This window comes from Microbacterium sp. NPDC089190, from assembly GCF_040701795.1.
GTDB lineage: Bacteria > Actinomycetota > Actinomycetes > Actinomycetales > Microbacteriaceae > Microbacterium > Microbacterium galbum.
The window spans coordinates 229,322-342,723 of the sequence record NZ_JBFBHF010000004.1; the positions used below are offsets into that span (position 1 = coordinate 229,322).

At 71.9% G+C, this 113,402-nt stretch carries 107 protein-coding genes and 2 riboswitches (1 of these 109 cut by a window edge); of the genes, 44 read left to right on the plus strand and 63 right to left on the minus strand.

All coding sequences use genetic code 11. From position 1 onward, the window contains the following. Positions 1–132: 132 nt before the first annotated feature. The 4 genes from AB0230_RS14450 to AB0230_RS14465 are packed head-to-tail and all read right to left on the minus strand — an operon-like array spanning position 133 to position 4,632. Positions 133–399, minus strand: a complete 267-nt coding sequence (locus tag AB0230_RS14450) for an HPr family phosphocarrier protein (RefSeq protein ID WP_315994361.1) — start codon at positions 397–399, stop codon at positions 133–135. A 21-nt stretch (positions 400–420) separates the two neighbouring features. Then, positions 421–1,251, minus strand: a complete 831-nt coding sequence (locus AB0230_RS14455) for a PRD domain-containing protein (protein ID WP_315994360.1) — start codon at positions 1,249–1,251, stop codon at positions 421–423. A gap of 41 nt (positions 1,252–1,292) precedes the next feature. Next, on the minus strand, positions 1,293–2,744 hold the full coding sequence (locus tag AB0230_RS14460; protein WP_363577040.1) for a family 1 glycosylhydrolase: 1,452 nt from the start codon (positions 2,742–2,744) through the stop codon (positions 1,293–1,295). Further along, positions 2,731–4,632 (minus strand): beta-glucoside-specific PTS transporter subunit IIABC, encoded by a 1,902-nt coding sequence (locus AB0230_RS14465; RefSeq protein ID WP_366376462.1) that lies wholly within the window; start codon positions 4,630–4,632, stop codon positions 2,731–2,733. The genes AB0230_RS14460 and AB0230_RS14465 overlap by 14 nt, the downstream gene beginning before the upstream one ends. Positions 4,633–4,939: 307 nt before the next feature. Here AB0230_RS14465 and AB0230_RS14470 point away from each other — a divergent pair, with 307 nt between their 5' ends. After that, positions 4,940–5,782: a Cof-type HAD-IIB family hydrolase gene (locus AB0230_RS14470; protein ID WP_363388901.1), complete on the plus strand. Its 843-nt coding sequence runs from the start codon at positions 4,940–4,942 to the stop codon at positions 5,780–5,782. 84 nt (positions 5,783–5,866) lie between these two features. Here the strand turns inward: AB0230_RS14470 and AB0230_RS14475 are convergent, their stop codons facing one another. The 4 genes from AB0230_RS14475 to AB0230_RS14490 are packed head-to-tail and all read right to left on the minus strand — an operon-like array spanning position 5,867 to position 9,243. Then, on the minus strand, positions 5,867–6,697 hold the full coding sequence (locus tag AB0230_RS14475) for an NAD(P)-dependent oxidoreductase (protein ID WP_366376464.1): 831 nt from the start codon (positions 6,695–6,697) through the stop codon (positions 5,867–5,869). Next, the gene (locus tag AB0230_RS14480; RefSeq protein WP_366376466.1) at positions 6,694–7,470 is read right to left on the minus strand and encodes an enoyl-CoA hydratase/isomerase family protein; all 777 of its coding nucleotides are present in this window, start codon (positions 7,468–7,470) and stop codon (positions 6,694–6,696) included. The genes AB0230_RS14475 and AB0230_RS14480 overlap by 4 nt, the downstream gene beginning before the upstream one ends. After that, positions 7,467–8,228 carry an SDR family NAD(P)-dependent oxidoreductase gene (locus tag AB0230_RS14485; protein WP_315994354.1) on the minus strand — a complete coding sequence of 254 codons (762 nt, stop codon included), beginning with the start codon at positions 8,226–8,228 and terminating at the stop codon, positions 7,467–7,469. Before AB0230_RS14485 ends, AB0230_RS14480 begins: the two co-directional genes overlap by 4 nt. A 46-nt stretch (positions 8,229–8,274) precedes the next feature. After that, positions 8,275–9,243 carry a hypothetical protein gene (locus tag AB0230_RS14490; RefSeq protein ID WP_366376468.1) on the minus strand — a complete coding sequence of 323 codons (969 nt, stop codon included), beginning with the start codon at positions 9,241–9,243 and terminating at the stop codon, positions 8,275–8,277. 144 nt (positions 9,244–9,387) lie between these two features. On the opposite strand from AB0230_RS14490, the gene AB0230_RS14495 reads away from it, so the two are divergent. Continuing rightward, on the plus strand, positions 9,388–9,882 hold the full coding sequence (locus AB0230_RS14495) for a GNAT family N-acetyltransferase (protein WP_363577048.1): 495 nt from the start codon (positions 9,388–9,390) through the stop codon (positions 9,880–9,882). Between the two features lie 98 nt (positions 9,883–9,980). Here AB0230_RS14495 and AB0230_RS14500 read toward each other — a convergent pair whose 3' ends face one another. From AB0230_RS14500 to AB0230_RS14510, 3 genes are all read right to left on the minus strand, one after another. Beyond that, complete coding sequence (locus AB0230_RS14500; RefSeq protein ID WP_366376471.1) at positions 9,981–10,775, minus strand: energy-coupling factor transporter transmembrane component T; 795 nt, start codon at positions 10,773–10,775, stop codon at positions 9,981–9,983. Next, positions 10,772–12,220, minus strand: a complete 1,449-nt coding sequence (locus AB0230_RS14505; protein ID WP_366376473.1) for an ABC transporter ATP-binding protein — start codon at positions 12,218–12,220, stop codon at positions 10,772–10,774. The genes AB0230_RS14500 and AB0230_RS14505 overlap by 4 nt, the downstream gene beginning before the upstream one ends. Further along, positions 12,220–12,858 carry an ECF transporter S component gene (locus tag AB0230_RS14510; protein ID WP_315994349.1) on the minus strand — a complete coding sequence of 213 codons (639 nt, stop codon included), beginning with the start codon at positions 12,856–12,858 and terminating at the stop codon, positions 12,220–12,222. Before AB0230_RS14510 ends, AB0230_RS14505 begins: the two co-directional genes overlap by 1 nt. Continuing rightward, positions 12,851–12,961, minus strand: a riboswitch (TPP riboswitch). It overlaps the preceding gene by 8 nt. A 36-nt stretch (positions 12,962–12,997) precedes the next feature. On the opposite strand from AB0230_RS14510, the gene AB0230_RS14515 reads away from it, so the two are divergent. The 7 genes from AB0230_RS14515 to thiD all read left to right on the plus strand — a co-directional run bounded on the left by AB0230_RS14515 (position 12,998) and on the right by thiD (position 20,916). Next, entirely contained in the window at positions 12,998–14,611 is a 1,614-nt protein-coding gene (locus AB0230_RS14515) for a D-alanyl-D-alanine carboxypeptidase (RefSeq protein WP_366376475.1), read from the plus strand. Between the two features lie 3 nt (positions 14,612–14,614). Further along, a complete protein-coding gene (locus tag AB0230_RS14520; RefSeq protein ID WP_366376477.1) occupies positions 14,615–14,971 on the plus strand; it encodes a GntR family transcriptional regulator in 357 nt (118 codons plus the stop codon). 269 nt (positions 14,972–15,240) lie between these two features. After that, positions 15,241–16,590 carry a DUF222 domain-containing protein gene (locus AB0230_RS14525; RefSeq protein WP_366376479.1) on the plus strand — a complete coding sequence of 450 codons (1,350 nt, stop codon included), beginning with the start codon at positions 15,241–15,243 and terminating at the stop codon, positions 16,588–16,590. Positions 16,591–16,954: 364 nt separating this feature from the next. Next, the gene (locus tag AB0230_RS14530) at positions 16,955–17,620 is read left to right on the plus strand and encodes an SDR family oxidoreductase (protein WP_366376481.1); all 666 of its coding nucleotides are present in this window, start codon (positions 16,955–16,957) and stop codon (positions 17,618–17,620) included. Between the two features lie 296 nt (positions 17,621–17,916). Next, positions 17,917–18,008: riboswitch (TPP riboswitch) on the plus strand. Beyond that, positions 18,000–18,845 (plus strand): hydroxyethylthiazole kinase, encoded by an 846-nt coding sequence (gene thiM / locus AB0230_RS14535; RefSeq protein WP_366376483.1) that lies wholly within the window; start codon positions 18,000–18,002, stop codon positions 18,843–18,845. Its footprint overlaps the riboswitch before it by 9 nt. Then, a complete protein-coding gene (thiE, locus tag AB0230_RS14540; protein ID WP_366376485.1) occupies positions 18,842–19,489 on the plus strand; it encodes a thiamine phosphate synthase in 648 nt (215 codons plus the stop codon). Before thiM ends, thiE begins: the two co-directional genes overlap by 4 nt. Then, complete coding sequence (thiD, locus tag AB0230_RS14545; protein ID WP_366376486.1) at positions 19,486–20,916, plus strand: bifunctional hydroxymethylpyrimidine kinase/phosphomethylpyrimidine kinase; 1,431 nt, start codon at positions 19,486–19,488, stop codon at positions 20,914–20,916. The genes thiE and thiD overlap by 4 nt, the downstream gene beginning before the upstream one ends. Before the next feature lie 84 nt (positions 20,917–21,000). On the opposite strand, the gene AB0230_RS14550 is transcribed toward thiD, so the two are convergent. The 5 genes from AB0230_RS14550 to AB0230_RS14570 are packed head-to-tail and all read right to left on the minus strand — an operon-like array spanning position 21,001 to position 24,689. Further along, a complete protein-coding gene (locus AB0230_RS14550; RefSeq protein ID WP_315994342.1) occupies positions 21,001–21,183 on the minus strand; it encodes a DUF5302 domain-containing protein in 183 nt (60 codons plus the stop codon). Positions 21,184–21,222: 39 nt separating this feature from the next. Further along, positions 21,223–22,152, minus strand: a complete 930-nt coding sequence (locus AB0230_RS14555; protein WP_366376488.1) for a DnaJ domain-containing protein — start codon at positions 22,150–22,152, stop codon at positions 21,223–21,225. 41 nt (positions 22,153–22,193) lie between these two features. Continuing rightward, positions 22,194–22,769 carry a hypothetical protein gene (locus tag AB0230_RS14560; RefSeq protein WP_315994340.1) on the minus strand — a complete coding sequence of 192 codons (576 nt, stop codon included), beginning with the start codon at positions 22,767–22,769 and terminating at the stop codon, positions 22,194–22,196. Then, positions 22,766–23,596: an LssY C-terminal domain-containing protein gene (locus AB0230_RS14565; RefSeq protein WP_366376490.1), complete on the minus strand. Its 831-nt coding sequence runs from the start codon at positions 23,594–23,596 to the stop codon at positions 22,766–22,768. Before AB0230_RS14565 ends, AB0230_RS14560 begins: the two co-directional genes overlap by 4 nt. A gap of 28 nt (positions 23,597–23,624) precedes the next feature. Continuing rightward, positions 23,625–24,689, minus strand: coding sequence for an enoyl-CoA hydratase/isomerase family protein (locus AB0230_RS14570; protein ID WP_366376492.1), 1,065 nt, complete (start codon positions 24,687–24,689; stop codon positions 23,625–23,627). A gap of 87 nt (positions 24,690–24,776) precedes the next feature. Between AB0230_RS14570 and AB0230_RS14575 the strand changes: the two genes are divergently transcribed. From AB0230_RS14575 to AB0230_RS14585, 3 genes are read left to right on the plus strand one after another with little or no spacing between them, the layout of a single operon-like run. Continuing rightward, positions 24,777–26,075 carry an ATP-binding cassette domain-containing protein gene (locus AB0230_RS14575; RefSeq protein ID WP_366376494.1) on the plus strand — a complete coding sequence of 433 codons (1,299 nt, stop codon included), beginning with the start codon at positions 24,777–24,779 and terminating at the stop codon, positions 26,073–26,075. Continuing rightward, positions 26,072–26,890, plus strand: a complete 819-nt coding sequence (locus AB0230_RS14580) for an ABC transporter permease (protein WP_363577074.1) — start codon at positions 26,072–26,074, stop codon at positions 26,888–26,890. Before AB0230_RS14575 ends, AB0230_RS14580 begins: the two co-directional genes overlap by 4 nt. A 54-nt stretch (positions 26,891–26,944) precedes the next feature. Next, positions 26,945–27,763, plus strand: coding sequence for a TSUP family transporter (locus tag AB0230_RS14585; RefSeq protein WP_366376496.1), 819 nt, complete (start codon positions 26,945–26,947; stop codon positions 27,761–27,763). 175 nt (positions 27,764–27,938) lie between these two features. Here AB0230_RS14585 and AB0230_RS14590 read toward each other — a convergent pair whose 3' ends face one another. Then, the gene (locus AB0230_RS14590) at positions 27,939–28,337 is read right to left on the minus strand and encodes a hypothetical protein (protein WP_315994334.1); all 399 of its coding nucleotides are present in this window, start codon (positions 28,335–28,337) and stop codon (positions 27,939–27,941) included. 148 nt (positions 28,338–28,485) lie between these two features. Between AB0230_RS14590 and cofG the strand changes: the two genes are divergently transcribed. The 4 genes from cofG (at position 28,486) to cofC (ending at position 34,279) form a co-directional block, all read left to right on the plus strand. Then, positions 28,486–30,939: a 7,8-didemethyl-8-hydroxy-5-deazariboflavin synthase CofG gene (gene cofG / locus AB0230_RS14595; RefSeq protein WP_366376498.1), complete on the plus strand. Its 2,454-nt coding sequence runs from the start codon at positions 28,486–28,488 to the stop codon at positions 30,937–30,939. Then, positions 30,936–32,417 carry an NAD(P)/FAD-dependent oxidoreductase gene (locus AB0230_RS14600; protein ID WP_363388842.1) on the plus strand — a complete coding sequence of 494 codons (1,482 nt, stop codon included), beginning with the start codon at positions 30,936–30,938 and terminating at the stop codon, positions 32,415–32,417. Before cofG ends, AB0230_RS14600 begins: the two co-directional genes overlap by 4 nt. An 11-nt stretch (positions 32,418–32,428) precedes the next feature. After that, positions 32,429–33,439 carry a glucose-6-phosphate dehydrogenase (coenzyme-F420) gene (gene fgd, locus AB0230_RS14605; protein ID WP_366376500.1) on the plus strand — a complete coding sequence of 337 codons (1,011 nt, stop codon included), beginning with the start codon at positions 32,429–32,431 and terminating at the stop codon, positions 33,437–33,439. A 204-nt stretch (positions 33,440–33,643) separates the two neighbouring features. After that, positions 33,644–34,279 carry a 2-phospho-L-lactate guanylyltransferase gene (cofC, locus tag AB0230_RS14610; RefSeq protein ID WP_315994330.1) on the plus strand — a complete coding sequence of 212 codons (636 nt, stop codon included), beginning with the start codon at positions 33,644–33,646 and terminating at the stop codon, positions 34,277–34,279. A gap of 169 nt (positions 34,280–34,448) precedes the next feature. Here the strand turns inward: cofC and cofD are convergent, their stop codons facing one another. The 10 genes from cofD to hemQ form a co-directional block, all read right to left on the minus strand. Next, complete coding sequence (cofD, locus tag AB0230_RS14615) at positions 34,449–35,414, minus strand: 2-phospho-L-lactate transferase (RefSeq protein WP_366376502.1); 966 nt, start codon at positions 35,412–35,414, stop codon at positions 34,449–34,451. Positions 35,415–35,487: 73 nt separating this feature from the next. Next, the gene (locus AB0230_RS14620) at positions 35,488–35,940 is read right to left on the minus strand and encodes a hypothetical protein (RefSeq protein ID WP_363388831.1); all 453 of its coding nucleotides are present in this window, start codon (positions 35,938–35,940) and stop codon (positions 35,488–35,490) included. Continuing rightward, positions 35,940–36,218 (minus strand): WXG100 family type VII secretion target, encoded by a 279-nt coding sequence (locus tag AB0230_RS14625; protein ID WP_366376504.1) that lies wholly within the window; start codon positions 36,216–36,218, stop codon positions 35,940–35,942. Before AB0230_RS14625 ends, AB0230_RS14620 begins: the two co-directional genes overlap by 1 nt. Next, positions 36,208–36,543 carry a hypothetical protein gene (locus AB0230_RS14630; RefSeq protein WP_366376506.1) on the minus strand — a complete coding sequence of 112 codons (336 nt, stop codon included), beginning with the start codon at positions 36,541–36,543 and terminating at the stop codon, positions 36,208–36,210. The genes AB0230_RS14625 and AB0230_RS14630 overlap by 11 nt, the downstream gene beginning before the upstream one ends. Beyond that, complete coding sequence (locus tag AB0230_RS14635; protein ID WP_315994325.1) at positions 36,540–37,649, minus strand: hypothetical protein; 1,110 nt, start codon at positions 37,647–37,649, stop codon at positions 36,540–36,542. The genes AB0230_RS14630 and AB0230_RS14635 overlap by 4 nt, the downstream gene beginning before the upstream one ends. Before the next feature lie 58 nt (positions 37,650–37,707). Continuing rightward, entirely contained in the window at positions 37,708–39,048 is a 1,341-nt protein-coding gene (gene hemL, locus AB0230_RS14640; protein WP_315994324.1) for a glutamate-1-semialdehyde 2,1-aminomutase, read from the minus strand. A gap of 196 nt (positions 39,049–39,244) precedes the next feature. Beyond that, positions 39,245–40,228, minus strand: a complete 984-nt coding sequence (gene hemB / locus AB0230_RS14645) for a porphobilinogen synthase (RefSeq protein WP_315994323.1) — start codon at positions 40,226–40,228, stop codon at positions 39,245–39,247. Then, entirely contained in the window at positions 40,225–41,040 is an 816-nt protein-coding gene (locus tag AB0230_RS14650) for a uroporphyrinogen-III synthase (RefSeq protein ID WP_315994322.1), read from the minus strand. Before AB0230_RS14650 ends, hemB begins: the two co-directional genes overlap by 4 nt. Next, positions 41,037–42,035, minus strand: coding sequence for a hydroxymethylbilane synthase (gene hemC, locus AB0230_RS14655; protein ID WP_315994321.1), 999 nt, complete (start codon positions 42,033–42,035; stop codon positions 41,037–41,039). The genes AB0230_RS14650 and hemC overlap by 4 nt, the downstream gene beginning before the upstream one ends. Beyond that, a complete protein-coding gene (hemQ, locus tag AB0230_RS14660; RefSeq protein ID WP_315994320.1) occupies positions 42,032–42,703 on the minus strand; it encodes a hydrogen peroxide-dependent heme synthase in 672 nt (223 codons plus the stop codon). Before hemQ ends, hemC begins: the two co-directional genes overlap by 4 nt. A 131-nt stretch (positions 42,704–42,834) precedes the next feature. On the opposite strand from hemQ, the gene AB0230_RS14665 reads away from it, so the two are divergent. Continuing rightward, on the plus strand, positions 42,835–43,623 hold the full coding sequence (locus AB0230_RS14665; protein WP_315994319.1) for a DUF4239 domain-containing protein: 789 nt from the start codon (positions 42,835–42,837) through the stop codon (positions 43,621–43,623). A 187-nt stretch (positions 43,624–43,810) separates the two neighbouring features. On the opposite strand, the gene AB0230_RS14670 is transcribed toward AB0230_RS14665, so the two are convergent. From AB0230_RS14670 to hemE, 5 genes are all read right to left on the minus strand, one after another. Beyond that, positions 43,811–44,089 (minus strand): hypothetical protein, encoded by a 279-nt coding sequence (locus AB0230_RS14670; protein WP_366376510.1) that lies wholly within the window; start codon positions 44,087–44,089, stop codon positions 43,811–43,813. Beyond that, positions 44,079–44,489 (minus strand): phage holin family protein, encoded by a 411-nt coding sequence (locus tag AB0230_RS14675; RefSeq protein ID WP_366376512.1) that lies wholly within the window; start codon positions 44,487–44,489, stop codon positions 44,079–44,081. The genes AB0230_RS14670 and AB0230_RS14675 overlap by 11 nt, the downstream gene beginning before the upstream one ends. A 4-nt stretch (positions 44,490–44,493) precedes the next feature. Then, positions 44,494–44,895, minus strand: a complete 402-nt coding sequence (locus AB0230_RS14680; protein WP_315994316.1) for a hypothetical protein — start codon at positions 44,893–44,895, stop codon at positions 44,494–44,496. 111 nt (positions 44,896–45,006) lie between these two features. After that, entirely contained in the window at positions 45,007–46,512 is a 1,506-nt protein-coding gene (gene hemG / locus AB0230_RS14685) for a protoporphyrinogen oxidase (protein ID WP_315994315.1), read from the minus strand. Further along, complete coding sequence (gene hemE / locus AB0230_RS14690; RefSeq protein WP_315994314.1) at positions 46,509–47,597, minus strand: uroporphyrinogen decarboxylase; 1,089 nt, start codon at positions 47,595–47,597, stop codon at positions 46,509–46,511. Before hemE ends, hemG begins: the two co-directional genes overlap by 4 nt. A gap of 100 nt (positions 47,598–47,697) precedes the next feature. Here hemE and AB0230_RS14695 point away from each other — a divergent pair, with 100 nt between their 5' ends. The 3 genes from AB0230_RS14695 (at position 47,698) to AB0230_RS14705 (ending at position 50,011) form a co-directional block, all read left to right on the plus strand. After that, positions 47,698–49,026 carry a glutamyl-tRNA reductase gene (locus AB0230_RS14695; RefSeq protein WP_315994313.1) on the plus strand — a complete coding sequence of 443 codons (1,329 nt, stop codon included), beginning with the start codon at positions 47,698–47,700 and terminating at the stop codon, positions 49,024–49,026. 41 nt (positions 49,027–49,067) lie between these two features. Then, complete coding sequence (locus tag AB0230_RS14700; protein WP_366376515.1) at positions 49,068–49,349, plus strand: hypothetical protein; 282 nt, start codon at positions 49,068–49,070, stop codon at positions 49,347–49,349. A gap of 83 nt (positions 49,350–49,432) precedes the next feature. Further along, a complete protein-coding gene (locus AB0230_RS14705) occupies positions 49,433–50,011 on the plus strand; it encodes an HhH-GPD-type base excision DNA repair protein (RefSeq protein WP_363388810.1) in 579 nt (192 codons plus the stop codon). 229 nt (positions 50,012–50,240) lie between these two features. On the opposite strand, the gene AB0230_RS14710 is transcribed toward AB0230_RS14705, so the two are convergent. From AB0230_RS14710 to menC, 4 genes are all read right to left on the minus strand, one after another. Continuing rightward, entirely contained in the window at positions 50,241–55,013 is a 4,773-nt protein-coding gene (locus tag AB0230_RS14710; RefSeq protein WP_366376517.1) for a hypothetical protein, read from the minus strand. 276 nt (positions 55,014–55,289) lie between these two features. Then, complete coding sequence (locus AB0230_RS14715; RefSeq protein ID WP_315994309.1) at positions 55,290–56,678, minus strand: glycine--tRNA ligase; 1,389 nt, start codon at positions 56,676–56,678, stop codon at positions 55,290–55,292. 58 nt (positions 56,679–56,736) lie between these two features. Next, complete coding sequence (locus tag AB0230_RS14720) at positions 56,737–57,438, minus strand: hypothetical protein (RefSeq protein ID WP_366376519.1); 702 nt, start codon at positions 57,436–57,438, stop codon at positions 56,737–56,739. Further along, the gene (gene menC, locus AB0230_RS14725; protein ID WP_366376521.1) at positions 57,435–58,568 is read right to left on the minus strand and encodes an o-succinylbenzoate synthase; all 1,134 of its coding nucleotides are present in this window, start codon (positions 58,566–58,568) and stop codon (positions 57,435–57,437) included. The genes AB0230_RS14720 and menC overlap by 4 nt, the downstream gene beginning before the upstream one ends. A gap of 100 nt (positions 58,569–58,668) precedes the next feature. Between menC and AB0230_RS14730 the strand changes: the two genes are divergently transcribed. After that, positions 58,669–59,481 carry an SDR family oxidoreductase gene (locus AB0230_RS14730; protein WP_315994306.1) on the plus strand — a complete coding sequence of 271 codons (813 nt, stop codon included), beginning with the start codon at positions 58,669–58,671 and terminating at the stop codon, positions 59,479–59,481. A gap of 10 nt (positions 59,482–59,491) precedes the next feature. Further along, the gene (locus tag AB0230_RS14735) at positions 59,492–59,701 is read left to right on the plus strand and encodes a multidrug transporter (protein ID WP_315994305.1); all 210 of its coding nucleotides are present in this window, start codon (positions 59,492–59,494) and stop codon (positions 59,699–59,701) included. 48 nt (positions 59,702–59,749) lie between these two features. Here the strand turns inward: AB0230_RS14735 and AB0230_RS14740 are convergent, their stop codons facing one another. The 3 genes from AB0230_RS14740 to AB0230_RS14750 form a co-directional block, all read right to left on the minus strand. Further along, complete coding sequence (locus tag AB0230_RS14740) at positions 59,750–60,436, minus strand: GNAT family N-acetyltransferase (RefSeq protein WP_366376524.1); 687 nt, start codon at positions 60,434–60,436, stop codon at positions 59,750–59,752. A gap of 91 nt (positions 60,437–60,527) precedes the next feature. Then, entirely contained in the window at positions 60,528–61,850 is a 1,323-nt protein-coding gene (locus AB0230_RS14745; RefSeq protein WP_366376525.1) for an MFS transporter, read from the minus strand. A 60-nt stretch (positions 61,851–61,910) separates the two neighbouring features. Beyond that, on the minus strand, positions 61,911–62,486 hold the full coding sequence (locus tag AB0230_RS14750) for a helix-turn-helix domain-containing protein (RefSeq protein WP_363577111.1): 576 nt from the start codon (positions 62,484–62,486) through the stop codon (positions 61,911–61,913). Between the two features lie 82 nt (positions 62,487–62,568). Between AB0230_RS14750 and AB0230_RS14755 the strand changes: the two genes are divergently transcribed. Next, positions 62,569–63,687, plus strand: a complete 1,119-nt coding sequence (locus AB0230_RS14755; protein WP_366376527.1) for a zinc-binding alcohol dehydrogenase family protein — start codon at positions 62,569–62,571, stop codon at positions 63,685–63,687. A gap of 74 nt (positions 63,688–63,761) precedes the next feature. After that, the gene (gene purU / locus AB0230_RS14760) at positions 63,762–64,643 is read left to right on the plus strand and encodes a formyltetrahydrofolate deformylase (RefSeq protein WP_315994300.1); all 882 of its coding nucleotides are present in this window, start codon (positions 63,762–63,764) and stop codon (positions 64,641–64,643) included. Positions 64,644–64,860: 217 nt separating this feature from the next. On the opposite strand, the gene AB0230_RS14765 is transcribed toward purU, so the two are convergent. Together AB0230_RS14765 and AB0230_RS14770 are read right to left on the minus strand one after the other, a co-directional pair. Further along, on the minus strand, positions 64,861–65,751 hold the full coding sequence (locus AB0230_RS14765) for an FHA domain-containing protein (protein WP_366376529.1): 891 nt from the start codon (positions 65,749–65,751) through the stop codon (positions 64,861–64,863). Between the two features lie 14 nt (positions 65,752–65,765). Continuing rightward, positions 65,766–66,041, minus strand: coding sequence for a hypothetical protein (locus AB0230_RS14770; protein WP_315994298.1), 276 nt, complete (start codon positions 66,039–66,041; stop codon positions 65,766–65,768). A 154-nt stretch (positions 66,042–66,195) separates the two neighbouring features. On the opposite strand from AB0230_RS14770, the gene AB0230_RS14775 reads away from it, so the two are divergent. Together AB0230_RS14775 and AB0230_RS14780 are read left to right on the plus strand one after the other, a co-directional pair. Then, positions 66,196–66,753, plus strand: coding sequence for a helix-turn-helix domain-containing protein (locus tag AB0230_RS14775; RefSeq protein WP_366376531.1), 558 nt, complete (start codon positions 66,196–66,198; stop codon positions 66,751–66,753). Beyond that, complete coding sequence (locus tag AB0230_RS14780; protein ID WP_366376533.1) at positions 66,750–67,952, plus strand: MFS transporter; 1,203 nt, start codon at positions 66,750–66,752, stop codon at positions 67,950–67,952. Before AB0230_RS14775 ends, AB0230_RS14780 begins: the two co-directional genes overlap by 4 nt. 3 nt (positions 67,953–67,955) lie before the next feature. Here the strand turns inward: AB0230_RS14780 and AB0230_RS14785 are convergent, their stop codons facing one another. After that, positions 67,956–68,924, minus strand: a complete 969-nt coding sequence (locus AB0230_RS14785; RefSeq protein ID WP_363388777.1) for a serine hydrolase — start codon at positions 68,922–68,924, stop codon at positions 67,956–67,958. 42 nt (positions 68,925–68,966) lie between these two features. Then, a complete protein-coding gene (locus tag AB0230_RS14790; protein WP_366376535.1) occupies positions 68,967–70,946 on the minus strand; it encodes a M13-type metalloendopeptidase in 1,980 nt (659 codons plus the stop codon). Between the two features lie 298 nt (positions 70,947–71,244). On the opposite strand from AB0230_RS14790, the gene AB0230_RS14795 reads away from it, so the two are divergent. After that, a complete protein-coding gene (locus tag AB0230_RS14795) occupies positions 71,245–72,573 on the plus strand; it encodes an MATE family efflux transporter (protein WP_366376537.1) in 1,329 nt (442 codons plus the stop codon). A 67-nt stretch (positions 72,574–72,640) separates the two neighbouring features. On the opposite strand, the gene AB0230_RS14800 is transcribed toward AB0230_RS14795, so the two are convergent. Both AB0230_RS14800 and AB0230_RS14805 read right to left on the minus strand, forming a co-directional pair. Then, on the minus strand, positions 72,641–73,051 hold the full coding sequence (locus tag AB0230_RS14800) for a Rid family hydrolase (protein WP_366376539.1): 411 nt from the start codon (positions 73,049–73,051) through the stop codon (positions 72,641–72,643). A gap of 20 nt (positions 73,052–73,071) precedes the next feature. After that, positions 73,072–73,824 carry a TrmH family RNA methyltransferase gene (locus tag AB0230_RS14805; protein ID WP_366376541.1) on the minus strand — a complete coding sequence of 251 codons (753 nt, stop codon included), beginning with the start codon at positions 73,822–73,824 and terminating at the stop codon, positions 73,072–73,074. Between the two features lie 174 nt (positions 73,825–73,998). Between AB0230_RS14805 and AB0230_RS14810 the strand changes: the two genes are divergently transcribed. Both AB0230_RS14810 and AB0230_RS14815 read left to right on the plus strand, forming a co-directional pair. Next, on the plus strand, positions 73,999–75,357 hold the full coding sequence (locus AB0230_RS14810) for an Nramp family divalent metal transporter (RefSeq protein WP_363388764.1): 1,359 nt from the start codon (positions 73,999–74,001) through the stop codon (positions 75,355–75,357). Between the two features lie 9 nt (positions 75,358–75,366). Further along, entirely contained in the window at positions 75,367–76,002 is a 636-nt protein-coding gene (locus AB0230_RS14815; protein ID WP_315994289.1) for a metal-dependent transcriptional regulator, read from the plus strand. A gap of 45 nt (positions 76,003–76,047) precedes the next feature. Here the strand turns inward: AB0230_RS14815 and AB0230_RS14820 are convergent, their stop codons facing one another. Beyond that, positions 76,048–78,912: an HAD-IC family P-type ATPase gene (locus tag AB0230_RS14820; protein WP_366376543.1), complete on the minus strand. Its 2,865-nt coding sequence runs from the start codon at positions 78,910–78,912 to the stop codon at positions 76,048–76,050. Between the two features lie 43 nt (positions 78,913–78,955). Next, complete coding sequence (locus AB0230_RS14825) at positions 78,956–79,903, minus strand: SDR family NAD(P)-dependent oxidoreductase (RefSeq protein WP_366376545.1); 948 nt, start codon at positions 79,901–79,903, stop codon at positions 78,956–78,958. A gap of 190 nt (positions 79,904–80,093) precedes the next feature. Between AB0230_RS14825 and AB0230_RS14830 the strand changes: the two genes are divergently transcribed. The 3 genes from AB0230_RS14830 to AB0230_RS14840 all read left to right on the plus strand — a co-directional run bounded on the left by AB0230_RS14830 (position 80,094) and on the right by AB0230_RS14840 (position 81,358). Then, entirely contained in the window at positions 80,094–80,264 is a 171-nt protein-coding gene (locus AB0230_RS14830; RefSeq protein ID WP_055832729.1) for a CsbD family protein, read from the plus strand. Between the two features lie 96 nt (positions 80,265–80,360). Beyond that, the gene (locus AB0230_RS14835) at positions 80,361–81,191 is read left to right on the plus strand and encodes an HAD-IIA family hydrolase (protein ID WP_315994286.1); all 831 of its coding nucleotides are present in this window, start codon (positions 80,361–80,363) and stop codon (positions 81,189–81,191) included. Positions 81,192–81,214: 23 nt separating this feature from the next. Next, on the plus strand, positions 81,215–81,358 hold the full coding sequence (locus tag AB0230_RS14840) for a hypothetical protein (protein WP_315994285.1): 144 nt from the start codon (positions 81,215–81,217) through the stop codon (positions 81,356–81,358). A 150-nt stretch (positions 81,359–81,508) separates the two neighbouring features. On the opposite strand, the gene pyrE is transcribed toward AB0230_RS14840, so the two are convergent. Continuing rightward, positions 81,509–82,087, minus strand: a complete 579-nt coding sequence (pyrE, locus tag AB0230_RS14845; protein ID WP_315994284.1) for an orotate phosphoribosyltransferase — start codon at positions 82,085–82,087, stop codon at positions 81,509–81,511. Positions 82,088–82,308: 221 nt separating this feature from the next. Here pyrE and AB0230_RS14850 point away from each other — a divergent pair, with 221 nt between their 5' ends. The 3 genes from AB0230_RS14850 (at position 82,309) to AB0230_RS14860 (ending at position 85,146) form a co-directional block, all read left to right on the plus strand. Continuing rightward, the gene (locus tag AB0230_RS14850; RefSeq protein ID WP_315994283.1) at positions 82,309–83,154 is read left to right on the plus strand and encodes an exodeoxyribonuclease III; all 846 of its coding nucleotides are present in this window, start codon (positions 82,309–82,311) and stop codon (positions 83,152–83,154) included. 322 nt (positions 83,155–83,476) lie between these two features. Then, positions 83,477–83,902 carry a YciI family protein gene (locus AB0230_RS14855; protein ID WP_366376548.1) on the plus strand — a complete coding sequence of 142 codons (426 nt, stop codon included), beginning with the start codon at positions 83,477–83,479 and terminating at the stop codon, positions 83,900–83,902. After that, positions 83,899–85,146, plus strand: a complete 1,248-nt coding sequence (locus tag AB0230_RS14860) for an RNA polymerase sigma factor (RefSeq protein ID WP_366376550.1) — start codon at positions 83,899–83,901, stop codon at positions 85,144–85,146. The genes AB0230_RS14855 and AB0230_RS14860 overlap by 4 nt, the downstream gene beginning before the upstream one ends. 132 nt (positions 85,147–85,278) lie before the next feature. Here AB0230_RS14860 and AB0230_RS14865 read toward each other — a convergent pair whose 3' ends face one another. Further along, entirely contained in the window at positions 85,279–85,851 is a 573-nt protein-coding gene (locus AB0230_RS14865; RefSeq protein WP_315994280.1) for an NADPH-dependent FMN reductase, read from the minus strand. A gap of 147 nt (positions 85,852–85,998) precedes the next feature. Between AB0230_RS14865 and AB0230_RS14870 the strand changes: the two genes are divergently transcribed. The 4 genes from AB0230_RS14870 (at position 85,999) to AB0230_RS14885 (ending at position 90,187) form a co-directional block, all read left to right on the plus strand. Further along, positions 85,999–87,258, plus strand: coding sequence for a sensor histidine kinase (locus tag AB0230_RS14870; RefSeq protein ID WP_366376552.1), 1,260 nt, complete (start codon positions 85,999–86,001; stop codon positions 87,256–87,258). Next, positions 87,251–87,919: a response regulator transcription factor gene (locus tag AB0230_RS14875; protein WP_315994278.1), complete on the plus strand. Its 669-nt coding sequence runs from the start codon at positions 87,251–87,253 to the stop codon at positions 87,917–87,919. The genes AB0230_RS14870 and AB0230_RS14875 overlap by 8 nt, the downstream gene beginning before the upstream one ends. A 271-nt stretch (positions 87,920–88,190) precedes the next feature. Beyond that, positions 88,191–89,075 carry an ATP-binding cassette domain-containing protein gene (locus tag AB0230_RS14880; RefSeq protein WP_315994277.1) on the plus strand — a complete coding sequence of 295 codons (885 nt, stop codon included), beginning with the start codon at positions 88,191–88,193 and terminating at the stop codon, positions 89,073–89,075. Then, the gene (locus AB0230_RS14885; protein ID WP_363388742.1) at positions 89,072–90,187 is read left to right on the plus strand and encodes an ABC transporter permease; all 1,116 of its coding nucleotides are present in this window, start codon (positions 89,072–89,074) and stop codon (positions 90,185–90,187) included. The genes AB0230_RS14880 and AB0230_RS14885 overlap by 4 nt, the downstream gene beginning before the upstream one ends. Before the next feature lie 66 nt (positions 90,188–90,253). Here AB0230_RS14885 and AB0230_RS14890 read toward each other — a convergent pair whose 3' ends face one another. The 3 genes from AB0230_RS14890 to AB0230_RS14900 all read right to left on the minus strand — a co-directional run bounded on the left by AB0230_RS14890 (position 90,254) and on the right by AB0230_RS14900 (position 93,257). Further along, entirely contained in the window at positions 90,254–90,634 is a 381-nt protein-coding gene (locus AB0230_RS14890; RefSeq protein WP_366376555.1) for a VOC family protein, read from the minus strand. Positions 90,635–90,650: 16 nt separating this feature from the next. Next, positions 90,651–91,349 (minus strand): hypothetical protein, encoded by a 699-nt coding sequence (locus tag AB0230_RS14895; RefSeq protein ID WP_366376557.1) that lies wholly within the window; start codon positions 91,347–91,349, stop codon positions 90,651–90,653. A 135-nt stretch (positions 91,350–91,484) separates the two neighbouring features. Then, a complete protein-coding gene (locus AB0230_RS14900; RefSeq protein ID WP_363388737.1) occupies positions 91,485–93,257 on the minus strand; it encodes a glycoside hydrolase family 15 protein in 1,773 nt (590 codons plus the stop codon). Positions 93,258–93,371: 114 nt separating this feature from the next. Between AB0230_RS14900 and AB0230_RS14905 the strand changes: the two genes are divergently transcribed. The 3 genes from AB0230_RS14905 to AB0230_RS14915 all read left to right on the plus strand — a co-directional run bounded on the left by AB0230_RS14905 (position 93,372) and on the right by AB0230_RS14915 (position 96,240). Further along, positions 93,372–94,739, plus strand: coding sequence for a glucose-6-phosphate dehydrogenase (locus tag AB0230_RS14905; protein WP_315994272.1), 1,368 nt, complete (start codon positions 93,372–93,374; stop codon positions 94,737–94,739). A 95-nt stretch (positions 94,740–94,834) separates the two neighbouring features. Continuing rightward, complete coding sequence (locus AB0230_RS14910) at positions 94,835–95,419, plus strand: nitroreductase family protein (RefSeq protein ID WP_366376560.1); 585 nt, start codon at positions 94,835–94,837, stop codon at positions 95,417–95,419. 200 nt (positions 95,420–95,619) lie between these two features. Next, complete coding sequence (locus AB0230_RS14915) at positions 95,620–96,240, plus strand: YdcF family protein (protein ID WP_366376562.1); 621 nt, start codon at positions 95,620–95,622, stop codon at positions 96,238–96,240. 65 nt (positions 96,241–96,305) lie between these two features. On the opposite strand, the gene AB0230_RS14920 is transcribed toward AB0230_RS14915, so the two are convergent. Both AB0230_RS14920 and AB0230_RS14925 read right to left on the minus strand, forming a co-directional pair. Then, a complete protein-coding gene (locus AB0230_RS14920) occupies positions 96,306–98,510 on the minus strand; it encodes an AAA family ATPase (RefSeq protein ID WP_315994269.1) in 2,205 nt (734 codons plus the stop codon). A gap of 353 nt (positions 98,511–98,863) precedes the next feature. Beyond that, complete coding sequence (locus AB0230_RS14925; protein WP_363577139.1) at positions 98,864–99,862, minus strand: helix-turn-helix domain-containing protein; 999 nt, start codon at positions 99,860–99,862, stop codon at positions 98,864–98,866. Positions 99,863–99,949: 87 nt separating this feature from the next. Between AB0230_RS14925 and AB0230_RS14930 the strand changes: the two genes are divergently transcribed. After that, a complete protein-coding gene (locus tag AB0230_RS14930) occupies positions 99,950–100,225 on the plus strand; it encodes a hypothetical protein (RefSeq protein ID WP_315994267.1) in 276 nt (91 codons plus the stop codon). A gap of 255 nt (positions 100,226–100,480) precedes the next feature. Here the strand turns inward: AB0230_RS14930 and AB0230_RS14935 are convergent, their stop codons facing one another. The 4 genes from AB0230_RS14935 to AB0230_RS14950 form a co-directional block, all read right to left on the minus strand. Then, complete coding sequence (locus AB0230_RS14935; RefSeq protein ID WP_363577143.1) at positions 100,481–101,776, minus strand: glycosyltransferase; 1,296 nt, start codon at positions 101,774–101,776, stop codon at positions 100,481–100,483. 4 nt (positions 101,777–101,780) lie between these two features. Next, positions 101,781–103,022: a glycosyltransferase gene (locus tag AB0230_RS14940; RefSeq protein ID WP_363388721.1), complete on the minus strand. Its 1,242-nt coding sequence runs from the start codon at positions 103,020–103,022 to the stop codon at positions 101,781–101,783. Between the two features lie 236 nt (positions 103,023–103,258). Further along, complete coding sequence (locus AB0230_RS14945; protein WP_366376566.1) at positions 103,259–105,421, minus strand: ABC transporter ATP-binding protein; 2,163 nt, start codon at positions 105,419–105,421, stop codon at positions 103,259–103,261. Next, positions 105,418–107,145, minus strand: coding sequence for an ABC transporter ATP-binding protein (locus AB0230_RS14950; RefSeq protein ID WP_363388715.1), 1,728 nt, complete (start codon positions 107,143–107,145; stop codon positions 105,418–105,420). The genes AB0230_RS14945 and AB0230_RS14950 overlap by 4 nt, the downstream gene beginning before the upstream one ends. A gap of 160 nt (positions 107,146–107,305) precedes the next feature. On the opposite strand from AB0230_RS14950, the gene AB0230_RS14955 reads away from it, so the two are divergent. Beyond that, a complete protein-coding gene (locus AB0230_RS14955) occupies positions 107,306–107,899 on the plus strand; it encodes a hypothetical protein (RefSeq protein WP_366376568.1) in 594 nt (197 codons plus the stop codon). 170 nt (positions 107,900–108,069) lie between these two features. Here the strand turns inward: AB0230_RS14955 and AB0230_RS14960 are convergent, their stop codons facing one another. From AB0230_RS14960 to AB0230_RS14980, 5 genes are all read right to left on the minus strand, one after another. Continuing rightward, complete coding sequence (locus tag AB0230_RS14960; protein ID WP_366376570.1) at positions 108,070–108,513, minus strand: MerR family transcriptional regulator; 444 nt, start codon at positions 108,511–108,513, stop codon at positions 108,070–108,072. A gap of 91 nt (positions 108,514–108,604) precedes the next feature. Next, positions 108,605–109,588 (minus strand): DnaJ C-terminal domain-containing protein, encoded by a 984-nt coding sequence (locus AB0230_RS14965; RefSeq protein WP_315994261.1) that lies wholly within the window; start codon positions 109,586–109,588, stop codon positions 108,605–108,607. An 11-nt stretch (positions 109,589–109,599) separates the two neighbouring features. Continuing rightward, positions 109,600–110,214, minus strand: coding sequence for a nucleotide exchange factor GrpE (locus AB0230_RS14970; protein ID WP_366376573.1), 615 nt, complete (start codon positions 110,212–110,214; stop codon positions 109,600–109,602). Positions 110,215–110,223: 9 nt separating this feature from the next. Further along, positions 110,224–112,098: a molecular chaperone DnaK gene (dnaK, locus tag AB0230_RS14975; protein WP_366376575.1), complete on the minus strand. Its 1,875-nt coding sequence runs from the start codon at positions 112,096–112,098 to the stop codon at positions 110,224–110,226. A 362-nt stretch (positions 112,099–112,460) separates the two neighbouring features. Continuing rightward, positions 112,461–113,402: the 3' portion of a DEAD/DEAH box helicase gene (locus tag AB0230_RS14980; RefSeq protein ID WP_315994258.1), read on the minus strand. It continues 804 nt past the right edge of the window; 942 of the gene's 1,746 nt are visible here — the last part of the coding sequence; its start codon lies beyond the right edge, outside the window; it ends in the stop codon at positions 112,461–112,463.

Genomic DNA, 113,402 nt, shown 5'->3' on the forward strand with positions numbered 1-113,402 from the left:
CGGTCAGCCCCGGGGGCGACCCCGGTGGACGTACGTCTGCGTCGCTCGAGCGGCGGACGGAAAAGAAGAGCGCGAGGGGCCGATCACCGGAGTCGGGGGGAGACTCCCGACCGACCCCTCGCGCCGTCAGGGTCAGGCGGCGTCGAGATCCCGCTCGAGCAGCGCCCGGAGTTCGTCGGCGACGCGATCGGCCTCGGGCCCGTCGACCTCGAGGGCCACCTCGTCGCCCGTCTTCACACCCAGCTGCAGCAGCGCGAGGATGCTGCGGGCGTCGACGGAGGTGTCGCCGGCGGCGAGGGTCACCGTGTGCTTCGATGCCGCGGCCGCACGGGCGAAGGTGGCGGCCGGGCGGGAATGCAGGCCGGACGGGGAGCCGAAGACGGCGGTGCGCTGTGCCATGGGGAGGGACCTTTCGGGTGTTCAGCTCGACTGTGCGCGAGCGATGTGGAGGGCGAGATAGCCGACCTCTTCGTCGGAGATCGCGACCTGATGCTCGCGGAGCACGAACGCGCGGACGCGCTCGGCCGTGGCGACCGCGCGCGGGTGCTTGGCCGTCATGGTCGCGAACAGCAGGTCGTCGTCCTGCGCCGCGAGCCTGTCGGAGAACAGGCGCTCGGCGAAGAACTGCAGGTGCGTGAGGAATCGGCGCGTGTGCAGGTCGTCGGCATCCAGGGCCACTCCCCCGGAGTGCGTGACGATCGTGGTGATGTCGGAGATGAGGCCGACCACCCGCATCGAATCGACGGCCGGACGACCCACCTCGGAGTTGACGAGGTGGAACGCGATGTTGGCCGCCTCCTCGTCGGGGAGGGCCGCCCCCGTGCGCTCGCGCAGCAGCGCGAGGGCGCGCAGGCCGACCTCGTACTCCGCGGGATAGACGGTGCGCACCTCCCAGGCGAGCCGGTTCGTGACACGCAGCCCCCGACGCAGCCGTTCCACCGCGAAGTGCAGGTGATCGGTGAGCGTCAGATAGATGTGCGGATCGAGCTGGATGCCACCGTCCTCGGCATCCATCACGATCGAACGGGTCAGTTCGACGAACTCCCCCGGGATCTGGGCCAGCAGCTCGACGAGGTTGCGCTGGTCGGTGTCGTCGAGCGCGACGAACACGCGGTCGGTGTCCTCGGGCGCGACCGTGGCGCCCGGCTTGGCACCGAAGCCGATGCCCTTGCCGAGCAGCACGCGCTCCACGCCGCGCTCGTCCTCGACGAGCACGACGCTGGAGTTCAGCACCTTCTTGATGATCTGCATGGGTGTCTCCGTCGACCCCGGCGGATGCGCCGCGGTGGCGATCACGCCAGGTCGGCCCCGTTCGAGGCGATGACCTTGCGGTACCAGAAGAACGAGTCCTTGCGACGTCGTTCGCCGGTGCCGTTTCCGAGGTCGTCCTGGTCGACGTGGATGAAACCGTACCTCTTGGATATCTGCGACGACGATGCGCTGATGATGTCGATCGGCGCCCAGCTCGCGTACCCCCGCAGGTCGACGCCCTCGTCCACGGCGCGGATCATCTCGGCGAAGTGGGAGCGGAAGTAGTCGATGCGGTACGGATCGTGGATCCGGCCGTCGTCGGTGAGCTCGTCGCGCATGCCCAGGCCGTTCTCGACGATGAACAGCGGCTTGCCGTAGCGGTCGTAGAGGTCGATGAGCGAGATGCGCAGCCCGACCGGGTCGATCTGCCAGCCCCACTCGCTGGACTCCAGGAACGGGTTCTTCACACCGAGCACGGTGTTGCCCGGGGTGCGCTCGGCATCCGGTCGCACCGACTCGGTGAGGGTCATGTAGTAGGAGAAGGAGATGTAGTCGACGGGGTGCGCGCGCAGCAGCTCGACATCGCCCTCTTCGAACGGGATGACGATGCCCTTCGCCTCCAGGGCCTTCAGCGCCAGGCGCGGGTAGGCGCCGCCGGCCTGCACGTCGGTGCACAGGTAGAGCAGGCGCTCCTTGGCCTGGGTGGCGGCGACATCGTCGGGGTGGCAGGTGTTCGGGTAGGTGGTGAGCATGGTGAGCATGCAGCCCATCTCCGACTCCGGCCACAGCTCGTGGAGGATCCTCGTCACCGATGCCGACGCCACGAACTGGTGGTGCAGCGCGGTGTAGCAGGCCTGCTCCAGCGAGCCCTCGACGGTCTCGTCGATGATGCCGCCCGAGGTGAAGGGGTGGCGGATGATCCCGTCGATCTCGTTGAACGACAGCCACAGGTCGACGAGGTGGCCGAACCGCTCGAAGCAGGTGCGCGAGAACCGCTCGAACAGCGCGATCGTGCCGCGGTCCACCCAGGCGTTGTTCTTCAGCGCGAGGGCGAGGGGCGGGTCGTAGTGCGACAGCGTCACCAGCGGTCGGATGCCGAGACGGCGCATCTCCGTGAAGAGATCGAGGTAGAAGGCGATGCCCTCCTCGTTCGGCTCCTGCTCCTCACCGGTGGGGTACAACCGCGACCACGCGATCGAGACGCGCAGCACCGAGAACCCCATCTCGGCGAACAACGCCAGATCCTCGCGGTAGCGGTGGTAGAAGTCGATACCGCGTCGCTTCGGATAGAACGAGATGTCGTCGTCCGCCATGGCCGCGGCGATGCTGGCGAGGGTGTGCTGGTGGTGCACGGCGTACTCGCGCGGGTCGACGTTCGGGCGGTACTTCGCCACGTCCGACACGGCGGGGCCGCGGCCCCCTTCGTTCCAGGCCCCTTCGGCCTGGTTGGCGGCGAGGGCGCCGCCCCAGAGGAATCCGTCAGGCAATCCCATTCGCGGTCTCCTTCGCGTCGATGGCCAGCAGCGCGTCGCCCGCGGCGACCCGTCCGGTGGCGAGGGGGGCGACGTCGTACGCGTCGCCGTTGAGCACGACGACGGGCGTCGTGATGTCGAGTCCGGCCGCTTCGATCGCGGCGAGGTCGGCGGTGAGCACGCGCTGGCCCGCCTCGACCCGGTCGCCCTGCTCGACGTGGGCGATGAAGGGCGCACCCTCGAGTCGCACGGTGTCCAGGCCCACGTGCACGAGCACCTCGAGGCCGTCGTCGCCGAGGATGCCGAGGGCGTGGCGCGAGGGAAGGAGGCTCGACACGACGCCGCTGATGGGGGCGCGCACCTCGCCGTCCGTGGGACGGATGGCGATCCCGGGTCCGAGGATGCCGCCCGAGAACACCGGGTCGTCGACGGCACCGAGCGCGACGATCTCGCCGGTCATCGGTGCGACCACCCCGCCTGCGGCGTCGGGGGCGGGAACGGACGCGCCGGACTGCTGCTCGAGCAGGCGCACGGTGGCGGAATCGGAGTCCTTCCAGATCACCAGCGAGACGATGAAGGAGGTCACCATCGCGACGAGGGCGCCGATGACGGCGTGCAGCAGGTTCCACGGGTCGGCCATGTCGATGAACATCGAGATGGACGCGGCTCCCGGGCTGACCAGCGCGAAGGCCGAGATCGCGGCGATGCCGAGGTACGCGCCGCCGACGAACGCGCCGATGACGACCGAGACGATCGCGCGACGGTTCTGCAGGGTGACGCCGTACAGGGCAGGCTCCGTGATGCCGAAGAAGGCCGAGATCCCCGAGGAGATCGCGGTTCCCCGCAGCGTCTTGTTCTTCGTGCGCACGGCGATCGCGAGGCTCGATCCGGCCTCGGCGAGGTTGTGCGCGAGGGAGGCGACGAGGTAGAAGCTCTCCCGACCCGCGGATGCCATGGTGGCCACCGTCGGCGGGATGAAGGCCTTGTGCATGCCCACCGAGACGATGAACGGCAGGGCTGCGGCCATCAGAGCCACGGCGATCCAGCCGAGCGTGCCGTAGAGCCAGAGCATCGCACCCGTCAGCAGCGTTCCGAGGAAGAAGCCGAGCGGGCCGAGCAGGAAGATCGTGGCGGGGGCGACGACGATGAAGCAGATCAGCGGGACGAGGAACGTGCTGATGACGCTCGGGCTGATGCGGCGCGCGAGACGCTCGACCACCGCCAGCAGCAGCACGGCGAGGATCGGCGGGAAGACCTGAGCGTTGTAGGCGATGGCGGGGACGGTCAGTCCGAAGAGGGCCACACCGCCCTCCTGCGTCAGCAGGCCGGCGAACGTCGGGAAGACGAGCAGACCCACGATGCCCAGGGCGAGCGGGATGTTCGTGTCGAGTTTCTTCGCCGCGGTGTAGGTGACGAGCAGCGGCAGGAAGAAGAAGACCGCGTCGGGGATCGCGGTGAGCACCTGATAGGTCTGATCAGTCGTCTGCAGCCAGCCGAGGGCCACCGCGAGGATGAGGAACGACTTGAAGATGCCCGCACCCGCGACGGCGGGGATGATCGGGGTGAACACGCCGACGACGAAGTCCATCGTCACCGCCCCGGCGCGCTTGAGCGTCGGTTTCGGCTTCGCGGCCTCGACCCGCGCACCCGCCCGGGTGCCGGTGCCGCCGCTGCGGAGCTTCTCGATCTCGCGGAAGTAGTCCGCGACGCCCGAGCCCACGATGACCTGGGTCTGCGTGCCGGTGACGACGCCGATGACGCCGGGAGTGGCTTTGAGCGCGGCCTCGTCGGCGCGGCTCTCGTCGGCGAGGGTGAACCGCAGACGGGTCGAGCAGTGGTGGAGCGCCGCGACGTTGGCCGCTCCCCCGACGTGCTCGAGGATCGCGCGGGAGCTGTCCTGGGTGGTCATCGAAGTCCTTCCTTGGTTCGAAGGACACGCGTCGCGGCATCGACTCCGATGCCGCCCGGGCAACAAAAAAGGACCCGAAGGCGGTGCTCTCGCACTGCGTTCGGATCCTGCCTGCATGACCAGTCACATGTCCACCGGCGACTGTACACGATAAGCGGTGGATGCCGGACCACCCGGCGCTCCCCCGGGACGGATCGCGATACGGTGACCACGGCAGCGCCCCGCGGTGGCGACCCCCACGCATCCCTTCCCCCGACCGGATCGGCCCGGGCCGCACGGCCCGCAGTCGATCCTCCCTGGAGCGCACATGACCCGCATCGCCTTCCTCGACGTCGACGGCACGATCCTCGAGCACGGCTCCGTGATCGCCCCCTCGACCGCGACGGCGATCCGCCGCGCGCGCGAGAACGGCCACCTCGTGTGGCTCTCGACCGGGCGGTCGGCGGGCGACATCCATCCCGACGTGCTCGCGATCGGCTTCGACGGAGCCATCACGAACGGGGGCGCCTACGCGATGCGCGACGATGAGCTCATCGTGGAACGCCCGATGCCGCGGAACGACGTCGAGGCCCTCGAACGCTACTTCGAGGCCCACGGCATCCACTACTTCCTCCAGACCCACGGCGGCGTGTATGCCAGCGACGGCATGGGGCCGGTCATGACGGAATACCGACGAGAGCGTCACGCGCAGCGCGCCGCCGAGCTCGAGGCCCAGGGCCTGCCGGCCGAGCAGCCGCTGTGGCGCGAACCGCGCCCCGTGTCGGACGTCGACCGTGACGCGGTCGCGAAGGCCGTGTTCGTCAGCCCCTCGACCGACACCGTCGCCCACGCTGCCGCGGCGCTCGGCGACGGGTTCCACGTCATCCCGGGGTCGATTCCCCTGCCTGGCGGGTCGAACGGCGAGATCGGGCAGGCCGGGGTGACCAAGGGCTCCGCGATCACGTCCGTCCTCGCCCAGCTGGGCCTGTCGGCCGCGGATGCCATCGGAATCGGCGACAGCTGGAACGACGTCGAGATGTTCGAGGTCGTCGGCACGCCGGTCGCGATGGGCAACGCGGTGCCGGAGCTGCAGCGCCTCGCGGGTCGCGTCACCACCGCCGTGCTCGACGACGGGGTCCATAACGCGTTCGCTGAGCTCGGCCTGATCTGAGGCCCGCGCGGGTCCCCGAGCCCGTCGCGGGGATCGGCTCCGCAGCCCCGGTCCCCGAGCCCGTCGGAGGGACCAGACTCCGCGTCAGTCCAAGAAGATGTCCGGGTACATCGCCTCATCCGGCGTCCCCGGCACCGCGGCGTAGCCGGAGAAGTCGGTGACCCCGGCGGCGAGAAGCACGTCCTCGACGATGAGCGTCTGCCCGCTCCGCTCGCGCGCCGGCGCGGTCAACACCTCGTACGCGGCATCCGCGTAGATCTCGGGTGTCCTCGACACGCGCATGAGACGGTCCCCGCCGATGACGTTCTGCACGGCGGCGGTCGCGATCGTCGTGCGCGGCCAGAGGGTGTTCGCGGCGATCCCGTCGCCGGCGAACTCGGAGGCGAGGCCCAGCGTCGCCATCGTCATGCCGAACTTCGCGAGGCTGTACCCCGTGTGCGCGCCCAGCCACTTCGCCGAGACGTTCAGGGGCGGCGACAGCGAAAGGATATGCGGGTTCTCGGCCTGCTTCAGCTGCGGGATCACCGCGCGCGAGAGCAGGAAGGTGCCGCGCACGTTGACGTCCTGCATGAGGTCGTACTTCTTCGTCGCGAGCTCGAGCGAGCCCGAGAGGTCGATCACGCTGGCGTTGTTGACGACGATGTCGATGCCGCCGAACTCCCCCACCGTGCGTATCACGGCTTCGGTGATGGATGCCTCGTCCCGCACGTCGCCGACGATGGGCAGCGCGCGACCGCCCGCCGCGCGGATCGCCTCGGCGGCGGTGTGCACGGTCCCCTCGAGCTTCGGGTGCGGGGTGTCGGTCTTGGCGAGCATCGCGATGTTCGCTCCGTCGCGGGCCGCGCGCAGCGCGATCGCGAGGCCGATGCCGCGGCTGCCGCCCGACATCAAGATGGTCTTGCCGGAGAGTGTCACGAGCGTCCTTTCGCGGAGGCGGCGGCGAACGCGGCGACCCGCGCCCGCGCCTCGGGGGTGTCGAAGGCCGCGCCGATCGTGGCGGCTTCGTCGTCGAGGTTCTCGGCGAACGTCCGCGCCGCACCCACTCGCACGAGACGCGTCGCCTGCCCGAAGGCGGCGGTCGCGCCGTCGAGCCAGAAGCGGGCGATCCGCTCGACCCGCGACGCGAGGTCGGCGGATGCCACGACCTCGGCGACGAGGCCCCAGTCCTGAGCCTGCGCGGCATCCAGCATCCGATCCTGCAGCAGCAGCTGCAGCGCGCGGCGCTGCCCGATCGCCGCGGGCAGGAGCGTGGAGACGCCGAGGTCGGGGGTGAGGCCGATGTTGGCGTAGCGGCTGACGAAGCGCGCGTTCTCGCTCGCGACGACGTAATCGGCCGTCAGCATGAGGCCGAGGCCGCCGCCCGCGACGGCGCCCTGCACGGCCGCGACCATCGGCAGCGGCGCCTCGGCGAAGGTGCGGATGCCGTCGTGGATGGCCCGGGCGGTCTCGGTCACCTCGGCGCCGGAGGATCCGCTCGTCGACATCGCGACCACGTCGCCGCCGGCGCAGAACGCGGGGCCGTTGGCATCCAGGATCACCGCCCCGACCGACGCGTCGGAGGTGACCTCGTGCGCGACCTCGCGCCAGCGGCGGGCCATGGGGAAGTCCATCGCGTTCAGCGAGGCGGGGCGGTCGAAGGTGACCCGGGCGAGCCCGCCCTCGACGTGGAGCAGGATGCCGTCGGTCATTTCGGCGCCATCCGGATCGCGCCGTCGAGGCGGATCGTCTCGCCGTTGAGGTAGCCGTTGTCGACGATCGCGAGGACGAGTCGCGCGTACTCGTCGGGGGCGCCGAGGCGCGAGGGGTAGGGCACCTGCTGACCGAGCGAATCCTGCGCGGCCTGCGGCAGCCCCTTCAACATCGGGGTCTCCATGATGCCCGGCGCGATGGTGCACACCCGGATGCCGTGGCGCGCGAGCTCCCGGGCGATCGGCAACGTCATCGCGTGCACGCCGCCCTTGCTCGCCGAGTACGCCGGCTGGCCGATCTGGCCGTCGAACGCGGCGACGCTCGCGGTGCTGACGATGACGCCCCGGTCACCCCCCTCGGTCGGATCGGTCTTCGCCATGACGGCGGAGGCCTGCGCGATGACGTTGTAGGTGCCGAGGAGGTTGACGCGGATGACGCGCTCGAAGTCGGCGAGCGACGAGGGCGCTCCGTCGCGGTCGAGCACCTTCGCGGGAGGGGCGATCCCGGCGCAGTTCACGACCACGCGGAGCGGGCCGGCCTCGGCCGCCCGGGCTGCGGCCGCGGCGATCTGTTCCGGGTCGGTGACATCGGCCGCGGCGAAGGCGCCTTCCAGCTCGTCCGCGATCTCGGCGCCGGACGACGAGGGCAGGTCGACGATGGTGACGTGCGCGCCGGCACCTGCGAGGCGTCGCGCGGTGGCGAGACCCAAGCCCGAGGCACCGCCGGTGACGAGGGCGGAGGCTCCTGAGACATCCATGCGTTCTCCTTCGAAAGCTGAAACCGGGTCCCACCCTAGCCGAGACTCAGGATCGCCTGAGCCCCCACCACCGCCGGCGCTGGACGGTGCCGGTCTGCGTCCGGATCGCCGCGGTCGAGGTGCCGTCGACGAGCAGGATCACGTCTTCGGCCTTCCAGCCGTAGTCGCTCTTCAGGCAGGTGCTGACCGTCGACAGCGGGTCGGGGATCGTCAGCTCCACGCCGCGCGGAACCTCGAGCGCTCGAGGGTCGAGGCCGCGAGCCGCCTGTCGGAGTTGACCGACGAGTTCGTGCACGCGATCCGCGCCGTACGCCGCGACGGCCAGCTCCCAGTCTCCGACGACGACGAGCGAGCCGTTGGGGCACTCGACCTCCTTCTCGTGTGCGTGTGCACCGAAACGCAGGCGGATGACGGCCGCCCCGCACAGAACCACCGCCGCGGCGCCCAGCACCGTCGCCGGGGCGTAGGAGAAGCCCACGAGGTAGATGCGCGAGTCCCATCCCGCGACAGCTCCGACGACGACCCGGACGACGCAGTAGACGGCGAACACCGCCGTCGTCACGGCGATGAGTCGCACCGGCGCGAGCGGGTCGATGTCGGCACGGAACGCGGCGATGGCGCAGGCCCCACACGCGAGTGCGAGCGCGAGGGCCTTGACGGCGAGCGATCCGGGCAGCGACACGATCGCGGTGATGATCGCCACGAGCAGCGCCAGGGCGACGACGGCCGCCGAGGTGCGCCGGGCGCTGCGGCCGTCGAGGACGCTCACCGCGACGAGCAGGAGCGACGGCGCGAGCACCATCGCCACGTCCCCCAGGACGAGGCTCAGGATGCCACCGCCCGCCGTGTAGATGAAGTACATCGCGCTCGATCCGACGGCGCACACTCCGGCGACGGCGGCGAAGCGCAGGAAGAGCGTGGTGCGGCCCGGGGTTCCGATGCGCGGCATCGCGACGAAGAACACGACCGTCGCGACGGCCGCGCTCACCGCCACCAATCCCAGCGCGAGCTCCACGTTGCGCACCTCCCCCCTCCTCATTCTGCCTCGCCGCATCGACGGCGTCCGCGACGCGCCGGGCGGGTGCGGCGGCCCGCCATCGGGGTCGCCTCGCGGCCACGGCGCGTCCATCCGCGACGAGCGCGAAGCTAGGCTCGACGAGTGAACGCCCCCGCCTTCCACCTCGAGTCCGTCGACGTCGACGACCCTCGTGCCGTGTACCTGCGTGGCATCCTCGACGACGATCTCGACGAGCGGTACCGCGAGGCCGACGCCGACGACACCCCCGAGTTCGCCGCGAAGCGGACCGCCGCGCTGGCCGTGCATCGCGAGCAGATCGTTGCGACACTGCTCGCGATCGACGCCGACGACAGCCCGATCGGCCACGTGATGCTGCGGCGCCTCGGCGACGAGTGGGAACTCAAGCGCCTGATCGTGCGCGACACCGCCCGTCGGCGCGGCGTCGGGAGAGCACTGACCGCCCAGGTCGTCGACCTCGCCCGCCGCGGCGGCGCGTCCCGCGTGATCCTGCAGAGCGGCAGGATGCAACCCGAGTCGCTGCGCATGTACGCCGCGTCGGGCTTCACCCCCATCCCGGTGTACGAGCCCTACATCGAGACGATGCCGCGCTCGCTGTGCTTCGAGTACGTGTTCTGACCCGCAGACCGTCCGCCCGCGCGCGTCGAGTGTCCACGACACGCCGCCTCGACTCCGCGGGGCACGGCGTTTCCTGGACACTCGACGGGGCAGGGTCGTTACGTCCCCACCACACGGAACGCCCCCGTCGCCACCGCCACCCCAAGCGCCACAGCGACGAGCAGCGCCGCTGAACCGACGGCGACGGCATCCCGAGCCGAGAGGGTCGAGGGCCGCGCCCACGTGCGCTCGACGTCGGCGCCGAATCCCCGGGCCTCCATCGCCGTGGCGAGCTTCGTTCCGCGGCGCACCGCGAACACCAGCAGCACGAAGGCCATCGAGAAGAACCGCCGCAGCGCGCCGCGGTCGCCCACGCCGCGCGCGCGACGGGCGAGGGCCATCGTTCGCCAGTCGTCGACGAACAGCCCCACCGTGCGCGCTCCCGCGAGCACGCCGAGCACGAAGCGACTCGGCAGTTTCGCCACCTGCGCGAGCGCATCGGCGAGTTCCGTGGGGTCGGTACGGGCGAAGAGCAGGATCATCGGCAGCGCCAGCACGATCACGCGCAGCAGCACCGCGACGCTGAGGGCGATCGACCCGTCGCTCACCGTGGCGAAGAGGAAGGTGCCGTAGACGGTCCCCCCGGGTCGGGCGTAGAGGAGCATGCTGATCGCCGCGACGGGCGCGAACACCAGCACGGGCACGAGCCGCCGGAGCACCACCGCGTACGACAGTCCGGTCAGCGGTACGCACAGCAGTTCGAGCACGAGGGCGGTACTCGCGCTCACCGCGTCGAGGGTGACCAGCAGCGGCACGGCCAGCACCAGCGCGACGAGCACCTTGGCGACCGGGTTCACCCCGTCGAGCCACGCGGACCGCTCCCGCACCGGCACCGTCTCCGCGGCGCGGCTCATGCGGCATCCCCCAGGACGATCCGATGCTGACCGAGGTGGCGCACCACGTCGGCGTCGTGGGTGACGGCGACGACCGTGCGTCCCCGCGAGATCTCCCGCTGCAGCAGCGCGACGAGCTCGGTCCACCCCCGGCGGTCCTGGCCGAACGTCGGCTCGTCGAGCACGATGACCTCGGGAGACGCCGCGAGCACGGTCGCCACCGACAGGCGCCGCTTCTGTCCGCCTGACAGCGTGAAGGGGTTCGCCAGGGCGAGGGATGCCAGATCCAACCGCTCGAGCAGTTCGTCGACGATCGCATCGACCTCGGCCGCCGACCGCTTGAGAGCCCGCGGGGCGACGGCGAGCTCGTCGCGCAGGGTCGAGGCGAGGAACTGGTGCTCCGGTTCCTGGAAGACCGTGCCGATGCGCGTCAGCAGCTCGGTGGACCGCCACCGGGACGGCCGGGAGATCCCGCGTACGGAGAGCGAGGGCGCCGCGATCACTTCCCCGGCGAGTTCCGGCAGCAGTCCCGCGAGGGTGAGCGCGAGCGTCGATTTCCCGACGCCGTTCGGTCCCGTGACCACGGTGCCCGCGCCGGCGGGGATCCCGACCTCGAGCCCGGATGCCACGACGGCGCGCCTCTCGCGCCCGACCGACAGTCCGCGGGCCGAGAGCACGGCATCCCTCCGATCGACCGGCGGCAGGACGGGGAGGTCGACCGGGCGCCCCGGTACCCACACCCCCGCGGCGGCGAGGGCATCGCCGTGCTCGGCGAAGACGCGGTCGGGCGGACCGTCGGCCAGCACGCCGCCGCCCGGGGCGAGCACCACCACGCGCGTCATGAGGTCCGCCCACACGGCGGTGCGGTGCTCGATGAGCACGAGGGTCGTCCCCTCGCTCTCGACCACCCGCTCGACGGCGGTGCGCACCCCGGCGACGCCCACCGGATCGAGGTTGGCCGTGGGCTCGTCGAGCAGCAGCAGCCCCGGGCGCATCGCGAGCACGCCGGCCAGGGCGAGACGCTGCTTCTGCCCGCCCGAGAGCGCCTTGGTCGGGCGGTCGAGGGGAACGGCGAGCCCGACGGATGCCACGGCCTCGGCGACCCGCGCCCGGATCTCGGCCGCGGGCACACCCAGGTTCTCGCAGCCGAAGGCGACGTCGTCACCGACCCTCGACAGGACGATGCCCGACTCGGGGTCCTGCAAAACGAGGCCGATGCGGCCGCGCTGGGCCTCGGGCGCCTGTCCGTCGACGACGATGCGACCGGTCGCCTCACCCTCGTCGCTGCCGCCGAGGAGCCCCGCGAGGCCGGCGAGGAGGGTCGACTTGCCGGCGCCCGAGGCACCGAGCAGCAGCACCCGCTCCCCCGGTTCGATGCGCAGGTCGACCCCGCGCGTCGCGGGCAGCCGGCGACCGGCGTAGCGCCAGCCCCACCCCTCGACGTCGACGCGTGCGGGATGCGCCATCAGACGTCGCGGCGTGCTTCCCGCCCCGCGGCGAATCGGCTCAGGGCGCCCGTGGCGGCGAGCGCGCGCACGAGGAACCAGCCCACCACGCCCGCCAGCACGGCGCCCGAGACCACGAGCGTGCCGAGGTAGATGAGGTTGAACTCGAGCGACTTGACGATGTTCGGCGTCAGGAACAGCTCCAGCACCCACGCGCCGATCCCCGCGCCGGCGCCGGCGAGCATCGCGACCGGGAGCGTGAAGCGCAGGTAGAGGAAGGCGAGGAAGATCAGCTCCGCGCCGAGGCCCTGCGCGAGACCCGAGAAGATCGTGGTGATGCCCCAGACGTTGCCGATGAGGGCCGAGACGATCGCCGCGATCAGCTCGACGAGCAGCGCGGCACCGGGCTTGCGGATGATGAGGCCACCGACGACGCCGCCGAGGAGCCAGATGCCCACGGCGATCCCGCCGAGGCCGGGGGTCACGGCATCCATGGCTCCGAACCAGATCCCGCCGACGGTGTTCCAACCCCAGAAGACGAGGCCGATCGCGACGCCCAGGACGGCGGCGACGACGATGTCGACGACGCGCCAGCGGAAGCGGTTCCCGGCGAACGCGGCTGAAGCGGGGGCCGTGCGGGCAGACGTGGACGTGTGCATGTGATCTCCTCCCTGCGCCGGCATGATCCGGATCAGGTTCGACGGTCGAAGCGTGGATTCGCTTCCTCTCAGCCCGGCTCACCGGACTCCCGTGGTTGTGCTGAAGAGTATAGACAGGCGGCCGGGGTAGCGTGGGCGGGTGCACGAGCAGACCCCGGCCGCGAGGCGCGCGCAGCGCGACCCGGCCGAGTCGTCGCTCGAGAGCCCGACGGATGCCGAGAGCCCGGCGGGCGCCGACGTCACGGACGCTCCGGCGAGCGCCGACGCCGCGACCGCCTCGGAACCCGCACCGGCGCCGTCCGTTCCGGGAGCCGACCCGGCGCCGGCAGTCCCGGGAGTCGCCCCGGCGCCGGACGCGCCGACGACCATGCCCGCCCCTGCGCCGACGGCTGCTGCTCCGACGTCCGCCGACGCCCCCGTCCTGCTCGGAGCCCTGTCGTGGGTCGATCCGGGCGAGGCGTCGGCGCCGCGTCCGTCGCCGACCTTCGTCGTGTCGGGCGCGACGAGTCGACAGGCCGACCTGCTCTCCGGCGCGCGTCGCCGACGACTCCGGCCCGCCACGGTCGTGCCCCCGGTGCTGCTCGTGCTCATGCTCGCCGCGTACGTCGCCACGACCCTGCTGTGGCCGCTGAACGCCGTGCAGCCCACGACCCGCGCGGTCGCGGTCGAGCCCGCGGCGGCGCCCGCGGCGCAACCGGCGTGGCCCGCCGACGGAGAGGCGGCGATCGCGATCGACGGCGTGCCCGGCACCCTGTCGTCGGCGGCGAGCGCGCCCGAGTCGATCGCGAGCATCACGAAGGTGGTCACCGCGCTCGTGGTGCTCGACCGCCTGCCCCTGGCACCCGGCGAGCAGGGCAAGACGTACGCCTTCACCCAGGCCGACAGCGCCGACTACTGGCAGTACCGCGCCCGCGGCGAATCCTCCCTCGACGTGCCCGTCGACGGAAGCCTCACGCAGCTGCAGATGCTGCAGGGCATGCTGATCGCCTCGGCGAACAACTACGCCCAGCGCCTGGCATCCGATCTCTTCGGTACGGATGCCGCGTTCTCGGCCGCCGCGAACACCTACCTCACCGAGCGGGGCATCGACGGCATCACGATCGTCAACCCCACGGGCATCGAAGCGGGGAACACCGCGACGCCCGCGGCCCTCATCGCGCTCGCCGAACGGGCCCTGGCCAACCCCGTGATCGCGGAGATCGTGCGCACCCCGGAGTTGACCCTGCCGGGTGCGGGCACCTTCAAGAACGGCAATGCGCTCCTGGGCGATCCCGGCGTGGTGGGGGTCAAGACCGGCACCCTCGATGCGTGGAACCTCCTGACCGCGAAAGACATCACGGTCGCCGGGACGACGGTCCGGGCTTACGCGGCGGTGCTCGGCCAGCCCGGACCCGACACGCGCAACCAGGCCACTCGCGACCTCTTCACGCGCCTCGAGGAGGAGCTGCAGCCGAGCCCGTCCGTGACCGCGGGAACCGTCGTCGGCAAGGTCGAGACGCTCTGGAGCGACGACATCGATCTGGTCACCGCCGACGACGCGACCGTGGTGCTGTGGAACGGCGCCAGCGCGCAGACCTCCACGCGCTTCGATCTCGGCGAAGCACGCGACGAGGGCGAGACGGTCGGGGCCTTCACGGCGACCGGGCCGGTCGACGCGTCCACCGTCGACGTGCGACTCGCGGCGGAGATCGAGCCGCCGAGCCCGTGGTGGCGTCTGACCCATCCGCTCGACCTGTTCGGGGTGAACGACTGACCCATGCAGTTCTCCGTGGATGCCGAATCGCCCACCCCGCCGTACGAGCAGGTGCGGGCGCAGGTGATCGCCGCGATCGATGACGGTTCCCTCGTCGCGGGGACGCGCCTGCCGCCGGTCCGCACCCTCGCCGCCGAGCTGGGCCTCGCCGCCAACACCGTCGCCCGGGCGTACCGCGAGCTCGAGGAGGCCGGGTACGTCGAGACCCGCGGTCGCGCCGGCACGATCGTCGGCGGCGGCGACGCGGCGGCGACGCGCGCCGCTCAGGCGGCGAAGACGTACGCCGATACGGTCCGGAGTCTGGGCGTCTCGCCGACGGACGCGGTGGCTCTGGTGCGCGCGGCCCTCGGCGCGGGGTGAGGGCGCCGGGTTTCGGCGCGGCGATGGGGTGGTCGGCGGTTGCGAATCCGGGCGGCGCTCGGTGGGCGACGGAGCCGTCGCCGGACGCGTGAGGATCGGCGATGACACGGTCGGGAGATCGGTGGGCGGTCCGTCCAGGCTGCGATGCGGTAGACGGCCGAGGAAGCCGGGCAGCGACCCCTCCTCCCCAACCCATCGCTCGAGCGATCTATCCACAGAAGAGTCTCTTGACCTGGGGTAATGTCGGAGGTCCCCGGTAGCATGCACACATGCACGATGAGACCTCCCCCTCGACCTCGGACGGGCCGGCGCGGCCCCTGTCCGCGGTGCTCGACGAGGTCGTGCGAGCAGGAAAGAGCCTGGCGGCCGCCGAAGTCGCCCGCACCCGTGCCCTCGCCGAAGCCGGGCACCTCGCCCTCGACGTGATGGCCGGCCAGCGCGCCTCGTCGCGTGCGGCCGAGTTGGCGCTGCGCGAGATCGCGTCGGAACTCGCCGCGGCCGAGAGCCTCTCCGATCGGTCGCTCCAGCGTCAGATCATCCGCGCGATGACCCTGGTCGACGACTATCCCGCGACCCTCGCCGCATGGGAGGCGGGCCTCCTCCGTCGCACCCACGCGCACGTCATCGCCGACATCGGCGGCGAGATCCCGCCCGACACGCGCAGCGAGCTCGACAGGCTCGCCGTCGCACGTGCACCCGGGCTCAGCCCCGGCCGACTCCGCTCCCGCCTGGCCGTGCTGGCAGAGCAGCTTCACTCCACGACCCTCACCGAACGTCACGCGCGCGGGCGAGAGACCCGCGGCGTACGCGTCGTCACGGGGGACGACGGCATGTCCGATCTCATCGCCACCCTCCCCACGGTCCTCGCCGTCGGCATCCACGACCGACTGACTCAGCAGGCCCGCGCCGTCATCGATCATCGCGATGCGGGTACCGCCCCCGTGCCGACCGCTCCCGCCGACGAGCGCACCACCGCGCAGCTGCGCGCCGACATCCTCGCCGATCTCCTCCTCACGGCGGCCCCCGAGGCCGACCCCACCCGCGGGGATGACGGCCCGGGAACCCTCGGCGCCATTCGCGCGCGCGTGCAGGTGGTGGTGCCCGCGCTCAGCATCCTCGACCCCGGCACCGAGAACGCCGATCCTGCTCACTTGGTCGGGCACGGACCCGTCGACGCGCACACCGCCCGCACGCTCGCGGAGTCCACAGCCACCCCGTGGGACCGCGTCCTCACCCACCCCGTCACCGGCGCCGTGCTCCACACGGACACATATCACCGCACGTCTGCGATCGACCGCCACCTCCGGGCGCGTGACCGGCACTGCCGGTGGCCCGGCTGCATCGTGCCCGCCGTCCGCTGCGAGGTCGACCACACCGTCGACCATGCTCTGGGCGGCCCCACCGCCGTCGCCAATCTCGCCCATCTGTGCCAGCGCCATCACACGCAGAAACAGTTCACGCGCTGGAAAGTTCGACAACTCCCCGGCGGAGTCCTCGAGTGGACCTCGCCGACCGGCCGTACGTACACCGACGAACCGTTGCCCTATTCCCCCGCGGTCCGTTTCCTTCCCGACGACCTCGCGCCACCCGATCCGGATGAGGCTCCCGCGCCGTTCTGACGGCCGCCTCCCGCAACCGTCCCACCGTCGGCCGGTTCGACGAACGCGCCCGCGAGCCTCCTGATCGCTGCTCCCCCCACGCCGTGCTCATCCCCTGCCGCGGCACGGAGACGCACGCCACGACCTCGACGCACCACACCCCGCCGCCCACACGCACCATCCGACACCACCCCGTTGTCGGGCCTGCAGAAAGCCCACACCCCACCATCCGACCTCGCCCCCGTCGCCGGACATCGCGATGGCCCCCAGCCGGCGACTCGACACCACACCCGGTTCGCCCTCGCGGCTCCGACATCGCTCACCGTCGCGTCCTCCGCTCACGCGGAGCCCCGCCCCCGGCGCACCGACGGCGTAACCTGCGTCCATGCCCCTCGCCCTCGTCACCGGCGCCGCGCGCGCGAACAGCATCGCCGCCGGGATCATCCCGCGCCTGCACGCCGACGGGTGGGACGTCGTGACCAGCGAGATCGATTCCGGCGACTATCCGTGCGACCTCGCCGACTCCGCAGCACCCACGCAGCTCGTCGAGCGCGTCTCGAGCGAACGCGGGCCGATCCACGCCCTCGTCCTCAGCCACGCGCACGGCGTCGAGTCCGGCATCCTCGACACCACGGCAGAGAGCTTCGACCGCCACGTCGCCGTCAACGCGCGCGCGACCCTCCTGATGATCGCCGCGTTCGCCCGGCAGGTGGACGACACGGGAGGGGCGATCGTCGCGTTCACCAGCGACCACACCACCGGCAACCTCCCCTACGGCGCCTCGAAAGGCGCGCTCGACCGCATCGTCATCTCGGCCGCGCGCGAGCTCGGACCCCGCGGCATCTCCGCCAACGTCGTCAATCCGGGGCCGATCGACACGGGCTGGATGGACGACGAGACCCGCGACGGCCTGGCCGGGTACCACCCGCTCGGGCGCTTCGGCACTCCCCGCGACATCGCCGCCGTGACGGCGTTCCTGCTGTCCGACGCCGGCCGGTGGGTCAGCGGGCAGCTTTTGCACACCGACGGCGGGTTCTCCGCCCGGTTCTGAACCCCGCGCACCGCAGCGCGCAGGAGGGTCCGCGCTCGCAACAGCGCCGGCGAACCCGCACGCGGGCACCCCCGCCGCACGAGTGGTGCAGCACACACCGGGAGGCGACCCGCGCCGCGCAGCACGTATCGGCATGCGACCCCGCTGCACGGGCGGTGCCGCACACACCGGGAGGCGACCCGCGGCGCAACGGGCGTCAGCGCGCGCGAGCAGCCGGCACCGACCACCCACCACGACCGACCGCGCCCCGCGCGGCCCACCCGTGAACCCCGCCCACCCCCTGTGCTAGCGTCGCCCGCAGTGACACGGGGTGCCCGCCAGGGCTGAGAACACACCCGTCGAACCTGATCTAGTTCGTACTAGCGAAGGGATGTCGCGAATGGTCGTTCGCACGTCGTCGTCTCCGTCCACCCCCGCAGGGCCCGCCCCCGCCGAGAGCCTCGAGGCCCTCCGTCGGTCCGCTCCGCTGACGCAGTGCATCACGAACGCGGTGGTGACGAACTTCACCGCCAATGCACTGCTCGCCCTCGGCGCCGCCCCCGCCATGTGCGACATCCCCGGCGAGGCGGGTCTGTTCGCGGGCGTCGCGGGCGGAGTGCTGGTGAACCTCGGCACCCCGACCGCCGAGCAGCGGGATGCCGCCCGCGAGGCCGTGGGCGCCGGCACCCCGTGGGTGCTCGACCCCGTCGCCGTCGGCGCCCTGCCGGTCCGCACCGCCCTCGCCCGTGAGCTGCTCGCCGCACGGCCGGCGATCATCCGCGGCAACGCCTCCGAGATCCTCGCCCTCGCCGGATCGGGAGCGGGCGGCCGCGGCGTCGACGCGACCGACTCGCCCGACGACGCCCTCGAAGCCGCCCGAGCCCTGGCGCGGGAGACGGGAGCGACCGTCGCCGTGTCGGGAGAGGTCGACCTCATCGTGGATGCCGAGCGCACAGTGCGCGTGATCGGCGGCAGTGTCCTGCTCACCCGGGTCACCGGCGGCGGCTGCGCCCTCGGCGCGGCGATGGCGGCCCTCTCGGCGGTGACCGCACCGTTCGATGCGGCGATCGCCGCGAGCGCGATCTGGGCGATCGCGTCGGAGCGGGCGGCATCCGTCTCCCGCGGTCCGGGGTCGTTCGCCGTCGCCTTCCTCGACGAGCTGGCCGCGCTCGAGCCGTCCGACCTGCGATCGGTCGGCATCGAGACGGAACGAGCCGACACCGTCGAGACGGGGGTCCGACGATGACCTGCGACCTCTCGCTGCACCTCGTCACCGATCATCGCGTGCCCTTCGCGCGACTGCGCGACATCGTCGATGCTGCGGTCACCGCGGGGGTGACCGTCGTGCAGCTGCGCGACAAGATCGCCACGGGCGGCGAGCTGTTCGCGCGCGCCCTCGACCTGGCCGACGTCGTCGCCGGGCGGTGCGCGTTCGTGGTCGACGACCGCCTCGACGTCGTGCTCGCCGCCCGCGACCGCGGGGCGCGGGTCGACGGCATCCATCTGGGGCAGAGCGACCTGCCGGTCGACGCCGCCCGCGCGCTGCTCGGCCCCGACGCCCTCATCGGGTGGACCGCGAACACGCCCGCCCATCTCGCGGCCGCCGCCGCGCTCCCCGCCGACACCGTGGACTACCTCGGCGTCGGGGTCATCCGCGCCACCGCCACCAAACCCGAGCACCCGCGCCCGCTCGGCGTCGACGGGTTCGCCGCGCTCGCGGCAACCACTCCCCTGCCCTGCGTGGCGATCGGCGGGATCGGCGTCGACGACGTCGCCGCTCTGCGGGGCGCGGGGGCGGCCGGCGTGGCCGTCGTGTCGGCGGTGAGCGGCGCCGACGATCCCGGCGCGGTCGTCCGCGACCTCCGCGATGAGTGGGAGGCGGGAGCGTGAGCCCGCGCGTCCTGAGCATCGCCGGCACCGACCCGACGGGCGGCGCCGGCGTGCAGGCCGACCTCAAGTCGATCGCCGCCTTCGGCGGCTACGGCATGGCCGCGGTCACGGCGCTCGTGGCGCAGAACACCCGAGGCGTGCGCGAGGTGCACGTGCCGCCCACCGCGTTCCTCGACGCGCAGCTGCGCGCGGTCAGCGACGACGTCGAGATCGACGCGGTCAAGATCGGCATGCTCGGCTCCGTCGAGGTCGCGGCGACCGTCGAGGGCTGGCTCGCCGAGGTGCAGCCGCCGATCGTCGTGCTCGACCCGGTCATGGTCGCCACCAGCGGCGACCGCCTGCTCGACCCCGACGCCGAAGAAGCCGTGCGCGCCCTCTGCCACCGAGCGCACCTCGTCACCCCCAACCTCCCCGAGCTCGCCGTGCTCGTGGGGGAGCCGCGCGCCGCGTCCTGGGACGCCGCCGTCGCTCAGGCGCAGCTTCTCGCCGAGCGCTCGCGCACGACCGTCCTGCTCAAGGGCGGCCACCTCGACGGAGAGCAGAGCCCGGATGCCATCATCGACGGCTCGGGCGTGCATCCGGTCGCCGGACCCCGCGTCGACACCCGGCACACCCACGGCACCGGCTGCTCGCTGTCGTCGGCCATGGCCACCCTCGCCGCCCACGGCCTGTCGTGGCCGGACGCCCTGACCCGCGCGAAGCGCTGGCTGACCGGCGCGCTCGAGCACGCCGAGGCGCTGCACGTCGGCCACGGCAACGGCCCGATCGACCACCTGCACGAGCTGCGCCCGCACATCGACCTCGGCCGGTCGTGGAGCGCCGAGCGGTGGGATGCCACGGCCCGAATCCGCGCCGACGTCGACGCCTGCGCCTTCGTACGGGGCCTGGCATCCGGCACCCTCGATCGCGCGGCGTTCGCCTGGTACCTCGGCCAGGATCTGCTCTACCTCCGCGAGTACGCGCGCGTCCTCGCCCGCGTCGCGGCCCTCGCGCCCACGGTCGACGAGCAGCGCTTCTGGGCCGCGGCGTCGGTGTCGTGCCTGGCCGAGGAGGCGGAGCTGCACCGCTCGCACGTCGACCCCGCGGGTCTCGAGCCCGCGGCATCCACCCTCGACTACACCGACCACCTGCACGCCGCGTCGAGCACGGGTTCGTACGCGGTGCTCGTGGCGGCGATCCTCCCCTGCTTCGTGCTGTACACCGACATCGGTGCGCGCTGGCGCGGAACCTTCGGCCCCGACCACGCCTACGCCGATTGGCTCAGCGCCTACGGCGACGAGGTGTTCGCGGCGTCGTCGGCCGAGGCGGCGGGGATCGTGGATGCCGCCGCGCGAGCGGCATCCCCCGCCGTCCGTTCCGCGATGGCCGCGGCCTACGACCGCTCGATGGCCCTCGAGCGGGCGTTCTTCGAGGCGCCCCTGCGCTGACCCCGCTCGCGCGAGTCGCCACGTTCTGTGGCTTCGGACGGGCCGGTGGCGACGATTCCCGGCGACTCGCGCGGCGGCGGAGGGTCAGCCGCTCTTGCGACGGAACTCGCGCTTCGTCACGGCCGCGTGCGTGCCCTGGACGGCGGAATGACCGTCGAGGTGCGCCTGGCCCGACCGCTGCTGACCGTTCTTCTTCGCGAGCGCCTCTTGGAACTTGCGCTTCATCTCGGCGGATGCCGTGGCATCCGAGGTCTCATCGGTACTCATGCCCCCACCCTAGGCACGCTCCGCGACACGGACCACCGGTCAGACGTGGCGGACCCGCTGCTGCAGACGCGTGCGGATGTCGAACAGCTCGGTGCCGCCCACCTCGCGCGCGCCCGTGATGCCGCGACGCAGCAGCGTCGTCAGCGCGCTGCGCGTGACCAGCGCGACGGGGGTTCCCCGCACCTTGCCGAGCTCCGTGATCGCGTCGAACACGTCGTCGTCGGGCAGGACGACGATCGCCCCGCTGAAGCGCACCCCCGCGGAACGCGCGATGACGCGGGCGCGGGAGACGAGCTCCGTGACCGGCGCCCCGATGACGTTCGGACCGGTGATCTCGCCCCGGCGTACCCCGACCGGGCCGCCGAAGTCTTCGCTGAGCAGGGCGTACAGGCCGCTCGGGCCGAGCACGAGGTGGTCGATCTTCTGCTCCGGATCCACCCCGTCGCGGTCGGCGAAGACGTCGTGCCACACGGTGTACCCCATGCCGAGCTCCGACACCAGGCGCGCAGTCTCCTCTTCGGCGAGCGCATCCGCGAGGATGTGGCGGATCTCCGGCGGCGCCGAGCGCACGAGCGCCGGGTCGTAGGGGTCGGCGATGTCGACGCCGCGCCCGACCCACTCGCGGATCAGGTCGAGGTAGCGCTCACGCCGCCAGCCGCCCGGCTGGCCGTGCGACCGCGCGCGCGGGCGGGTGTCCGCGGGACAGGAGGGCGTGGATGCCGTCGGCGCGCCACCCCAGTCCCCGGTCGTCGCCGCTCCTTGGCCCCGGTCGTAGGCGCTGCGCGCCTCGGGCGTGCCGACGAGCTCCCATGCCCGCTGCACCTGCACGAACAGGGCGGCGTCGCCGCCGGTGTCGGGGTGCGTTTCGCGCAGGCGCACCCGGTAGGCGCGGCGCAGGCCCTCGTCGTCGACATCGGCCGCGACGCGGAGCACCTCGTATGCCGAGGACGACATAGGACTGTCGAACACGTGCGTCATCCGTTCCGCCGCGGGGCGCGGCGCTTCTCAGGCTAACGCGCCGCGCCTGTGCGGGATCCGTGCGCCCGGGGGCGGCTCCGGCGCGGGCGCCGCGCGTACGCCGCCGCGTCGCGACTCGACAGCGCCAGCAGCACGAGGATGTCGAGGCTCAGCGTCAGCAGCGTGGTGCGCACGGTGATCTCGAGCCCCAGCTCCCACCAGCCCACGAAGCTCGCGCTGATCGAACCGACCGAGATGAGCATGACGAGCACGCGCGACAGGTTGCCCCCGAACAGGATCCGGATGCCGAGCACCACCTGCACCACGAAGAGGGCGCCCATGACGCTCAGGAAGACCGCGGTGCCGATACCGAGGTCGGCGAACGCGGCGAGCTCCGGGTCGGTCGACGCGCTCGCATCGCCGCTGGCGGCGCCGGCGATCTGCTGCAGCCACGGCGGGAGCGAGAACGCCACGCTCACCGCCCAGAGGGCCCCCGCGATGGCGCGGAGGAGGACGAGCACCGCTCCCGCGACGGTCGCGGTGGGGCGGTGCATCGCGGCATCCCCCGCCGTGGGATCCAGAGGCGGCTCGAAGGCCACGCGTTTGCGCGGATGCCGCTGCTCGTTCACGGTGTCCGCTCCCCACCGACCGCCGAGACGGCTCGCACGTCGATGATGGGCAGGTCGCCGTCGGTGGTGATGCTGTCTCCGCCGCCGTTTCGCGCGTGGTATCCGGTCGAGAAGTCCCGGATGACGTCGACCTCCACCCCGCGGACCCCGGCGACGCTGCCCACGATGTGGTCCCTCTCGATGTCGGTGTCGGCATCGATCCGGTGGGTCACCTGCAGCGTGAACAGCGAGAGGCCGACCGCGCGATCGAAGGTGCCGGCGGCCAGCCAGTCGACGCGGCGTCCACCCGGGAGGAGCCATCCGTCGGGGCATCGCCACAGGCGCACGTGGTGCCGCTGCGCGGGGGATCCGGCGACCTCCTGCTGATACGCGAGATCCTGCACGTGCCCGAAGAGGAACAGCGGGCTGACCGGCGCACCGGGATAACTGCGCCGTCGCAGGGTCGAGCTGATGATCTGCCACGAGGAGCGCAGGGTGACCGGATCGGCGGCGATCCAGCCGGCGTCCGCCAGCACGTCCTCGATCTGCTCCCGTTCGCCCAGGAAAGCCAGGTTGACGGGGTCGCCCAACAGCCCGTCGGACGTGCGCGTACGCCCCATGAAGTAGTCGGGGACGTAGATGGCGGTGAGGATGCGATGCAGCCGCGGCAGCACGAGATAGGCGAGCAGCACCCAGAAGGCGATCGCCATCGCGATGCCGGCCCATCCGAGCGAGAACGACTCGGTGAAGCTGAGATACGCGAGCCAGAACGCGGCGAGACCGGCGAAGACGAAGAAGAACCCGTCGAGGGCTCGACCGAACGACCAGCGGCGCCGCGGAGGGGTCATCGCCGGCGCGATCCCGGCCGCCGGCGCGTCACCACAGCGCCGGCTCCGGCTCATAGGCGAGGGCTTCCGCCACGCGACCGCTCGGCAGCTCCTCGAGCCGCGCGGGCGTCCATCGCGGCGTGCGGTCCTTGTCGACGACCTGCGCGCGGATCCCTTCGACGAGGTCGGGTTGCGTGAACGCGAACCACAGCACGAGGCCGTACTCCTGCGCGAGGGCGGCGCGCAGGGAGGGCAGCTCGCGCGCGCGACGCACGGCCTCGAGCGTCACCGCCACCGCCGTCGGGGCGGACGCGGCGAGGAGGTCGGCGGTCTCGCTCGCCTCGGGCTCGGGCCGTGCCCGCAGGCGGTCGATGATCGCCGGCACGTCGGCGGCGGCGAAGGCGTCGTCGATCCACTCCCGCGCCGCGATCAGGCGCGACGGCTCCGGACTCTCGTCGAACAGCAGCACGAGCTCCGTCGGACTCGAGGGGTCGGCCCGGTTCTCCAGCGCCTCGTAGAGCGCCTCGAGGTGGGCGGTGGGCACCATGTGGTCGGCGAATCCCGCGTACAGCGCGTCGGCGGCATCCATCGTTCCGCCGGTCAGGGCCAGGTACTCGCCGAGGCGGCCGGGGGCACGGGCGAGCAGCCACGAGCCGCCCACGTCGGGCGTGAAGCCGATGCGCGTCTCGGGCATGGCCAGGCGCGAGCGCTCGGTGACGATGCGGATGGCAGCGTGACCGGCCAGTCCGATGCCGCCGCCCATGCAGACGCCGTCGGCGATCGCGATCACGGGCTTGCGCGACGTGGCGATGCGGTGGTCGAGGGCGTACTCCTCGCGGAAGAAGGCGTGCACCTCGTCGACGCGTCCGGCGGTGACCATCTCGTGCAGCGCGCGCACGTCACCACCCGCGCAGAAGCCCCGGTCGCCGGCGCCGTCGAGCAGGATGACGTCGACGTCGGTGTCGCGCTCCCAGCGGTCGAGCGTGACGTTCAGCGCACGGATCATCTCCAGGTCGAGGGCGTTGATCGCGCGGGGCTTGTTGAGGGTGAGGTGGCCGAGGCCGCGACGACCCCCCACGAGGACGCTGTCGTCTGCGGATCGTTGTGCGTGCACGGTGCCACGTTACACACGCCGCCGGATGGGTTTTCGGCCCCGGATCGGGGAAGATGGACGGAACGCCCACCGAACGAGAGGTGCCGAATGCCCGACGGACAGGTGCTGGAGCTCGCCGGCCTCACCAAACGCTTCGGAGCGGTCTCGGCGGTCGATGATCTCTCCGCCCGGATCGAGCCGGGTCAGGTCACCGGGTTCCTCGGGCCGAACGGCGCCGGAAAGACCACCTCGCTGCGCATGCTGCTCGGGCTCGTGCGCCCGACGTCGGGGACCGCCACGATCGGCGGCAAAGCGTTCGCCGACCTCGATTCCCCCCTGCAGACGGTGGGCGCGGCTCTCGAGGCGTCGAGCTTCCACCCCGGCCGATCGGCCGCGAACCACCTCAAGGTCTACGCCCGCGCCGCGAACCTGCCCACCACCCGCATCGACGACGTGCTGGGACTCGTCGGTCTCGCCGACGTGGCCGGGCGCCGCGTCGGCGGCTTCTCACTCGGGATGCGCCAGCGTCTGGGGCTGGCGACGGCACTGCTGGGCGACCCCGGCGTGCTGGTGCTCGACGAGCCGTCGAACGGTCTCGACCCCGAGGGCATCCGCTGGATGCGCTCCCTGCTGCGCCACCTCGCCGAAGAGGGACGCACGGTGCTCATCTCCTCGCACCTGCTCGCCGAGGTGCAGCAGACCGTCGACGCGCTGCTGATCATCTCGCGCGGCCGCCTCGTGTTCCAGGGCGGTATCGAAGACCTCGCCGACCCCGACGAGTACGCCACGGTGGTCGACTCGCCCGATCGCGCCGCGCTGTCGCGGCTGCTCGACGAGCGGGGAATCGACTACCAGCTGCTGCGCAACGGCTTCACGATCCGCCATCACGAACCGGTGGAGATCGGCGGCCTGGCCGCCGCTGCGGGCATCGCGCTGTCGAACCTGCAGAGCAAGGGCGCGAGCCTGGAGGACATCTTCCTCGAACTCGTGAGCGGCGCGCGCGTGCACGCGAGCGCCGGGGGAACGTCGATACCGACGACGGATGCCACCTCCGCGACGGCCGGCGACGGGGCAGCGCCCGAGCCGGTCGCCGCGACCGCGGACGTCCCGACACCGGCGGACGCCCCCACGACCGCGCCGGCGCCCGAGCACGCGGTGCCCGTGCACGCGGCGCCCTCCGCCCAGGACCGCGTCGCCGACGAGCCCCGCCCGTCGACGGCGCTGGTCGCGGTCATCGCCCCCGTCGCGGCCGCTCCCGCCCGCACCGAGGCTGACGACGTCCCCCGCCCCTCGTACGCCGTCGCCTCCACCGGGGTGATCGACATCGTTCCGGTGGGAGTCGCGCACGGCGGCGAGACGCCCGACGACGACCACCTCGTCCGTCACGAGCAGGAGGTGTCGCGATGACGCTCCTCGCCGCCACGCGCTCCGAGTACACCAAGCAGTTCACCACCGCCGGCTGGTGGGTGCTGGGCATCGTGCTCATGGTCTACGTCGCCTTCACCGCGGGCCTGCTCGCCTTCGTCTTCGGCGGCGTGGCCTCGGGGCGCCTCTCCGGCGGCACGGGTCCCGCGATGTCGGCCGACGGCGTCCCCGCGCTCGTCTACAGCACGGCCTCCGCGGTCGGATACGTCTTCCCCCTGCTCATCGGCACCCTCATGGTGACCACCGAGTTCCGCCACAAGACGCTGACCCCCACGTTCCTCTCGACGCCGCGCCGCGGCGTCGTGCTCGGCGGCAAGTTCGTCGTCGGCATCCTGGTCGGCCTGCTCTACGGCATCCTGGGCTCCCTCGCCGCGATCGCGGCGGGCGCGGGCGTGCTGAGCATCTTCGGGATCGACGCGGAACTGGCCTCCTCCGACACGTGGGTGCTCGTCGGCCGCATGCTGCTGGCGTTCGCACTGTGGGCCGTGGTCGGCATCGGCGTCGGCACGGTCGTGCGCAACCAGGTCGCCGCGATCGTGATCGTGCTCGCGGTGACACTGTTCGTCGAACCGATCATCCGCACCCTGGGCGGAGTGGTCGACGGCTTCGGCGAGGTCGTGAAGTGGTTCCCCAGCGCCGCGAGCGACGCGCTCGTGGGGCAGACCATCTTCGGCGCGATGGGCACGGCGGGTGCAGACGCCCTCGAGTGGTGGATGGGCGGCCTCGTGCTGCTCGGCTACGCCGTGGTGCTGCTCGTGATCGGCCTGTTCACCACCTGGCGCCGCGACATCGACTGACCCGTTCCGAGCTGCGCTTTTTGTCGACCCAGCCCGCAGCGGCGAGAATCAACCGTGCTCGATGGACCGGTGATCGCCGAGTGGCTCCCCGTCTCGGTGGCCGCTCTCGTCCTGCTGCTCGTGGCGGCGGGTGTCGCCGGGTGGGTCGACGCGGTGGTCGGCGGCGGCGGCCTGATCCAGCTTCCCGCTCTCGTCATCGGCGTGCCGAAGGACGTCGCGACACCCTTCATTTTGGGCACGAACAAGCTGTCGTCGTTCTTCGGGACGCTCTCGGCCAGCTGGGTGTACCTCCGCCGCATCCGGGTGCAGCTCGTGCTCCTCGTGCCGCTGGTGGCGGGGGCGTACGCCGGTTCGACGGTCGGTGCGGCGCTGTCGCGTTTCGTCCCGCGCGAGGTGCTCACACCGATCGTGCTCGTGGCCGTGGTGGCCGTCGCGCTGTACACGTTGTTCAAGCCGAAGATGGGTCTCGAGCACGCCCCGCGCCACGACTCCCGGGCGGCCGTCGCCTGGCGGGCGGGGGCGATCGGTCTGCTGGTCGGGTTCTACGACGGCATCCTGGGTCCGGGCACGGGCTCGTTCTTCGTCATCCTCATCGTGGGCGTGCTCGGCTACGGCTTCCTGCAGGCCAGCGTGAACGCCAAGATCGCGAACCTCACGACGAATCTCGCGGCCCTCGCGGTGTACGGCGTGCACGGCGAGATCATCCTCGCGCTGGGCCTCGCCATGGCCGTGATGAACATCACCGGGGGTTTCATCGGCGCGCACATGGCCACGCGTCGCGGCAGCGGCTTCGTGCGCATCGTGTTCCTGGTGACGTTGTCGATCCTGATCGTCAAGCTCGCGTGGGACACCGTGGCGCAGTTCGCCGGCTGATCCAGCGCTTCGCGCAGCACCGGTCGCACCGGCCGCACCGGCCGCACCGGCCGCACCGGCCGCACCGGCCGCACCGGCCGAGTGTCCAGGAAACCCGGACGGAACGAAATTTCGTCCGGGCGTTCTGGACACTCGGTGCGCATGTGCGCATGTGCGGGGGGAGAGCGGGGGATGCTCAGGCGACGATGTCGGCGACGTCCTCGGGCTCGGATGCCACGTCGAGGCGCAGCGCCTTCACCAGCGCCACCCCGTGCTTGGTGGTGAGCACCAGGCGCTCGAACTCGTCGTGACCGACGAGGTCGACGACCACACTGGGCTTGCGCCCCCGGATGATGACGAAGTCGTTGCCGCCGGCGGACTTCCACGTGCCGGCCCCGACGGCGACGGGGAGGTTGATCCCGGGGTTGGGCACCCCGCGGATCCAGGTCCATGCGTCGTCGGTCAGCTGCACCCGGTCGATGTGCTCCCGGGGGACGACGATGTTGGTCTTGCGGAACGACAGAGCCCGCTCGGTCGGCGAGAGCACGACCTCGAGCTGCGTCGAATCGAGCAGCAGGGTCACCATGCCATCCATCCTGCCAGCGTCGTGGTGCGTCGACCCGCCGGGCACCTCACAGGACGGCAACGATCGCCGGAACGGATGCCGGGACGCCACGCGCGCGACGGCCGCGGTCCCCCTCCCCCTCGGCCCCGATGTCGGAGCGGGGGGATAGCCTGGAGCGATGAGCACGGGCAGCGCTGCGCCGCGAGTCGCACCGGCCCGAGGCACCTCGATCGACGACCTGCTCGCGCGCGTGCGCACCGGTCACCGGCCCGACGTCGACGAGACGGAGACCCTCCTCGGGGCCGATCTGGACGTCCTTCTCCCGGTGGCCGCGGCCCTACGCGACGAGGGTCTCGACCGGGCCGGCCGAGCGGGCGTCATCACGTATTCGCGCAAGGTGTTCGTGCCGCTCACGACGCTCTGTCGCGATCGGTGCCATTACTGCATCTTCGTCGACACCCCCGGCCAGCTCGCGCTGCTGCGCAAGCCCGCGTACATGACGCCCGAGCAGGTGCTCACGGTCGTGCGGCAAGGCCAGGCCCTCGGGTGCAAAGAGGCGCTGCTCACCCTGGGCGACCGCCCCGAGCAGCGCTGGCCCGAGGCCCGGGCGTGGCTCGACGAGCACGGCTTCGCCTCGACCATCGACTACGTCGTGCACATCGCCCGCCTCATCACCACCGAGACCGGGATGCTCGTGCACGCCAACCCGGGAGTCATGCACCCCGACGAGCTGGCCGTGCTTCGACCGGTCTCCCCGTCGATGGGCATGATGCTCGAGACCACCTCCCGGCGCCTGTTCGAGGAGCCCGGGCAGGTGCACTTCGGCTCGCCCGACAAAGACCCGGACCTGCGCCTGAAGGTCATCGACGACGCCGGGGCCGCCGGCATCCCGTTCACCACCGGCATCCTCGTCGGCATCGGTGAGACCGTCCGCGATCGCGCGGAGTCGCTGGTCGCCCTCCGCGAGAGCGCCGACCGCCACGACCACGTGCAGGAGGTGATCGTGCAGAACTTCCGCGCGAAGCCCCGCACCGCCATGCAGGGCGCCCCCGACGCCGACATGCGGGAGTACCTCGCGGCGGTCGCGGTCGCGCGGCTCGTGCTCGGGCCGGACATGCGCGTTCAGGTGCCGCCCAACCTCTCCGACCCGCGCGAGCTCGGGCTGCTCGTCGCCGCCGGCATCGACGACTGGGGCGGAGTGTCACCGCTCACCGCCGATCACGTGAACCCCGAACGGCCCTGGCCCCACATCGACGACCTGGCCGCCTCCACCGCGACCCACGGCTACACACTGCGCGAGCGTCTGACCGCGCATCCGGAGTTCGTGCGAGAAGCCGAGACCTGGATCGACCCGGCCCTGCGTGCGCCCGTCCGGGCCCTGGCGGATGCCGCGGGCCTGGCCGCCGACGTGACTCCCACGGCCCCCACGGCCTCCTCCGCCCGCCCCGTGCCCACGCTCCGCACCGGCGCCGTCTCTCGCGACCCCGGCGTGCGCCGCCTCGCCGAGCGGGCGGCATCCGCCCCTCTCGCGCTCGACGACGCCGACTGGACCCGCCTGCTGCACGCAACGGGCGGTGAGCTCGACGATCTGACCGCGGTCGCCGATGACGCCCGCCGCTACACCGTCGGCGAGCCGATCACGCTCGTGCGGAACCGCAACCTCACCTCGTCGGGGCTGCGCCGCGGCGGCCGCGCGGCACCGGGCGAGTTCGGCCTCGACGACGCCGCGGCCATCGCGGTGGATGCCGTCGACCTCGGTGCGACCGAGATCTGCATCCAGGGCGCACTGCCCGGCGACGAAGACCCCGCCGGGTACCTCGACCTCGTGCGGGCCGTGAAGGGCGCCGCCCCCGGCATCCACGTGCACGCCTACCGCCCCCTCGATGTGCGCGACCTCGCCGACCGAGGCGGTCTCGGCCTCGGCGGTGCCCTCGCCGCGATGCACGCCGCGGGGGTCGACACCGTGCCGGGGACGGGCGTGAAGGTGCTCAGCGAGCGCGTGCGCGGGCTCGTCGCCCCGGGCGATCTCGAGATCGACGCGTGGATCGAGACCATCACCGCCGCGCACCTCAGCGGTTTCCGGTCGACCTCGGTGCTCTTCTACGGGCACGTCGAGACGGCTGAGGAGCGCATCGCCCACCTGCGGCGCCTGCGCGAGATCCAGGACCGCACGCGCGGCTTCGCGGAGTTCGTGCCGATCCCCCTGCCCGGCGGCGACGTGCCGCTGGTGGCGGGGCGCGCGCCCGTCGACGAGCACCGGGCGATGGTCGCGGTGTCGCGGCTGCTGCTCTCGGGCAGCATCGCGCACGTGCAGATCCCGTGGACCCGCGTCGGCCGCGACACCGCTGCCGTGCTGCTGCGTTCCGGTGGCGACGACCTCGGCGGCACGCTCTACGACGGGCGGGTGCTGCCCGACACCGGGATCGAGCAGGGCCTCGAACTGCCCGTCCCCGCCGCCGAGCGCCTCGCGCGGAGCCTCATGCGGCCGTTCCGGCTGCGCACGACCGACTACCGCGTGACCGATGCCTCGGCGCCGTACGTCGTGACCAGCGGCGGCACGCGCTTCCCCCTCCCCGCCGACGCGAGCCGGACGCCCGATGAGACCCCCGCACCCGACGGAGCCCCCGCGTGAGAGTCGTCGACGTCGCGATCGTCGGCGCGGGCTTCGCCGGCCTCGCCATGGCCGGCGCTCTGCGGCGGGCCGGTCGCGACGACATCGTGCTGCTCGAACGCGCGTCCGACGTGGGCGGCACCTGGCGCGACAACACCTACCCCGGTGTCGCGTGCGATGTACCGGCCCATCTCTACAGCCTCGCCGCGCACCCGAACCCGGGATGGACCCGCACGTTCGCGGCGGGCGGTGAGATCCAGCGGTACCTTCGCGAGGTCGCCGAGCGCGAGAACCTCGGCGATCGCCTGCGACTGCGCACCCCCCTCCTCGGGGCGCGGTGGGATGCCGCCGACGCGGTCTGGCGGATCGACACCGGGGCCGAGCCCGTCGTCGCCCGCTCCCTGGTTCTCGCCTGCGGACGCCTGACCGAGCCGCACGTCCCCGCGATCGACGGACTCGAGTCGTTCGACGGTCCCCTGTTCCACTCGGCCCGGTGGGACCACGACGTCGACCTCACCGGAAAACGCGTCGCCGTCGTCGGCACCGGCGCGAGCGCCGTGCAGCTCGTCCCCGAACTCGCCCGCCGCGCCGCCCACGTCACGCTCTTCCAGCGCACCCCGGCGTGGATCGTGCCGCGCGGCGGCGACGAGATCCCGCTCGCCGAGCGCGAGCGTCTCGCCGCGCACCCCGGCGACCTCGCGCGCCTGCGGGCGGAGCTCTACGCCGAGGGCGAGCGGCGCTTCGCCTCCCGCTCGGGCGACGCCGTGGCATCCGCCGCCGCTCGGGAGGTCGCTCTCGCGCACCTGCACGCGCAGGTCGCCGACCCCGCGCTGCGCGAGGCTCTCACGCCCGACTACGCCTTCGGATGCAAGCGCGTCCTGCTGTCCGACGCGTTCTACCCCGCCGTCGCCTCGGATGCCGTGACCCTCGAGCCCACGGCGCTGGTGTCGGTCGAGGGCTCGGCGCTGACCGCCGCGAGCGGGACGCGCCACGACGCCGACGTGCTCGTGCTGGCGACCGGCTTCGCCTCGGCCCAGCAGCCCTACGCCGATCTCGTGCACGGCGAGGAGGGCACGCTCGCGGCGCACTGGTCCGACGGCATGACCTCGTTCGGCTCCACGGTGGTCACGGGCTTCCCCAACCTGTTCGTCTTGAACGGCCCCAACGCGAGCCTCGGCCACAACTCCGCGGTGCTCATGGCCGAGGAGCAGGCCGCCTACGTGGTGCGCGCTCTGTGCGAGCGCGACCGTCGCACCGATCGGGTGCTGCGAGTGCGCCCGGATGCCGAGGCGGCGTACACCGCCGAGATCGCCGAGGCCGCGGCATCCACCCCCTGGCTCACCGGCGGATGCCGCAACTGGTACGTCGACCACCGATCGGGGCGCCTGACACTGCTGTGGCCGGGTACGGTGCAGGCGTTCCACGAGAGACTGGCCGGCACCGACGGTTCCGAGTTCGTCGCGCCCGTGCGGGCGACCCTTCCCAGCGTCGACATCTAGAGGAGACAGCCATGACCATCCCCCTGCGTTTCGGTTACAAGGCCTCGAGCGAGCAGTTCGGCCCCAACGAGCTGCTCGAGTTCGGGGTGCTCGCGGAGAAGATGGGCTTCGACTCCGTCTTCCTCTCCGATCATCTGCAGCCCTGGATGCACGACGGCGGACACGCTCCCAACGCGCTGCCGTGGCTCGGCGCCCTCGGCGCCCGCACCGAGCGGGTGATCATCGGAACGAGCGTGCTCACCCCGACGTTCCGCTACCACCCCGGCGTCATCGCCCAGGTGTTCGCCACCCTCGGGGTCATGTACCCGGGGCGCGTGGTCCTGGGCGTGGGCACCGGCGAGGCGCTGAACGAGGTCACCCTCGGGCTCGACTGGCCCGAGCCGCCCGAGCGCTTCCAGCGTCTGAAAGAAGCCATCACGATCATCAACGAGCTCTGGGCGGGCGAGCGGGTCACCTACGAGGGCACCTACTACTCGGTGAAGGATGCCACCATCTACGACCGCCCCGCGCAGAAGGTGCCCATCTACATCGGCGCCTCCGGACCCGCCGCCACGCGGCTCGCCGGCCGGATCGCCGAGGGGTACATCACCACCAGCGGCAAGGATCCCGAGCTCTACACCGAGAAGCTGCTCCCCGCGCTCGACGACGGCCTCGCCAAGGCCGGTCGCACCCGCGCCGACGTCGACACGCTCATGGAGGTCAAGGTCTCGTACCACCCCGACCACGACACCGCGCTCGAGAAGACGCGCTTCTGGGCCCCGCTCGCCCTCACCGCCGACGAGAAGATGAGCGTGCACGACCCCCTCGAGATGCAGCGCCTCGCGAACGAGCTGCCGATCGAGCGCGTGGCATCCCGCTTCATCGTCTCCACCGACCCCGACGAGCACGTCGAGCGCATCGCACGCTACGTCGACCTCGGCTTCCGCCACCTCGTGTTCCACGACCCCGGACACGACCAGGAGGAGTTCCTGCGCATGTACGGCGAGGAGATCCTGCCCCGGCTGCGCAAGCGCTTCGGCTGAGGCCCGGGGCGCCGGTCGGGGCGACGGCAACGAGACCGCCCGCGTTCGCCGACATCACACGCGATTCGCGCGCCACCCGCATCGTCTCGCGAGACGGGGGTCATCCCGGTGGCGTCGGGCCGCGACCGCGATCCGCAGCACGGATCAGCGGAGCCGCGCTACCCCCACCCGCGGATGTCCGGGGTTCGACGCACAATGGATGCGATGAGCACTCCTGAGATCCGTGACGGCTGGACGATCGTGGTGCCGGTCAAGCCGGCCGCGATCGGCAAATCGCGCCTGACGGGCGTCTCCGATCGCGAGGCGCTCGCCCGCGCCCTCGCCCTCGACACGATCGCGGCCGCCGCAGCCACCCCGCGCGTCTCGCGAGTGGTCGTCGTCACCGACGACGTCGAGCTCTCGGCCCTCGTCGCGCAGTGGCCCGCCGTCGATGTCGTCGCCGAGGGAGACGTGCGCGGCCTCGACGCCGCGGTCGCGCTCGGCGCCGAGGAAGCCGGACGGGGCACTGCCCGCGCCGCCCTCCTCGGCGATGTGCCCGCGCTCACCCCGCACGACCTCGACGCCGCCCTCGAGCTCGCCGGCCGCGTGGAGCGGGGTCTGGTCCCGGATGCCGAGGGCACCGGCTCCACGCTCGTCACCGCCCGACCGAACGCGGTGTGGGTGTCGGCGTTCGGCGCCGACTCCGCCGCGCGCCACCGTCTGCTCGGCTGCGCCGACCTCGCGGTCCCCCGCGATTCGACGCTGCGCCGCGACGTCGACACGGCCGTACAACTCTCGCAGGCCGTCGCCCTCGGCGTGGGTCCGCGGACCGCGGCCGTACTGGCGTCCGCCGCGGCCTGAGTCGGGCGCGGCCCGACCCCGGCGCAGCCTCACCCGGGCGCACGGCCCGCCGCGGCCCGACCCGCCCCCGCAGGGCCCCCGCGGCCCTGCGCCTCGGCCGCCGCCACTCACCCGCGGATCCGCCGCGCAGCTCCTCTTCCGCGCTCACCACGGGGCGCGACCGGGCGGCTCAGGCCCCCAGCGCCGCCTCGGCGATCGCCGCCGACGCGACGTCGTCGCTCATCCACAGCGGCCGCACGACCGCGTGGATCCCCGCCGCCTCGACCTGGGCCGCCGACGCTGCGTCCTCCTCGGCGAGCACCCACGCGTCCAGCACCCCATCCGCCGACCGCGCGCCGTAGTGCCGCGCGACGGCCGCGGCCGAGGTCTCGACGCCGATCGCCGTCAGGCACACGTCGGCCATCCCGCGCACGACGCGGCCGCCGATGATGGGCGAGACCCCGACGACCCGCGCTGAGGTGGCGCGCAGGGCCTCCCGGATGCCGGGGACGGCGAGGATCGGACCGATCGACACGACCGGGTTCGACGGCGCCAGCAGCACCACGTCGGCCGCCGCGATGGCATCGGTCACTCCCGGGGCGGGCACGGCATCCGTGATCCCGGGGTTCTCGAACGCACGGGGGGTCAGCTGGGCGCGATGGCGCGTCCACCACTCCTGGAAGTGCAGGCGACGCCCGTCTTCGAGCAGCACGTGCGTGTCGACCTCGCTGTCGGTCATGGGCAACATCCGGATGCCGAGCGGCCAGCGCTGCGCCATCCGACCGAGCACCTGGGTCGGGGTGAGGCCCTCGCGCAGCCAGCCGGTGCGCGCGAGGTGGGTCCCGAGGTCGAGATCGCCGAGGGTGAACCAGGGCCAGCCGGCGCCCCACGCCTGCAGTTCCTCGTTGACGCGCTCGGTGTCGCCCGCGCGACCCCAGCCGCGCACGGTGTCGTTGACCCCGGCGAGGGCGTAGGTGATCGAGTCGACATCGGGTTGAAGTCGCACACCGGAGAGCCAGAGGTCGTCACCGGTGTTGACCACGACGGTGGCCTCGGGGGCGCCGAGCCGGTGCAGGGCAGCGCGCACGCCGAGCGTGAACTTCGACCCCCCGACTCCACCGGCGAGCACGACGACACGGGGTTGGGGAGGACGCATCCATCCAGTCTTCCACTTCGCTGTCCCGCGCCGAGACCGCGTGCCGAGGGGTGGCGTCAGGCGGAGCCGCGCGTCACTCGCAGCGCAGACTCGCGGTCACCGTCGCGGGATAGCGTGTCGCGTCGTCCGGGGACTCGACGATGCCGTCCTCGGGTTTCCACCCCTCCACGACCGCCGCCTCGCCGTCGCTGGAGGCCACCGACACGTTCTCACCGCCGACGGTGAGGTCGATGTCGTCGGATTCGAAGGAGACCAACACGCCGTCCGCGCCGACACCGACCGACCCGCGCGCCCCCTCGTCGACGTTCGTGCGGAACGAGAAGGTGCCCTGCGGCGTCACCTGCACCGCCGTCCCGCGCGCGCCGGTGTCGTCGCACTCGACCACATCGGGGGTCATCGTGACCGTCTGTTCGCCGTCGGGTCCGGTCCAGGTGACGGTGATGGTCGAGGGCGAGGCGGCCGGCGCGCAGCCGGCCAGAGCCAACCCCACCGCGACGACCGCGGCGGCGAGAAGACGACGCCGCATCACGCCCACGCTCCGGCTCGACGCCGATCGAAGTCGCCGAAGCGCCGAACGGCGCCGTGCGCCCGTTCCCCGGCCGTCGCGGCGGCGGCGCGCAGCACACGGACGGATTCGTCCCATTCGCGCATCGCCGTGGCGAAGGCGTCGCGCGCGTCGCCGTCCCACGAGGCCTGCAGACGCGCCGCTTCGTTCTCGAGCGTCGTCAGGTGCTCGTCGATCCGGTCGATCGCCTCGCGGACGATCGCGATCGAGCCCACCGCCGAGTCTTCGTCAAGATGCATCATCACGCTCCCCGCCGCGCATCGCGGCGCGCACCGATTCTGTCACGGCGGGATCTCTCAAAGCCGAGGGTGGCGCGAAGGCGGGCATCTCGAGCAGCGACCGCGGTCCAACGGATCCGTCGAGCACGGCGCGCAGCGCATGGGCGACCTCGCTGTCGGGATGCTCCTCGCGCAGGCGACGCTGCATCTCCGTGCGCAGTATGCCGAGAACGGGCGCCGTCCCCGGAACGGTCGCGAAATCGAGACCGCTGGAGGAAGCCGCCCGATCCGCTCGGAAGGCTTCGCTCACCTCGGCGGGAGTGGGCCGGCGCGCGTCGTCGCTCAATTCGTGACCTCCATGGCGGGGACGGGGAGCTCCGACGAGAAGTCCGAGAGGTCGGAGGAGAGGTTGCTGATGGACCCCAGGATATTGCCGAGGTCGTTGAGGAACTGCAACTGGTCGTTGACTTCGGCCACGAGGCGGCCCGCGTTGAGCAGCGCCACTCCCGCGGCCCCCCATCCCAGGATTCCGCCCACGACCGTCTCGATCGTCGCCGTTCCCAATCCGGCGGCGACCGCGGCGATGAGGATCGAGTCCAGCAGACCGTAGAGCGCACTGCTGACGGCCTCCGCCGTCCCCTCGACCCCGTCGGCATACGACGCGAAGGCGTCGCCCGCATCCTGGAATTCCTGCACGGCGTTGCCGAGCACCGCGGAGAGCCGGTCGAAGTAGTCCTGCGCGCTACTGGCGGCGTAGCCCTGCCAGGCGACCTTGATGAAGGATGCCGCACTGCCCAAGTGCCCCCGCATGTCGTCGATGAGCTGGCTGAGCCCTGTCAACGTGTCGGCGAAGGCCCGCAGGTCACCCCAGCGCCCTCCGAACTCGCGCATCACCGTCTCGGGGAGCGGCGTGGCACCCAGCCAGCCGAGGATCGTGTCGATCCACTCGACGGGACTCAGGAGATCTCCGGGCACGAGGTTCAGCGTCAGGTCGTTGAGGTGGTCGTAGGCCGGTCCGAAGTCGCAGAACCGTGCCGCGCCGCCCGCGGGCGGCCCCCAGACGGGCATGAGGTCGGTGCTGCGCCCGCCCGCCGAGTCCGAGACGACTTCGCTCGCCGACGACGAGTTCCCGTTGTACACGGACGGATCCGACGCATCGATGCGGGCGGCTTCTTCCGCATCGATCGAGCGTCCTTCGTCCGCCACCGACCGCAACTCGACCGCCACGCCCGTCAGGACGCTCGCGAGATGGTCGAACCAGTCGATGAGCGACGAACGCAGCTCCCGCGCGCGCTCGGCGGCGAACCGATAGGCCGGGTGATCCCCCGTGTCATCGAAGGGATGCGCCGCGAGGTACTGCTTCGCGCTCTGCGCCTGCGCGGCGTAGTCGTCGAACGGTATGGCCTGATGCTCCAACGCGTCGGGCGCCAGCCAGAAACTCGATGCGGTCATCCCCCACCCCCCGTTCGACCGTATCAAGCGGTCCCGACGGTGTCAGCGCCGGCGTCGACTACTGCGCGAGCAGCGTCGGATCCAGCGCTTCCGCCGCGGCCTTCGCCGCGACCGGCAGCGCCTCGAGCACGCGCTCGAGGGCGACGTCGTCGTGGGCGGCGGTGAGGAACCACGCCTCGAACACGCTCGGGGGAAGCGAGACACCGGCATCCAGCATCGCGTGGAAGAACGGGGCGTAGCGGTAGGACTGCTGCGTGAGCGCGGTGGCGTAGTCGCGCGGCACCTCGGGCAGGAAGGCGACGCCGAACAACGAGCCCGCGCGCGGCACGGTGTGCACCACTCCCTCGGCGGTCAGGGCGGCGTCGAGCGCGTCGGCGATCCGCGCGGCCGCGGCGTCGACGGCCGCGTACACCTCGGGCGTCGCCAGACGCAGCGTCGCCAGGCCCGCGGCCACCGACAGCGGGTTCCCCGACAGGGTTCCGGCCTGGTACACCGGGCCGAGGGGGGCGAGGTGGTCCATGACCTCGGCGCGGCCGGCGAGGGCGGCCAGCGGCATCCCGCCGCCGATGACCTTGCCGTAGGTGAGGATGTCGGGCAGGTAGCGCTCGCCCTGCGAAGCCTGCAGACCCCAGAAGCCGGCGGGGTGCACGCGGAATCCGGTGAGCACCTCGTCCATGATCAGCAGGGCGCCGTGGCTGTGCGCGATGTCGGCGAGGGCGGCGTTGAAGCCGGGCAGCGGTGGCACGACCCCCATGTTCGCCGAGGCCGCCTCGACGATGATCGCGGCGATGTTCTCGCCGTGCACCTCGAACACTTCGCGCACCGCGTCGAGGTCGTTGTAGGGCAGCACGAGAGTCTGCGCGGCGATCGGCGCGGGGACACCTGCCGATCCGGGGAGCGCGAGGGTGGCGACACCCGAGCCCGCCGCGGCGAGGAGCCCGTCGGAGTGCCCGTGGTAGTGCCCGGCGAACTTGATCAGCAGGTCGCGTCCGGTGACTCCGCGGGCGAGGCGGATCGCCGTCATCGTCGCCTCGGTGCCGGTCGAGACCAGGCGCACCTTCTCGATCGGCTTCAGATCTCCGACCTGGACGCGCTGGGCGACGAGGTCGGCCAGCTCCACCTCGGCACCCGTGGGCGCGCCGAACGACAGACCCCGGGATGCCGCGGACTGCACCGCGCCGACCACCTCGGGATGCGCGTGGCCGAGGAGCGCCGGGCCCCACGACGCGACCAGGTCGACGTACTCGCGACCCGCGGCATCCGTGATCCGCGGTCCCGACGCCGACTGCACGAACCGCGGCGTCCCGCCGACGGAGCCGTATGCGCGCACGGGCGAGTTGACGCCGCCGGGGATGACGTCCTTGGCGCGGGCGAACCACTGGTCGTTGAGATCGGTCATGGGTTGCTCATCCTCTCGATGTGCACAACGCAGGAAACTCGGGGGCGTGCCGGCGCCGCAGGGTGTGCAGAATCAATCTTTCCGGAGTTGTGCGCCGCGGGGTCGCGAACGGCGGTGGGAATCTCCTGCGTCGTGTCCGACGACGACCGCGACAGAAGCCGATCGTCGGGCAGGCGCCGCCCGGGCAGCCGCCGACTTACAGCTCTTCGCGGAGCCAGCGGGCGGCCTCGACCGCCCAGTACGTCAGGATCGCGTCGGCGCCGGCGCGACGGATGCCGAGGAGGCTCTCGAGGATCGCGCCGCGGCGGTCGATCCAGCCGTGGGCGGCGGCGGCCTCGACCATCGCGTACTCGCCCGAGACCTGGTACGCCCACACCGGCACGTCGACCGACGCCTTCACGTCGGCGAGCACGTCGAGGTACGGCAGCGCGGGCTTGACCATCACGACGTCGGCACCCTCTTCGACGTCGAGCAGCGCCTCACGCACGCCCTCACGGCCGTTGCCGGGGTCGAGCTGGTACGAGCGACGGTCGCCCTTCAGCTGCGAGTCGACGGCCTCGCGGAACGGACCGTAGAACGCGCCGGCGTACTTCGCGGAGTACGCGAGGATCAGCGTGTCGGTGAAGCCCTCGGCATCCAGCGCTTCGCGCACCGCGCCGACCTGGCCGTCCATCATCCCCGACAGTCCCAGCATCGCCGAGCCCGCGCGGGCCTGCGCCAGACCCATCGCCGTGTAGCGGTCGAGGGTCGCGTCGTTGTCGACCGCGCCGTCGGAGCGGAGCACGCCGCAGTGACCGTGGTCCGTGAACTCGTCGAGGCAGAGGTCGGTCTGCACGACCACCGCGTCGCCGACCTCGGCCACGACGGCCTCGGTCGCGCGGTTCAGGATGCCGTTCGGGTCGTCGGCCCCGGAACCCACGGCGTCGCGCACCTCGGGAACGCCGAAGAGCATCACTCCGCCGATGCGCTGCTCGGCGGCCTCGGCGACCGCGCGGCGGAGCGAGTCCATCGAGTGCTGCACGATCCCGGGCATCGACCCGATCGGACTCGGTTCGGTGATGCCCTCGCGCACGAACATCGGCAGCACGAGCTGCGACGGCACGAGATGCGTCTCGCGGGCGAGACGACGGACGGCGGGGGTGCGGCGCAGACGCCGCGGGCGGTGCTCGGGGAAGCTCATGACGTCGATTCGTCGGGGGTGAGGGGGAAGCGGGCGACCGCCTCGATGAGGGAGTCGACGGTCTGCCGCTCGGCCACGACGTCGACGCTGAGTCCGGCGCGCTTGGCGTCTTTGGCCGTGCGGGGTCCGATCGCCGCGATGACCGTGGACGCTGGGATCTCGGGGAACTGCTCGACCACCTGTTCCGCCACCGAACCACTGGTGACGAGGATGGCGTTGATGCGGCCCGACTGGACGTCGCCGGCGATCTTCTCGGTCACGGGAACGCCGACCGTGCGGTACGCCACGACGCTGCGCACGTCGTGCCCGGCCTCGATCAGCAGGCGCGTGAGGACCGGCTTGGCGATCTCGCTGCGCAGGGTCAGGACCTTGCGCGGCTCGGTCTCGATCTCGATCATCTGCTCGGCCATGCCCTGGGCCGAGTTGTCGCGCTCGGGCACGAGGTCGACGCGGTAGCCGACGGCCTGCATCGCCGCCGCGGTGGTCTCGCCGACCACGGCGACCTTCGTCTCGGCGGGGATGACGGCCTTGTAGGCGTAGAGGACGTCGACCGTGGTCGCGCTGGTGAGCGTGAGCCAGTCGAAGGCGCCCGCCGCGAGGTCGGCGAGCGCCTCGTCGAGGGTCGCCTGATCGTTGGTGGGCGCGAAGTTGATCAACGGCGCGATGACCGGAACGGCTCCGAGCTGGCGCAGGCTGGCGGCGACGCCGTCGCCCCACGGACCCCCGCGCGGCACGAGCACGCGACGACCGGACAGAGGTTTGGGCACGCCGCCCGTCGAGGGGTTCGGCGTGTTCCAGTGGCCTTCATTCATGTGGTCGACTCTCGTGGTACCAGGTCGGCCGCCCCACGTTCGAGCAACCGACGCGCGGCTTCTCGGCCCGCTCGCGCCGCTCGCGCGATCGGTCCCCCGTCGTCGGCAGCATCCGCTCCATTGCCACTGCCCGTTTCCCCACCATACCCCGGGGCGAGGCGCACGGTCCGGTCGATACCGATCCGTTGCGAGCCGTCGAGGGCGTAGACCACGGCGCGCAGTCGCAGGTCGCCCCCGGCCAGCGACGCGTGCGTGCCGACCGGCGCGCTGCACCCGGCGTCGAGGGCGTTCAGCACCACGCGTTCCGCCGTGATCGCGACGCGGGTGTCCTCGTCGTCGAGCTCGGCGAGGGCGGCGTGCACCTCCGGGTCGATGTCGCTGCGGGTCTCGATCGCGAGCGAGCCCTGGCCGGGCGCGGTGGGCCATTCCGCGAGGCCGAGCGCCTCGGCCTGCAGCCCCCCCAGGTCGCCGCCGAGACGCGAGATGCCCGCCGCGGCGAGGATCACGGCATCCAGCTCTCCGTCGCGCACGCGCGCGAGGCGGGAGTCGACGTTGCCGCGGATGTCGTGGATGTCGAGCCGCGGGTTGTGCCGCAACGCCTGCGCGATGCGGCGGGGCGAGCCCGTTCCGACCCGCGATCCCGGCGCGAGCGAGCCGAGGGGGGTGCCGTCGCGCGTCACGACGACGTCGCGGGCGTCCTCCCTCGGCGGCGTCGCGGCGATGACGAGGCCCTCGGGCTGCACGGTCGGCAGGTCTTTCAGCGAGTGGACGAGGAAGTCGCAGCGGTCGGCGGCGAGCGCCTCGCGCAGCCCGTTCGCGAACACGCCGCGCCCGCCGAGCTGCGACAGCGAGGCGCGGTTCACGTCGCCCTCCGACACGATCGGCACGAGTTCGACCGCCCGACCGGAGGCCGCGGCCACGGCGTCGGCGACCATCTGCGACTGCGCCATCGCGAGGGTGCTGCGACGCGTTCCGAGCCGCAGAGGCGCGCTCACTGGAGGATCTCGGGAATCTCGTCGAGCGTCACGAGACGACCGGTGTAGAACGGAACTTCCTCGCGCACGTGACGACGGGCCTCGGTGTAGCGGAGGTCGCGCATCATGTCGACGAGGTCGGTCAGCACGTCCGCCTCCATGGGCAGGAGCCACTCGTAGTCGCCGAGGGCGAAGGATGCCACGGTGTTGGCGATGACGCCCTTGTAGGCGCTGCCCTTCTTGCCGTGCTCGATGAGCATCTCGCGACGCTCCTGCTCGGGCAGCAGGTACCACTCGTAGCTGCGCACGAACGGGTACAGGCAGAGCCACTGCTGCGCCTCGATACCGCGGAGGAATCCGGGGACGTGCGAGCGGTTGAACTCCGCGTCGCGGTGCACGCCCATCGCGTTCCAGGTGGGCAGCAGGTTCTTCAGCAGCTCGGTGCGACGAAGGCGCCGCAGGTCGCGCTGCAGCGCCTGCGGGTCTTCGCCGTGCAGCCAGACCATGAGGTCGGCGTCGGCGCGCAGACCGCTGACGTCGTAGAAGCCGCGGACGGTGACGCCGTCGGCCTCGATCAGCGAGACGAGGTCGGCGAGCTCGGTGGACTCGGCGGCGGTCACCGGATTCTCGGGGTCGCGGCGGAAGACCGCCCACAGCGTGTACACGGAGGAGGAGCTGTCGTGGGACATGGCTCCTAGTCTCGTCTCGCCCGGGCGGCGGGCCAAACCCGTTGACTCGCCGACGAAGCACCCCCGCCCGCCCGAGGCCGTTGGTATCGTTCGCTGACGGCGTCGGGGGACGCCCGTCGGAGGGGTGCCCGATGTGGCTCTACGACCTGCCCATGTCCGTGGGTCTGCCGTTGTTCATCGTGCTGGTGGTGGGCGGATCGTGCGTGATCCTGCTCATCCTGCGCAAATGGGTGTTCCGCGTCGCCCCGCAGGGCGAGGAATGGGACCGGGTCCTCAGCTACGCGGTCGGCGCCTACGGCGTCTTCTACGGCGTGACCCTCGCCCTCATCGCCGCGGCCGCCTACGGCAACTTCACCGAGGTCGACGGCGTCGTGCTGCAGGAGTCGTCGTCGCTGGCATCCCTCTACCGCACCGCGGCTCTGCTGCCCGATCCGCAGGGCGACGAACTGCAGAACCAGATCGTGCAGTACACCCGCAACGTGATCGACCTCGACTGGCCGATGCAGCGGCGACTGGAGATCCCCGCCGAGACGGATGCCAACATCTCGGCCATGCAGCAGGCGATCGGCCAGGTGCAGCCGACGACGGCGGCCGAGACCCTGTACGTGCAGCAGTCGCTGGATCAGTTCCAGCTGCTCGTGGAGAACCGCCGCGACCGCATCGCCCTGACCCACCTGGCCCTGCCGAGCGTCCTGTGGATCGTGCTGAGCGTGGGCGCCGTGCTGAACGCCATCCTCATCGCCCTCATCGAGGTGCGCAACCTCCGCGTGCACCTGCTGATGTCGAGCCTGCTGGCCCTCTTCGTGGCGCTGCTGCTGTACGCCATCGCCGGCTTCGACCACGCCTACGCGGGTCCGATCGCGGTGACGCCGGAGTACTTCGAAGACCTGCTGAGCGGCCTGTTCCTGAACGAGCCGTGAGCCTGTCCCCGGCGAAGCCCGGGCCCGCCGGAGGACCCTCAGCCCGTCAGCCCGCGACAGGCCCCTGCGCCCGTCGAAGGGTCCGGACCCGCCCGGCCACCGGTGGTTTCGACGGGCTCGGCCAGCTCCGTCCGGTACACGCCGAAGCGGCCCGACCCCGGCGAGGGACGGGCCGCTTCGGTGATGTTCAGTGCGTGTAGGCGCGCACGATGCCCCACACGGCGAAGCCGACGAGGGCGGCGACGCCCGCCACGGCCGCGGCGGCGGCACCGGGGTTGCGCTGAGCCTTCTCGCGGACGTCGTGGATCGTGCGGTCGACGGCGTCGCTCGCACGGCGCGGCACGTTGGCCTTGACCTCGATGGCGGCGAGCGCCGCCTTGAGCTCGGCGCGGGCCGATTCCACCGGGTCGGTGATGCCCAGCGGCACCGCGGTGCGGGGCACGGGGACGGGACGCTCAATACTCATCGCGGGCCTCCTTGACGATGCGGACGTCTTCGGCGATGGCCTCGCCCGGGTTCTCGCGGTTCGACAGCTTCTTGAACCGCAGGTAGCCGAGCAGCGCCAGGATCGCCGTGATCACGACCATCACGCCGAAGACGACGAGGGCCGACAGCCACACCGGCCACCACGACGACAGCCCGGCGATGACGAAGGCGAAGAACACCGGAATCGCCCAGAACAGCACGATGAGGGCGCCGACGAACCAGCCGGCCCCGATACCGGCATCCTTCGCCGTCCGCTGCGCCCACGCCTTCGCCCCGTTGATCTCGGCGACGACGAGGTTGCGCACCAGCTCGGGGATGTCGCCGAGCAGCTCGAACAGGCTGTCGTCGGAACGGTCGCGGAATCCGCGCGGAGTGGTCATGCGGTCAGCTCCCGGACGAGGTGGAGCCGCTCTTGGCCGCGCGAGCGCGCGTGGTCGCCGACTTCTCCGCCTGCTCGGCGTCGTCGACGGCGTCCTCGACGACATCGGCCACCTCGCTCGCGGAGCGCTTGGCGGCACGGCCCGCGCGCTCGGCGCGCTCCTGCACCGTGCCCGAACCGGACGCTGCGCTGGTGACGGACTTGGCGCCCTTCCACACCACACCGGGAACGGACTTGAGGGCGGAGACGCCGAGCGCCTTCACCTTCTCGACCTGTCCCTGAACGACGGGCTGGCTCCAGACCTTGTCGGCCTGCTCCTTGATCTGCTCGTACCGCTGGCGGCCGGCGCGTGCTCCGAGCACGTAGCCCGCCACGAGTCCGACGACGAGTGCTGCTTTGCCCCTCATGGGGTCTCCTCACGCTCGATCGAGTGCTGGTCGAGTCTCACAGTAGTCATGTATGCCGCGTCCGGCATCCGGCCTTGACAGGCGGCGCGGCATGGCCGACGGTGACGCGGGTCAGCTGCGCCAGAGCGCGACGCTGCGGACGCGATCGGCCTCGTCGCGCGCGTCGGGGATGACCTGCGCGAGTCCCGTCCCCGAGAGCCACGCGCCCGTCGCACCGAGCCCGGGGACGGCGCGGACCGCGCCGCGCGCCGCCTGCGTGACGGCGGCCCGGCCGATCGTGGCGGCCGGCTGCGATTGCACGTAGCGCACGCGGTGCGCGGCCCGGAGGCTGGATGCCGGCAGCTCGACGCCGAGCATCGCGGCGGCTTCCGAGAGCGCGAGGTGCGCCGCGCCGTCGTCGTCGAGGGCAGCGGTGGCGGGCTCCTCCCCCTGCGCGCCGAACGAGACGCGCACGACGTGGATACCGGGGTCGGCGGCATCCCGGACCCAGTCCCATTTGGCGCTCGAGTGGGTGAGGGCCTTGGCCACGTGACTGCCGGGCACGGTGAGCACGCCGGTCCCCCGCGGCGCGCTGTCGAGGACGGGGGCGTCGAGCACGAGGGTCACGACCTCGACCACGGGCGCGATCGGATCGCCCTCCTCGAGCCCCGGCACGACGGGCGCGAGCAGCTGTCGGGCCGACCCCTCGGGCAGCGCGACGATCACGGCCTGCGCGCGCAGCGGCTCGTCGTCGACCGACGTCGACACCGCCCAGCCGTCATCGACCTGGCTGAGCCCTCCGGCTCGCACGCCGGTGCGCACCTCGACGTCGGCGTCGCGCAGGCCCGCCGCGAGCGCGTCGACCAGGCGCGACATCCCCCCGACGATCCCCTGCACGGCTCCCCCCGGCGCCGGGGCCTTGGCGGCGCCGGCGGTGACCGGGACGTCGGATGCCGGGGCATCGGCCGGACGGGACGGAGGGCGGCGGGCGCGCAACTCGGCGACGGCGCCCGTGAGCGAGCCGGTGCGGGTGAGGGCGGCGTTGAGCCCGGGGGCGGCGAGGTCGACGTCGATGTCGTCGGGTCGCGCGGAGTACACCCCGCTCGTGACGGGGGCGACGAGGCGGTCGAGCACCCGCGCGCCCAGGCGCGAGCGCACGAGCTTTCCGAGGCTGAGGGCATGGCCGATCGTGAGGGGAGGCCGCACGCGATCGACGTAGGCCCGCCAGGCGCCCGACCAACCGATCACGCGCCGCACATCGGGGGCGAAGGGGTTGTCGGGGATGCCGAGCACGCCGCCCTTCGGCAGGGGCGCGGCGCCCACGCCGGGGACGCCCGCCACCCAGGCTCCCGCCGGATTCGGCGAGACCACGTCGGCGCCGAGGCCCAGTTCGTCGAGCAGGTCGCGGACCACGCCCCCGCGGGTGGCGAAGCTCTCGGCTCCCACGTCGAGCGTCATCCCGCCCACCTCGGCGGAACGCACCACGCCGCCGAGCGCGTCGGAGGCCTCGAGAACCGTGACCCGCAGGCCCACCTTCGCGCACTCGCGCGCGGCGACCAGGCCGGAGACGCCCCCGCCGATCACGATCACGCGCGTCTCGTGCGCGTGCTGCACGAGACGATCGAGGGGCTCGCTCACGCCCGCTCCCCGTCGGCCGGGGCCCCCTGCGCGGGAGCGGCGTCGACCGAGGCTCGGTGCGCGTGGGCGACGATGCGCGTCAGCACGTCGGGGTCGGTGTCGGGCGGCACGCCGTGGCCGAGGTTGAGGATGTGCGCGCGCGCCGCGCGTCCGCGGGCGAGCACGTCGTCGACGTGCGCCGCGAGGACGGGCCAGGGCGCTCCGAGAAGGGCCGGGTCGATGTTGCCCTGCAGGGTCACGTCGGGGCCGACGAGCGCGGCGGCCTCGTCGAGCGGCATCCGCCAGTCGACACCCACCGCGTCGGCGAGCCCGCCCAGACGCATGTCGTCGAGGAACGCCCCGGTTCCGACGCCGAAGTGGATGCGGGGGACCTCGATGCCCTGAAGGGCCTCGGTGGAGTGCGGGGCGATGAACTCCCGGAACGTCGCCGGTGACAGCGAGCCCGCCCACGAGTCGAACAGCTGCACGGCCTGCGCCCCGCCCTCGATCTGCGCGTCGAGGAAGGCGCGCGACACCTTCGCGAGCCAGCCGGCAAGACGGTGCCACGAGGCGGGGTCGGCGTGCATCATGCCGCGGGCGCGCAGGTGCTCCTTCGACGGTCCCCCCTCGACGAGGTAGGCGGCGAGCGTGAACGGCGCCCCGGCGAAGCCGATGAGGGGGACGCTGTCGCTGAGCTCGGCCGTCACGCGCCGGGCGGCCTCGCGCACGGGCTCCGCCGCCGCGGCCACGTCGGCCGGATCGATCGCCGTCACCCGCGCGACGTCGTCGGCGGTGCGCACGGGGTCGGCGAACACCGGCCCGCGGCCGGGCTCGATCACGACGTCGACGCCGGCCAGGCGCAGGGGCACCACGATGTCGCTGAAGAAGATGGCGGCATCCACGTCATGCCGACGGATCGGCTGCAGCGTGATCTCGGCCGCGAGATCGGGCGTCAGGCACGCGTCGAGCATGCGCGTACCGACGCGCAGCTCCCGGTACTCCGGCAGCGAGCGCCCCGCCTGCCGCATGAACCACACCGGCTGCCGCTCGGGACGGTCGCCTCGGAGGGCGCGGAGGAGCGGAGCGTCGGGGGATGCGGATGCCATGGCATCCATCCTCCCATTCCGCCCCTGTGCGCGAGGGGGATGCCTTGACGTCGAGAGGCCGCTCGGAATACCCCGAGGCGCCCGGGCGTAGAATATGAGCGTGTTGCTGTGCGTCAGCGCGAGTCACAAGACCGCGTCCTTCGAGCTCCTCGAGCGCCTCAGCGTACCCCGCACCCCGGTCGCCCCCCTGATCGCCGAGCACGCCGAGCTCGTGCAGGGCGCGGTCGTCGTCGCCACGTGCAACCGCTTCGAGGCCTACGTCGACATGGACGAGCCCGTCACCGCGGCCGTCGCCCTCGGCGTCGACGCCACCTTGAGCGCCATCGAGGCGGCCACCGGCGTCCCCGCCAGCGAGCTCGAGGGCTCCTACACCGTGCTCGGCGGCGACGACGTCGCGGAGCACCTCTTCTCGGTCGCCTCCGGCCTCGAGTCCGTCGTCGTCGGCGAAGGCGAGATCGCCGGCCAGGTGCGTCGCGCGCTCACCGAGTCGCGGCAGCTGGGCACGACCTCGGCCGAGCTCGAGCGGCTGTTCCAGCGCGCGTCCGAGGCGCAGCGCGGCGTGAAGAACTCCACCGCCATCGGCCGCGCCGGTCGCTCCCTCGTGCGCCTGGGCCTCGAGCTCGCCGACAGCCGCATCGCCGACTGGTCGACGCAGCGCGTGCTGCTGGTCGGCACCGGCGCTTACGCCGCCGCCACGGTCGCCGCCCTGCGCGACCAGGGCGCCGAAGACATCTCGGTGCACTCGCCCTCGGGTCGCGCCGCGAAGTTCGCCGCCAAGCACGGTCTGCGCGCCGTCTCGGCCGAGACGTTCCCCTCCGCCGTCGCGCACGCCGACCTCGTCATCACGTGCACGACCAGCGAGCACCACGTCGTCAGCGCCGCGACCTTCGCCGCCGGCCGCACCGGCGCCGAGACCACCGCGGCCGCCGGGTGCCCGGTCGACCACGCGGGCCGCCGTCTCGTCATCGACCTCGGCCTCCCGCGCAACGTCGACCCCGACGTCGCGACCGTGCCGGGCGTCGACCTGCTCGACCTCGAGACCATCCGCCTGCACGCCCCGCTCGAGGAGCTGCAGGCGACCGACGCCGCGCGCGACCTCGTGCGCGACGCCGCCCGCCGCTTCGCCTCCGTCGGTGAGCGCAAGAACATCACCCCCGCGGTCGTCGCGCTTCGCGCGCACGTCTTCGGCGTGCTCGACGCCGAGGTCGCCCGCGTGCGCGCCCGCGGCGACGAGGGCGGCCAGACCGAGCAGGCCCTGCGGCACCTCGTGGGCGTGCTGCTGCACACCCCCACCACGCGTGCGCACGAGCTGGCCGAGACGGGCCGGGCCGACGAGTACATCGACGCCCTCTCGGCGCTCTTCGGCATCGAGGTCGAGGGCTCCCCGGAGTCCGCCGCCCCTCGTCGCGACATCGCCGACGCGGGCTGAGACCCCCTTCTCGCCTGCTGTCCTCGGGCAGGATGGATGCCGTGAGCACACCGGCATCCGAGGTCTACGTCGTCGCGGGCGAGTACCGCGCCCGCAACGGACTGCGGTGGGCGGCGACCGTGGTGCTCGGTCTGCTCGACGTGGGCGGGGGCGCGCCGGCGGTGAGCGAGGTCGTCATCCGGCGGGTGGACGGATCGCTCGTGAAGCGCCTCCCTCCCGGCGACGTCGATGACTTCCGCTCGCAGCTGAACGAGATCACGCTCGACCTCACCTCGATGGATGCCGTGCCCTTCGCGCGGAAGTGGATCGCCGCTCCGGAGTGAGGCGGGTCGTGCCGCGCCCGGCGGAACCGAGGATGGGGGCGTCCGCACCGCCGGGCGCCGGTCGGTCGCGCGAGAATGGGCGTATGAGCCTGCGCATCACCGATGATCCCGCCGCCGACGAGCTGCTTTCGGCCAACCCCCTCGCGCTCCTGATCGGCATGCTGCTCGACCAGCAGGTGGCGATGGAGACGGCTTTCGCGGGACCGTTGAAGATCCGGGAGCGAACCGGGTCGATGGATGCCGCGAACATCGCACACGAAGACCCCGAGGCCTTCGCGGCGGCGTTCTCGCAGTCGCCGGCCGTGCACCGCTACCCGGGTTCGATGGCGAAGCGTGTGCAGGCCCTCTGCGCCGCGGTCGAACAGGAGTGGGACGGCGACGCCGCGAACATCTGGACCCGTGACGACCCCGACGGCGCGACGGTTCTGAAGCGACTGAAGGCCCTGCCCGGGTTCGGCGAGCAGAAGGCGAAGATCTTCCTCGCCCTGCTCGGCAAGCAGCGCGGCTTCGACGGCGCGGGATGGCGCAACGCCTCCGCGCCCTACGGCGAGGACGGATCGTTCCGCTCGGTCGCCGACATCGTCAGCCCCGAGTCGCTGACGAAGGTGCGCGAGCACAAGCGCGCCGCGAAGGCGGCGGCGAAAGAGGCGAAGAAGGACTAGCCGCCGGGCAGCGTCGTCCCCTCGCGCCCGGGCCACCGGGGCCGGCGGGCGGGCGTCGACGCCGGGGCGTGGAGTGGGCGGCGAGGCACACGGCAGGCGAGAGCCGCGGACGACGGAAGGCGGGCGCCGTCCTCACGGCGCGGGGCCGACGGCGCGGCGCCCACGGCGAGGGGCCGACGGCGCGGCGCTCGGGTCGAGGCACGAGCTGCGCGGCGTTCTCCACCGGCTCTCACCGCAGGGCGCGCAACGCCAGGGCGACCGCCTTCACCTCCCGGATGCGACGCTCGTAGGTCGCGGCGACCACGATGAGCAGCGCACCCGCGATGCCCAGCCACAGCCACCACAGCCCCGAAGCGCTCTCGTACAGCGCGGTGATCCAAGGCCACAGCTGCGCGACGGCGTGCACGATCAGCACCACGCCACCGAGCACCACCGGAGCCTGGAGACGCCAACGCACACCCCAGAGCAGGGCGACGAGGGCTGCCGCGCCGAGGCCGATGACGCGCCACAGCGCCGAGTCGCCGGAGAAGTCGAACAGCAGCGAGGGGACCAAGAGCACACCGAGACCCGCACCGAGCGCGGGCCAGCTGCCGAGCTCGGGCGTCGAGCGCAGCGATCGGATGCCGTGCACGAGCAACGCCGCCGCGAGCGGAAGCGTCGCGGTCTCCACCGGATCGGCGGCGCCGACGGCGACCGCCACGATCGCGAGGGCCAGGCCGAGTCCGAGAGCCGCCCACCGCACGAGGGCGGCACGCGGACCGCGCCACAGCACGCCGACGGCGAAGACGACCGCGAGCGTGACGACCACCCGCAAGACGTCCTGACCGGGAACGGCGATCAGACGCACCGCCGACAGACCCGTCGCCAGAGCGAGCGCGGAGACGGCGAGAGCGGGCGGCATCCACACGGGAACGCCCGTGCGTCGTCGCGCGAGCAGGACAGCCGCGCCCATCAGCACGACCACGAGCACGACGAGCCAGAGGTCGAAAGACGCGGCGCGGACGTCATGCACGGCGCGCAGCGCCGTCGCGATGGCGAGGGCCGCGCCGGAGATCGCCACGGACGGCACGAGAAGCACCGTCCGTGGGCCGGACAGCAGTCGCGGCGCGGTTCCCAGCACGATCGCGGCGACCAGGGCGACGCCGATCGCGCGAGCGGGGGAGTCGCCGGCGAGGACCGCTGAGGGGAGCAGCCCCACAGCGAGGCCGACCGCCGCCGTGACGACGAAGGGCAGGGGCATCGGCAGCGACTCCGGGCGCGGGCGGGACAACCGCGTCAGCGCCGCCGCCAGGGCGACGAGCGCGAGGGGAATGGTCGCCCACTCGATCGGGCGCACGCCCCCGGCCGTCGCGGCGGCCGCCACGAGCGCCGCGCCTCCGAGCGCCGCACCGCCGACCGACATCTCGGCGACGGTCGGATCGCCCGCGCCGAGGTGCCGGCGCAGCAGCACGACGCCCGCGGCGCCGAGCACCGCGATGGCCGTCACGACGCGGAGGACCGGACCGACCGCGGCCGCGACGAGCACCGCCTCGCCGAGGGCGAGGACAGCCACGGCGGCGATCGCGACACCGCGCGAGGCCGGGGCGGCCCACGTCGTCGCCCGACGCGAGAGGCCGACCGCCGCGACGGCGAACGCCAGCGCGGCGGTGGCGAGCGCGGCATCCGGTGCCGCGGATCCTGCCGCGCCGAGGTCGACCGCGCGGGTGACGCGCACCGCGACGCACAGCACCAGCGTCAACGCCCCCGCGGCGGCGACGCCGACGGGCAGCACGTCGGGCGTGCGCGCGGGGCGGACCCAGGCGCCCGCGAGGAGGGCGACGAGGGCGAGCCCCCCGGCGACGACCGCCCGGACGAGATCGTCGGGGTCGGCCAGTGCGGTGGGGAGGAGGGCGACCCCCGTGCCCGCCGCCGCGATCACCGCGGGCGTCACGGCCGAGCGCTCCGGACGGCGTCGACGTGCGCGCTCGGTACCGGCCGCGAGGGAGAGCAGCGCGACACCGACCGGGAGGGTGAAGAACTCGACGGTGTCGGTGCCCTGCCACAGGAGGCGGGACCAGAGGGCGGCAGCCCCGACGGCGAGCGCGAGCCAGACGAGGTGACGCCGCGCTCCGCTCGAGGAGAAGAGCCCCTCGGAATCGGTGGCCCACAGCAGCACCGCGACGGCGGCGAGGAGGAGCGGCACCCACCGCAGGCCCTCCGACGGGGCGGCGGCGACCGCCAGCACGAGGACCACCGCCGTACCCGCATCGGTCAGCGCCCGCACGGCGGGTTCCGATCGGAGGGCGCGCAGAGCGACCCCCGCCACGACCACCCCGAGGGCGGCGGCGGCGATCGTTCTCGCGGACGCGGTCGCGCCGGCGAGGCGAAGCACCGTGTCGGTGGTGGCGGCGGCGAACAACGGTGGCGTCAGCGCGGCCGCGGGTCGCACGATCCGCCACGTGGCCAGGCTCGGCGCCCCCGCGAGGGCGATCGTGGCGACGACGGCGGCGAGGCCCGCCCCTGCGATCCAGGCGTCGGCGGCGGGCGGCGCCGTGAGCAGCGCCACCCCGATCGAGAGCCCCGCGCCGATGGTCGCCGTGAGCGCACCGGCCGCACGCTGGGTCACGTCGAGTCGCACCCGTCGGGCGAGCGGCGAGACCAGGAACAGGAGGCAGCCGGCGGCCACGACACCGGCGGACGCCGCGGGGGCTCCCCCCGCGAGCGATACCTCGATGCCCGCGCGCAGAGCGGAGGGGAGGAGCAACGCGCTGGCCGAGACGAAGGCGACGACTCCGGCGGTGGAGGCCACCCGGACCGAGCGGTGGACACCGGCCGCCATGGCGATGACGCCCGTCACGACGACCGTGCTGACACCCCACGCCAGCGGTGAGGCGAACGACAGGACCCACCCGCCGAGCAGCGCGATCGTCCCCGCGATGACGGCGAGCACGACGCCGCCGGCGACCACGGGGGCTGCCGAGGGGACCGCCGATTCGAGCGGCGTCGCCCCGGGATCCGCCGGAACCATCGGCTCCGCTCCTGGCGTCGGCGCAGCGGGAGCGGGGGCGATCGGAACGGGCCCGGGCGCAATGGCTGCCGTAGCGTCCGGATGACCGACCGCGCGCGGCGCGTCGGCGCGCGGCGGAGGAACCGCCGCCGTCCCGCCGGGGACGGGCGAGGACGCGGCCCCGACCGGGGTGGTCCCCTCGCGGGTCAGCACGCCGCGACGGCGGAGCAGCACCACGACCGCGGTGAGCGTGAGGGCGAGGTACCACGCGACGACGAGCAGCAGGACCCGCAGCTGGGGTCCGGCGAGGAGCGCGATCGCGGCACCGGCCGCGAGGGCGGCGAGACGCCGGCTGCCCCACGCACCCGTGAGGCGCCAGGCGATCGCGGCGAGAGCCACGACGGCCGCGAGGGCGATCACGGCGGCGGTGGCCTCGGCATCCGGGTGGCGGACGTCGAAGGCGGACCGCCCGAAGACCGGGACGACGCCGCTGAGCTGGACGAACACCGCGCCCGTGGCGGCGCCGACCGGCGCGAGGGAGGCCAGCCCGGCGACCGCGAGGGCGGTGATCGCGCCGGCGGCGAACGTCGTGCGCGCAAGGCCGGGCGCCGCCCGACGCCCCGCGACGTCGAGGGTGAGCGCCACTACCGCGGCGACCACGACGGGCACCGTCACGGTGAGCGTCGCATCGGCCGCCCGCACCACGGCGACCGCCACCCCGGCGCCCAGGGAGAGCACTGCGGCGATCGCGGCGACCGGTGCGAGTCGCGACTCGCCCCGGCGGGTCATCGTCCACGCGTGGGCCGCGAGGGCCAGGGCGAGCACCGCGGACGGCAGGACCGGCGCCCACGTGGACTCCGGGTCGAGGAACAGGGCGGCCGCGAGCGCCATGATCGCCGCCAGGCCGGCGACGGCACGCACCGCGGCGATCTCCGGCCGCAGCGGAGCTCGCGGCGGGCGGCCGAGCAACGGAGCCAGGGGGGCCGCGATCGCCAGCACCACCACGACGAGGCCCGAGACGTACCAGGCGAGCAGCGTGTCGGATCCGACCACCCCCGCGGCCAGGATGGCGGGGCCGACGGCCAGGGCGACCACCGCCGTCGACAGCGGCGCGCGCAACCGGGACAGCCGCGACCAGCCGACGAAGGCGGCCCCCGCGGCGGTGGTCGCCGCACCCCAGTACACGGCCGCATCGAGGGATGCCGCTCCCCCCAGGTCGTTGGCGCGCACGGCCCAGACATCCAGCGCCACCAGGGCGATGCCGAGCAGCGAGATGCCCTCGGCCGTGGCCTCGAGCCGGCGCCGACGGAGGAGCGAGGCCGTGGCGATCACGGCCGCGGTGACGAGGCCGATGATGACCGAGCGCAGGACGAGTCCGCCGCTGATCCACGCGACCGTGAGGAAGAACACCGCCGCCACTGCCAGCAGCACCACGCCGGTCGAGAGCAGGAAGACCTGCACGCTCGAACGCCGCGGTTTCGCCGGGTCGGCCGTGGTCGAGCCGACGGCAGGGGGTTCGTCGCCGGGCGGCACGTGCACATCGGCGGAGGCCGCGGCGGCCGGGGTCGCGGAGGTGCGGGGGACGCCCGAGGCCGCGGGCACCGGCAGGCGTGGGGACGGCGGTGCCGCGATGTCGGTCGCCGAACCGGGCGGGGGGAACACCGCTGCGGCGGGGGCTTCCACCGGGGCCGCAGCGGGCACCAGCGCGGGCGCGGGCGCGGGACGCACGGGATGCCGTTCGGCCTCGGTCGCGCGGACCGGGCCCGATGCGGCGCCCTCGCTCGCCCGGTGGATGAGGAGGAGGGCCTCGGCGCGTTCGTCGACGAGGGCGACGATGCGCTGCGACAGGTCGAGCACACGGGCCGTGCGTGCGTCGGTGAGGTCGAGACCGCACGCGGGACAGGGCGAGACCGTGATCGCGGTGAAGCACGAGGGGCACCGCCCGGTGTCGACGAGCGCCCCCGGCTGCGGGGGCCAGGAGATTCCCGAGCGTGCGCCCGTGTGTTCGACTTCCATCGTGCCCCCTCGGCGTCGGTCGTCGCCCCAGGCTAGCGAAGACCCCGCCGCCCCCTCGGCCACCGTCCACAGCGGGCCGCGCACGGATCCTCCCCCGTTCCGCACCGCGGACGCCGTCCCACCCCGCCCGAGACCCCGTCGCGCACGCCGGCCCGGCTGGGCGATCCGTGCTCCGGGTACGCCGACGCCGTCACCCGCGGCACCCTGCACCCTCGAAACGCGAAGACCGGATGCCACGGCCCCGAGGCCCCGGCATCCGGTCTCCCGTGACGCAGGTCAGGCGCCGCGCAGGCGCTCCGCCAGGTAGCCGTGCAGCGCGTCGAGGCCGATGCGCTCCTGGCCCATCGTGTCGCGGTCGCGCACGGTCACGGCGTTGTCGTCGAGCGAGTCGAAGTCGACCGTGACGCAGAACGGGGTGCCGATCTCGTCCTGGCGACGGTAGCGGCGACCGATCGCGCCGGCGTCGTCGAAGTCGATGTTCCAGCCCGCCGCGCGCAGCGCGTCGGCGGTCTCACGGGCCAGCGGCGACAGGCGCTCGTTGCGCGACAGAGGCAGCACCGCGACCTTGACGGGCGCGAGACGCGGGTCGAGCTTGAGCACCGTGCGGGTGTCGGTCCCGCCCTTGGCGTTCGGCACCTCTTCTTCGCGGTACGCGTCGACGAGGAACGCCATCATGGCGCGCGTCAGGCCGAACGAGGGCTCGATCACGTAGGGCGTGTACTTCTCGCCCGACGCCTGGTCGAAGAACGTGAGCGACTGGCCCGACGCCTCGGAGTGGCTCTTGAGGTCGTAATCGGTGCGGTTGGCGACGCCCATGAGCTCGCCCCACTCCTTGCCCGGGAAGCCGAAGCGGTACTCGACGTCGATCGTGCCGGCGGAGTAGTGCGCGCGGTCGTCTTCGGGGACGTCGAAGCGCTTCATGTTCTCGGGGTCGATGCCGAGCTCGATGAACCAGTTCCAGCACGCCTCGACCCAGTGCTCGAACCACTCGTTCGCCTCGGCCGGCGGGGTGAAGTACTCGATCTCCATCTGCTCGAACTCGCGCGTGCGGAAGATGAAGTTGCCGGGGGTGATCTCGTTGCGGAACGCCTTGCCCACCTGGCCGACGCCGAACGGCGGCTTGCGACGGGATGCCGTGAGCACGTTCGAGAAGTTCACGAAGATGCCCTGCGCGGTCTCGGGACGCAGGAAGTACAGGCCCGACTCGTCGTCGACGACGCCGAGGTAGGTCTTCACCAGGCCCGAGAACGACTTCGGCTCGGTGTACTGCCCCTTGGTGCCGCAGTTCGGGCACGGGATGTCGGCGAGACCGTTCTCGGCCTTGCGGTTCTTGCGGGCCTCGAAGTCCTCGATGAGGGTGTCGGCGCGGAAGCGCTTGTGGCAGCTCAGGCACTCCACGAGCGGGTCGGTGAAGGTCGCGACGTGACCCGAGGCCTCCCACACGCGCTTGGGGAGGATGATGCTCGAGTCCAGACCCACCATGTCGCCGCGGCCACGGACGAAGGTCTGCCACCACTGGCGACGGATGTTCTCCTTCAGCTCCGTGCCGAGGGGACCGTAGTCCCACGCGGAGCGCGAGCCGCCGTAGATCTCACCGGCCTGGAAGACGAACCCGCGGTGGCGGGCGAGGGCGATGACCTTGTCGAGGCGGGACTGTTCGGCCACGGTGGCTCCAATGGTCGGGAAAGCTGTGGGGATCGAGCGCGAGGGCGCGGCATCCAGTTTATCGAAGCGATCCCGCCTCTCCCGGCCCGCCGTCGCGGGCGTGCTCGCGCTCGCGCATCCAATTCTGCAGATACGGCATCGCGACGTTCTCGGCGTGGGCGGCCAGGGTGGCGCGGGCGGCGTCCGCGAGGGAGCCGGGGGCCGGCGCCGCGGGGTCGGCGACGTGCGCGATCGGATACGGGAAGCGGTTGCGGAACATGTCCATCCACAGCAGCACGAGGTCGTCCTCGTGCGCGAGCGTCGCGTGGCTGAACGAGCCGCGCTCGTGCCGCTCGATCTCCCACCCCTGCCGCGTGGGCCGGGCGGCGTAGTCGGGATCCCCGCCCCAGGACCACCCGCCCCGACCGCGGACGGGCACGCCGTAGCCGAAGCCGTTCAGCGCCGAAGCGAGCGCCTCGGGCGTCCACGGGGCCGGGAAGAAGGTCGACAGGCTGACCCGCAGCGCCAGCGGCGACAGGTGCGTCGGCGCCTCGCGCGCGGTCCGCGGGAGCTCCGCTTCGAGCGCGGCGGCCAGCGCGATCGTCGCGGCCGTCGGCTCGCCCCGGTCGAGCAGCAGCAGGAACGTCTGAAGGGCACGGAGGTAGGTGCGGTGCTCCGCGGCATCCGCGAAGGGCGGGACCGGGATGCTGTCGACGGGCGCCCGCCCCCAGGGCACGTCGTCGCGGTCGGTCTCCGAGAGACCCGAGCGTGCGCTGCTCATCGCGTGATCCGCTCGCGGTGCACGGTGAACTCCTCGAGCGCCGCCGCGTCGATCTCGACGCCGAGGCCGGGTCCCGTCGGAACCCGCACGTGTCCGTCCTCGATCACCGCGGGCTCCGTGACGATGTCGCGGGTGTAGAAGCGGGCGGATGCCGAGATGTCGCCGGGCAGGGTGAACCCCGGCAGGGCCGCGAGGGCGGCGTTGGCCGCGCGCCCGATCCCCGTCTCGAGCATGCCCCCGCACCACACCGGGATCCCCGCGGCGAGCGCGCGATCGTGGATCGCGACGGCCTCGAGGTAGCCGCCGACCCGACCGGCTTTGATGTTGATGATCGCCGCGGAGCCGAGGGCGAGGGCGTCGGCGGCGGCCTTGTCCGAGACGATCGACTCGTCGAGGCACACCGGCGTGCGCAGGCGCTTCGCGAGGGTGGCGTGGTCGACGAGGTCGTCTTCCTGCAGGGGCTGCTCGATGAGCAGCAGGTCGAAGGCGTCGAGCCCCGCCAGCGTGTCCGCGTCGGCGAGGGTGTAGGCCGAGTTGGCATCCACCTGGAGAGGGATGCCGCCGAACGCCTCGCGCACCGCCGCGGTGTCGTCGATGTCGCGACCGGGTTTGATCTTGATCTTGATGCGCACGTAGCCCTCGTCGAGGTAGCCGCCGACCGCGTCGACGAGCGCTCCCGGGTCGCGCTGGATGCCCACCGAGACCCCCGAGGGCACCCGGTCGCGTTCGGCGCCGAGGTACGGCGCGAAGCTCCGCCCCTGGGCGCGGAGCGCGGCGTCGACCACCGCGAGCTCGAGGCCCGCCTTGGCCATGCGGTGCCCGACGACGGGGCTCAGGATGCCGGCGACCTCCTCGGGTGCGAACGAGCGGTGCGCGAGCAGCGCCGGGGCGAGGAAACGCGACAGGACGTCCCACGCCCCCTGCGTGTACTCGCTGGAGTACGACGGTTCGGACTGCGTGACCACCTCGCCCCATCCGCGGCCGTCCGCCGTCTCCGCGGTGACGATGATGACCTCGCGCACCGTCTCGGTGCCGAAGGAGGTGGTGAACGGCGACACGAGCGGCATGTGCAGCACGCGGAGTTCCACGGCGTCGAGGGTCACGGGTGCGGCGGGATGCGGGAGCGACATGGGGGCAGGGTATCGGGCGACCGGTCCCCGACCGTAACGCCCGTGCCCGAGCCTGGCAAGGCCGACTCCTGCACGGCTCCGCGCGCGTACGGTCGGGCCCATGAGCGACGACTTCACCCCCCGCCACGCGATCGTCACCGGCTCCGACTCGGGCATCGGCGCGGCCACCGCCCTCGCCCTCGCCGACGCCGGGATGGACGTCGCGGTCACGTACCACTCCGACCAGGACGGCGCCGAAGAGACCGCCGCGGCCGTCCGCGAGCGCGGCGTGCGCGCGATCGTCGCGCAGTTCGACGCGACCGACTTCGACGCGGTCCCGGATGCCGTGAACGCCATGGCCGACGAGCTCGGCGGCCTCGACGTGTTCGTCAACAACGCCGGCGGCGGGATCGGCGGCTCGTTCCTCGACCTCGACTTCGACACGTGGCGCACCGACATCTCGCTGAACCTCGACGGCGCCTTCCTCGCCCTGCACACCGCGGCGAAGCGGATGGTGACCTCCGGCAACGGCGGGCGCCTCATCGTGGTGTCGAGCGTGCACGAGCACCAGCCCCGCGTCGGCTCCGCCCCCTACGTCGCCGCGAAGCACGGCGTCGGCGGCCTCATCAAGACGATGGCCCTCGAGCTCGGTCAGTACGGCATCACGGCCAACGCCGTCGCTCCGGGAGAGATCGCCACCCCGATCAACGACATGTCGGCCGAGGATGCGGATCGCGTCCACCGCCCCGGCATCCCCCTCGGCCGCCCCGGCAAGCCCGAGGAGATCGCCGACGTGATCCGGTTCCTCGCCTCCCCGTCGGGCTCGTACGTGACGGGTGCGAGCTGGGTCGTCGACGGCGGGATGCTGCACATGGGCCCGCAGGCGGGCTCGCACATGGAGTCCGACGCCTGGCGCTCGGCCGGCGAGGAGTGAGCACAACACCATGAGCGACGAGAAGAGCTTCGAAGAGAACCGTCACGACCAGCTCACGAGCGCGCCGAAGGCCACCGAGGCGGACGCCGCGCCGCGCTTCGACGTGAGCGAGCACGACGGCGTCACGCGCATCGACGTGCGCGACGACGCCGCGGTGCGGCCGGGTCCCGGCCCGGGCGACCCCGCCGCCGAGAAGGACCAGCCGATCACCGAGCAGTGAGCCGCCGCGTCGCCGGGCGATCGGTCCTCGACCGGCCCGGCGACGCGGTCATTCCACGATCAGGTATCCGCGCCGGTCGAATCCGCCGATCCGGCGACCGGATGCCACGTGCCCGCGCAGCTCGTCGCGCACCCGCCGGCGCCACACGGCGGCGGACGCCGGGTCGCTGCGGCGCAGACCTGCGATGTCGTCGGGCACGGGGACGACCGCCGCGATCTCGGCATCCGTCGGGGTGGGCGCCGGCGGCTCGGCGAGCGCCCACGACACCAGGAGCCGATCGGACTCGTCGCCGCGGTTGACCTCGTCATCCATCTCGCCGTACTGGTTCACCAGGTAGTCGGTGACGCGTGTTCCGAGCACCGCGAGGTTGAAGTGGGCGTTGCGCGGGATGAGCGGGTCGAACGTCCACGTGATGTGCCCGACGCCGCGCTCGAGCGCCCAGTCGCGCTGGTGGGTCTTGAGCTGTCGCCCGAGACCTCGCCCTTGGTAGCCGTCGACGATCCCGGTGATGTGCGAGTGCATCGTGCGTGCGGCGGGCGGCCCGAAGAACGCCGCCGACGCGCCGATCATGGCGTCGCCGTCGTACAGCCCGACGACGTAACCACCGGCGTGTTCCAGTGCTCGCAGGATGTTCGCCGGCATCGTCCCCCGGTCGCCCCACACGCGGTCCAGCACGCGGGAGGCCTCGTGCACGGCGTCGACGGTGTCGAGCGTGCGGATGTCGATGGAGCTCATGCCTCGATCCTCGCACCGCGGTGCGGGGGGCTCGTGTCCCACGTACGGCCGACCCCGGTCGTCGGCGTCAGCGCGTCAGCCGTACGCCGCGTCAGCGCGGGAGCACCCCGCCGACGTGGCGGATGGTGCGGCCGCGTTCCACCACGATCGCGATGCCCCCGATGAGCCACAGCGGCACCTGCGTGAGGAAGGCCACGCGGAACGCGTCGAGCGAGTAGCTCTGGGGGCTGCCCGCGCCCTGCACGTCCATCGCGATGCCGATGAAGAGGATGGCCAGGAGGGCGGCGAGGAAGCCGCCGCCGTTGACGATGCCCGTCGCGGTGCTGAGGCGATGACTGGGTGTGAAGGTGCGCGCGTGGTCGAACGCGATCATCGACGCCGGTCCCCCGGTCGACAGGGCGAACATCAGCACGATCAGCAGCCACACGGGCGCGGGACCCGGCCATGCGATGACGACGATCCAGGCGACCGCCTGGAACACGACCGTGGGCAGCACGAGCCAGCGCGACCGGCGGGTGGGATGCCGGCTCGACAGCGCCCCGATCACGGGGCCGCTGAGGATGCTGAAGAGCACGAGCGAGGTCATCACGAGCGACGCCGTCGCCGGCTCGAGGCCCTCGCCCGCCGTGAGGAAGGGGAAGCCCCACAGCAGCATGAACGCCGTCCCCGCGAAGGGGGTGGCGAAGTGCGACCAGAAGCCGAGCCGCGTACCGGGGTGCGCCCAGGACTCGCGGAATCCCCGCCGCAGATCGGGCGCGGATCGAACGACGCGGATGGCCCCGGTCTGGGTGTCGACCGAGGTGTCCACGGGATCGGCGCGACGTTCGGGCGGGCGGTTGCGGATGATCAGGAAGGTCAACACCCCGAACAGCACGCCGAGCCCGGCGAGGCTGCCGAAGGCGACCGTCCAGCTCGTCGCGTGCAGGAGCGCGGCGAGCGGCAGCACCGCGACGATCTGGCCGAGCTGTCCGATGATGCCGGTCAGCTGCACCATCACGGGCGCCCGCTGCGCGGGGAACCACGTCGCGATCACGCGCAGGACGCTGGGGAAGACGGCGGCGTCGCCCGCCCCGATGAGCACGCGGGCCAGGATGCCGATCCCCACGGCATCCGCGAAGGCCATCACGAGCTGGCCCACCGCCATCAGCACCATGCCGATCGCGATCATCGGGCGCGCGCCGAAGCGGTCGAGGAGCAGCCCGACCGGAATCTGCATCGCGCCGTAGACGAAGAGCTGGATGACGGCGAACATCGACAGCGCCGACGCGTCGGCGCCGAAGCGCACGGCGGCATCCACTCCCACCGCCGACAGCGAGGTGCGGTTGACGATCGAGACCACGTAGGCCAGCACGCCGACGGCCCACAGCGTCCAGGTGCGCCAGCCCGGCCGGTCGAGGCGGAGGGTGCTGGTCACGTCTTCCAGGCTAGACCCGCCCGTCGACACGGGCGGCGGGGTGGCGCTGGCCCGCGTGGCCTACCCGGGCAGGTCGGCGTCGAAGACGGCGGCCATCTCCGCCCGGACACGCTCGAGGTGGTCGACGAGGGAGGTGTTCGTGTCGTCGTCCGCCCACTGCTCGAGCGCCGTCTGCAGCAGCTCGACGGCGACCCCGGCGACGATCCGCGCGCGGCGTGCCTCGACACCCCGCGCGTGGAACCCCGCGGTCAGGACCTCGCGGAGGTCGGCCTGCTTCTGCAGGTCCCTCTCGCGGAGCGCGGGCTCGGCCGCGATGATGCGCCGGGCGGCGGCGATCTCGGCGCGGCGCGGCTCGAACCGCTCGCCGGCGAGGGTCTGAAAACCCGTCCAGGCGACGCCGAAGGGCGACAGGTGGACGGGTGCGGCGGAGAGCATCGCGGCGGCGAGGCGGGGGATCTCGTCGCCGGAGAAGAACACCTCGCGTTTGTCGCCGAAGTGTCGGAAGAAGGTGCGCCGCGTCACCCCGGCGCGCTCGACGATGTCCGGCACCGTCGTGGCCTCGAACCCGCGCTCGCCGAAGAGCTCGAAAGCGGCCGCGCGCAGCCGCTCCCGCGTGTCGGGGGCCCATCTCGCCATGCGGCGATCCTACGTGATGACACTCCGTGTCATGCCGAACTATAGTGAAGGCACTCCGTGCCATCACGATGAAGGGCCGCTCATGACCATGCACGCCGCCGCGACGCTCGCCGCACCCCGCGCCCCGCTGACCGTCACCGAGGTCGAGACGCCGGCTCCAGCCGCCGACGAGGTCCTGGTGCGCATTCGCGCCGCCGCGATCAACCCCGTCGACTGGGTCATCCAGGGCACCGGTCGCATCACCTACCGATGGCTGCGGACGCCCGCGGTCCTCGGCTCCGACATCGCGGGCGAGGTCATCGCCGTCGGCGCCGACGTCACGCGCTTCCGCGTCGGCCAACGCGTCTTCGGCCTCGCCACGGGCACCGATCGCGGGCGCGACCCCCTGCGCGAGGGAGCGTTCCAGCACTCCTCCATCCTGCTCGAGCGCCTCACCGCTCCGACGCCCGAGTCCCTCACCGACGCGGAGGCCGCCGTGTTCCCCCTCGGCCTCTCCACGGCCGCCTGCGCGCTCTTCCAACCGCAGCACCTGGGACTCCGGATGCCGGGGACCCCGGCATCCGCCGCCGCCCCGGAGGTCGTCGTGGTCTGGGGCGGCTCGACGAGCGTGGGGATGAACGCGATCCAACTCGCGCGCGCCGCGGGCTACACCGTGGTGAGCACGGCGTCCGCCAAGAACGCGGAGGTGGTCAGCGCCCTCGGCGCCGAGGCCGTCGTCGACCACGGATCGCCGTCGGCGGTGGCCGACATGGTCGCGGCCGTCGGCGGACGTCCCGTCGCGGGCGCCGTCGCTCTCGGGGCCGGCTCGACGGACGCCTGCCTCGACGTGCTGTCGCGTACGGGGGGAACCCGCCTGGCGATGGCGAGCACACCGGTGTCGCTCGACTCCCTCGCCGGGGGCCGCCACCTGTTCCCCGCGATGCTGCCCGTCTTCACCCGCATCGGTCTCGCCACGGTGCGCTCGAGTCTGCGCGCCCGCCGCCTCGGCATCCATGCCGGGTTCGTCTGGGGCAACAGCCTGCGGGACGACGAGATGGGCCCACGACTGTGGAGGGAGACGGTGCCCCGGATGCTGGCCGACGGCTCGCTGCGCCCCGCGCCGTCACCCCTGGTCGTCGGCGACGGTCTCGAGGCCGTCCAGGGCGCCCTCGATCGGCAGCGCGCCGGCGTCTCGGCGCAGAAGGTGGTCGTGCGCCTGTGAGCGCGACGGAGCAGCGCCTCGTCACACGCCGACCATGGTCAGCCGGCGCCGCCCGCGCACGGCAGAATGGTCCGATGGTCTCCGCGAGCCCCCACCTGCAGCCCGATCACGCGTGCCTCATCATGCACGGCAGCGACACCCCCGGCATCATCGCCGCGGTCTCGGCCCTCATCGCGCGTCAGGGCGGCAACATCGTCGCCTTCGACCAGTACTCCGACGACCCGCGCGGGGGCGCGTACTTCCAGCGCGTGGTCTTCCACCGCCCGAACCTGACCGTCGCGCTGCCCGAGATCGAGGCCGACATCGCCACCACCCTCGGCGAGGGCTTCGAGCTGGAGTGGACCCTCACCGACCTGTCCACGCCGAAGCGCATGGCCATCCTCGCCTCGAAGCAGGACCACTGCCTGCTCGACCTGCTCTGGCGTCACCGTCGCGGAGACCTGCCCGTGAGCATCCCGATGGTCGTGTCGAACCACACCACGGCCGCAGAAGACGTGCGCTCGTTCGGCGTGCCCTTCTTCCACGTCCCGTCGACGCCCGGGCCCGACAAGTCGGCATCCGAGGCGCGCATCCTCGAGCTGCTGGTCGGCAACGTCGACTTCGTCGTGCTCGCGCGCTACATGCAGATCCTCTCGCCCGACTTCCTCGAGAAGATCGGTGTGCCCGTCATCAACATCCACCACTCGTTCCTGCCGGCCTTCATCGGCGCCGAGCCGTACAAGAAGGCGAAGCAGCGCGGCGTCAAGCTCATCGGCGCGACCTCGCACTACGTCACGAGCGACCTCGACGAGGGCCCGATCATCGAGCAGGACACCGTGCGCGTCACGCACGCGGACTCCGCCGCGGAACTCGCGCGCCGGGGCGCCGACGTCGAGCGACAGGTGCTCTCGCGCGCCGTGCTGTGGCACGCGGAAGACCGCGTCATCCGGCACGGGAACCACACGATCGTCTTCTAGATCGCGGATGCCGAGCGCGAGGCCACCGCGCCCCGCTCGGCACCCGTCCGCACGGCGCGCCCGCGGCTCGACGCCCCGCCGCGATGGGAGCGGCCCCCGGCCACGGCAAGACGGCATCCCGCTGACATCCCGGTTGCAGGGTGCACCGGCTCCGTCAGCCGGATGCCGTCTCGGTGGATGACAGATCAGCGGCCGGCCCCGACCTCGTCGAACGCCGTCAGTCGGGATCGCTCGCGCGGCTGAGCGGGCCCGAACCACCGCGCGGGGGCTGCTTGCGCTGACGCGCGAACTCGCCGCCCTGCCGTCCGCCGTACGGGCGACCGTGGTCGGCGAACTCGGCGCGGAAGTACGCCAGCCGCCAGTCGCCCAGCTCGATGCGCGCGCCGGTGCGCAGGATGCGCCCCCCGCCGTCGCGCCCGGGACCCTGGTCGCGCGCCCCGCCTCCGCCGACGACGTCGAAGCCGTACAGCACGTACTCGTCATCGCCCTCGTGCCGGATCTCGGCGTGCACCGGAGCGAGCCCGGGCAGACGCAGGTCGGCCTCGTCGCCCGATCCGATGACGGTCTTGGTGGGCAGCAGGTCGAATTCGCGCGGCCGCGAGCCGTCCCACGACGAGTCACCCACCGCGAAGATGAGCCGCGGTCGCCCCGACCCCGGGGTGTAGTGGGTGGTGGTGACGCGGCGGCGCACGGTGCGGTTGACGGTGGGCACCAGCGGAAGCGGCGTCTCGGGGGGAACCGGGAACGTCAACGTCCGGTCCCCGTTGCGGCGGACGAGCAACGGCGCCACGGCCGCCACCGAGCCGAGCCGGATGTGCTTCGACCCGGTGATCACCCGCTGCAGCGCGCCGCTCTTGATGTCACCGAGCTGCAGGATGGGCCCGTCCGGCCCTTCGAGCTTCACGGAGATCCCCCGGGATGCCAGGGCGTCGGCGACCGTGGACAGCTCGGTGAGCGTCCGCCGGCCGTTTCCCGGCAGGCGCGAGGGGTCGTTCACGACGATGCGCACCTCGGTGCCGGAGGCCGTGACGGTCCCCTCGAACGGCGGGGAGTCGGCATCCCCCGTCTCCTGCTCGGAGAAGGCGAGGTCGATGTCGAGGCGCACCATGACGGCGCCGCCTCTCAGTTGCCGCGGTACGGGTCGGACCCGGCCGCGGTGTCGTCGCTCGTGGTGACGCGGAGGGTGCCGTTGAGCTTCCACGTCGCGCGGGGAGCGTCGGGGCCGATGTCACGCGGCACTTCGACGGTCATGTCGACGAAGGAGTAGTTCACGGCGGCGCCGCGGCCGGTGAGGTACGACCACATCTCGCGGCCGAGGTCGGTCCAATCGGTGATCGAGTGGCCCTCGGGGCCGGACGAGTCGGCGAACGGGTCGGTGGTGGCAGGAGTCTCGGACATGGCTTCGGTCCTTCCTTTCGTTTCGAGGCCACCAGCGTCCCAGCGGCTCGGACCGGTTGGGGAGGGATTGCGCGGACGCCGCGGTTGGGGCACCATTCCCCCGACCCCCAAAGACTCATTTGACGGTCGAGGCCGGCCGCGGCACGATGGCGGGATGTCGCGCCTCGAGGAACTCCGCGCCACCGCCCATCCGCTGCGGCTGCGCCTGCTGTCGCTGCTCACCGGAGCGGCGATGAGTGCGGCCGAAGCAGGGCGCGAACTAGGCGTGTCGCAAGCGTCGGCGAGCTACCATCTGCGCGTGCTGGAGCGGGCGCGCCTCGTCCGCGTGGTCGAGGTCGTGCGGCTGCGCGGCGGCGAGGCGAAGCGCTACCGCCACGAGTCGTCGTCACGGCGGTACGACCCCGATACGCCTCGCGGCGAACGCTCCCCCGAGGGCGAGACGGAGTACCTCGAAGCGATCGTCGAGGAGCTGCGCCGCCGCGCCGCGCTGCGCGCGGACGGCCCCGCGATATCGACCGACGCCGAGCTGTGGGTGGACCCCGCCGTCTGGCGCCGGATCGTGCAGCACGTGGGCGAGGCGTCCGCGCTGCTGCACGCCGCCGCCCGTCCGCCGCGCACGCCGGGCACGCGTCCGGTGTCGATGACCGCGGCGTTGTTCCCCGTGCGCGTCCCGACACCGCGCTCGGCGGCCGGTCACGGGAATCCCCGGTGAGCGGCCCCCTCGCCCTCGCGCCGTTCCGATGGCTGCTCGCCGCGCGCACCACGGCGATCGTGGGCAACGCCGTCGCGCCGCTCGCCCTGGCCTTCGCGGTGCTCGACCTCACCGGGTCGGCGGCGGATCTGGGGCTGGTGGTCGCCGCCCGCTCGATCGCCAACGTCGGGATGCTGCTGTTCGGCGGAGTGATCGCCGACCGTCTCCCCCGCGGCGCCGTTCTCGTGGGATCGTCCGTCGCCGCTGCGCTGACCCAGGGGGCGATCGCCGCACTCGTGCTCACCGGGACCGCCGGCATCCCGCTGCTCGTCATCCTGAGCGTCGTCAACGGTGCCGTGGCCGCCGTGAGCCTCCCGGCCGCGGCGGCGCTCGTGCCCGACACGGTGCCCGCCCCGCTCCTGCGACCGGCCAACGCGCTGCTGCGGCTCGGGCTGAACGGCGGCAGCATCGTGGGCGCGTCGGTCGGCGCCGTGGTCGTCGCCGCCGTCGGACCGGGGTGGGGTCTCGCGATCGATGCGGCCGCCTTCGCCGTCGCCGCGATGCTCTTCTCACGCCTGCGACTGCCGTCGCCGCCGGATGCCGCGCCCGGCGAGCGCGCCTCGGTCTGGAGCGACCTCCGCGAGGGCTGGCGCGAGTTCGCGGCGCGTCGATGGGTCTGGATCGTCGTGCTGCAGTTCGCCGTGCTGAACGCCGCCTTCGTCGGTGCGACCACGGTGCTCGGACCGCTCGTGGCCGACGAGAGCTTCGGGCGCGGCGCGTGGGGCCTGATCGTCGCCGCGCAGACGGCGGGGCTCGCGCTCGGTGCGGTCGTGGCGCTGCGCTGGCGGCCGCGACGCGCGCTCGGCATCGGCGTCGCGGCGATGGCCCTCGCGGCCCTGCCGGCCGCGGCCCTCGGGGCGGCTCCGGTCGTGCCGGTGCTCATCGCGGCCTTCGCGATCGGCGGGATCGCGATCGAGCTCTTCGCGATCGCGTGGGATCAGTCGCTGCAGACGCACATCCCCCGCGCGGCGCTGTCGCGCGTGTACTCCTACGACATGGTCGGATCGTTCGTCGCGGTCCCGGTCGGCGAGATCGTCGTCGGCCCCCTCGCCGAGCGGGTGGGGGCGGCCCCGGTGCTGCTGGGCTGCGCGGCGATCATCGTCGTGGCGACCTCGGCTGCGACGTGCTCGCGGAGCGTGTGGAGCATCCGCGCCGCCTGAGGCTCAGTACACGTACTCCATGAGCTCCACGCCCAGCACGCGGAAGGCGTCGTGGGCGCGCAGCCGGTGTGCGATCGACAGATCGTCGAAGTTCACGATCAGGGCGTACGAGACGCCCGCGCGCGGTCCGCCGAGCACTCCCGCCTCGGCGCGCACCCCGGGCGCGCGGCCGGTCTTGTTGACGAACAGCAGCCCGTGCTGATCGTTCTCGTGGGCGAAGGGATCGAGGCCGGTGGCGGATGCCACGAGCGAGAGATCGTGGTTGAGACTCAACCACTCCGCCACCTGGGCGCTGACCCCGGGCGAGACGATCGTCGAGTTCACCAGTCCCGCGAAGACCTGCGCCATCTCGCGGGCGGTCGACAGGGCCACGTGCGGAGCGTCGTCGGGACCCCGGTCGTCGCGGAACCGGTCGAGCAGCGCGGTGCGGCGAAGGCCCAGCTGCTCCAGGCGCGCGCGGACCGATTGCAGGCCCACCCGGTGCAGCAGGGCGTTCGCGGCGAGGGCGTCGCCCGTCGATGCCGCCAGCATCGCGAGATCGGTCAGGGGCAGTGCCGGAGCCTTGAGGTGCTGCCAGGTGCCGCCGTTGACGGCGCCGGCGACCGCCGCGCGATCGACGATCTCGAGGGCGTCCAGGCGACCCGACTCGAACGACGCGGCCGTCTCGACGAGCAGAGGCACGACGCCGAGGCCGCCGACCGGCAGAGTGACGAAGTCGTCGCCCGAGAGCACGGCCGTTCCGCCGTCGAGATCGTCGATGCGCACCGACACCTTCGCCCCCGAGGCGGCGAGCTCGTCGAGCGCGCGCAGCGTCGCGGTGAAGGAGCGGCGGCCGGCCGCCGCCCGCCGGGGCAGTCGCTTCGGACCCTTGCGCCCCGCGCCGCGGAGGGCCGGGGCGTCGCGTCGCGACGACTCCACCGGCCCTCCGGCGGGCTCGGGCAGGGCGGGCTCGGGAAGCGGGGGCATGCCCACGAGCGTGGCTCCTTCCGGGTCAGCAGGACAACAAACGCCGTCTCACCAGATGGTGACGCGCTGGTCGGCGTCCAGCCAGAGAGCGTCGCCCTCGGTGACCTCGAACGCCTCGTAGAACGCGTCGATGTTACGCACGATCTGGTTGCAGCGGAACTCGTTCGGCGAGTGCGGATCGATCGTGAGAAGGCGGATGGTCTCGGCGTCCCGACCCTTCTGCTGCCAGATCTGCGCCCAGCTCAGCAGCAGACGCTGGATGCCGGTGAACCCGTCGACGACGGGACCCTCGCCCTCCGCCTCACCCTGCTCCTCGAGGAACAGACGGTACGCGGCGATCGCGATGCCGAGCCCGCCCAGGTCGCCGATGTTCTCGCCGATGGTGAGGGCGCCGTTGACGTGGTGCTCCTCGCTCAGTCCCTGCGGCACGAGCGCCTCGTACTGGGCGATGAGGGCCTTCGTCCGCTCCTCGAACGCCGCGCGGTCGGCATCCGTCCACCAGTCCCGCAGCGATCCGTCGCCGTCGAAGCGGCTGCCCTGGTCGTCGAAGCCGTGACCGATCTCGTGACCGATGACCGCGCCGATGCCGCCGTAGTTCGCCGCCGCATCGCGCTCGGCGTCGAAGAACGGGTACTGCAGGATCGCCGCGGGGAACACGATCTCGTTCATGAGCGGGTTGTAGTACGCGTTGACCGTCTGCGGGGTCATGTACCACTCGTCGCGGTCGATCGGCTGGCCCACCTTGGCGAGCTGACGGTCGTGCTCCCACACGTGGGCGCGCCGCACGTTGCCGACCAGGTCGTCGGCGTCGATCTCGAGGTCGGAGTAGTCCTTCCAGCGAACCGGGTAGCCGATCTTGGGCGTGAAGGCGTCGAGCTTGGCCAGCGCCCGCTCGCGCGTCTCCTCGGTCATCCACTCGAGCGTGCGGATCGATCGGCGGTACGCCTCGATGAGGTGGGCGACGAGGCCGTCCATCGCCTCCTTCGCGGCGGGCGGGAAGTGCCGCTCGACGTAGACCTTGCCGATCGCCTCGCCCAGCGCCGCCTCGACGAGGCTCACGCCGCGCTTCCAGCGTTCGCGGTTCACGGGCACGCCCGTGAGCTGCGTGCCGTAGAACGCGAAGTTCTCGGCCACGAACTCGTCGGACAGGAACGCCGCGGCCGCGTGCACGATCTTGAAGCGCAGCCACGCCTTCCAGTCGTCGAGACGCTCGGCCACGAGCAGACCGCCGAGCGATTCGATGAAGCTCGGCTGGTACACGACGACCTCGGTGAGCGCGTCCTCGTGACCCGGGTCGACCCCCGCACGCCACGGCTCGAGGTCGACTCCGGCGAGGGCGAGCGTGTCGTCCCACGTCTTGAGGTTGTACGTCTTGACCGCGTCGCGGCTGTCTTCGCGCGACCAGTGATGCGCGGCCAGGTCGGCCTCGAGCGCGAACACGCGATCGGCGGATGCCGCGGCCTCGGCGACCCCGGCGAGCTCGAGCACGCGGGCGATGTGCGCCCGGTAGGCGGTGCGGGTCTCGTCGAAGTTGTCGAGCCGGTAATAGCTCTCGTCCGGCAGCGAGATGCCGCCCTGGTAGACCACCGGCACGTAGCGGGTGGGGTCGCCCGGATCGGGCTCGACGAACAGCGTCAGCAGGCCGCTGATGCCGTCGCGCTCGAGTTCGCCGATGAGCCGGAGCAGGGAGGGGATGTCGGTGACGGTGTCGACGGCCGCGAGCTGCGGGGCCAGCGGCTCGCCGCCGAGCGTGGTGATGCGCTCGGTGTCCATGAAGCTCGCGAAGAGGTCGCCGATCTTGCGGGCTTCGCTGCCCGGCTCGGCTTCCTGCGACTCCTGGACGATGGTGCGCACGTCCGCCTCGGCCTGCTCGGCGATGAGGTGGAACGAGCCCCAACGGGCCTTGTCGTCGGGGATCTCGGTGCGCTCCAGCCAGCGGCCGTTCACGTAGCGGAACAGGTCGTCCTGCGGGCGGATCTCGTCGCTGAGCTCGTCGAGCGCGAGACCGGAGCGGGGGGTGTCGGTCATGGAGACAGGATAAGTGCCCCGCATCCGTGCGGGCTCGGAATGCGGGGCGCGCCACGCGTGGACGCGGAACGCAAGCCGTCGCCGTTCCGCGCATCGACCCGAGCGCCCCCGCGCCGGGCGGGCCCGCCCCGTCCCCCTCGCATCGCGCAACCTCCGCGATCGGCGCGACCTCAGCGCCCCCCCCGGATCGGACGGAGCTTGCGCAGATCACTGACCCTGCGCCGCGCCCGGCTCGCGCCGCACGCGCGCAGGGCGCCGCGCGCCGAGCGACGTCGGAGGCCCGGCCTAGGCTCGGACCGTGACGACACCGCCGCCCGCGACGCTGAACCGCTCGATCCTGCGGCTCGCGGTGCCCGCGCTCGGCGCGTTGATCGCCGAGCCGCTCTTCTTGATCGTGGATGCCGCGATGGTGGGGCACCTCGGTGTCGCTCCCCTGGCGGGTCTCGGCATCGCGAGCGCCGTGCTGCAGACGATCGTCGGGCTCATGGTGTTCCTCGCCTATTCGACGACGCCCGCGGTCGCGCGGCGGTTCGGGGCGGGCGAGACGGGACGCGCGGTGTCCGTGGGCATCGACGGGATGTGGCTGGCTCTCGCGCTGGGCGGGGTGCTCGCCGCGGTCGGGTCGATCGTCACCCCGTCGGTCGTCGACGTCTTCGGCGCCGCCCCCGACGTGGCCGAGAACGCCCGCGTCTACCTCTCGATCTCGATGTGGGGCCTTCCGGCCATGCTCGTGGTGTTCGCGGCCACCGGGCTGCTGCGCGGGCTGCAAAACACGGTCACCCCGCTCTGGATCGCCGGGGTCGGCTTCGGGGCGAACGCCGCCCTCAACGCGGTGTTCATCTACGGCTTCGGATGGGGCATCGCGGGGTCAGCGATCGGCACGGTCGCCGCGCAGTGGGGCATGGTGGGCGCGTACGTCCTCGTCGTGCGCGCGCTCGCGCGTCGGCACGACGCATCCGTCCGGCCGCAGCGCGAGGGATGGGGCGGGACCGCGCGATCCGGGGGGTGGCTGTTCCTGCGGACCCTCAGCCTGCGGGTGGCCTTCCTCGCCACCGTCGCGGTCGCCACCGGACTGGGGTCCGACGAACTGGCCGGGTGGCAGATCGCCTTCACCATCTTCTCGACGGCCGCCTTCGCCCTCGACGCGCTCGCGATCGCCGCGCAGGCCCTCATCGGCCACGCGCTGGGCGCCGACGAGACCGAGACGGTGCAGAGGGTCCTTCGACGCACGAGCGCCTGGGGCATCTGGTTCGGCGTCGGCGTGGGCGCCGTGCTCGCCGCGGCCTCGGGCGTGATCGGGCTCCTCTTCACCGGCGACGCCGAGATCGCCGCCCTCGTCCAACCCGCTCTGATCGTGCTGGCCGTGGCGCAGCCGCTCGCCGGCTTCGTCTTCGTGCTCGACGGCGTGCTGATCGGCGCGGGAGACGCCCGGTATCTGGCGCTCGCGGGCCTGCTCAACCTCGTCCCCTACGCGCCGGCTCTCGTCCTCGTCGCCCTGTTCGCCGGCGGGGGCCCCGCGGGACTCGCGTGGCTCGCCGCCGCGTTCTTCGGCGTCTACATGATCGCTCGCGCGCTCACCCTCGGCCTCCGCGTGCGCGGTCGGGCGTGGATGACCGCGGGCGGCTGACCCGCCACCGCGGGCGCCCCTTCCGAGCCGGGTGCCACCGGCCACGACGATGCGCCCTCCGCGGGCGTCAGTCGTCGACGATCGCGGCGACCGCCTCGAGCTCGACGAGCTGATCGTCGTAGCCCAGCACGGTGACCCCCATCAGCGTGCTCGGCACATCGTGCGACCCGAACGCGTCGCGCACGACCTCCCACGCCGCCACGAGATCGTCCTGCCGAGCGGATGCCACGAGTACACGCGTGCTGATCACGTCGGTGAGCTGCGCCCCGGCGTCGGCGAGCGCGGTCTCGAGGTTCTCGACGCACCGGGCCGCCTGCGCGCGGACGTCGCCGACCCCGACCGTCGTGCCATCCGCGGCCAGGGGGCAGGAGCCGGCCAGGAAGATGAGACGAGCCTCGGCGGGAGCGGTCGCCGCGTAGGCGTATTCGGCGACGCCCGACAGCGACGCCGAACGGATGAGGGTGACGGCCTTCGGCATCCCCCCACCCTCGCACGCCGCTAGGCCCAGCGGCGGCACCACTCGTACATGATGACCGCGGCGGCGGAGGCCGCGTTGATCGACCGGGTCGAGCCGTACTGCGTGATCTCGACGACACCCGTCGCCGCTTCGATCGCCTCGGGCGAGAGCCCCGGCCCCTCCTGACCGAACAGCAGCACGCACGCCTCCGGCAGGTCGGCCCGATCGATCGGGACCGAACCGTCGACGTTGTCGACCGCGATCACCGGCAGGCCCGCCTCGCGCGCCCACGTGACGAACGCCGCGACGTCCTCGTGATGGCGCACGTGCTGGTACCGGTCGGTCACCATGGCGCCGCGGCGGTTCCATCGGCGCCTGCCGATGATGTGCACCTCGGCCGCGAGGAACGCGTTGGCGCTGCGCACGATGGTGCCGATGTTGAGGTCGTGCTGCCAGTTCTCGATCGCGACGTGGAACGGATGCCGTTTGGCGTCCAGGTCCGCGACGATGGCGTCCATGCTCCAGTAGCGGTAGCCGTCGACGACGTTGCGGCGATCGCCGTCGGCGAGCAGCCCGGGGTCGTAGCGCGGGTCGTCGGGCCACTCGTCGGGGCCGCCGGGCCACGGCCCGACCCCGTGCGTCGGAGTCTGTTCGCCCGGGGCGGGTGACTCCGTGTCGTGCGTCGAGGTCGGCGCGTCCCGGGTCGGGACCCGCGGGTCGCGCGCCGGAGACGGCGCGTCCCCCTCCGGAAACCGGGGGTCGAGCGCCGGCGTCGGGTCGTCGGCATCCGTCACCGATCCAGGCTATCCGCGGTCGACGCCCCGCACGATTCGGCGGCCGAGAGCACACGAACGGTACGAGAGCACGCGCCGGCGCTGACGGTCGAACCGGTGATCCCGCGCCGGTCGCGTGCTCCGGGGACGCGTCGAGGACTTTTCGGGCACCCGAAAAGTCAGTAAGGTTTCGGCATGCCGAAAACAGAGGATGCCGTGGTCCGCCGCCACGCTCCGGGGCGCGCCCTCTGGCTGCTCGGCCCGGCGATGGTCGCGGGAGTGGCCTACCTCGACCCCGGCAACGTCGCCAGCAACATGACCGCGGGCGCCGCCTTCGGCTACCTGCTCGTGTGGGTGGTGGTGCTCGGAAACGTCATGGCGTGGCTGATCCAGTACCTCTCCGCCAAGCTCGGCATCGTCACCGGCGAGAGCCTCCCGCAGATCCTCGGCCGCCGGATGCACCGCCCCTGGGGGCGGCGACTGTACTGGCTGCAGGCCGAGGCGGTGGCGATGGCCACCGACGTCGCCGAGGTCATCGGCGGGGCCGTGGCGCTGCACCTGCTGTTCGACATCCCCCTGGTGTGGGGAGGAGCGATCACCGGCGTGGTGTCGATGGGTCTGCTGCTCGTCCAGACGCGCCGCGGGGCGCGCGCCTTCGAGACCGTGCTCATCGGGATGCTCGTCATCATCGCCGTCGGCTTCTCGTTCGGCCTGCTGATCGCGCCTCCCGATGCGGCGGGGGTCGCCGCCGGTCTCGTGCCGCGCTTCGAGGGCACGAACTCGGTACTGCTGGCCGCCTCCATCCTCGGCGCCACGATCATGCCGCACGCCATCTACGCGCACTCGGCACTCGCCCGCGACCGCTTCGCCCCGGATGCCGCGACCTTCGCGCAGGTCGGCCACACGGCATCCGCGCGCTCGGCGGGAGCCGGCGCCGACGGCCCCCCGGCGACGGGGACGTCGGCCTCGCGCGCGGCGCTGGAGCACGCACGCGGCATCTCGACCCCGAGGCTGCTCCGGGCCACCCGGTGGGACGTCACGATCGCCCTCGCCGTCGCCGGCACGGTCAACCTCGCCATCCTGCTCCTGGCCGCCGCCAACCTGGCGGGCGTCGACGGCACCGACAGCCTCGAGGGCGCCTACGCGGCGCTCCGCGACGGGCTCGGCCCCCTGGTCGCGACGCTGTTCGCCGTCGGGCTGCTCGCGAGCGGCCTCGCCTCGACCTCGGTCGGCGCCTACGCCGGCGCCGAGATCATGCACGGACTGCTGCGGGCGCGCATCCCACTCGTCGTCCGGCGTCTCGTCACCCTCGTCCCCGCGCTGGCGATCCTCGCACTCGGCGTCGATCCCACCCTCGCCCTCGTGCTCAGCCAGGTGGTGCTGTCGTTCGGCATCCCGTTCGCCCTGGTGCCGCTGGTCGCCCTGACCGCGCGCTCCGACGTCCTGGGCCGGTACCGCAATCGCCGCGCGACCACGGTCGCCGGGGTGCTGGCATCCGGGTTCCTCATCACGCTCAACGTCGTCCTCCTGTGGCTCGTCTTCACCGGCGGATAGGCTGACGGCGTGGAATCGCCCGTGGCAGACGACTATCTCAAGGCGATCTACCACCACACCGAGTGGCAGGACTCCCCGATCACGCCCTCGCAGCTCGCCGGTGTGCTGAGCCTCGCCCCCTCGAGCGTCACCGAGATGGTGAAGAAGCTCGCCGCCCAGGGACTGGTCACCCACCGCCCGTACGGACCCGTGTCGCTCACCGCGGCCGGGCAGCGCCGCGCCGCCGGCGTGATCCGCCGCCACCGCCTCATCGAGACGTGGCTCGTGCGCGAGTTCGCCTACGCGTGGGATGAGGTGCACGACGAGGCCGAGGTGCTCGAGCACGCTCTCAGCGACCGGCTGCTCGAGGGCATCGACGAGCGCCTGGGGCGCCCCCGCTTCGACCCGCACGGAGACGCGATCCCGGATGCCGAGGGCGCGGTGCACCGCGAGCCCTTCATCCTGCTGGCGGAGGCGCCGGTGGGCCACGCGGGCCGGGTGCTGAGGGTGAGCGACCGGGATCCCGAGTTGCTGCGTGCGCTCGTCGATCGCGGGATCGACGTCGGTCACGAGCTCGAGGTCGTCTCCGAGGGCGTGGTGCGCGCGGACGGCGTGGAGATGTCGCTGCCGGCCGGAGCCGACGGGTCGGTCTGGCTCACTCGCTGACACCGCCGGTGGGGGAAGGCGCGGCCGCCGTCGGGGTGGTCCGGCTCACCTGCTGACGCGACCTGCCGCGGGCACTGACGCCGCGTCACCGCGGAACCATCGCCGGGCCCGCGCGGGCACCCACATACTGGCGATGACGGCCAGCGCGGCGACGAGGGCGACGACGAGGATCGGGTCGAGTTCGGTCAACGCCATCGCCGTCGCCTGCAGAGCGACCAGGACGCCGAGGTAGACCGTCAGCAGCGTGCGAGCAAGGGAACTGCCCCGCGAAAGCGCCGACCCACCGGCGATCGTGAGCAGTCCGAGCAGCACGGTCGCCGCGCCCACGAGTGAGACCGGCAGCACGAGATCGGGCGTCACGGCGTAGCGCGCCAACAGGACGACGATCCCCAGAGCGGTGTTGAGCAGTCCGCCGACGTAGACGAGCACGATGGCCGCCGTGACCACAGCGGGTCGGCGGCGCACCTCGTCGGCGACCCCGCCCGCACCAGCGGACACGTCGGCCAGGGAGCGTCGCACGAACCGTCGGTGCGCGAACCGCACCGCTTCGATCGCTCCGAGCGCGAGCACGACCACGAGTGTCACCAGGGTCGCACCGTCGTCGCCCGGATCCTGCAGTTGGAAGAACTCCCCCAACGGCGGCACGGTGAAGATCGCGGTGAGCGCGATGAACATCGCGCCGATCACCACCACCTTCACGCGCGTGACCGGACGCGACAGCACCGTGAGCACCCAGATCGCGACGATCGCGAGGATGATCGTCGCGCCCGTGCGCAACGGCGCCGTCCCCAGACCGATCTGCATCGCCACGCGCGTGTAGACGGTGAGGGAGACGGCGATGACGAGACCCGCGGGGATCGCGAAGCTGAGCGAGCGGCGGAGGAACCCCGGCACGTACCGCTGCGCGTTCGGCAGCAGCGCCAGGAAGAACGCCGGGATGCCGATGGTCAGACCATCGGTGATCGACAACTGCCGCGGCAGGAACGGGAACTCCATCACGAGGACGCCGAACAGCACCGCGAGCCCCGTCGCGTAGACGGTCTTGGTCAGGAACAGCATCGAGACGCGCTCGATGTTGGCGATCACCTGGCGCCCCTCCGCGACCACCGACGGCAGGTGCGAGAAGCGCCCGTCGAGGAGCACGAGGCGCGCCACGGCCTTCGTCGCCGCCGCACCGGAGTTCATCGCGATACCGATGTCGGCCGTCTTGATGGCGAGGGCGTCGTTGACGCCGTCGCCGGTCATGGCCACGACGTGCCCGCGCGCCTGCAGCGCGGTGACCATGCGCTTCTTCTGGTCGGGCGTGACACGGCCGAAGACGGTGTGCTGCTCGAGCACGGCGCCCAGCTCGTCGTCGTCGGCGGGCAACCGACGTGCGTCGTACCCCTCGTCGACGTCGAGGCCGACCTCTCGTGCGATGGCCGCCACCGTGCGGGGATTGTCGCCCGAGATGACGCGCACGCCGACGCCCTGATCGCGGAAGTACGCCAGGGCCTCGGCGGCATCCGGACGCACCGCCTCGACGAAGGTCAGCACCGCGACGGCCGCGACACCCGCCGGCAACCGCTCCCCATCGACGTCGGCGTCGGTGAGCGGCGTGCCCGCATGCCCCAGCACGAGGGTGCGTCGACCCGACGAAGCCAGCCGCGTGACCGCGGCGCCCAGTTCGCCGCTCGCATCGGTCGCGGCATCGCCGAACACCATCTCGGGCGCGCCGAGCACCCAGGTGCCGTCGGCGCCGCCGTCGAACGACACCGCACTCCACTTTCGCGCCGATGAGAACGGGATCCGCCGGGCCGCCGTGAGCACCGCACCCCCGGGGAACGGCTCGCGCAGGCACGTCGCCGTCGCGTTCGCGTCGGGGGCGGCCCCGTACCAGGCCAGCACGTCGGTCCAGCCGGTCGCCTCCGACAGGGCGACCGCGTCGTCGAAGCGGATCTCGCCCGCGGTGAGAGTGCCGGTCTTGTCGAGGCAGATCACGTCGACCCGGGCGAGCCCCTCGACCGCGGGCAGTTCGTTGACGAGCACCTTCTGCCCGGCGAGCCGCGCCGCACCGACCGCGAAGGCGATGGAGGTCATGAGCACGAGCCCGAGCGGGATCATGGCGGTGAGGGCGGCGATGGTGTTCACGACCGCCTGCGACCACGTGCCCTGCTGCCAGGCCTGCACCCAGCCGCCGGCCACCATCATCTGCGCGTTCAGGACGAGCAGTCCGATCGGCCCGATCCCCCAACCGACCCATCGCAGGACGCGGTCGATCGAGGTGCGCAGCTCGCTCGAGACGAGCTGGAAGCGCTTCGCCTCCGCGGCGAAGGTGTTCGCATACGACTCGGCGCCCACGCGGGCGACGCGTGCCGCACCTTCGCCGGCCACCACGATCGACCCCGACAGCACCTCGTCGTCGACGCGTTTGTCGACGGCATCCGACTCGCCGGTGAGCATCGACTCGTCGATCTGAAGGCCGCGGGACGCCACCACCACCGCGTCGGCGGCGATCTGATCGCCCGCGCGCAGCACGAGGACGTCGCCGCGCACCACCTCCGGCGGCGCGATCTCGGCCTCCGCGCCGTCGCGCCGGACCCGGGCGCGGGGCGCGTTCAGCAGGGCGAGGCGGTCGAGCGCGGCCTTGGCGCGGAACTCCTGCACGCATCCGATCACGGCGTTCGAGAGCGCAGCGACCCCGAACAGCGCGTCCTGCCAGCGGCCCAACAGCAGCAGCACGACGAAGCACGCCCCGACGATCCCGTTGAAGAGCGTGAAGACGTTGGCGCGCACGATGTTCCACGCGCTCCGGCTGGTGTCGGCCGTGAAGGCGTTGGTCTGCCCCGACGCCACCCGTTCGGCGACGTCGGCCGCGCTCAGTCCGGCGACGCCGAGGTCTGCGCGGTCGTCGCTCGTCGCCTGCTCCATGCGCTCACTGTAGAGCCCCCCCGCCGACACCGCGGGGGCCGGTTCAGGATGCCGCTCGCCGAGCCCTCTCGAACGGCCATCTCACGTGCGTGGCGGTCTCGCAGGCGCGCCACAGCTCGGTGCCCAGGTCTCCTCGCCGCGTGCCCCGGGCGGGAGTCGCCCGCCGCGGCGCGCCGCGCGCGATGAGCGCCGGGCCGTACATCGAGCCGCCCTCGGCGTGGGGATCGACGAGAGCACGCACGAGCGCCCACGCGCCCTGCTCCTTGGACTGGGTGATGGGCGCCTGCAGGTTGTCGACGAATCGCGTGAGACGGCTCGGCTCGTTCACGCCCCGCACCCCGCGCGTACGACCGCTCGTGGAGTAGCCCGGGTGCGCGACGAGGCTCTCGACCGGCACGCCGTGGGCCCGCAGCATCTTGTCGGCCTCGAGGGCGAGGGCGGTCGTCGCGGCCTTCGACTGCACGTAGGCCTTCCAGGGCGTGTAGCCCTCGCGCAGCTCGGGGTCGGTGGGCAGGTGCCGCCAGAGGGAGGTCGACATGCTCCCCACCCAGACCATCCGCCCGCGGGCGGTCGCGAGCGGTTTGAGGAGCTCGCCGGCCAGGGCGAAGTGGCCGAGCACGTTGGTCGCGAACACGAGTTCGTGTCCACCGACGGTCTCGCGCTGCTTCGGCGGATGGACCACGCCGGCGTTCAGCAGCAGCCCGTCGAGGCGCCCGCGCGCCCGCGCCGTCGCCGCGGCGGCACGCACCGACCCCATGTTGCTGGTGTCGAGCAGGAGCGTCTCGATCGCGGCATCCGGGGTCGAACGCTTCACCGCCGCCTTGGCGGCGGAGAGGCTGTGGGGGTTGCGCCCGGTCAGCAGCACGTGGGCACCCGCCGCGGCGAGCTGCTCGCACGCGAAGAACCCGAGACCGCGGGTCGCGCCGGTGACGAGATAGGAGCGTCCAGAGAGATCGGGAAGGTTCTCGGGGTCCCAGTCACGACGCGTCACCCTTCGACCCTAACGAGATCGGGCGCCCACGTCACGGGTCCATTCCGTTCGGGGAATATCGGCATCCCGGAACTTTTTTCAGAATCGACGTGACGAATCGTCCGCGGGCACCGTCTCCCTCGTGAGCACCCCGCTCCGTCGCGACGAACACCCCGCCGCCGACGCCGTCACATCGAGAAGGAGTCAGATCATGGGTCTGGACGACAAGATCAAGAACGCCGCTCAGGACATCGTGGGCAAGGCGAAGGAAGCCATCGGCAACGCGACCGACAACGACAAGCTCGCCGCCGAGGGCAAGGCCGACCAGGTCAAGGCGGATGCCAAGAAGGCCGGCGAGAACGTGAAGGACACCTTCAAGTAAATCGCCGCCACCGCGGGCGGGTCGCGATCCTCATGATCGCGCCCGCCCTCGTGCGTTCTGGAGGGCGCGTACGGGGCCGGGTCTAGGCTGGGCCGCATGCGGACCCGTGGCGACATCGAGTGCTGGCTCACCGACATGGACGGCGTGCTCGTCCATGAGAACACCCCCATCGCGGGCGCCTCGGAACTGCTCGCCCAGTGGCGGTCCGAGGGCACACCGTTCCTCGTGCTCACGAACAATTCCATCTTCACGCCGCGCGATCTGAGTGCCCGGCTGCGCGCATCCGGCCTTGAGGTGCCGGAATCGTCGATCTGGACCTCGGCCCTGGCCACCGCCGACTTCCTCCGGTCGCAGATGCCGGGCGGCTCCGCCTTTGTCATCGGCGAAGCGGGCCTCACCACCGCGCTCCACGAGGCGGGGTTCATCATGACCGAGACGACCCCCGACTACGTCGTGGTCGGGGAGACCCGCAACTACTCCTTCGAGGCCATCACCAAGGCCATCCGCTTCATCCGCGGCGGTGCGCGCTTCATCGCGACCAACCCGGATGCCACCGGCCCCTCGACCGAGGGCGTGCTCCCGGCGACCGGAGCGATCGCGGCCCTCATCACCAAGGCCACCGGCAAGGAGCCCTACATCGTGGGCAAACCGAACCCGATGATGTTCCGCTCGGCGCTCAACCGCATCGGCGCCCACAGTGAGAACACGGGCATGATCGGCGACCGCATGGACACCGACATCGTCGCCGGCATCGAGGCCGGGCTGCACACGGTGCTCGTGATGACCGGCATCAGCGACCAGCGCGAGATCGAGCGCTATCCCTTCCGTCCCGACGAGATCCTCGGCTCGGTGGCAGAGCTCGTGCGCGACGAGCCCCTCGAGACCGAACTGGCCGACGGGGAAGACGGGCTCGAAGCCGGGCTCTGACCCCGCCACCGAGAGGACGACGCATGGACGATCGCACGCTGTGGTTGATCACGGCCTTCTTCATCACCGCCGGCACGCTCGTGGCGTTCATCGTGCAGTGGCGGCGGTCACGGCGCGGGGGCGGACGCCGCGATCCGTTCGACGGGCCGGGAGACGGCGCACCCTGAGCACGGCTGTCGCACCGTTCGACGTGGCGAGGCCAGGGGCGGCATCCACCCCCGGCCGTCACGACAACAGGGCACGTCACCGCGACAGGACGATTCGCGCGGAATCGGCCTGTTCTCGCCGCACCCGCCTGTTCTGGTGACGCGTCGCGCTTACTGCGGCGCCAGCCCCAGGTCGTCGAGATCGATGGATGCCAGCCACTGCAGGCCCTCCGCCTCGATCGCGGCCTGCGCGCCGGTCTTGCGGTCGACGATCACGGCGACGGCGACGACGTCGGCGCCCTCGCGGCGCAGCGCCTCGACGGCCTTGAGCGCCGACTGACCGGTCGTCGAGGTGTCTTCGACCACGACGACGCGCTTGCCCTTCACGTCGGCGCCCTCGATCTGACGACCCCGGCCGTGGTCCTTCGGCTCCTTGCGCACGACGAACGCGTCGAGCGGAGTACCGGCGTGCACGGACTCGTGCATGACGGCGTTGGCGATCGGGTCGGCGCCCAGCGTCAGACCGCCCACGGCGACGACGCCGTCGAGGTCCTTCACGAGGTCGAGCACGAGGCGCCCGATCGCGGGAGCCGCGCGGTGGTCGAGCGTGAGCTTGCGCATGTCGACGTAGTACGTCGCCTTCTTGCCGCTCGAGAGGGTGAAGTCGCCGTGGAACACCGCCTCGGCGTTGATGAGGCCGATGAGGGCCTGGCGGTCGGCTTCGAGCTCGGGCGTAGAGGCGGCGGTCACGGCGTCGAGTCTATTGCTCCGGCCCACCCGGGCCCGCTCGAGCCCGCCTGAGCACAACGGCGGGCCGGCGGCGGAACACGCCGCGGAACCCGCGCCCCGGCCGGCTTGTCGCACCTCCCTCCCGCCGTCGTGCACACCGACGGGCGGCGCCGGGCGCCGCGGAACGCCCAGGGGCGCCGCCGCGGACGGCGATGTCCGCGCCCGAAAGTAGGCTGGATGCCATGCGCCTGGCCACCTGGAACGTCAACTCCATCCGCGCTCGTGTGACCCGCACCGTCGAGTTCTGCGTGCGCGAGCACATCGACGTGCTGGCGATGCAGGAGATCAAGTGCAAGACGGAGCAGTTCCCGTATGCGGCCTTCGAAGAGGCCGGGTACCACGTCGCCGCTCACGGCCTGAACCAGTGGAACGGCGTCGCGATCGCGAGCCGCGAGCCGCTCGACGACGTCGAGATCGGCTTCCCCGGCATGCCCGGATTCGAGAAGGGCAAAGAGGGGCCCGACCTGCCCCAGGAGGCCCGCGCGATCGGGGCGACCGTGAACGGCGTGCGCGTGTGGAGTCTGTACGTGCCCAACGGGCGCGGGCTCGACGACCCCCACTACGTCTACAAGCTCGACTGGCTCGACAAGCTGCGCCAGTACACGGCCGACACTCTCGAGAAGAGCCCCGACCTGCCGCTCGCCCTGACCGGCGACTTCAACATCGCCCCCACCGATGACGACAACGGCGACCCCACCGTCGTGGAGGGCGCGACGACCCACGTGTCCCCTCCCGAGCGCGCCGCCTTCGCCGCCTTCGAGACCGCGGGGCTGACCGACGTCGTGCGCCCGCTCATCCCCACCGGCTACACCTACTGGGACTACAAGCAGTTGCGTTTCCCCCGCAACGAGGGTCTGCGCATCGACTTCATCCTCGGCTCGCAGGCGTTCGCCGATGCCGTCCACGGCGCCGAGATCCACCGTGACGAACGCAAGGGCGAAGTGCCCAGCGACCACGTCCCCGTCGTCGCCGACCTCGACCTGTCGGATGCCGACGACGACGACGATCTGCCGATGATCTTCGGCTGATCGCCGGCGCCGTCCGCGCGCTTCCCCGCGGTTCGGCGCGCCCCGCCACAATTCGTGGTCTTCTCGTCCGCATCGGGCGGTGCGCCGGGCCGCCTGCGGATCGTCGTCGACGCGCACGTTCCTCGCCGCCTCCTCGACGGAGACTCCCGAGAAGAACGCGATCCTGCGAGCACGCGCGCCGACCGCCGCCGCACGATCGCGGCATCCGGAAGATTTTTCCCTCACCCTGTCGATTCCGCTCGGTGCCGTTCGACGCGATAGTAGGGGCAGGCATTCGCTCCCCTCAGATCGCTCGAGAGAGCACCGACGAGAAGAGTCCACGATGAAGTACATGCTGATCATGCGCGGCACCGACGAGGCGTACGCGGCGTACAAGCGGATCCCGTTCGAGCAGGTCATCAACGACATGGGCGCCTACAACGAGGCGATGATGACCGCCGGCGTGCTGGTCGCCGGAGACGGTCTGGCCGAGGACATGAGTCAGAACTTCACCGTGGCCTTCGGCGGCGAGGAGCCCGTCGTCACCGACGGCCCCTACGGCGAGACGCACGAGCTGTTCAACGGCTTCTGGATCATCGAGGTGTCGTCGAAGGACGAGGCCGTCGAGTGGGCGCGGCGAGCGCCGCTCATCGCGGGCAACACGCTCGAGGTGCGTCGCGTGACCGACGAGACGGACTTCGCCGCGGTCGCCGACAACGCCTACATCCAGAAGGAGGAGGGCTGGCGCGAGGAGCAGTCCTCCCGGTGAGCCCCGACCCCGTCGCCGACGTCGCGCGGCGCGTCGCGGCGATCTGGCGCATCGAAGGCGCCCGCATCGTCGCGACGCTCGCGCGCGTGGTGGGAGACCTCCCGACCGCGGAGGATCTGGCTCAGGATGCCGTCGCCGAGGCGCTCGCGCGCTGGCCTCGCGACGGCGTTCCGGCCAACCCCGGCGCCTGGCTGACCGCGGTCGCGAAGCGACGGGCGATCGACGACTGGCGGCGGGCGCGGAACCTCAGCGAGAAGTACCGGCTGATCGGCGCGGAGACGGACGAGATGACGGATGCCGAATGGCATCCGATCGACGACGATGTGCTGCGTCTGGTGTTCGCGGCGTGTCATCCCGTGCTCGCTCCGGAGGCGCAGGTGGCGTTGACGTTGAAGGTCGTCGGCGGCCTCGGCTCAGAAGCGATCGCCCGGCTGTTCCTCATTCCGATACCGACGATGCAGCAGCGGATCGTCCGCGCGAAGAAGACGCTCAGCGCCGCGCGAGTGCCGTTCGAGGTGCCGGATCCGGCGGAGTGGCCGACCAGGCTCCGCGCCGTCCTGAGCGTGATCTACCTCGTCTTCACCGAGGGCTACGCCGCCACCTCCGGCGACGCGGTCCTGCGGACAGAGCTCGCGCACGAGGCGATCCGTCTCGGGCGCGTCCTGGCGCGGCTGCTCCCCCACGAGCCCGAGGTGCTGGGGCTCGGCGCCCTCATGGAGCTGCAGGCGTCGCGCTTCGCGGCCCGCGTGGATGCGAACGGGGATGCCGTGCTCCTCGCCGATCAGGACCGGCGGCGCTGGGATCGCTCGGCGATCGCCCGCGGGTCCGCGCTGCTGGCCCGCGCCGATGCGATCGGGCGCGGGCGCGGGCCGTACCAGCTGCAGGCCGCGATCGCGCTCTGTCACGCGGAGGCGGCGAGCGTCGACGCGACGGAGTGGGATCGCATCGCCCTGCTGTACGAGGTGCTCGGCCGGGTGGCCCCGAGTCCCGTCGTCGAACTCAATCGCGCCGTGGCGGTGTCGATGGCATCCGGGCCTCTCGAAGGACTCGCGATCGCCGACGGTCTCGCCGCCGCCGGCGCGCTGAAGGGGTCGCACTTGATCCCGTCGGTGCGCGGCGAGCTGTTGGCACGGCTGGGACGCACGCGCGAAGCGCACGACGAGCTCCTGAACGCGGCGGACCTCGCCCGCAACGAGCGCGAGGCAGCGCTGCTCCGGCGGAAGGCCGAAGCGCTGGCGCCCTGACTCGTGGCCTGCCGCTCCCGGTCCCTTCGACAGGCTCAGGGACCTCGACGACCACACAGGTGGCTGAGCCTGTCGAAGCCACCGAGACGTGCGGCGGGGCCGGGGGAAACCCGACCCCGCCGTCACTGCGCGTCAGGCCGCGGGGACCTCGGCGGGCGCCGTGCGCGAGATGAGCGTCACGAGCGCCTCGATGATGGAGCGCAGGAACTCCGCCGTGCCCTCGTTCGTGACGGTGCCGTCCTCCTCGAACAGGCCGGGGGTCGACTGGATGTAGCCCTCGGGCTGGCCCAGGACGAGAGCGTTGTAGTGCAGGAGCACCGAGCGCAGGTGCTGCTGGCCAGCCGCGGTGGCGATGCCGCTCTGCGACGTGCCGATGACGGCGGTGGGCTTGTCGTTGAACGACGCCTCGCCGTAGGGGCGGGCGGACCAGTCCAGGGCGTTCTTGAGAACGCCGGGGATGGAGCGGCTGTACTCGGGGGTCACGATGAAGACGCCGTCGGCATCCTGGATCGCGTTCTTGAAGTCCGTCGCGACCTCGGGGAAGTTCCCGTCGTAGTCGGGAGAGTAGAACGGGAGGTCCTTGATCGGGATCTCTTTCAGCGTCACGCCCTCGGGCGCCACCTTCTCGAGCGCCTTGGCCAGGCGGCGGTTGATGGAGGTGCTGGAGATGCTGCCGACGATGTAGCCGATCGTGTAGTCGGTCACGATGATCCTCTCTGTGCTGACGGGGGCGCAGTGACTGTGCCCAGGTGCATTCACGTGCAAGCGTCACCCGCCAACCTGTATTCCGCCCCCGCTTGACTCCGCCCTGCGGGGGATGCAGGTGTGGGGGGTCCCCCTTAGCGTGGAGGGATGGCACGACTCACCCGTTCCCAGCGGCGCAACGATCTCGTGCTCGCGGCGGCCCTCCTGCTGGGCGGCCTCATGAGCGCCGTGCTGTCGTCGATCTCCGGCCTGTACGGCGACAAGCAGGGCTCACTCGCCATAGCCCTCGGTTACGTCGCCTTCCTCGCTGTGCCGATCGCGTTTCGTCGACGCTGGCCGTCGGTCGCGGCGGTGCTGGTGTCGCTCGCGTACTTCATGGCCGTGACGTTCCGCATCCCCGAGGTGTACGCGGGGAACATCGCGATGTTCATCGCGCTTTACACGGTCGGCGCGTGGGAGACGAACCGACGCCGAGCCACGATCGTGCGCGTCGCGATCGTCATCGGCATGTTCGCCTGGCTCTTCATCGTGATGTTCCAGGAGGCCACGCAGCCGATCGATCCGAGCGTCGAGGGGCCCTTCTCGCGCGCCGGCGCGTTCTCGCCGTTCGTGGCCTATCAGCTGCTGAGCCTCGCGCTGAACGCGCTGTATTTCGGCGGCGCCTACTACTTCGGCAACCGCTCGTATCAGCAGATGCGCGAGCGCGCCGAACTCGAACAGCGAACCGCCGAGCTGGAATCGGAGCGCGAGGTGACCGCGGCCCAAGCGGTGGCACTCGACCGCGTGCGCATCGCCCGCGAGCTGCACGACGTCGTCGCCCACCACGTGTCGCTCATGGGTGTGCAGGCCGGAGTCGCCCGCGCCGTTCTGGCGAAGGACTCCGAGAAGGCGCGCGAGGTGCTCGCGGGCATCGAGGACTCGGCCCGGACGTCGCTCCACGAGCTGCGCCAGCTGCTCGAGACCCTGCGGGCGCCCGGGAACGACAGCGATCCCGACACCGCTCCGACCACGCACGGCTTGACCACGATCGCCGCTCTCGTCGACGAGGCTTCCGCCGCGGGACTCCCCGCCACCTTCACCGTCATCGGGGAACCGATGCAGGACCCGCCTCCTCTCGTGCAGGTGAACCTGTACCGCATCGCCCAGGAGGCGCTCACGAACGCGCGTCGCCACGCCGGCCCCCACGCCACCGCCGATGTGCGCCTCCGGTTCGACCCGGATGCCATCGAACTCGAGGTCGCGAACACCGGACGCTCCGGCTCCACGACACCGGGGCTCGGACAACTCGGCATGCGCGAGCGCGCGGCGGTGTCGGGCGGCACCATCGAGATCGGCCCACGCTCGCGAGGCGGGTACCTCGTGCGCGTCCGCGTGCCCGCGGCCGAGAGCGAGGTCGCCCATGTCTGAGGTGCGGGTGCTGCTGGTCGACGATCACGCGATGATGCGTGCGGGGTTCCGCACGATCCTCTCGCTCGAAGACGACCTCCGCGTCGTCGGCGAGGCCGCCACGGGGCGCGAGGCGATCGCCGCCGCGGCGGAGCTCCGCCCCGACGTGATCTGCATGGACGTGCAGATGCCCGACATGGACGGCCTGGAAGCGACGCGACTGCTGACGGCGGACCCCGACTCGGATGCCGCGATCCTCATCGTCACGACCTTCGACCGCGACGACTACCTGTTCGCCGCCCTGTCCGCCGGGGCGAGCGGGTTCCTGCTGAAGAACGCGGGGCCGGAGGAGCTCGTCTCCGCGGTGCGCATCGTCGGAGCCGGAGACGCCCTGCTCGCGCCGGAGGTCACCCGCCGGGTGATCGCGCGGTTCGCCCCGGGAGGGTCGCCGGAGCCCGCGGCATCCGTTCCTCCCCCGCTCGCTCTCGTGGAGCCGCTCACCGAGCGGGAGGCGGAGGTGTTGACGCTCGTCGCCGAGGCTCTGAGCAACGCCGAGATCGCCGCGCGGCTGTTCATCGGCGAGGCGACGGTGAAGACGCACGTGTCGAACGTGCTGCAGAAGCTCGGCGCGCGCGACCGCGTGCAGGCCGTGGTGCTCGCGCACCGGCACGGGTTGGCCTGAGGGCGCGGCGAGTTCTGCGGGAGAGCAGGCGAGGACGCACTCGTTCGCCGATGACGCACGCCTTCGCCGCGAAACGGGTGCGGTCTCGACACACGCGTACGCCCTCGCCGGTCCACCCCGCCCTGCGCGACCTCGCACCCGCCCGAGACGACCCGCCCCCTCGCACGCCCGCCCCTCCCCCGTGGGGCGGAGGCGATGACCCCACCCGCGGCGGAGGCGCCACGGCACCCGCCTCCCTAGCGTGGAAGACAACGAGAAGAAGGGATGCACCGTGCTCGAACTGGACGGCATCACCAAGAGCTACGGCGGTCGCCGCGTGCTCGACGACGTGGGCTTCACCGTGGCCGCGGGGCGGCTGACGGGCTTCGTCGGCGGCAACGGCGCTGGCAAGACCACCACCATGCGCATCGCCCTCGGCGTGCTCGGCAAGGACGCCGGTTCGGTGACCCTCACGGGCTCGCCGGTCACCGCCGCCGACCGTCGTCGCTTCGGCTACATGCCGGAGGAGCGGGGGCTCTACCCGAAGATGAAGGTCGCCGAGCAGATCGCCTACCTCGCCCGCCTGCACGGCTTCTCGAAGGCCGACGCCACGAAGAAGGCGACCGTGCTGCTCGAGCGCCTCGGACTCGGCGAGCGCCTCGGCGACCTCGTCGAGACCCTCTCCCTGGGCAATCAGCAGCGCGCGCAGATCGCGGCGTCCCTCGTGCACGAGCCCGAGGTGCTCATCCTCGACGAACCGTTCTCGGGCCTCGACCCCCTCGCGGTCGACGTGGTGGCGGGCGTCCTGCAGGAGAAGGCCGCGGCCGGTGCCGCCGTGCTGTTCTCCTCCCATCAGCTCGACGTCGTCGAGCGCCTGTGCGACGACCTCGTCATCATCGCCGGCGGCACGATCCGCGCCGCCGGGACCCGCGACGAACTGCGCGCGCAGCACGCCACGCATCGCTACGAACTGGTGTCGCGCAGCGACGCCGGGTGGCTGCGCGACGAGCCCGGAGTGACGGTGATCGACTTCGACGGCGGCTACGCCCTCTTCGACACCGCCGACGACACCACCGCGCAGCGCGTGCTCCACGGTGCCGTCTCGCGCGGCGACGTCGCCAGCTTCGCCCCCCAGCGGCCGACCCTGGCCGAGATCTTCAAGGAGGTCATCCAGTGAGCACCACGACCCCCACCCGCCGCGCCCCCGGTGAGGCGCTGAGCATCTGGCTCGTCGCCGAGCGCGAGATCGGCTCCAAGCTGCGGAGCAAGCCCTTCGTCATCTCGACCGCGGTGCTCGTCCTCGCCGCCCTCGCCTCCGTGCTGTGGGGCGGGTTCACGGCCGGCAACGCCGCGTCCAGCGGCATCCCGGTCGCCGTCACGTCGCAGACGCAGAGCGCCGTCTCGGACCTCGACGGCCTGGAGGTGACGGTCGCCGACAGCGATGACGCCGCTCGCGCGCTCGTCGCCGACGGCACGGTGGATGCCGCCCTGGTCTCGGGATCGTCGGAGGCGTCGTTCGACTTCACCGTCGTGGTCAAGGACAGCGTGCCCTCGACGCTGCTGCAGATGCTGAGCGAGACCCCGCCTGTCGACCGCATCGAGCCCGGGTCGAACGCGGCCGACATCCTGCGGTACTTCATCGCGCTCGCCTTCGGCATCGTGTTCCTCATCGCCGCGACGACCTTCGGCGGCACGATCGCGCAGAGCGTCGTCGAGGAGAAGCAGACGCGCGTCGTCGAGATCCTGATCTCGGCCATCCCCGTGCGGGCCCTGCTGGCGGGCAAGGTGCTGGGCAACACGATCCTCGCGATGGCGCAGATCGTGCTGCTCGCAGCGGTCGCGGTCATCGGGCTCGCGGTGACCGATCAGGCGGGGGTGCTCGACGCCCTCGGCGCGCCCATCGCGTGGTTCGCGATCTTCTTCCTCTTCGGCTTCGTGCTGCTGGCGGCGCTGTTCGCCGCGGCCGCGGCGATGGTGTCGCGGCAGGAGGACATCGGGGCCACCACGACGCCGATCACGATGCTGATCATGGCGCCGTACTTCCTGGTGATCTTCTTCAACGACAACCCCGTCGTGCTCACCGTGATGTCGTACGTGCCGTTCTCCGCCCCCGTGGGCATGCCGCTGCGCATGTACCTCGGCGACGCCCAGTGGTGGGAGCCCGTGCTGTCGCTGCTGATCCTCCTCGCCTCGTGCGTCGCGGCCATCGGACTCGCGTCCCGCATCTACCGAAACTCCCTTCTGCGCATGGGGGGCCGCGTCAAGCTCGCGGAGGCGCTGAAGGGCTGACCGGTTCGGGTCCGGTCACGCCGGCGGGATGGATGCCGAGGGCTTCGGCATCCATCCCGCCCGTCGTCATTCCTCGAGGACGGCGAGGACGTTGCCCGCCGGGTCGCGGAACCACGCGATGAGCGGACCGCCCTCGTGCATGATCCCGCGCGAGTCGGTGGGGATGTCGGCGTCGTCGTAGATCTTGGTCTCGACGCCCCGGGCCCGAAGGTCGTCGACGGCCGCCTCGACGTCGGCTACGGGGAAGTTCAACACGGTGAACGACGCCGGCTCGTGGTGGGGCTTGCCGTAGACGAGGATGCTGCCCTCGGATGCCAGGTGCAGGCGCAGGAAGCCCGATCCCTCGAGCACCTCCACCTGCAGGCCGAGGGTGTCGGCGTAGAAGCGATGAGCGGCGTCGAGGTCATCGACCGCGAAACCGGAGAAGGCGCCATCGGGGCGGAACATGTTGGTTCTCCTTGCATCAGCGCGCCACGTACGCCGTGACGCTGTCGGACAGACGGATGGGGATGCCCTCGACGGCCGACGGGTCGGTGTCGCCGACCGCGACGGTCAGGGCGGTGTCGATTCCGAACGCGGCCGACGGACCGGCGCTTCCGGAGGCGCAGCCCACCGACCACGGGCGATTGTCGGATGACGTGAACGTCGCGATGCACACGCCGTCGCCGTCGTCGGGCTGGGCGAGGTAGACACGGAAGTCGCTGACCGTCGCGATGTAGCGGGTGCTGGAGGGATCGATCCCGCTGTCGCGCAGGATGTCGGCGGAGATCACGTCTTCCACCGTCTGCGGGAACGTCAGCTCCGGGTAGGTCGCCGCCGCGGGATCAGCCGAGGCGGCGGGCGGGGCGAGATTCGCGCCGATCGCGATGCCGAGCCCGACGAGCGCCACCGCACCGGCCGCGGCGACGGCCCATCGCAGCGCCCGACGAGCACGTCCGGCCGCGGGGCCGGCCTCCGTGTACGCCGGCTCCGGACCGACGACGTCGGGCGCCGCGGCATCCGCGGCTCGGGGATCCCCGACGTCGGAGACGGAGAGCAGGGGTTCGGCGCGGCGCCGTTCTTCGAGCTCCGCGAGTCGCGCGATCATCTCGGGCGTCGCGCTCTCGCCGTCGACGCCGTAGATCCGCTCGCGCAGCCCCTCCAGCTCGACGTCCTCGTCCATGCGACGACTCTACGACCGCGCGGCGGAGCCGGGGCGGGCTCGCCGCGCGGCAACAGGCGGCGCGAGGCCCCGGAGGTCGCCGAGGGGACCGCAGGCCTCGACGGGCTCAGCCACCTCCCCGCCGGCCCGGGCGGCTCAGCGTGCGGCCGTGGCCTCCAGCGCGTCGGCGGCGAGGACCAGGGCGAGGTGCGACAACGCCTGCGGGGTGTTGCCCGCCTGCCGGCGATCGCGGGGGTCGTACTCCTCCGACAGCAGGCCGATGTCGTTCGCGACGGCCGTGAGGCGGCGCATGAGGGCGACGGCGTCGTCGCGACGACCGCTGTGGGCGTACTGCCCGACGAGCCAGAACGAACACGCCAGGAACGGATGCTCGTCGCCCGCGAGACCGTCGACGCCGGTCGTGCGGTAGCGCAGCAGCCAGCCGTCGGGCATGAGCGTCTGCTCCATCCGCGCGACGGTGGCGAGCATGCGGGGATCGTCGTAGGCGCAGAACCCCACCTGCGGCAGGATCAGCAGCGACGCGTCGACCTCGTCGGTGTCGTAGTGCTGCGTGAACCACCCGCCCGCGTGGACGCCGTGCGCGTCGATGTCGGAACGGACCCGGTCGCGCAGCGTGCGCCACGTCTCGACGTCGCCGTCGAGACCGTTCTCTTCGACGGCCCGGATGCCGCGGTCGAACGCCGCCCACACCATCGCGCGCGAGTGGGTGAAGAAGTGCGGGTCGCCGCGCATCTCCCAGATCCCGTTGTCGGCACGATCGAACCACTGCACCGACTGCGTGAGGAGGGCGCGCTGAAGGCCCCACGAGAACGACGTCTCGGTGACGCCCGCGCGGCGCGCGGCGTCGAGGGCCACCATCACCTCGCCGATCACGTCGGCCTGGTACTGGTCGACCGCGCCGTTGCCGATGCGCACGGGGCTCGCGCCGTCGTAGCCGGGCAGGCTCGTCAGCTCGCGCTCGGGCAGATCGCGTTCGCCGGCGATGCCGTACATGATCTGCACGTCGGCGGGATCCCCGGCGATCGCGCGCAGCAGCCAGGTGCGCCACCGGTGCGCGGCCTCGAGGAAGCCGTGCTCGATGTACGCGGTGAGCGTGAGGGCGGCGTCGCGCAGCCAGACGTACCGGTAGTCCCAGTTGCGTCCCCCGCCGAAGGCCTCGGGCAGCGACGTCGTCGCGGCCGCCACGATGCCGCCGGTCTCGGCGTGGGTCAGCGCCCGCAGCACGAGCAGCGACCGAGTGACGAGCTCGGCGTGCTCCCCGGATGCCGCGACGCGCGCCGCCCACGCCGTCCACCACTCGCTCGTGCGCTTGAGGGTGGCATCGACGTCGATGGGCGCGGGGGGCTCCTGCCACGACGGCCCCCACGACAGCACCGAGTCCACGTTCTCTCCGGCGACGGTGGTCCACAGCGCCCGGTGGGCGGTGTCGACGGCGATCAGGCGCGGACCGCGCAGGACGACGGCATCCGGCCCCGCCACCGCCAGGACCGCGTGCTCGCCCCCGGCGCCGATCTGCCGGACCCACGGCACGGCGCGCGCATAGTCGAAGCGCAGGCGCACCTCACTGACGAAGTCGACCTCGCCCGAGATCCCCACCACGCGCCGCACGAGCGCCTCGACGCCCTCGTCGACGGGCATGGCGTCGTGCACCTCGGCGACGCCCGTCGGCGTCTCCCACCGCGTCACCAGCACGAACGTGTCGCCGTCGTAGTGGCGCGTCGCGGTGGCATCCGGATCGCTCGGGCGCAGCGACCAGGCCCCGTGCGACTCGTCGCCCAGCAGGGCGCCGAACATCGACCCGCTGTCGTACCGGGGCAGGCAGAGCCAGTCGACGCTCCCCTCCCGTGACACCAGGGCGGCGGAGCGGCAGTTGCTGAGGACGGCGTAATCCTCGATCGGAGTCGTCACCCTCGTGATCATGTCAGGTGGCACCGGCACCGCGGCAGAGCATCTCGATAGTGGCATCCCTGTGCCGGCTGCAAGCACCCTGTCGGCGTCGGTGCGGGGCGCTACGGTGGCCGCATGGCGGCGGACACCACCCTGATCATCCTGGGCGCTTCGGGCGACCTCACCTCTCGACTGCTCCTGCCGGCCCTCGGCCAGCTGCTCACGCGCGAACCGGACCGCTCGGTCCGGCTGCACGGCGCCGGCATGGAGGACTGGACCGACGACCACTGGCGCGACACCGTGCGGGCCTCGTTCGCGACGATGGGCGGCGAGGGGGCCTTCGAGAAGGTGGCCGAGACGACCTACAGCCAGGTGGACATCACCCGAGCCGCGGACCTCCAAAAGCTCCTGGATGCCGCGGAGGGCCGACCCGCGCTGTACTTCGCCGTCCCCCCGGCGGTCGCCGAGAAGGCGTGCGTCGCCCTCGCCGACGTGACGATCCCCGAGGGGACCGTCCTGGCCCTCGAGAAGCCGTTCGGCACCGACGAAGCGAGTGCCCACGCGCTCAACCAGCAGGTCGCGAAGCTCGTTCCGGAGGACCAGGTCTTCCGCATCGACCACTTCCTGGGGCGGTCGACGGTGCTGAACCTGCTCGGCGTCCGCTTCGCCAACCGCCTCATCGAGAGCGTGTGGTCGGCTGACGACATCGCATCCGTCACGGTCGACTTCCCCGAGAAGCTCGGACTCGAGGGGCGCGCCGGCTACTACGACCGCGCGGGCGCGCTGGTCGACATGATCCAGAGCCACCTGCTGCAGGTGATGGCGTTCGTCACGATGGAACCGCCGTCCTCGCTCGACCAGCTCGACCTGCGGGATGCCACCTCGGCGGTGCTGCGCGCGACCCACGTGTGGGGCGACGACCCGGTGAAGAGTTCCCGCCGCGCCCGCTACACCGAGGGGACGATCGGCGACCGGCACTTCACCTCCTACGCCGACGAGCCCGGCGTCGACGCGTCCCGGCAGACCGAGACCCTCGCCGAGATGACCGTCGAGGTCCGCACGGCCCGCTGGGAGGGCGTCCCGATCGTGCTGCGCTCGGGCAAGGCCCTCGGACCGGATGCCGGCGACCCGGCCGTGACCGTCACGTTCAAGCCCGTGCGCCACCTCCCGCACGGCTTCATCGGCGAGAGCGAGCCGACGGTGATGACGTTCTCGCTCGGCCCCGACACCATGAGCCTCGGGCTGAACGTCAACGGCGCCGACGACCCGCTCGAGCTCGAGCGCGTGACCCTGGGAGCCGACCTCGGCGAGGGCGGCCTGAAGGCCTACGGCGAGGTGCTCTCCGGCATCCTGGACGGTGACGCGATGCTCGCCGTCCGCGGCGACGCCGCCGAGCAGTGCTGGCGCATCGTGCAGCCGGTCATCGACGCGTGGCGCGCGGACGAGGTGCCGCTCGACGAGTACCCGGCGGGCACCGCGGGTCCGGCCTCCTGGGGGCTGTGACTTTCTCCGTCACACGGGAACATCGGGGGGCTCGACGGCGTTCGATGGACTGGGTCAACGGAGCCCCGGCAACGTTCTCACCCTCAGGAGTCCCCATGTCCCACGTTCTCGACCGCACCGCCCAGACCGACGTCCCGATCCTCGACGTCCTCGCCGAGCGATGGAGCACCCGTGTCTTCGACGCGGAGGCCCCGATCGACGAAGACGCCCTGCGCGCCGCGCTCGAGGCTGCTCGCTGGTCGCCGTCGGCCAACAACTCGCAGCCGTGGCGCTTCCTGCTCGCCCGCCGCGGAACCGACGCGCACGCGCAGATCGTGGGCTCGCTCGTCGGTTTCAACCAGGGCTGGGCGCCGGCCGCCGGCGCGCTGCTCGTCATCCTCGCCGAGACGGCCGACGAGGAGGGCAACGCCCGCCCGTGGGCGACGTACGACGCCGGTCAGACGGCCGCCTTCTTCACGGTCGAGGCGCACGCCCGCGGCCTCGCCACCCACACGATGGGCGGCTTCTCCCCCGACGACCTGCGCACCGCGTTCGACATCGAGGAGCGCTTCACGCCGGTGACCGTGATCGCCGTCGGCGCCTTCGGCGACCTCGATACCGCTGACGAGGCCGTCCGCTCGCGCGAATCCGCGCCCCGCGTGCGTCGTCCGCTCGCCGAGTCGCTGCTGCTCGACGCCTGAGGCCCCGCGGCGTCCGCCGCGCCCCGCCGGCCCGCGGCATCCGTCCGCCCCCGGCCCGTCATTCACGGGACGGGGGCGGACGGCGTTTCCGCGGCGATCGCCGCGGGCCCGCGGATTCCACGGCCACGGCCCGCCTCACCCGCGGCCGAGCGCGCGGACGAGCGAGCCCGCGCGGGGGCCGGCCGCCTACCCTCGCGGAGGTGACGACCTCCCCCTCCTCCGGCATCGGCACCGCGCGACCACGCCGACGCATCGTCGCCTGGCTGCTCCCGGGTCGACGCGGGCGTCGACTCGCCCTGGCCCTCGGGTCCACGATCCTCCTGATCGCGATCGCGGGACTCCCGGTGTTCGTCTTCCCCCCGCCCGGCGACCCGGGCGACGCGAGCCTCGTCTACGTCATCGGGCCGCCCCAGCAGGAGCGGCTCGACCTCGCCCGCACGCTGCGCGACGCAGATCGACCCGTTCCGCTGCTGATCTCCGTGTCCGACTCCGGCACGGGCCACGGCGAGGCCCGCTTCGATGCCGCGGCTCTGGACGTGTGCCGACGGCGCGGGGTCACCTGCGAGACGCCCGACCCGTTCACCACCGCCGGCGAGAGCCGACTCCTCGACCGCTACGACGCGACGCACGAGTCGGGCAAGACCGTGGTCGTCACGTTCACGCCGCACGTGGCCCGAATCCGGTACATCTTCGCGAAGTGCTCCGCCGCCGATGTCACCGTGGTGGGCGTCGACACCGACCTGACGCTGTTCGACTGGGTGTTCCAGTACGCGTACCAGAGCGCGGCGTTCGTCAAAGCCTGGCTGACGCCCTGCCCCTGACCCCCGCATGAAGAGGGGGGATGCCGCGCGCTGAACGTGGCATCCCCCCTCTCGTGACCTTCCGTCTACTCCACGATCTCGGCCTCGATCACGTCGTCGTCGGTGTCGTCGGTGTCGTCGGCCGCGGGGCCGGCGCTCGCCAGCATGAGCGACTCGCCGTCGCTGGCCACGTCGACCCGGACGACGTCGCCGTCGCGCACGGTGCCGGCGAGGATCGCCATCGCGAGGCGGTTCTGGATCTCGGTCTGGATGAGCCGGCGCAGCGGCCGGGCGCCGTACACCGGGTCGTACCCGCGCTCGGCGAGCCACGACCGCGCGTCGGGGGTGACGGCGAGGGTGAGCCGGCGCTCGCGCAGCCGCTTGTGCAGCGCGTCGACCGCGAGTTCGACGATCTGGGCGAGATCGTCCTGGCTCAGGGCCTGGAAGATCACGATGTCGTCGAGACGGTTCACGAACTCGGGCTTGAAGGCTTGGCGCACGAGCGCCTGCACCTGGTCGCGCTTGGCATCCATCGACAGCGTCGGGTCGATGAGGATCGGCGAGCCGAGATTGCTGGTGAGGATCAGGATGACATTGGTGAAATCGACCGTGCGGCCCTGACCGTCGGTCAGGCGACCGTCGTCCATGACCTGCAGCAGCACGTCGAACACCTCGGGGTGGGCCTTCTCGACCTCGTCCAGCAGCACCACGCTGTAGGGGCGACGGCGCACGGCCTCGGTGAGCTGGCCGCCGGCCTCGTACCCGACGTAGCCCGGAGGGGCTCCGACCAAGCGCGAGACGGAGTGCTTCTCGCCGTACTCCGACATGTCGATGCGCACCATGGCGTGCTCGTCGTCGAAGAGGAAGTCGGCCAGCGACTTCGCCAGCTCCGTCTTGCCGACGCCCGTGGGGCCGAGGAACAGGAAGGAGCCGACCGGGCGGTTCGGGTCGCTGATGCCGGCGCGCGAACGACGGACGGCGTCGGAGACGGCCTTCACGGCATCCTTCTGCCCGATCAGACGTCTGCCGAGCTCGCGCTCCAGGTGCAGCAGCTTCTCGGTCTCGCCCTGCAGCAGACGGCCGACCGGGATTCCGGTCCACGCGGCGATGACGGCCGCGATGTCTTCGTCGGTGACCTGCTCGTTCACCATTCGGTCGCCCGCGGGCTCGTCGCGCTCGGCCTTCATGAGTTCGCGCTCGAGCGCCGGGATCTCGGCGTACAGCAGCCGCGACGCGCGCTCGAGGTTTCCCTCGCGCTGGGCGCGTTCGGCATCCACGCGGGCGGCGTCGAGCCGGGTCTTGAGGTCTCCGACGCGGTTGAGCGAGGCGCGCTCGCGCTCCCATCGGGCCTGCAGCTCGTCGAGCTTGGCCTGTTCGGCGGCGAGGGTCTCGCGGAGCGTCGCGAGCCGCTCCTTCGAGGCGGCGTCCTTCTCCTTCTTCAGCGCGAGCTCCTCGAGCTTGAGCCGGTCGACGTGACGACGCAGCTCGTCGATCTCCAGCGGGGCCGAGTCGATCTCCATGCGCAGGCGGGATGCCGCTTCGTCGATCAGGTCGATGGCCTTGTCGGGCAGCTGACGCGAGGGGATGTACCGGTTGGACAGGGATGCCGCGGCGACCAGCGCCGCGTCGGCGATGGCGACCTTGTGGTGCGCCTCGTAGCGCTCCTTGAGGCCGCGGAGGATCGCGACGGTGTCTTCGACCGTCGGCTCGCCGACGTAGACCTGCTGGAAGCGGCGCTCGAGGGCGGCATCCTTCTCGATGAACTCGCGGTACTCGTCCAGCGTGGTCGCGCCGATCAGGCGCAGTTCACCGCGGGCGAGCATGGGCTTGAGCATGTTGCTGGCCGCGACCGAGCCCTCGCCGCCTCCCGCACCCATGAGCACGTGCAGCTCGTCGATGAACGTGATGATGCGCCCGTCGGATTCGGTGATCTCCTTGAGGACGCTCTTCAGCCGCTCCTCGAACTGGCCGCGGTACATCGCCCCGGCGACGAGCGCCGAGATGTCGAGCGAGACGAGCTCTTTGTTCTTGAGGCTCTCGGCGACGTCGCCCGCGACGATGCGCTGAGCGAGCCCCTCGACGACGGCGGTCTTGCCGACGCCGGGTTCACCGATGAGCACGGGGTTGTTCTTGGTGCGCCGGGTGAGCACCTGGCTGACACGGCGGATCTCGCCGTCGCGCCCGATCACGGGGTCGAGCTTGCCCTGGCGGGCCCGGTCGGTGAGGTTGATGCCGAATTGCTCGAGGGCGCTGCGCGCGTCCTCCTGCCCCGGCTGTTGTGTGGCGTTCATGTGTTCTCCTGAAGTCTGTCGCAAAGTTGAGTTGCGTTGACTCAAGTTTAGCAGCGCGTGCTTCGGAGGGCAATGGATGCCACGACTCCCGCGCGCTACGGTCCCTCGCGCCGGCACGGCGAGGGCGGAGCTCCGGCTCTCCGAGGCCTCACCGCCCGCCCCGCACGCCGGCGCCCCATTCCGGACACCGAGAGCGCGCCACGTGCACGAGATCACCCGCTTTCGCGTCGGCATTGCGTGATCTGGGCAGAGAGGGGCCATCTCGACGGACGTCGCACCGGCAGGCCTCGTGCCGGTGCGGGCGACCGTGGGGCGGCAGCAACGTCGCGGGGTGGCGGGGCGGGGGATATCGGTCAGGCCGGGATCGCCTCCGGCTCCGGGACGGACGCCGAAACCTCGGCCCCTGTGCACGAGAAACGGGCGCGGTACGCCGTCGGCGTCAGACCCATCGTGCGGGCGAAGTTCTGCCGCAGCACCGCGGCCGACCCGAAGCCGCACTCGGCGGCGATGCGGTCGAGCCCGAGGTCGGTCTCCTCCAGCAGTCGCTGCGCATGCAGCAGGCGCTGGCGCGCGAGCCATGCCGCGGGGGTGGCACCGAGGTCGGCCTTGAACCGCCGGGCGAAGGTGCGGGCAGACATGTGGGCGCGCGCCGCGAGCCGATCGACCGACAGCTCGGCATGCAGGTTCTGCAGCATCCATTCGGTGACCGGGGCGAGCGAGAGCGAGGCGTCGATCGGAATAGGAGAAGCGATGAACTGCGCCTGGCCGCCGTCGCGCTGGGGGGCGACGACCATGCGCCGCGCGATGCGGTTGGCGAGTTCGGAGCCCAGCTCCTGCCGGAGCAGGTGCAGACAGGCGTCGAGCCCCGCCGCCGTCCCGGCGCTCGTGATGATGTTGTCCGATTGCACGTACAGCACGTCGGGATCCACGTCGATCTGCGGATACATGCGCGCCATCGTGTCGGCATAGCGCCAGTGCGTGGTCGCGCGCCTGCCGTCGAGCACCCCGGATGCCGCGATGACGAACGATCCGCTGCACACGCTGAGAAGCCACGCGCCGCGGGCGTGCGCGGCGCGGACGACCTCGATGACCCGCTCATCCACGTGATCCCACTGCGAACGCGGGATCGGCGCGAGCACGAGGATGTCGACGTCCTCCGCGGCATCCAGGCCGTGCTCGACGTTGATCGAGAAGCCGATGTTGGACGACACGGCGCCCGGGTCGGGGGCCACGATGCGGAAGTCGAAGTTCGGGATGCCGTCGTCACTGCGGTCGAGACCGAAGGCCTCGCAGGCGAGGCCGAACTCGAACGGGGCGAACCCGGGTTGGACGACGACGGCGACCGAGCGCATGCGCACCTCCGAAGTGGCAGAAATCTTACGATGTGCGTCCATCATGCCACTCGTAGGCCTGATTCCTCTACCCGTAGCTTTCCTGCCATGGCTTACTTCATCGCTCTCGGCATCCTGTCGCTCGCCGGAATCATCGGCACCGTGTGGCTCATTCGCACCGACGGCTATGGCCGCATCCCCACCGACCCCTCGCGCCTCGCGTCGACAGAGCGAGCCCGCGCCGTGCCCACGACAAAGGTCGGTCAGCCACTGACGCCCGCGACGGCGGTCGGGCAGCCGGCGCCTGCGACGGAGGTCGCGCAATCGGCGAAGCCCATAACGGCGACGATCGCCGTCCCGCGGCCCGGCGGTCGCCTGGCCTGACCGCCGTTCGGTTCTTCCCCGCCCACTCCCGGGCGCCCGACGGAACAACGAAGACCGAACCCCCGACACGCCGGCCCCCGGATGCCACACGCCGGCGTGTCGCCCGAACCACCCGCCGCCGTGCACACCGCGCCCCGCCGCCGGTGCCCGATCCACGGCGCCGGCGCGGGCGGATGACCCACGGCGCGACGGCGCGGCGGAGAAGCCCGGCGCGGACCGTGGCGGCGAGATCCCGACGCCGGCCGCGGAGACGCGTCAGCGGCCCGCGGCCACGGTCCGTTCGTACACGGCGACCATCGCCGCGGTGCGGGACGACTGGCGGAAGCGCTCCGCGATCGACGGCTCGGGTCGCACGGGCGAACCCGCGGCGATATCGGCGGCGGCGCGGCGCAGAGACTCCGCGAGTGCCGGGACCGTGGCATCCGCGACGGTCCAGGTCCCCCCACCGAGCTCGGCGGCGATGTCGGGGTCGCTGACCACGGCGGGCGTCCCCAGCGAGGCGGCCTCGAAGACCGTCATGCCCTGGGTCTCGAAGCCGATGGAGGTCTGCACCACCGCATCGGCGTCGGCGAGACGGGCGAGGGTCTCGGCGTAGGGCAGTCGTCCCGCGAAGGTCACGTCGGCGGTGGGGTGTTCGCGCTCGACGAGACGCCGCGCGGCGTTCAGCTGTGCGCCGCCGCCGATGATCTCGACCTCGGCATCGATTCCGGATGCCACGACGGCCTCGAGGAAGGGGAGCAGGCGTTTCTCGGGGCTCATGCGCCCGAGCCACACGAAGCGCGGACGACCGGGGCGGCGCGCGGAGGGGCCGAAGGCCAGGGCGGCGTCGAGCACGTCGTCGTCGATGCCGTTCCAGATGACGTCGACCGAGGGGGCCACCCCATGCTGCTCCAGGCGGCGGGCGAAGTGCGCGGACGGTGCCGTGACCGCGCGCGACAGTCGCGCGAGGCGGTGCAGGAACGCCCATCCGTCGACGCGCGACGCCGGGCCGCCGGAGCCCGTGGAATCGCGCGGGGCTCGCAGCCCCTCACCGGCGTCCGGCGAGGACCTTCCGCCTCTGCGCGTGGCGAGCGGTCGGGCGGCGAAGGGAGCGTCCGCGACCGGCAGCGCCCGGCGCGCCCAGGCATTGAGCACACGCAGCACCAGCCCCGGAAAAGGCGCCGTCGCCGCGATCCCCACGTCGACGCGATTGTGCATCGTGTGCACCACCGGCAGCCCGTGTCGCGCGGCGAAGCGGTGGCCGATGAAGGCGCCCCAGAAGTCGGCCTGCACGTGCACGACGTCGGCGGGCAGCCGCGCGCCCATCTCGGCATCCAGGAATCGGTCCGTGCGCGCACCGGGCCACGTGAGCGCGTACTCGCGGTCGGGGGTGATCGCGATCGACGGGAGGTCGAGGTACGCCGGATCGTCGGATGCCGGACGATGCAGGCGCGGAGCGACGACCGTCACGAGGTGACCGGCGCGTTCGAGGAACCGTTTCTGCAGTCGCATCGACACCTGCGCACCGCCCAGCGACTCGAGGTGCTGGTCGGCGAACATCACCACGTGCACGCGGTCACTCCGGCAGCGGGCGGCCGCGATACAGCGCTTCGAAGGTGTCGAGGGTGCGGGTGATGTCGTGCACGGCGACGGCGTCGAGGGACGCCTGCTGCATGCGCAGACGCTCCTCGGGCGACGCGGTGAGCACATCGGTCAGGCGCGCGGCGAGCTCGTCGGAATCGCCCGGCGTGAAGAGGTAGCCGTTCTCACCCTCGTGCACGAGGTGCGGGAGGGCGACGGCGTCGGCGGCCACGATCGGCAGACCGGATGCCATGGCCTCCATCGTGGCGATCGACTGCAGTTCCGCGATCGAGGCGATGGCGAAGACGCTGGCGCGCGAGTACAGGTTGCGGAGCTCGTCGTCGGACGCGTGCCCGTGGAACGTGACGCGCTCGGCCACACCGAGCTGATCGGCCAGCGCCTCGAGCTTGGCACGCTGGTCGCCGCCGCCGACGACGTCGAAGGTGACGTCGAGCGCGGGATCGAGCTTCGCCAGCGCCGCCAGCACCACGTCGATGTGCTTCTCGGTGGTGAGTCGACCGACGAAGAGGATGCGATTCGCATCACGGGGGGTCAGGTCGGGGCGGTAGTTCGAGCGGTCGATTCCGCACGAGATCGGGATGACGCCGTCGATGTCGATCGTCGCCTCGAGGAAGTCGGCCGCCTTACGCGTGGGCGTGGTCACGGCGCGCGTCATCTTGAAGGTGCGCTCCGCATCAGCCCACGCGAGCTTGACGAAGACGCGATCGAGCCAGTCGGGAAGCGTGGTGAAGTCGAGGATGTTCTCGGCCATCACGTGGTTCGTCGCCACGACGGGGATGCCGCGCTTGCGGGCCTCGCGGGCGAGACCCCGACCGATCACGATGTGCGACTGGATGTGCACGACGTCGGGCTTGACCTCGTCGAGCACGATGCGGGCGTAGTGCTTCGAGCGCCACGGCAGCACGTAGGTGATCCAGTCGTGCGGGAGGAAGCGGTAGGCCGGCAGCCGGTGCATCATCATCGGCTGACCCTCGATCGTCTCGATCGCGGTGCCCGCGTTGCTGTGGCCGACGCTCGGGGCGGCGACGTGCACGTCGTGGCCCCGCGCGACAAGACCCGCCGCGAGGCGCTCGGCGAACCGGGCGGCGCCGTTCACGTGGGGCAGGAAGGTGTCGGCGCCGATGAGGATCTTCAGCGGACGGTCGGCGGACGCGGACGAGCCGGGTGACTCGGCGGCGGGCGCGGGGGTGTCGGCGGGCGTCGCAGGAGTGGTCACGTGTGGTGAGGCCTATCTGTGCGGCGGAAAGGTCGCTGGGATGGAGCGGTGCGCAACTGCGCGGTTCACAGCGGTGAACGTGTCATCCACTGTACCCGGGCGGGTTTCCGCCGCCCGGGAGCCGTTCACAGGCGGGCGCCGGGTGAGTCGGATCGTCGACGGCCGGGAGCCCGCGCCCCTCGATGCCCGGGGTCGCACGGCGCGGGCCCGCGCCCGCGACGCACGACGCGCCCCTGTCAGCGCCCTTCCGGCGACGGGGAACCGTTCGCCGGCCGCGGCGGCCCGTCGACACCCGCCGGGACCACCACCTCGGAGGCCGCGGCCGCCATCGCCGACACCACCTCGCTGTCGCCGGTGATCGGCGCGTGCCGCTGCTCGCCCGGGCGTTCCTGTTCCGCTCCCGCCGTGTCGAGGTCGGCCGCGGCCTGTTCGAACTGCGACCGGTAGAGCCGGTAATACGCGCCCTGCGCGGCGATCAGCTCGTCGTGCGTGCCCTTCTCGACGATGTCGCCGTGCTCCATCACGAGGATGAGGTCGGCGTCGCGGATCGTGGAGAGGCGGTGGGCGATGACGAACGAGGTGCGACCCTCGCGCAGCGCGGCCATCGCCTGCTGCAGCAGCAGCTCGGTGCGCGTGTCGACGGACGAGGTCGCCTCGTCGAGGATCAGCACCGACGGCCGCGCCACGAACGCTCGCGCGATGGTGATGAGCTGCTTCTCACCGGCCGAGACATTGGCGGCATCCTCGTCGAGGACGGTGTCGTATCCCTCGGGGAGAGAGTGCACGAACTGGTCGACACGCGTCGCCACCGCCGCCTCGACGATCTCGTCGTCGGTCGCGCTCTCGCGGCCGTAGCGGATGTTGTCGCGGATCGATCCCGCGAACAGCCACGGGTCCTGCAGCACCATTCCGGTGCGGGAGCGCACATCGTCGCGACGCAGCTCGGCGATGTCCTGGCCGTCGAGCAGGATGCGCCCTCCGTCGAGCTCGTAGAAGCGCATGATGAGGTTGACCAAAGTGGTCTTGCCCGCCCCGGTGGGTCCGACGATCGCGACGGTCTGCCCGGGCTCGACACGGAACGACAGGTCGGTGATGAGGGGCCTCTCGGGCGTGTAAGAGAAACGCACGTTCTGGAACTCGATGACGCCGCGACCCTCGGGGGCTGCGGGCGCGTCGGCCGCGTCGGCCTCCTGCTCGTCGGCGTCGAGGAGGGCGAAGACGCGCTCCGCCGATGCGGTTCCGGACTGCACGACGGCCGCCATACCGCCCAGCTGCGACAGCGGCTGCGTGAACTGCTGCGAGTACTGGATGAAGGCCTGCACATCACCGAGTCGGATCTGCCCGCCCGCCACCATGAGGCCACCGAGCACGGCGATGCCGACGTACGTGAGGTTTCCGACGAACATCATGCCCGGCATGATCATGCCGGAGAGGAACTGCGCCTTGAAGCTCGCCTCGTAGAGCTCCTCGTTCTCGACCTCGAACTTCTCTCGGGCGTCTTTCTCGCGCCCGTAGACCTTGACCAGCGCGTGCCCCGAGAACGACTCCTCGACGCGGGCGTTCAGGCGGCCCACCTTCTTCCACTGCTCGCCGAACGCCTTCTGCGATTTCGGGCCGATCACGCCGAAGATGACCGCCATGAGCGGCAGCGATACCAGGGCCACGAGCGCGAGCTGCCAGGAGATCGTGAACATCATGATGAGCACACCCACGACCGTCAGCACCGAGGTCAGCGCGCTCGAGAGCGACTGCTGCATGGTCTGGGTGATGTTGTCGATGTCGTTCGTCACGCGCGAGATCAGCTCGCCGCGTTGGACCTTGTCGAAGTACGACAGCGGCAGACGGTTGATCTTCGCCTCGACGTCTTCGCGGAGACGCCACATCGTGCGCACCATGATGACGTTGATGACGTAGCCCTGGATCCACGACAGCAGCGACGACCCGACGTAGATCGCGAGGACGGTGACGATCACGACGCGCAGCGCGTCGAAGTCGACGCCCGCGCCGACCTGGAAGCTGTTCATCGCGGAGACGATGTTGGCGACGTCGGTCTGCCCCGATGCGCGCAGCGCCTCGACGACGGCCTCCTTGGACGTGCCGGCGGGGAAGGCCTCGCCCAGCCCGCGCGAGACGACGCCCTCGAAGATGATGTTGGTGGCGTCTCCCAGCACACGCGGGGCCAGGACGGCGAGCACCACCCCGAGAGCTCCGAGTGCGGAGACGAGGGCGAACGCCCACGCGTAGGGACGCAGCAGACCGATCAGGCGTCGGAAGCTCGGCCCGAAGGCAGCGGCCTTGCCGGGCGCGACGCTGTTCCAGTCGCCGGAGTTCTGTCGCGCCTGCTCGGCGAGCTCGAGCTCGGCGCGGTCTTCGTCGGTGAGGGCGTCGGGCACGCTCATGCTTCCACCCCCAGCTGCGATTCGACGATCTCTCGATATGTGGGACTCGTGCGCAACAGCTCGTCGTGCGTGCCGAGTCCGGCCATGCGCCCGTCTTCGAGGACGACGATGCGGTCGGCCCCGGTGATGGTGGACACTCGCTGCGCGACGACGATCTTCGTCACCTCCGGGAGCTCCTGCCAGAGTGCGGCCCGCAGGCGCGCGTCGGTGGTGAGGTCGAGCGCCGAGAACGAGTCGTCGAAGACCAGCACGCGGGGCCGATGCACGATCGCCCGCGCGATCGCGAGGCGCTGGCGCTGACCGCCCGAGACGTTGGTGCCGCCCTGGGCGATGCGCCCCTCGAGCTTTCCGTCTATCGCCTCGACGAAGTCGCGGCCCTGCGCGATCTCGAGGGCGTGCCACAACTCGTCGTCGGTGGCGTCTTCGCGCCCGAATCGCAGGTTGGACGCCACGGTGCCGCTGAAGAGGAAGGGTCTCTGCGGCACGAGGCCGATGCCCTTCCACAGCTCGTCGAGGTCGGCCTCGCGCACGTCGACCCCGCCGACGCGCACCGCACCGCCCGTGACGTCGAACAGGCGCGGGATCAAGGACACGAGGGTGGTCTTGCCCGCTCCCGTCGATCCGACGATGGCCACGGTCTCGCCGGGGGCCGCTCGGAAGGTCACACCCGCCACGACCGGCGCCTCGGCGCCCGGGTAGGCGAACGACACGTCGTCGAACTCCACCGCGCCGGCCTCGGCGAAGACGCTGACCGGGTTCTCGGGGCGCTGCAGGGTCGAACGGCTGTCGAGGACCTCGCCGATGCGCTCGGCCGAAACGGCGGCGCGAGGGATCATCACGGTCATGAAGCTCGCCATCAGCACGCCGCCGAGGATCTGCGCGACGTACTGGATGAACGCGAAGAGGGTGCCGATCTCGACTCCGCCGGCGTCGACCTGGATGCCGCCGAACCAGATGACCCCCACGACGGTCACGTTGAGCACGAGCATGGCCAGCGGGAACAGCAGCACGAAGAGGGAGCCCACCTTGCGGCCCACTACGAGGATGTCGGTGTTGGCCCGGCGGAAGCGCTCTTCTTCGATGCGCTCTCGCACGAAAGCGCGGACCACGCGCACCCCCGTCAGCTGCTCGCGCATGACCCGGTTCACGCCGTCGAGCTTGGACTGATAGCTGCGGAACAGGGGCACCATGCGAGCGATGATGAGCCCCGCCGCGATGAGCAGCACGGGCACCGCGACGGCGATCAGCCAGCTGAGCCCGACGTCTTGCTGGAGGGCCATGATGACCCCGCCGACCGCGAGGAGCGGGGCGCTGACGAGCATGGTGGCGCCCATCATCGCCAGCATCTGCACCTGCTGGACGTCATTGGTGTTGCGGGTGATCAGAGAGCCCGCGCCGAACTGCGACAGCTCGCGCTCGGAGAACCCGCTCACGCGCTCGAAGACGTCGCGCCGGATGTCGCGGCCGGCGGCCATGGCGGCACGCGCGGCGAAGTATGTGGCGATGACGGATGCCACGATCTGACCGAGGGAGATGACGAGCATGAGGGCGCCGCGCGACCAGATGAACCCCGTGTCGCCCTGCGCGACACCGAGGTTGATGATGTCGGCGTTGAGGCGCGGCAGGTAGAGCGTCGCCAGGGCGGACGCAGCCTGGAAGACGAGGATCGCGACGAGCAGCCATCGATACCGCGACAGATAACGCATGAGGAGTTTGCCGAGCACGGGACCCTCCGGGTGTTCGAGTGCGATCGCGATGACCGCGGTCCCAGCCTGGCACTGACCTCCGACATCGGCGAGGCTTTCCCGCGTGGGAGCGTTCTCTGCTCGCGAACGCCGGCACTCGGCATCCCTCTCCCAGGAGGCGGCTCGTAGGCTGTGGGTCATGTCCCGACTGCAGGCCGACGCCCCCGCCGACCTCTGGGTGCCGGTGACCGGCTCCCTCGGATTCCGCGGCCGCCGCCACCGCAAGGCGGCGATCGGCATGCTGCTGAGCCAGGCGAACCAGGGCACGGGCGCGACACCGCGTCCGGGCGGCGGCGCCTTCGCCTGGATCCTCAGCCAGGCGGCCCCGTTGCTGATGCGCCGCGCCGCCGGTCGCGTGCTGGTGTGGGTGTGGAAGAGCGACCCGGAGCTGCTGGTGGTGATGGCGCAACTGCAGGAGGCGACGCCGCAGCTGCGCACCGCCCGCGCCATGATGCCCATGGAGTACGACGACACCGAGTCGTTCCGGAACCCTTACCTCGGCGTCGGCGAGAAGCTGGCGATGCCCCTGCCCGCCGACCCGAAGACCCCGCCGTTCGCGACGTACACGTGGGACACCGGCTCGCACTTCGTCACCGTCACCGCGGTCTGCGCGGACCGCCAGCGCTTCGGCACGGTCATCGGCGCGGTGGATGACGTCGCCCGCACGCTCCGCGTCGTCGACGACCTGCAGGTCGGGGAGTCGCCGACCGTGGTGCGCATCGATCCGGCCTGATCGGGCAGCGACCCACGGTGGGGGTCGGCACGTCCGCCGGAGCCACCGGGCATGCGCCGCGTTCCGGTCCCTTCGACAGGCTCAGGGGCCGCCGCTGCGCAGACCCTGAACGAGGTCCGGTCCCTTCGACAGGCTCGGGGACCTCCGCCGCGCAGGCGAGCGTCGCAATCTCAGTCGTCGAGATCGAACGGGCCCAACGGGCGCCAGAGCACGACGTCGGTCGCCCGGCGGACGCGCGCGCCGTGGCGCAACGTCACGACCGAGCCGGTCGCGCCCGCCGCGAAGACGCGCGCACCGGGGCGCGACTGCCGCTCGGCCGAGAGCTGTCGTTCGAGGTCGTTCACACGACGCGCCAGCTCGTGCACGCGCTCCTCGAGAGCGAGCAGGCGCGCGATGGCGGGCAGGCTCATGCCCTCACCGGAGAGCCGCGCGACCTCGCGCAGCTGCTGCACGTGACGGCTGGAGTACCGCCGCGATCCGCCCTGGGTGCGCGCGGGCACCACGAGACCGAGACGGTCGTACTGTCGCAACGTCTGCGGGTGCATGTTCGACAGCTCCGCCGCGGCGGCGATGGCGAAGATCGGGGCGTCTTGGTCGATCTCTCTCTCAGCCACGTCTCACCTTCTTCCGTCGTGGCGGGTGCGACACCGGGTTCTCGGCATCCTGACTCATCGGATGCCGAGAACCACGGCGACGCGCGTGCGTCTACCGCGCTTTGGCCATCAGGTCGGCGCGGGGGTTCTCTTTCGGTTCGAGCGCCTGGTAGCGCTCGAGGGCTTCGCGGGCCGCGTCGTCGAGGTGTGCGGGCACGGCCACCTGGACCTCGGCGAGCAGGTCGCCGGTGCCCTTGGCGGTCGCGATCCCGCGGCCTTTGACGCGCAGCACGCGACCCGAGGGGGTTCCCGGGGCCACGCGCAGGCGAACGGTCTCGCCGCCCAGCGCGGGCACCTCGATCGTGGCGCCGAGTGCGGCCTCGGTGAAGGTGACGGGGACCGTCACCCGCAGGTTGAGGCCGTCGCGCGTGAACACGGGGTGCGGGCGCACCGCCACCGTCACGACGATGTCGCCGCTCTCGCCGCCGTCGGGGGACTTGCGTCCACGACCCCGGAGTCGGATCTTCTGCCCGTCCGAGACGCCGGCCGGGATCTTCACCTTGAACGGGACGTTGTCCTCGCCCTGCAGGGTGATGGTCTCGCCCTTCGCCGCGGTGACGAAGTCGATCGTCGTTCGCGCCGTCACATCGGACCCGCGCTGGGGGCCGCCGAAACCGCGGAACCCTCCCGTCGTCTGACCGAAGCGTCCGGAGCCGAAGCCCCCGCCGCCCTGCTGGTCGAACATCGAGAAGAAGTCGTCGAAGCCGCCCTGGGGCTGGCCGCGACCCTGACCGAACCGACTGAAGACGTCGTCGAAACCGCCGCCGCCGCTCGCCCCCGGAGCGGAGAAGCGCGCCCCCGAGCCCATGGCCCGGATCTGGTCGTACTCCTCGCGCTGCTCGGGGTCGTTGAGCACCGAATAGGCCTCGCTGATCTCCTTGAACTTCGCCTCGGCTTTCGCGTCACCCGGGTTCGAGTCGGGGTGGTACTGGCGCGCGAGCTTGCGATACGTCTTCTTCAGATCGGCAGCGCTGACGCTCTTGTCGACACCGAGGACCTTGTAGAAGTCCTTGTCGAACCAGTCCTGACTCGCCATGCGTCCTCCTCTTAGGCCGGCACGGCGACGACGACCTTGGCCGGTCGCAGCTCGACCGAACCGAGGCGGTAGCCGACCTCGACGACCTCGAGGATCGTCGTCTCGGTCACACCCGGGGTCGGCGCCTGGAAGATCGCCTCGTGCTGCTGGGGGTCGAACACGTCGCCGACGGCGCCGTACGACACCACGCCGAGGCGCTCGGCCACGGCCCGCACCTTGTCGCCGATCGCGGCGAGGGGGCTGCCCTCGACGAGGTCGCCGTGCTTGGCGGCGCGGTCGAGGTCGTCCATGACGGGCAGCAGGCCCTTCACGGCCTCGCCCTTGGCGCGCTCGATCTCGCGCTCCCGCTGCTCTTCGGTGCGCCGACGGTAGTTGGCGTACTCGGCCTGCAGGCGCTTGAGGTCGATCAGCAGCGAGGCCTCCTTGTCGGAGGACGCACCTTCTGCGGCCGCCTCGGGCGTCTGCTCGGCGCCGAGGATGTCGTCGATGGTCAGGCCATCGGCATCCGTCCCCGAAGGCTCGGACTGCTCGCCCGACGGCGCGGGGCCGGAGGTGTTCTCCTCCGGCCCCGTCTCGTCAGGACCGGCGCCCGAGCCCGTGGGCTGTTCGTCGTCCTTGTGTGCCATGTTCTCTGCTTACTTCTTGTTCTCGTCGGGGTTCTCGTCGTCGACGACCTCGGCGTCGATGACGTCTTCCTCGGGGTTCGGCGTCTCGCCGTTGCCCGGCTGACCCACGTTGGGGTCGGCCTGATCGCCCGCGGCCTGCGACGAGGCGTAGATGGCCTCACCGAGCTTGCCCTGGCTGGCGTTCAGCTTGTCGAACGCGGTCTTGACCGCGTCGTCGTCGTCGCCGGCGAGAGCCGTCTTGAGCGCGTCGACATCGCCCTGCACCTCGGTCTTGACCTCGGCGGGGAGCTTGTCGTCGTTCTCCTTGATCAGCTTCTCGATCGAGTACGACAGGGTCTCGGCCTGGTTGCGGGTCTCGGCGGACTCGCGGCGCTTCTTGTCGTCGGCCGCGTTCTCCTCGGCCTCGCGCACCATGCGCTCGATGTCCTCCTTCGGCAGCGACGAGCCGCCCGTGATGGTCATCGACTGCTCCTTGCCGGTGCCCTTGTCCTTCGCGGACACGTGCACGATGCCGTTGGCGTCGATGTCGAAGGTGACCTCGACCTGCGGGATGCCGCGGGGAGCCGGGGCGATGCCGGTGAGCTCGAAGGTGCCGAGCGGCTTGTTGTCGCGGGTGAACTCGCGCTCGCCCTGGAAGACCTGGATCGCGACCGACGGCTGGTTGTCGTCGGCGGTGGTGAAGGTCTCGCTGCGCTTGGTCGGGATGGCCGTGTTGCGCTCGATGAGCTTGGTCATGATGCCGCCCTTGGTCTCGATGCCGAGGCTCAGGGGGGTGACGTCGATGAGGAGGACGTCCTTGCGCTCACCCTTGAGGACACCGGCCTGCAGGGCCGCACCCACGGCCACGACCTCGTCGGGGTTGACGCCCTTGTTGGCGTCCTTCCCGGTCTCCTTCTTCACCAGCTCGGCGACCGCGGGCATGCGGGTCGAGCCGCCGACGAGCACCACGTGCGCGATGTCGTCGACCTTCACGCCGGCTTCGCGGATGACGTCGGAGAAGGGCTTGCGGGTGCGGTCGAGGAGGTCCTTGGTGAGGTCCTCGAACTTCGCGCGGGAGAGGGTCTCGCTGAGGGAGACGGGGCCCGAGTCGGTGAGCGACAGGTAGGGCAGGTTGATGGAGGTCGAGGTCGAGCTCGACAGCTCCTTCTTCGCCTGCTCGGCCGCTTCCTTCAGACGCTGGAGGGCGATCTTGTCGCCCGAGACGTCGACACCGGTGGTGTCCTTGAACTGCTTGATGAGGTAGTCGACGACGCGCTGGTCCCAGTCGTCTCCACCGAGGCGGTTGTCACCGGAGGTGGCGCGCACCTGGATGGTCGAGAAGTCGTCGTCCTTGCCCACCTCGAGCAGCGAGACGTCGAACGTTCCGCCACCGAGGTCGAAGACCAGGATGAGCTCGTCTTCCTTGCCCTTGTCGAGGCCGTACGCGAGGGCCGCGGCGGTGGGCTCGTTGATGATGCGCAGCACGTTGAGGCCCGCGATCTCACCGGCCTCCTTGGTGGCCTGACGCTCGGCGTCGTTGAAGTACGCGGGGACGGTGATGACCGCATCGGTCACGCTGTCACCGAGGTACTCCTCGGCGTCGCGCTTCAGCTTCTGCAGGATGCGGGCCGAGATCTCCTGCGGCGTCCACTTCTTGCCGTCGACGTCGAAGCTCCAGGTGGTGCCCATGTGGCGCTTGACGCTCGAGATGGTGCGGTCGACGTTGGTGACGGCCTGGCGCTTGGCGGTCTCGCCGACGAGCACCTCGCCGTCCTTCGTGTAGGCGACGACCGAGGGGGTCGTACGGAAACCCTCGGCGTTCGCGATGACCTTGGGCTCGCCACCCTCGAGCACGCTCACGACGGAGTTGGTCGTACCGAGGTCGATTCCCACTGCACGGGGCATATGTGTCTCCTTGCTTGTGAGCACGGCCGATGCCGCACTCGGGGTTCTGGGTGAAAGTCTCTGCGCGGGTTGAGCCGCGATGACTCAAGGTTATCGAACCCCCGTCGGGAGGTCAAGGCGACTTGATATGAATTGGCTCAACTTCTGGGTGCCGCGGTTTTCGAATCACTCCCCACCCCCACCCCCACGTACCGTTTTGGGGCGCATTCCTCCGTCTGGGGCGCGAAATACCACGCCCCAACCGCAGAAACGCGCCCCAAATCTTCACCTTCCGCCCCGCGACCACGACGCCCCCGCGACCCGGAAGTCGGCGGGGGCGTCGAACGGATGCCGCGAGCCCGGCGCGGCGGCCGGGCGGAGGCTCAGTCGCGGTCGCGATCGCGGCGCTGCGGCCGGTCGCTGCGCTTGGCGGAGCGACCGCCCTGGTCGAGGCGCAGGTCGATGAGCTGGCCCGAGATGCGGGTGTCGGCGAGGCGGTCGATCGTGTCGCGCGAGAGGTCGGCGGGCAGCTCGACGAGCGAGAAGTCCTGGCGGATCTGGATCGCACCGAAATCGTTGCGGCGCAGGCCGCCCTCGTTCGCGAGGGCACCCACGATCTGGCGCGGCTCCACGCGCTGGCGACGGCCCACCGCGATGCGGTACGTCGCGAAGCGTCCGCCGCCGCTGCGGCGATCGCCGCGGTCTCCGCCCTCACGAGCAGGGCGGTCACGGTCGCGGTCCCGGTCGAAGCGCGGCTGCTGGATCGTCTCCTCCTCGAGCAGCAGCGGCGTGTCGCCCTGGGCGACCACGGCGAGAGCTGCGGCCACGTCGGCCTCGGGCACGTCGTGGTGCGCGACGTAGTGGGCGACGACGTCGCGGAAGGTCGCGATCGCGGCGGTGTCCTCGAGGGCGGTCGTGATCGCGTCGTCGAAACGGGTGAGACGCGTGGCGTTGACGTCGTCGACGCTCGGCAGCGACATCTCGGTCAGCGGCTGACGCGTGGCCTTCTCGATCGCGGTGAGCATGCGGCGCTCACGCGGCGTCACGAAGCTGATCGCGTCTCCCGTGCGGCCCGCGCGACCGGTGCGGCCGATGCGGTGCACGTACGACTCGGTGTCGATCGGCAGGTCGTAGTTGACGACGTGGCTGATGCGCTCGACGTCCAGACCGCGCGCGGCGACGTCGGTGGCGACGAGGATGTCGAGCTTGCCCGACTTCAGCTGGTTGACCGTCCGCTCGCGCTGCACCTGGGCGATGTCGCCGTTGATCGCGGCGGCCGTGTAGCCGCGGGCGCGGAGCTTCTCGGCGACCGTCTCGGTCTCGTT

Coding starts and splice junctions, on each gene's coding strand:
- AB0230_RS14450 (WP_315994361.1), bottom strand. CDS start 399: ATGGCACAGCGCACCGCCGTCTTCGGCTCCCCGTCCGGCCTGCATTCC.
- AB0230_RS14455 (WP_315994360.1), bottom strand. CDS start 1,251: ATGCAGATCATCAAGAAGGTGCTGAACTCCAGCGTCGTGCTCGTCGAG.
- AB0230_RS14460 (WP_363577040.1), bottom strand. CDS start 2,744: ATGGGATTGCCTGACGGATTCCTCTGGGGCGGCGCCCTCGCCGCCAAC.
- AB0230_RS14465 (WP_366376462.1), bottom strand. CDS start 4,632: ATGACCACCCAGGACAGCTCCCGCGCGATCCTCGAGCACGTCGGGGGA.
- AB0230_RS14470 (WP_363388901.1), top strand. CDS start 4,940: ATGACCCGCATCGCCTTCCTCGACGTCGACGGCACGATCCTCGAGCAC.
- AB0230_RS14480 (WP_366376466.1), bottom strand. CDS start 7,470: ATGACCGACGGCATCCTGCTCCACGTCGAGGGCGGGCTCGCCCGGGTC.
- AB0230_RS14485 (WP_315994354.1), bottom strand. CDS start 8,228: ATGGATGTCTCAGGAGCCTCCGCCCTCGTCACCGGCGGTGCCTCGGGC.
- AB0230_RS14500 (WP_366376471.1), bottom strand. CDS start 10,775: ATGAGCCGCGCCGCGGAGACGGTGCCGGTGCGGGAGCGGTCCGCGTGG.
- AB0230_RS14505 (WP_366376473.1), bottom strand. CDS start 12,220: ATGGCGCATCCCGCACGCGTCGACGTCGAGGGGTGGGGCTGGCGCTAC.
- AB0230_RS14510 (WP_315994349.1), bottom strand. CDS start 12,858: ATGCACACGTCCACGTCTGCCCGCACGGCCCCCGCTTCAGCCGCGTTC.
- AB0230_RS14520 (WP_366376477.1), top strand. CDS start 14,615: ATGCAGTTCTCCGTGGATGCCGAATCGCCCACCCCGCCGTACGAGCAG.
- AB0230_RS14525 (WP_366376479.1), top strand. CDS start 15,241: ATGCACGATGAGACCTCCCCCTCGACCTCGGACGGGCCGGCGCGGCCC.
- AB0230_RS14530 (WP_366376481.1), top strand. CDS start 16,955: ATGCCCCTCGCCCTCGTCACCGGCGCCGCGCGCGCGAACAGCATCGCC.
- thiM (WP_366376483.1), top strand. CDS start 18,000: ATGGTCGTTCGCACGTCGTCGTCTCCGTCCACCCCCGCAGGGCCCGCC.
- thiE (WP_366376485.1), top strand. CDS start 18,842: ATGACCTGCGACCTCTCGCTGCACCTCGTCACCGATCATCGCGTGCCC.
- AB0230_RS14550 (WP_315994342.1), bottom strand. CDS start 21,183: ATGAGTACCGATGAGACCTCGGATGCCACGGCATCCGCCGAGATGAAG.
- AB0230_RS14565 (WP_366376490.1), bottom strand. CDS start 23,596: ATGACCCCTCCGCGGCGCCGCTGGTCGTTCGGTCGAGCCCTCGACGGG.
- AB0230_RS14575 (WP_366376494.1), top strand. CDS start 24,777: ATGCCCGACGGACAGGTGCTGGAGCTCGCCGGCCTCACCAAACGCTTC.
- AB0230_RS14580 (WP_363577074.1), top strand. CDS start 26,072: ATGACGCTCCTCGCCGCCACGCGCTCCGAGTACACCAAGCAGTTCACC.
- AB0230_RS14590 (WP_315994334.1), bottom strand. CDS start 28,337: ATGGATGGCATGGTGACCCTGCTGCTCGATTCGACGCAGCTCGAGGTC.
- cofG (WP_366376498.1), top strand. CDS start 28,486: ATGAGCACGGGCAGCGCTGCGCCGCGAGTCGCACCGGCCCGAGGCACC.
- fgd (WP_366376500.1), top strand. CDS start 32,429: ATGACCATCCCCCTGCGTTTCGGTTACAAGGCCTCGAGCGAGCAGTTC.
- cofC (WP_315994330.1), top strand. CDS start 33,644: ATGAGCACTCCTGAGATCCGTGACGGCTGGACGATCGTGGTGCCGGTC.
- cofD (WP_366376502.1), bottom strand. CDS start 35,414: ATGCGTCCTCCCCAACCCCGTGTCGTCGTGCTCGCCGGTGGAGTCGGG.
- AB0230_RS14620 (WP_363388831.1), bottom strand. CDS start 35,940: ATGCGGCGTCGTCTTCTCGCCGCCGCGGTCGTCGCGGTGGGGTTGGCT.
- AB0230_RS14625 (WP_366376504.1), bottom strand. CDS start 36,218: ATGCATCTTGACGAAGACTCGGCGGTGGGCTCGATCGCGATCGTCCGC.
- AB0230_RS14635 (WP_315994325.1), bottom strand. CDS start 37,649: ATGACCGCATCGAGTTTCTGGCTGGCGCCCGACGCGTTGGAGCATCAG.
- hemL (WP_315994324.1), bottom strand. CDS start 39,048: ATGACCGATCTCAACGACCAGTGGTTCGCCCGCGCCAAGGACGTCATC.
- hemB (WP_315994323.1), bottom strand. CDS start 40,228: ATGAGCTTCCCCGAGCACCGCCCGCGGCGTCTGCGCCGCACCCCCGCC.
- AB0230_RS14650 (WP_315994322.1), bottom strand. CDS start 41,040: ATGAATGAAGGCCACTGGAACACGCCGAACCCCTCGACGGGCGGCGTG.
- hemQ (WP_315994320.1), bottom strand. CDS start 42,703: ATGTCCCACGACAGCTCCTCCTCCGTGTACACGCTGTGGGCGGTCTTC.
- AB0230_RS14665 (WP_315994319.1), top strand. CDS start 42,835: ATGTGGCTCTACGACCTGCCCATGTCCGTGGGTCTGCCGTTGTTCATC.
- AB0230_RS14670 (WP_366376510.1), bottom strand. CDS start 44,089: ATGAGTATTGAGCGTCCCGTCCCCGTGCCCCGCACCGCGGTGCCGCTG.
- AB0230_RS14675 (WP_366376512.1), bottom strand. CDS start 44,489: ATGACCACTCCGCGCGGATTCCGCGACCGTTCCGACGACAGCCTGTTC.
- AB0230_RS14680 (WP_315994316.1), bottom strand. CDS start 44,895: ATGAGGGGCAAAGCAGCACTCGTCGTCGGACTCGTGGCGGGCTACGTG.
- hemE (WP_315994314.1), bottom strand. CDS start 47,597: ATGGCATCCGCATCCCCCGACGCTCCGCTCCTCCGCGCCCTCCGAGGC.
- AB0230_RS14705 (WP_363388810.1), top strand. CDS start 49,433: ATGAGCCTGCGCATCACCGATGATCCCGCCGCCGACGAGCTGCTTTCG.
- AB0230_RS14710 (WP_366376517.1), bottom strand. CDS start 55,013: ATGGAAGTCGAACACACGGGCGCACGCTCGGGAATCTCCTGGCCCCCG.
- AB0230_RS14720 (WP_366376519.1), bottom strand. CDS start 57,438: ATGAGCAGCGCACGCTCGGGTCTCTCGGAGACCGACCGCGACGACGTG.
- menC (WP_366376521.1), bottom strand. CDS start 58,568: ATGTCGCTCCCGCATCCCGCCGCACCCGTGACCCTCGACGCCGTGGAA.
- AB0230_RS14730 (WP_315994306.1), top strand. CDS start 58,669: ATGAGCGACGACTTCACCCCCCGCCACGCGATCGTCACCGGCTCCGAC.
- AB0230_RS14735 (WP_315994305.1), top strand. CDS start 59,492: ATGAGCGACGAGAAGAGCTTCGAAGAGAACCGTCACGACCAGCTCACG.
- AB0230_RS14740 (WP_366376524.1), bottom strand. CDS start 60,436: ATGAGCTCCATCGACATCCGCACGCTCGACACCGTCGACGCCGTGCAC.
- AB0230_RS14750 (WP_363577111.1), bottom strand. CDS start 62,486: ATGGCGAGATGGGCCCCCGACACGCGGGAGCGGCTGCGCGCGGCCGCT.
- AB0230_RS14755 (WP_366376527.1), top strand. CDS start 62,569: ATGACCATGCACGCCGCCGCGACGCTCGCCGCACCCCGCGCCCCGCTG.
- purU (WP_315994300.1), top strand. CDS start 63,762: ATGGTCTCCGCGAGCCCCCACCTGCAGCCCGATCACGCGTGCCTCATC.
- AB0230_RS14765 (WP_366376529.1), bottom strand. CDS start 65,751: ATGGTGCGCCTCGACATCGACCTCGCCTTCTCCGAGCAGGAGACGGGG.
- AB0230_RS14770 (WP_315994298.1), bottom strand. CDS start 66,041: ATGTCCGAGACTCCTGCCACCACCGACCCGTTCGCCGACTCGTCCGGC.
- AB0230_RS14775 (WP_366376531.1), top strand. CDS start 66,196: ATGTCGCGCCTCGAGGAACTCCGCGCCACCGCCCATCCGCTGCGGCTG.
- AB0230_RS14790 (WP_366376535.1), bottom strand. CDS start 70,946: ATGACCGACACCCCCCGCTCCGGTCTCGCGCTCGACGAGCTCAGCGAC.
- AB0230_RS14800 (WP_366376539.1), bottom strand. CDS start 73,051: ATGCCGAAGGCCGTCACCCTCATCCGTTCGGCGTCGCTGTCGGGCGTC.
- AB0230_RS14810 (WP_363388764.1), top strand. CDS start 73,999: ATGCCGAAAACAGAGGATGCCGTGGTCCGCCGCCACGCTCCGGGGCGC.
- AB0230_RS14820 (WP_366376543.1), bottom strand. CDS start 78,912: ATGGAGCAGGCGACGAGCGACGACCGCGCAGACCTCGGCGTCGCCGGA.
- AB0230_RS14830 (WP_055832729.1), top strand. CDS start 80,094: ATGGGTCTGGACGACAAGATCAAGAACGCCGCTCAGGACATCGTGGGC.
- AB0230_RS14835 (WP_315994286.1), top strand. CDS start 80,361: ATGCGGACCCGTGGCGACATCGAGTGCTGGCTCACCGACATGGACGGC.
- AB0230_RS14840 (WP_315994285.1), top strand. CDS start 81,215: ATGGACGATCGCACGCTGTGGTTGATCACGGCCTTCTTCATCACCGCC.
- AB0230_RS14850 (WP_315994283.1), top strand. CDS start 82,309: ATGCGCCTGGCCACCTGGAACGTCAACTCCATCCGCGCTCGTGTGACC.
- AB0230_RS14855 (WP_366376548.1), top strand. CDS start 83,477: ATGAAGTACATGCTGATCATGCGCGGCACCGACGAGGCGTACGCGGCG.
- AB0230_RS14870 (WP_366376552.1), top strand. CDS start 85,999: ATGGCACGACTCACCCGTTCCCAGCGGCGCAACGATCTCGTGCTCGCG.
- AB0230_RS14875 (WP_315994278.1), top strand. CDS start 87,251: ATGTCTGAGGTGCGGGTGCTGCTGGTCGACGATCACGCGATGATGCGT.
- AB0230_RS14890 (WP_366376555.1), bottom strand. CDS start 90,634: ATGTTCCGCCCCGATGGCGCCTTCTCCGGTTTCGCGGTCGATGACCTC.
- AB0230_RS14895 (WP_366376557.1), bottom strand. CDS start 91,349: ATGGACGAGGACGTCGAGCTGGAGGGGCTGCGCGAGCGGATCTACGGC.
- AB0230_RS14905 (WP_315994272.1), top strand. CDS start 93,372: ATGGCGGCGGACACCACCCTGATCATCCTGGGCGCTTCGGGCGACCTC.
- AB0230_RS14910 (WP_366376560.1), top strand. CDS start 94,835: ATGTCCCACGTTCTCGACCGCACCGCCCAGACCGACGTCCCGATCCTC.
- AB0230_RS14920 (WP_315994269.1), bottom strand. CDS start 98,510: ATGAACGCCACACAACAGCCGGGGCAGGAGGACGCGCGCAGCGCCCTC.
- AB0230_RS14925 (WP_363577139.1), bottom strand. CDS start 99,862: ATGCGCTCGGTCGCCGTCGTCGTCCAACCCGGGTTCGCCCCGTTCGAG.
- AB0230_RS14930 (WP_315994267.1), top strand. CDS start 99,950: ATGGCTTACTTCATCGCTCTCGGCATCCTGTCGCTCGCCGGAATCATC.
- AB0230_RS14945 (WP_366376566.1), bottom strand. CDS start 105,421: ATGAGCGTGCCCGACGCCCTCACCGACGAAGACCGCGCCGAGCTCGAG.
- AB0230_RS14955 (WP_366376568.1), top strand. CDS start 107,306: ATGTCCCGACTGCAGGCCGACGCCCCCGCCGACCTCTGGGTGCCGGTG.
- AB0230_RS14965 (WP_315994261.1), bottom strand. CDS start 109,588: ATGGCGAGTCAGGACTGGTTCGACAAGGACTTCTACAAGGTCCTCGGT.
- AB0230_RS14970 (WP_366376573.1), bottom strand. CDS start 110,214: ATGGCACACAAGGACGACGAACAGCCCACGGGCTCGGGCGCCGGTCCT.
- dnaK (WP_366376575.1), bottom strand. CDS start 112,098: ATGCCCCGTGCAGTGGGAATCGACCTCGGTACGACCAACTCCGTCGTG.